104 protein-coding genes, 1 rRNA gene and 1 pseudogene are annotated in these 112,079 nt (G+C 51.0%); 93 read left to right on the plus strand and 13 right to left on the minus strand.

Going from position 1 to position 112,079, the window contains the following annotated elements; genetic code table 11:
• Positions 1 to 12: 12 nt before the first annotated feature.
• From H581_RS0106895 to H581_RS0106975, 16 genes are all read left to right on the plus strand, one after another.
• Positions 13 to 1,689, plus strand: coding sequence for a histidine kinase N-terminal 7TM domain-containing diguanylate cyclase (locus H581_RS0106895; RefSeq protein ID WP_051250511.1), 1,677 nt, complete (start codon positions 13 to 15; stop codon positions 1,687 to 1,689).
• A 127-nt stretch (positions 1,690 to 1,816) separates the two neighbouring features.
• Positions 1,817 to 2,899, plus strand: coding sequence for an HD-GYP domain-containing protein (locus H581_RS0106900; protein ID WP_028609375.1), 1,083 nt, complete (start codon positions 1,817 to 1,819; stop codon positions 2,897 to 2,899).
• Between the two features lie 97 nt (positions 2,900 to 2,996).
• Entirely contained in the window at positions 2,997 to 3,356 is a 360-nt protein-coding gene (locus H581_RS0106905; protein ID WP_028609376.1) for a hypothetical protein, read from the plus strand.
• Between the two features lie 143 nt (positions 3,357 to 3,499).
• Positions 3,500 to 4,369: a YitT family protein gene (locus H581_RS0106910; protein ID WP_028609377.1), complete on the plus strand. Its 870-nt coding sequence runs from the start codon at positions 3,500 to 3,502 to the stop codon at positions 4,367 to 4,369.
• Between the two features lie 69 nt (positions 4,370 to 4,438).
• Positions 4,439 to 5,536, plus strand: a complete 1,098-nt coding sequence (thiL, locus tag H581_RS0106915) for a thiamine-phosphate kinase (RefSeq protein ID WP_028609378.1) — start codon at positions 4,439 to 4,441, stop codon at positions 5,534 to 5,536.
• A 13-nt stretch (positions 5,537 to 5,549) separates the two neighbouring features.
• Complete coding sequence (gene tsaE, locus H581_RS0106920) at positions 5,550 to 6,038, plus strand: tRNA (adenosine(37)-N6)-threonylcarbamoyltransferase complex ATPase subunit type 1 TsaE (protein ID WP_028609379.1); 489 nt, start codon at positions 5,550 to 5,552, stop codon at positions 6,036 to 6,038.
• Complete coding sequence (tsaB, locus tag H581_RS0106925; protein ID WP_028609380.1) at positions 6,035 to 6,835, plus strand: tRNA (adenosine(37)-N6)-threonylcarbamoyltransferase complex dimerization subunit type 1 TsaB; 801 nt, start codon at positions 6,035 to 6,037, stop codon at positions 6,833 to 6,835. Before tsaE ends, tsaB begins: the two co-directional genes overlap by 4 nt.
• A complete protein-coding gene (rimI, locus tag H581_RS0106930; protein ID WP_028609381.1) occupies positions 6,832 to 7,320 on the plus strand; it encodes a ribosomal protein S18-alanine N-acetyltransferase in 489 nt (162 codons plus the stop codon). The genes tsaB and rimI overlap by 4 nt, the downstream gene beginning before the upstream one ends.
• Complete coding sequence (gene tsaD / locus H581_RS0106935; RefSeq protein WP_211231453.1) at positions 7,317 to 8,381, plus strand: tRNA (adenosine(37)-N6)-threonylcarbamoyltransferase complex transferase subunit TsaD; 1,065 nt, start codon at positions 7,317 to 7,319, stop codon at positions 8,379 to 8,381. Before rimI ends, tsaD begins: the two co-directional genes overlap by 4 nt.
• A gap of 1,060 nt (positions 8,382 to 9,441) precedes the next feature.
• The gene (locus H581_RS33290; protein ID WP_036718057.1) at positions 9,442 to 10,995 is read left to right on the plus strand and encodes a 2-isopropylmalate synthase; all 1,554 of its coding nucleotides are present in this window, start codon (positions 9,442 to 9,444) and stop codon (positions 10,993 to 10,995) included.
• Positions 10,996 to 11,043: 48 nt separating this feature from the next.
• Positions 11,044 to 11,856, plus strand: a complete 813-nt coding sequence (locus H581_RS0106945; RefSeq protein WP_028609383.1) for a class I SAM-dependent methyltransferase — start codon at positions 11,044 to 11,046, stop codon at positions 11,854 to 11,856.
• Positions 11,857 to 12,390: 534 nt separating this feature from the next.
• Positions 12,391 to 13,140, plus strand: coding sequence for an ABC transporter ATP-binding protein (locus tag H581_RS33295; protein WP_051250513.1), 750 nt, complete (start codon positions 12,391 to 12,393; stop codon positions 13,138 to 13,140).
• A 332-nt stretch (positions 13,141 to 13,472) separates the two neighbouring features.
• Positions 13,473 to 14,402, plus strand: coding sequence for a polyprenyl synthetase family protein (locus tag H581_RS0106960; RefSeq protein ID WP_028609385.1), 930 nt, complete (start codon positions 13,473 to 13,475; stop codon positions 14,400 to 14,402).
• A 127-nt stretch (positions 14,403 to 14,529) separates the two neighbouring features.
• Positions 14,530 to 14,700, plus strand: a complete 171-nt coding sequence (comX, locus tag H581_RS37740; RefSeq protein WP_156889519.1) for a competence pheromone ComX — start codon at positions 14,530 to 14,532, stop codon at positions 14,698 to 14,700.
• Between the two features lie 147 nt (positions 14,701 to 14,847).
• Positions 14,848 to 17,130 (plus strand): ATP-binding protein, encoded by a 2,283-nt coding sequence (locus H581_RS0106970; RefSeq protein WP_051250515.1) that lies wholly within the window; start codon positions 14,848 to 14,850, stop codon positions 17,128 to 17,130.
• Complete coding sequence (locus H581_RS0106975; protein ID WP_028609387.1) at positions 17,108 to 17,758, plus strand: response regulator transcription factor; 651 nt, start codon at positions 17,108 to 17,110, stop codon at positions 17,756 to 17,758. Before H581_RS0106970 ends, H581_RS0106975 begins: the two co-directional genes overlap by 23 nt.
• Before the next feature lie 339 nt (positions 17,759 to 18,097).
• Here the strand turns inward: H581_RS0106975 and H581_RS0106980 are convergent, their stop codons facing one another.
• Positions 18,098 to 20,035, minus strand: coding sequence for an ABC-F family ATP-binding cassette domain-containing protein (locus H581_RS0106980; RefSeq protein ID WP_028609388.1), 1,938 nt, complete (start codon positions 20,033 to 20,035; stop codon positions 18,098 to 18,100).
• A gap of 141 nt (positions 20,036 to 20,176) precedes the next feature.
• Here H581_RS0106980 and H581_RS33300 point away from each other — a divergent pair, with 141 nt between their 5' ends.
• The 33 genes from H581_RS33300 (at position 20,177) to H581_RS0107155 (ending at position 61,666) form a co-directional block, all read left to right on the plus strand.
• Complete coding sequence (locus tag H581_RS33300) at positions 20,177 to 20,794, plus strand: 5-formyltetrahydrofolate cyclo-ligase (protein ID WP_051250518.1); 618 nt, start codon at positions 20,177 to 20,179, stop codon at positions 20,792 to 20,794.
• Positions 20,795 to 20,849: 55 nt separating this feature from the next.
• The gene (gene moaC, locus H581_RS0106990; protein WP_028609389.1) at positions 20,850 to 21,329 is read left to right on the plus strand and encodes a cyclic pyranopterin monophosphate synthase MoaC; all 480 of its coding nucleotides are present in this window, start codon (positions 20,850 to 20,852) and stop codon (positions 21,327 to 21,329) included.
• A gap of 27 nt (positions 21,330 to 21,356) precedes the next feature.
• Positions 21,357 to 21,851 (plus strand): MogA/MoaB family molybdenum cofactor biosynthesis protein, encoded by a 495-nt coding sequence (locus H581_RS0106995; RefSeq protein ID WP_028609390.1) that lies wholly within the window; start codon positions 21,357 to 21,359, stop codon positions 21,849 to 21,851.
• Positions 21,848 to 22,903, plus strand: coding sequence for a molybdopterin-binding protein (locus tag H581_RS0107000; RefSeq protein WP_051250519.1), 1,056 nt, complete (start codon positions 21,848 to 21,850; stop codon positions 22,901 to 22,903). Before H581_RS0106995 ends, H581_RS0107000 begins: the two co-directional genes overlap by 4 nt.
• A 33-nt stretch (positions 22,904 to 22,936) precedes the next feature.
• Positions 22,937 to 23,170: a twin-arginine translocase TatA/TatE family subunit gene (tatA, locus tag H581_RS0107005; RefSeq protein ID WP_028609392.1), complete on the plus strand. Its 234-nt coding sequence runs from the start codon at positions 22,937 to 22,939 to the stop codon at positions 23,168 to 23,170.
• A gap of 129 nt (positions 23,171 to 23,299) precedes the next feature.
• Positions 23,300 to 24,070 (plus strand): twin-arginine translocase subunit TatC, encoded by a 771-nt coding sequence (gene tatC, locus H581_RS0107010; protein WP_028609393.1) that lies wholly within the window; start codon positions 23,300 to 23,302, stop codon positions 24,068 to 24,070.
• Positions 24,071 to 24,210: 140 nt separating this feature from the next.
• Positions 24,211 to 25,374, plus strand: coding sequence for a YhgE/Pip domain-containing protein (locus H581_RS0107015; RefSeq protein ID WP_028609394.1), 1,164 nt, complete (start codon positions 24,211 to 24,213; stop codon positions 25,372 to 25,374).
• Between the two features lie 73 nt (positions 25,375 to 25,447).
• Positions 25,448 to 26,038 (plus strand): TetR family transcriptional regulator, encoded by a 591-nt coding sequence (locus H581_RS0107020; protein WP_028609395.1) that lies wholly within the window; start codon positions 25,448 to 25,450, stop codon positions 26,036 to 26,038.
• Between the two features lie 155 nt (positions 26,039 to 26,193).
• Positions 26,194 to 27,132, plus strand: a complete 939-nt coding sequence (locus H581_RS0107025; protein WP_028609396.1) for a carbohydrate ABC transporter permease — start codon at positions 26,194 to 26,196, stop codon at positions 27,130 to 27,132.
• Positions 27,133 to 27,148: 16 nt separating this feature from the next.
• Positions 27,149 to 27,988, plus strand: a complete 840-nt coding sequence (locus tag H581_RS0107030; RefSeq protein WP_425414588.1) for a carbohydrate ABC transporter permease — start codon at positions 27,149 to 27,151, stop codon at positions 27,986 to 27,988.
• A 133-nt stretch (positions 27,989 to 28,121) separates the two neighbouring features.
• Positions 28,122 to 29,528, plus strand: coding sequence for an ABC transporter substrate-binding protein (locus H581_RS0107035; protein WP_028609398.1), 1,407 nt, complete (start codon positions 28,122 to 28,124; stop codon positions 29,526 to 29,528).
• A gap of 104 nt (positions 29,529 to 29,632) precedes the next feature.
• Positions 29,633 to 31,462, plus strand: a complete 1,830-nt coding sequence (locus H581_RS0107040) for a cache domain-containing sensor histidine kinase (RefSeq protein ID WP_028609399.1) — start codon at positions 29,633 to 29,635, stop codon at positions 31,460 to 31,462.
• On the plus strand, positions 31,455 to 33,074 hold the full coding sequence (locus tag H581_RS0107045; protein ID WP_028609400.1) for a response regulator transcription factor: 1,620 nt from the start codon (positions 31,455 to 31,457) through the stop codon (positions 33,072 to 33,074). Before H581_RS0107040 ends, H581_RS0107045 begins: the two co-directional genes overlap by 8 nt.
• 21 nt (positions 33,075 to 33,095) lie before the next feature.
• Positions 33,096 to 34,937: a heparinase II/III family protein gene (locus H581_RS33305; RefSeq protein WP_051250521.1), complete on the plus strand. Its 1,842-nt coding sequence runs from the start codon at positions 33,096 to 33,098 to the stop codon at positions 34,935 to 34,937.
• 19 nt (positions 34,938 to 34,956) lie between these two features.
• Positions 34,957 to 36,087 (plus strand): glycoside hydrolase family 88 protein, encoded by a 1,131-nt coding sequence (locus tag H581_RS0107055; RefSeq protein ID WP_028609401.1) that lies wholly within the window; start codon positions 34,957 to 34,959, stop codon positions 36,085 to 36,087.
• A gap of 16 nt (positions 36,088 to 36,103) precedes the next feature.
• On the plus strand, positions 36,104 to 37,300 hold the full coding sequence (locus H581_RS0107060; RefSeq protein ID WP_028609402.1) for a DUF2264 domain-containing protein: 1,197 nt from the start codon (positions 36,104 to 36,106) through the stop codon (positions 37,298 to 37,300).
• Between the two features lie 134 nt (positions 37,301 to 37,434).
• On the plus strand, positions 37,435 to 37,716 hold the full coding sequence (groES, locus tag H581_RS0107065; RefSeq protein ID WP_028609403.1) for a co-chaperone GroES: 282 nt from the start codon (positions 37,435 to 37,437) through the stop codon (positions 37,714 to 37,716).
• An 81-nt stretch (positions 37,717 to 37,797) separates the two neighbouring features.
• A complete protein-coding gene (groL, locus tag H581_RS0107070; protein ID WP_028609404.1) occupies positions 37,798 to 39,435 on the plus strand; it encodes a chaperonin GroEL in 1,638 nt (545 codons plus the stop codon).
• Between the two features lie 324 nt (positions 39,436 to 39,759).
• The gene (locus H581_RS0107080) at positions 39,760 to 40,608 is read left to right on the plus strand and encodes a copper amine oxidase N-terminal domain-containing protein (protein WP_028609405.1); all 849 of its coding nucleotides are present in this window, start codon (positions 39,760 to 39,762) and stop codon (positions 40,606 to 40,608) included.
• 191 nt (positions 40,609 to 40,799) lie between these two features.
• On the plus strand, positions 40,800 to 43,472 hold the full coding sequence (locus tag H581_RS36295) for a right-handed parallel beta-helix repeat-containing protein (protein ID WP_051250523.1): 2,673 nt from the start codon (positions 40,800 to 40,802) through the stop codon (positions 43,470 to 43,472).
• Positions 43,473 to 43,690: 218 nt separating this feature from the next.
• Positions 43,691 to 45,859: an NAD-dependent epimerase/dehydratase family protein gene (locus H581_RS0107090; RefSeq protein ID WP_028609406.1), complete on the plus strand. Its 2,169-nt coding sequence runs from the start codon at positions 43,691 to 43,693 to the stop codon at positions 45,857 to 45,859.
• Between the two features lies 1 nt (position 45,860).
• A complete protein-coding gene (locus tag H581_RS0107095; protein ID WP_028609407.1) occupies positions 45,861 to 46,754 on the plus strand; it encodes a hypothetical protein in 894 nt (297 codons plus the stop codon).
• A 1-nt stretch (position 46,755) separates the two neighbouring features.
• Positions 46,756 to 48,591, plus strand: coding sequence for a DUF2194 domain-containing protein (locus H581_RS0107100; protein WP_028609408.1), 1,836 nt, complete (start codon positions 46,756 to 46,758; stop codon positions 48,589 to 48,591).
• A 1-nt stretch (position 48,592) separates the two neighbouring features.
• A complete protein-coding gene (pelF, locus tag H581_RS0107105) occupies positions 48,593 to 50,032 on the plus strand; it encodes a GT4 family glycosyltransferase PelF (RefSeq protein WP_028609409.1) in 1,440 nt (479 codons plus the stop codon).
• Positions 50,008 to 53,118 (plus strand): exopolysaccharide Pel transporter PelG, encoded by a 3,111-nt coding sequence (gene pelG, locus H581_RS36300; protein ID WP_051250525.1) that lies wholly within the window; start codon positions 50,008 to 50,010, stop codon positions 53,116 to 53,118. Before pelF ends, pelG begins: the two co-directional genes overlap by 25 nt.
• Position 53,119: 1 nt before the next feature.
• Complete coding sequence (locus tag H581_RS0107120; protein ID WP_028609410.1) at positions 53,120 to 53,830, plus strand: polyphosphate polymerase domain-containing protein; 711 nt, start codon at positions 53,120 to 53,122, stop codon at positions 53,828 to 53,830.
• 18 nt (positions 53,831 to 53,848) lie between these two features.
• Positions 53,849 to 54,529, plus strand: coding sequence for a DUF4956 domain-containing protein (locus H581_RS0107125; RefSeq protein ID WP_028609411.1), 681 nt, complete (start codon positions 53,849 to 53,851; stop codon positions 54,527 to 54,529).
• Between the two features lie 159 nt (positions 54,530 to 54,688).
• Positions 54,689 to 55,387: an SGNH/GDSL hydrolase family protein gene (locus tag H581_RS0107130; protein ID WP_028609412.1), complete on the plus strand. Its 699-nt coding sequence runs from the start codon at positions 54,689 to 54,691 to the stop codon at positions 55,385 to 55,387.
• A 253-nt stretch (positions 55,388 to 55,640) separates the two neighbouring features.
• Positions 55,641 to 56,615 carry a daunorubicin resistance protein DrrA family ABC transporter ATP-binding protein gene (locus tag H581_RS0107135; protein ID WP_028609413.1) on the plus strand — a complete coding sequence of 325 codons (975 nt, stop codon included), beginning with the start codon at positions 55,641 to 55,643 and terminating at the stop codon, positions 56,613 to 56,615.
• Positions 56,612 to 57,436 (plus strand): ABC transporter permease, encoded by an 825-nt coding sequence (locus tag H581_RS33320; RefSeq protein ID WP_036718029.1) that lies wholly within the window; start codon positions 56,612 to 56,614, stop codon positions 57,434 to 57,436. The genes H581_RS0107135 and H581_RS33320 overlap by 4 nt, the downstream gene beginning before the upstream one ends.
• Before the next feature lie 666 nt (positions 57,437 to 58,102).
• Entirely contained in the window at positions 58,103 to 59,065 is a 963-nt protein-coding gene (locus tag H581_RS0107145; RefSeq protein WP_028609414.1) for an ABC transporter permease, read from the plus strand.
• 15 nt (positions 59,066 to 59,080) lie between these two features.
• Positions 59,081 to 59,989, plus strand: a complete 909-nt coding sequence (locus H581_RS0107150) for a carbohydrate ABC transporter permease (protein ID WP_028609415.1) — start codon at positions 59,081 to 59,083, stop codon at positions 59,987 to 59,989.
• A gap of 42 nt (positions 59,990 to 60,031) precedes the next feature.
• Positions 60,032 to 61,666 carry an extracellular solute-binding protein gene (locus H581_RS0107155; protein WP_028609416.1) on the plus strand — a complete coding sequence of 545 codons (1,635 nt, stop codon included), beginning with the start codon at positions 60,032 to 60,034 and terminating at the stop codon, positions 61,664 to 61,666.
• A gap of 54 nt (positions 61,667 to 61,720) precedes the next feature.
• Here H581_RS0107155 and H581_RS0107160 read toward each other — a convergent pair whose 3' ends face one another.
• A complete protein-coding gene (locus H581_RS0107160) occupies positions 61,721 to 63,994 on the minus strand; it encodes a helix-turn-helix domain-containing protein (protein ID WP_028609417.1) in 2,274 nt (757 codons plus the stop codon).
• Positions 63,995 to 64,131: 137 nt separating this feature from the next.
• On the opposite strand from H581_RS0107160, the gene H581_RS0107165 reads away from it, so the two are divergent.
• The 5 genes from H581_RS0107165 to H581_RS0107185 all read left to right on the plus strand — a co-directional run bounded on the left by H581_RS0107165 (position 64,132) and on the right by H581_RS0107185 (position 70,648).
• Positions 64,132 to 65,025, plus strand: coding sequence for a sugar phosphate isomerase/epimerase family protein (locus tag H581_RS0107165; protein ID WP_028609418.1), 894 nt, complete (start codon positions 64,132 to 64,134; stop codon positions 65,023 to 65,025).
• Positions 65,022 to 66,047, plus strand: coding sequence for a carbohydrate-binding family 9-like protein (locus tag H581_RS0107170; RefSeq protein ID WP_028609419.1), 1,026 nt, complete (start codon positions 65,022 to 65,024; stop codon positions 66,045 to 66,047). Before H581_RS0107165 ends, H581_RS0107170 begins: the two co-directional genes overlap by 4 nt.
• Before the next feature lie 5 nt (positions 66,048 to 66,052).
• Positions 66,053 to 68,692 carry a transglutaminase domain-containing protein gene (locus H581_RS0107175; RefSeq protein ID WP_028609420.1) on the plus strand — a complete coding sequence of 880 codons (2,640 nt, stop codon included), beginning with the start codon at positions 66,053 to 66,055 and terminating at the stop codon, positions 68,690 to 68,692.
• Positions 68,693 to 69,730: a glycoside hydrolase family 18 protein gene (locus H581_RS0107180; RefSeq protein WP_028609421.1), complete on the plus strand. Its 1,038-nt coding sequence runs from the start codon at positions 68,693 to 68,695 to the stop codon at positions 69,728 to 69,730. It begins immediately after the preceding gene.
• 111 nt (positions 69,731 to 69,841) lie between these two features.
• On the plus strand, positions 69,842 to 70,648 hold the full coding sequence (locus H581_RS0107185; protein WP_028609422.1) for a polysaccharide deacetylase family protein: 807 nt from the start codon (positions 69,842 to 69,844) through the stop codon (positions 70,646 to 70,648).
• An 87-nt stretch (positions 70,649 to 70,735) separates the two neighbouring features.
• Here H581_RS0107185 and H581_RS0107190 read toward each other — a convergent pair whose 3' ends face one another.
• The 3 genes from H581_RS0107190 to H581_RS0107200 all read right to left on the minus strand — a co-directional run bounded on the left by H581_RS0107190 (position 70,736) and on the right by H581_RS0107200 (position 71,917).
• On the minus strand, positions 70,736 to 70,987 hold the full coding sequence (locus tag H581_RS0107190; RefSeq protein ID WP_028609423.1) for a hypothetical protein: 252 nt from the start codon (positions 70,985 to 70,987) through the stop codon (positions 70,736 to 70,738).
• An 82-nt stretch (positions 70,988 to 71,069) separates the two neighbouring features.
• Positions 71,070 to 71,480, minus strand: a complete 411-nt coding sequence (locus H581_RS0107195) for an ImmA/IrrE family metallo-endopeptidase (protein WP_028609424.1) — start codon at positions 71,478 to 71,480, stop codon at positions 71,070 to 71,072.
• Positions 71,481 to 71,488: 8 nt separating this feature from the next.
• A complete protein-coding gene (locus tag H581_RS0107200) occupies positions 71,489 to 71,917 on the minus strand; it encodes a helix-turn-helix domain-containing protein (protein WP_028609425.1) in 429 nt (142 codons plus the stop codon).
• A 248-nt stretch (positions 71,918 to 72,165) separates the two neighbouring features.
• On the opposite strand from H581_RS0107200, the gene H581_RS33325 reads away from it, so the two are divergent.
• The 4 genes from H581_RS33325 to H581_RS36305 all read left to right on the plus strand — a co-directional run bounded on the left by H581_RS33325 (position 72,166) and on the right by H581_RS36305 (position 75,159).
• Complete coding sequence (locus H581_RS33325) at positions 72,166 to 72,675, plus strand: phage holin family protein (RefSeq protein WP_051250527.1); 510 nt, start codon at positions 72,166 to 72,168, stop codon at positions 72,673 to 72,675.
• Positions 72,676 to 72,782: 107 nt separating this feature from the next.
• Positions 72,783 to 72,878: a sporulation protein YjcZ gene (locus tag H581_RS37745; protein ID WP_156889520.1), complete on the plus strand. Its 96-nt coding sequence runs from the start codon at positions 72,783 to 72,785 to the stop codon at positions 72,876 to 72,878.
• 655 nt (positions 72,879 to 73,533) lie between these two features.
• A complete protein-coding gene (locus H581_RS0107220) occupies positions 73,534 to 74,559 on the plus strand; it encodes a CobW family GTP-binding protein (RefSeq protein ID WP_028609426.1) in 1,026 nt (341 codons plus the stop codon).
• Positions 74,560 to 74,685: 126 nt separating this feature from the next.
• Positions 74,686 to 75,159: a hypothetical protein gene (locus tag H581_RS36305; RefSeq protein ID WP_051250529.1), complete on the plus strand. Its 474-nt coding sequence runs from the start codon at positions 74,686 to 74,688 to the stop codon at positions 75,157 to 75,159.
• A gap of 1,036 nt (positions 75,160 to 76,195) precedes the next feature.
• Here H581_RS36305 and H581_RS36310 read toward each other — a convergent pair.
• On the minus strand, positions 76,196 to 76,963 hold the full coding sequence (locus H581_RS36310; RefSeq protein ID WP_051250531.1) for a hypothetical protein: 768 nt from the start codon (positions 76,961 to 76,963) through the stop codon (positions 76,196 to 76,198).
• A gap of 171 nt (positions 76,964 to 77,134) precedes the next feature.
• Between H581_RS36310 and H581_RS0107235 the strand changes: the two genes are divergently transcribed.
• The gene (locus tag H581_RS0107235) at positions 77,135 to 78,169 is read left to right on the plus strand and encodes a LacI family DNA-binding transcriptional regulator (RefSeq protein ID WP_028609427.1); all 1,035 of its coding nucleotides are present in this window, start codon (positions 77,135 to 77,137) and stop codon (positions 78,167 to 78,169) included.
• A 40-nt stretch (positions 78,170 to 78,209) separates the two neighbouring features.
• The gene (locus tag H581_RS0107240; protein WP_028609428.1) at positions 78,210 to 80,402 is read left to right on the plus strand and encodes an alpha-galactosidase; all 2,193 of its coding nucleotides are present in this window, start codon (positions 78,210 to 78,212) and stop codon (positions 80,400 to 80,402) included.
• A gap of 87 nt (positions 80,403 to 80,489) precedes the next feature.
• Here H581_RS0107240 and H581_RS0107245 read toward each other — a convergent pair whose 3' ends face one another.
• From H581_RS0107245 to H581_RS38800, 4 genes and pseudogenes are all read right to left on the minus strand, one after another.
• Positions 80,490 to 80,675: a hypothetical protein gene (locus tag H581_RS0107245; RefSeq protein WP_245599954.1), complete on the minus strand. Its 186-nt coding sequence runs from the start codon at positions 80,673 to 80,675 to the stop codon at positions 80,490 to 80,492.
• A 526-nt stretch (positions 80,676 to 81,201) separates the two neighbouring features.
• Positions 81,202 to 82,200 carry a biotin synthase BioB gene (bioB, locus tag H581_RS0107250; RefSeq protein ID WP_028609430.1) on the minus strand — a complete coding sequence of 333 codons (999 nt, stop codon included), beginning with the start codon at positions 82,198 to 82,200 and terminating at the stop codon, positions 81,202 to 81,204.
• Positions 82,178 to 82,324 carry a hypothetical protein gene (locus tag H581_RS37750; RefSeq protein ID WP_156889521.1) on the minus strand — a complete coding sequence of 49 codons (147 nt, stop codon included), beginning with the start codon at positions 82,322 to 82,324 and terminating at the stop codon, positions 82,178 to 82,180. Before H581_RS37750 ends, bioB begins: the two co-directional genes overlap by 23 nt.
• A pseudogene (locus H581_RS38800) lies at positions 82,318 to 82,494 on the minus strand (adenosylmethionine--8-amino-7-oxononanoate transaminase); the annotation flags it as partial. The pseudogene H581_RS38800 and the gene H581_RS37750, both read right to left, overlap by 7 nt.
• 288 nt (positions 82,495 to 82,782) lie before the next feature.
• Between H581_RS38800 and H581_RS0107260 the strand changes: the two are divergent.
• The gene (locus H581_RS0107260; protein ID WP_028609432.1) at positions 82,783 to 83,313 is read left to right on the plus strand and encodes a type 1 glutamine amidotransferase domain-containing protein; all 531 of its coding nucleotides are present in this window, start codon (positions 82,783 to 82,785) and stop codon (positions 83,311 to 83,313) included.
• A 182-nt stretch (positions 83,314 to 83,495) separates the two neighbouring features.
• On the opposite strand, the gene H581_RS0107265 is transcribed toward H581_RS0107260, so the two are convergent.
• Entirely contained in the window at positions 83,496 to 84,170 is a 675-nt protein-coding gene (locus H581_RS0107265) for a PspA/IM30 family protein (protein WP_028609433.1), read from the minus strand.
• 40 nt (positions 84,171 to 84,210) lie between these two features.
• Positions 84,211 to 84,426: a PspC domain-containing protein gene (locus H581_RS0107270; RefSeq protein ID WP_028609434.1), complete on the minus strand. Its 216-nt coding sequence runs from the start codon at positions 84,424 to 84,426 to the stop codon at positions 84,211 to 84,213.
• A gap of 279 nt (positions 84,427 to 84,705) precedes the next feature.
• On the opposite strand from H581_RS0107270, the gene H581_RS0107275 reads away from it, so the two are divergent.
• From H581_RS0107275 to H581_RS0107420, 30 genes are all read left to right on the plus strand, one after another.
• A complete protein-coding gene (locus tag H581_RS0107275) occupies positions 84,706 to 85,923 on the plus strand; it encodes an outer membrane lipoprotein-sorting protein (protein WP_028609435.1) in 1,218 nt (405 codons plus the stop codon).
• Between the two features lie 154 nt (positions 85,924 to 86,077).
• On the plus strand, positions 86,078 to 87,265 hold the full coding sequence (alr, locus tag H581_RS0107280) for an alanine racemase (RefSeq protein WP_028609436.1): 1,188 nt from the start codon (positions 86,078 to 86,080) through the stop codon (positions 87,263 to 87,265).
• A gap of 224 nt (positions 87,266 to 87,489) precedes the next feature.
• A complete protein-coding gene (locus tag H581_RS0107285) occupies positions 87,490 to 87,771 on the plus strand; it encodes a CopG family ribbon-helix-helix protein (protein WP_028609437.1) in 282 nt (93 codons plus the stop codon).
• A 3-nt stretch (positions 87,772 to 87,774) separates the two neighbouring features.
• Positions 87,775 to 88,125: a type II toxin-antitoxin system PemK/MazF family toxin gene (locus tag H581_RS0107290; RefSeq protein WP_028609438.1), complete on the plus strand. Its 351-nt coding sequence runs from the start codon at positions 87,775 to 87,777 to the stop codon at positions 88,123 to 88,125.
• Between the two features lie 247 nt (positions 88,126 to 88,372).
• Positions 88,373 to 89,098, plus strand: coding sequence for an SAF domain-containing protein (locus H581_RS0107295; protein ID WP_028609439.1), 726 nt, complete (start codon positions 88,373 to 88,375; stop codon positions 89,096 to 89,098).
• Entirely contained in the window at positions 89,095 to 89,943 is an 849-nt protein-coding gene (locus H581_RS0107300; protein ID WP_028609440.1) for a CpaE/TadZ family protein, read from the plus strand. The genes H581_RS0107295 and H581_RS0107300 overlap by 4 nt, the downstream gene beginning before the upstream one ends.
• The gene (locus tag H581_RS33340) at positions 89,940 to 91,313 is read left to right on the plus strand and encodes an ATPase, T2SS/T4P/T4SS family (RefSeq protein ID WP_036718034.1); all 1,374 of its coding nucleotides are present in this window, start codon (positions 89,940 to 89,942) and stop codon (positions 91,311 to 91,313) included. The genes H581_RS0107300 and H581_RS33340 overlap by 4 nt, the downstream gene beginning before the upstream one ends.
• The gene (locus H581_RS0107310) at positions 91,306 to 92,241 is read left to right on the plus strand and encodes a hypothetical protein (RefSeq protein WP_028609441.1); all 936 of its coding nucleotides are present in this window, start codon (positions 91,306 to 91,308) and stop codon (positions 92,239 to 92,241) included. The genes H581_RS33340 and H581_RS0107310 overlap by 8 nt, the downstream gene beginning before the upstream one ends.
• A gap of 11 nt (positions 92,242 to 92,252) precedes the next feature.
• Positions 92,253 to 93,143, plus strand: a complete 891-nt coding sequence (locus H581_RS0107315; RefSeq protein ID WP_036718037.1) for a hypothetical protein — start codon at positions 92,253 to 92,255, stop codon at positions 93,141 to 93,143.
• Positions 93,144 to 93,174: 31 nt separating this feature from the next.
• Positions 93,175 to 93,324 carry a hypothetical protein gene (locus H581_RS38305; protein ID WP_169507479.1) on the plus strand — a complete coding sequence of 50 codons (150 nt, stop codon included), beginning with the start codon at positions 93,175 to 93,177 and terminating at the stop codon, positions 93,322 to 93,324.
• A 42-nt stretch (positions 93,325 to 93,366) separates the two neighbouring features.
• Entirely contained in the window at positions 93,367 to 93,513 is a 147-nt protein-coding gene (locus H581_RS37755) for a hypothetical protein (protein WP_156889522.1), read from the plus strand.
• A complete protein-coding gene (locus H581_RS0107330) occupies positions 93,510 to 93,935 on the plus strand; it encodes a hypothetical protein (protein WP_028609443.1) in 426 nt (141 codons plus the stop codon). The genes H581_RS37755 and H581_RS0107330 overlap by 4 nt, the downstream gene beginning before the upstream one ends.
• 21 nt (positions 93,936 to 93,956) lie before the next feature.
• Positions 93,957 to 94,442: a hypothetical protein gene (locus H581_RS0107335; RefSeq protein ID WP_028609444.1), complete on the plus strand. Its 486-nt coding sequence runs from the start codon at positions 93,957 to 93,959 to the stop codon at positions 94,440 to 94,442.
• Positions 94,443 to 94,506: 64 nt separating this feature from the next.
• Positions 94,507 to 95,727: a M24 family metallopeptidase gene (locus H581_RS0107340; protein ID WP_028609445.1), complete on the plus strand. Its 1,221-nt coding sequence runs from the start codon at positions 94,507 to 94,509 to the stop codon at positions 95,725 to 95,727.
• A 20-nt stretch (positions 95,728 to 95,747) separates the two neighbouring features.
• Positions 95,748 to 96,227 (plus strand): PH domain-containing protein, encoded by a 480-nt coding sequence (locus tag H581_RS0107345; RefSeq protein ID WP_028609446.1) that lies wholly within the window; start codon positions 95,748 to 95,750, stop codon positions 96,225 to 96,227.
• Positions 96,220 to 97,737, plus strand: coding sequence for a PH domain-containing protein (locus H581_RS0107350; protein WP_028609447.1), 1,518 nt, complete (start codon positions 96,220 to 96,222; stop codon positions 97,735 to 97,737). Before H581_RS0107345 ends, H581_RS0107350 begins: the two co-directional genes overlap by 8 nt.
• 46 nt (positions 97,738 to 97,783) lie before the next feature.
• Positions 97,784 to 98,416, plus strand: a complete 633-nt coding sequence (sigY, locus tag H581_RS0107355) for an RNA polymerase sigma factor SigY (protein ID WP_245599955.1) — start codon at positions 97,784 to 97,786, stop codon at positions 98,414 to 98,416.
• Positions 98,394 to 98,735, plus strand: coding sequence for a DUF5345 family protein (locus tag H581_RS0107360; RefSeq protein WP_028609449.1), 342 nt, complete (start codon positions 98,394 to 98,396; stop codon positions 98,733 to 98,735). Before sigY ends, H581_RS0107360 begins: the two co-directional genes overlap by 23 nt.
• Positions 98,723 to 98,968, plus strand: coding sequence for a hypothetical protein (locus tag H581_RS33345; RefSeq protein WP_036718041.1), 246 nt, complete (start codon positions 98,723 to 98,725; stop codon positions 98,966 to 98,968). The genes H581_RS0107360 and H581_RS33345 overlap by 13 nt, the downstream gene beginning before the upstream one ends.
• 27 nt (positions 98,969 to 98,995) lie before the next feature.
• Positions 98,996 to 99,205 (plus strand): PLD nuclease N-terminal domain-containing protein, encoded by a 210-nt coding sequence (locus H581_RS0107370; RefSeq protein WP_028609450.1) that lies wholly within the window; start codon positions 98,996 to 98,998, stop codon positions 99,203 to 99,205.
• Positions 99,202 to 100,152 (plus strand): ABC transporter ATP-binding protein, encoded by a 951-nt coding sequence (locus tag H581_RS0107375; RefSeq protein ID WP_028609451.1) that lies wholly within the window; start codon positions 99,202 to 99,204, stop codon positions 100,150 to 100,152. Before H581_RS0107370 ends, H581_RS0107375 begins: the two co-directional genes overlap by 4 nt.
• A complete protein-coding gene (locus H581_RS0107380; protein ID WP_028609452.1) occupies positions 100,149 to 100,946 on the plus strand; it encodes an ABC transporter permease in 798 nt (265 codons plus the stop codon). Before H581_RS0107375 ends, H581_RS0107380 begins: the two co-directional genes overlap by 4 nt.
• Positions 100,947 to 101,051: 105 nt before the next feature.
• A complete protein-coding gene (locus tag H581_RS0107385) occupies positions 101,052 to 101,432 on the plus strand; it encodes a hypothetical protein (RefSeq protein ID WP_028609453.1) in 381 nt (126 codons plus the stop codon).
• Positions 101,433 to 101,696: 264 nt separating this feature from the next.
• Positions 101,697 to 101,984, plus strand: a complete 288-nt coding sequence (gene gatC, locus H581_RS0107390; protein WP_028609454.1) for an Asp-tRNA(Asn)/Glu-tRNA(Gln) amidotransferase subunit GatC — start codon at positions 101,697 to 101,699, stop codon at positions 101,982 to 101,984.
• A gap of 35 nt (positions 101,985 to 102,019) precedes the next feature.
• The gene (gatA, locus tag H581_RS0107395) at positions 102,020 to 103,477 is read left to right on the plus strand and encodes an Asp-tRNA(Asn)/Glu-tRNA(Gln) amidotransferase subunit GatA (protein ID WP_028609455.1); all 1,458 of its coding nucleotides are present in this window, start codon (positions 102,020 to 102,022) and stop codon (positions 103,475 to 103,477) included.
• A 34-nt stretch (positions 103,478 to 103,511) separates the two neighbouring features.
• A complete protein-coding gene (gatB, locus tag H581_RS0107400) occupies positions 103,512 to 104,951 on the plus strand; it encodes an Asp-tRNA(Asn)/Glu-tRNA(Gln) amidotransferase subunit GatB (RefSeq protein ID WP_028609456.1) in 1,440 nt (479 codons plus the stop codon).
• Between the two features lie 149 nt (positions 104,952 to 105,100).
• Complete coding sequence (locus H581_RS0107405; RefSeq protein WP_036718045.1) at positions 105,101 to 105,805, plus strand: MgtC/SapB family protein; 705 nt, start codon at positions 105,101 to 105,103, stop codon at positions 105,803 to 105,805.
• The gene (locus tag H581_RS0107410) at positions 105,787 to 107,682 is read left to right on the plus strand and encodes a DUF4097 family beta strand repeat-containing protein (RefSeq protein ID WP_028609458.1); all 1,896 of its coding nucleotides are present in this window, start codon (positions 105,787 to 105,789) and stop codon (positions 107,680 to 107,682) included. Before H581_RS0107405 ends, H581_RS0107410 begins: the two co-directional genes overlap by 19 nt.
• Positions 107,683 to 107,753: 71 nt before the next feature.
• Positions 107,754 to 108,185: a peroxide-responsive transcriptional repressor PerR gene (gene perR, locus H581_RS0107415; protein WP_028609459.1), complete on the plus strand. Its 432-nt coding sequence runs from the start codon at positions 107,754 to 107,756 to the stop codon at positions 108,183 to 108,185.
• An 88-nt stretch (positions 108,186 to 108,273) separates the two neighbouring features.
• Positions 108,274 to 110,007, plus strand: a complete 1,734-nt coding sequence (locus H581_RS0107420) for a glycosyl hydrolase family 18 protein (protein ID WP_028609460.1) — start codon at positions 108,274 to 108,276, stop codon at positions 110,005 to 110,007.
• Positions 110,008 to 110,069: 62 nt separating this feature from the next.
• On the opposite strand, the gene H581_RS0107425 is transcribed toward H581_RS0107420, so the two are convergent.
• Complete coding sequence (locus tag H581_RS0107425; RefSeq protein WP_028609461.1) at positions 110,070 to 110,429, minus strand: YgzB family protein; 360 nt, start codon at positions 110,427 to 110,429, stop codon at positions 110,070 to 110,072.
• A 153-nt stretch (positions 110,430 to 110,582) separates the two neighbouring features.
• Between H581_RS0107425 and H581_RS0107430 the strand changes: the two genes are divergently transcribed.
• Positions 110,583 to 111,458, plus strand: coding sequence for a nucleotidyltransferase-like protein (locus H581_RS0107430; RefSeq protein ID WP_028609462.1), 876 nt, complete (start codon positions 110,583 to 110,585; stop codon positions 111,456 to 111,458).
• 435 nt (positions 111,459 to 111,893) lie between these two features.
• Positions 111,894 to 112,079, plus strand: a 16S ribosomal RNA gene (locus H581_RS0107435); the annotation flags it as partial.

The following is a 112,079-nucleotide window of genomic DNA, read 5'->3' on the forward strand; positions in this document are numbered from 1 at the left end:
GTATTGGAATGGATGATCTGGCTAGACTTTAGTATGTTTCTAGTGCTGCTCGGCTTGTTTTTCTACGTGTTTGCTTCTAGCTCCGTTACGGTACTGCACCGAATCTATTTATTGCTTCATATCATCTTTATGATATGGCCTCTTTTTCAGTTTATCTCGCAAACAACATCCTCGGATATATTCAGAAATTTCTACCTGACCGTATCATATATCGATCTCTCTTTACTTGGTATAGGGTGGTTCGTATTTATCGTCTTTCTCACCGGCCAGTCGTATGTCATACGAAAGAGCCGGTTGTTCATTTTGTCGATACCGGCGCTGATCTCGGTTGCAGTCGTTCTTATTAACCCGGATGATCTTTTTCTCAGGCTAAGCGAGCAGCAGGATTCCTTCAAGCAGCTCCAGCACGGTCCGTTGTACTGGGTCATGATTGCGCAGCTGCTGCTCTATATGGCGGTATCCGTTATTATTATGCTGCACCGGCTGCGCGGCGATGTTTCGGACAGGCAGCGGACGCTTATCAGGACGGCAATGACCGGCATGTTCACGCTTTTGATGTTCTCCCTTTCGGATTTATTTATGAACGTGCTGCTCACGGATTACCTCACGCGTTATATCCCGCTGATTTCTGTCGGCATGGTTTTTGCCGCCGTCTATTTGGTTCATGCCATTGGGCGCAACAAGGTGTTCGATATCATCCAGATGGTTCAACGCGATGTGATGAATACGATGTCAATGGGCATCATCGTGCTGGATGAGAACAATACGATCATCGAAGTGAACAAAGCGATCAAGCCGATTATAAGACTGCGGGTCGGAGATAAATTTAACGCCGCCGTCGTTGTCTCTCAGTTCAAGGGAGAGACGGCCAAGGAGCTGGAAGCATTCTTCGGGGAGGAGCGGAAACGTCCGCACGAGCGGCTGGAATTCGAGCTGACCATCGAAATGGACCCGTACCGCCACGTTATCGTACAGTCGGCTCCGATCCTGAATCACCGCAAAGCGATAGTCGGGCGAGTGCTCACCTTCCAGGACGTCACGGAGCTGAGGCTGCTGGTCGAGGAAACGAACATGCAGAACGAACAGCTTCAGGACCGGAACCGCGATCTGCTCATTATGCAGGACGAGCTGTTCCAGGCGAACAAGAAGCTGGAGCATATGGCGATTACGGACGGGCTTACCGGCTGCTATAATCGCCGCTATCTGCTGCATAAGCTGGAGCAGGAGATCGTCACGAATATCCGGTACGGCATTCCTTTCTCGATCTTTTTGTTCGATCTGGATTACTTTAAGTCGATTAACGATACATACGGTCATTTAGTCGGTGACGAGGTGCTGTGCAGCACGGTCGATGTCGTCCGCAGGGCGCTTCGCCTGACCGACGTGCTGGCGCGGTACGGCGGTGAAGAATTCACCGTATACTTGCCGCATACCAACCGGGACCAGGCGGATATGATCGCGCAAATGGTCATGGAATCGGTGGAACAGAACAAAGTGTTTACGGGCACAAGCGAACAGGCATTAAGCGTAACGATCAGTATGGGGGTCATCTCCATCGAGCATTTCGAGCCTTCTGATCTCGACGATCCGAAAGCTTTTTTGAGAGAGCTGCTATCGCAGGCCGACGCGGCGCTGTATGAAGCGAAATACAGCGGCCGCAATAAGATTGTCAAGCGAAAGCTTGCCTAGTAGCCTGAACCAACCTGTTCAGGCTATTATTCTTGCATGTTAACGAATAGAAAGCCGACATTATTTCTGATAGAATAGGGACATCCGGTTGCGACGCTATAACGATAGAAGGCGGGAACGAAATCTAATGAGAAAAGTGCAAATTGGAATGGTCAAACCCGGTGATAAAATAGCGAAGCCCATTTTTCAGGAAAACGGCAACGTGCTTCTTGGCGAAGGCGTTGAACTGAATGCCCGGTATATCGATCGTCTCGCCAATATGGGGATCGATTTTTTATTCATTGAGGATGGTATGACGGAAGACCTGATTCCCGAGGACGCCATTCGCGATGAAGTCCGTAAAAAAGCGGTCGACACCATTTATAAAACGATGAATTCCTTCCAAGACCAGGCCGTATCGAAGAACCGGACGATCGCTCCGGATATGGGACGCAGCTTTCGGGCGATTTTCGGAGAAATTATGCAGGACTTGGCGACCAGGCCGAATATCCTTGTCAACTTAACAAGCATCCATGCAATGGACGCATACTTATTTCAGCACTCCTTTAACGTAGCGGTGCTCGCAGGCATTATGGGCATCGCCAAGGGCTATAACCGCAACCAGCTGGAGGAGCTTGGCATCGGCGCCTTGCTATTTGATATCGGGATGACCAAAGTTCCGCAAAAGCTGCTGACCCATTCGGGTCGCCTGAAGGAGGAAGAACTTCGGCTCGTCCAAAACCATACCAAGGAAGGCTTCGATATTTTACGGAAGTATCACGATATATCGATTGTCTCCTCGCATTGCGCGCTGCAGCATCATGAGCGCTTCAACGGAACCGGATATCCGCGCGGTCTGAAGGGGAACGAAATTCATATGTACGCCCAAATCGTCGGCATTGCGGATACGTTTGACGCATTGACATCGCCGCGGCCGCACCGTAAGCGGCATACGGCTAACGAAGCGATCGAGTTCCTGTTCGCTGCCGGCGGGACGTACTTCGATATCGAATTGATAAAGCTCTTTTGCAAGCATATCTCGATTTATCCGATATCCACGTCGCTGCTGCTCAGCACGGGCCAGGTCGGCGTCGTATCGGAAAATAATGAGCTGGCGGTACATCGGCCGCGCGTGCGCATCATTATGGAGAAGGATGGAACGCAGCCGAAAGAGCCGTACGAGATCGAGCTTAAGGACGAGCTTTATATTACGATCGTAAAAGAGCTCTAGCACGAATGAGATGAAAAAAGATTCGACCTGGGAGCCTGACCAGACCGTTCCTCATAGGCTTGCATATGTTAATGTATATGCGGGAAGGAGGAATGACATGGCTGCCGGTCATCGGGTCAAACCGTTATATTACGGACCTAAGGGCAAGAAAAAGGTAATAAGGAGGACGGCTAAAGCCGGTACGCTTCAGAACGGACCGACTTTAAACCGGCTGACGGTATTGTGGGTGAACAATAACGGGGTTCCCTTCGATACAACCGGCTTTAACGCGGCGTTGTACAGAGGCGGCATACTTGTGCAGACCGCTCGTTTCGACCGCTTCGGCGTCGTTTTTTTCAGTTTGGTAGGCACGCTTACGACCGTATCCTATACGATTCAGCTGTATGACAATGCAGGCAGAGTGTTCCGGCAAAGCACGATTCCGGCAGGTGTAGAGGCGTTTGCGGTTATCGGTTGATTTTTCTGAAAACCTCCCAGGTGGGCGGCGGTCATGCCGTTTGCCGGGGAGGTTTAATTTTTGCATGAAGGGAACTTCCTTTAAAAATGATAGTGTTTAAGGTAAAATAATGAGAAATAGAACGATAAGGGGCGTGCGTTCGCATGGGGGCATTACAGCACCACAAGCTGTCGAAGCTGGAGGTGCTGCGAAGAGTGCTGTTTATAACGCTTGGAGCGGTTCTCGTTTCGGTAGGTCTGGAAATTTTTCTCGTACCCAATCACATTATTGACGGCGGTATTGTCGGAATTTCCATTATGGCATCCCATTTGTCAAAAATTCCTCTCGGTCTCTTTTTATTCGTATTAAATCTTCCTTTTCTGTTTCTTGGCTATAAGCAAATCGGCAAGACGTTCGCGCTCTCAACGCTTTATGGCGTAAGCGTCATGTCGATCGGCACGTTTCTGCTTCATCCGGTCCCGCCGCTAACGGTAGAGCCGTTCCTCGCGGCGATATTCGGCGGCGTCGTATTGGGTGTCGGCGTCGGCTTGGTCATCCGTTTCGGAGGCTCGCTGGACGGCACCGAGATTGTCGCCATATTGTTTAACAAGCGCCTTCCCTTATCGGTTGGCGAAACCGTTATGTTCTTGAATTTATTCATTCTCGGCAGCGCGGGTTTCGTGTTCGGCTGGGATCGGGCGATGTTTTCGCTCATCGCCTATTACATCGCTTACAAAATGATTGACGTGACGATCGAAGGCTTCGACGAATCGAAGTCCGTATGGATCATAAGCGAGGAAGCGAAAGAGATAGGCGCGGCCATCATGAGCCGCCTTGGCCGAGGCGTCACGTATTTGCACGGAGAGGGCGGATTTACGGGCGGGAGCAAGCATGTTATTTTTTGTGTCATTACCCGGCTTGAGGAGGCTAAGCTGAAATCGATTGTCCATGAGCTTGATCCCGCGGCCTTCCTCGCGGTCGGAAATATTCACGATGTGAAGGGCGGACGGTTTAAGAAACGGGATATTCACTAATGCTGATAGCAGGGGATTCGCGAGGAAACATGACGGATTAAGGATTTCGTTTTGAAGGGGATAAACGTTTTGGATGAATTTACGCGTATTCACCACTGGACGGCCGCGCGGCAAACGGCGGATTGGCAGCGGAAGAAAGGGGTTATCGTCGGCATTGGCGATGATGCCGCCGTTGTTGATCCGACCGCCGCGGCGGATGGCATAGCGGAGCCGAAGCGGCTGCTGCTGGCGGTCGACACGATGGTGGAGACCGTCCACTTCAAGCAGGCGACGATGCGGGATGAGGATGTCGGCTACAAGGCGCTGGCCGCCAACATCAGCGATATCGCCGCGATGGGGGGCGTGCCGCTGCATGCGCTCGTATCGGTCAGCGTACCGCCGTCATACGGGCCGGAGCGGATGCGCCGGCTGTATGACGGGCTGTACGAGTGCGCCGAGCGCTACGGGGTTGCCGTTGCGGGCGGCGACACGACGTCGTCGCCGGAGCATCTGGTTGTCGCGGTAACGGTGACGGGAACCGTGGAAGCGGGGCGTGAGCTGCGGCGCTCGGGGGCTATGCCGGGCGACGCGGTGTTCGTTACCGGCGCCGTCGGCATGTCGGCGGCGGGGCTGCACGCGCTGCTGACCCGGGAGGGGGAGGCGGCGCATAGGGGCAATCCGGATGTGCATGCCGAGGAGATAAGCGAGGCTGCTGCCAGGGATTGCGGTCTGGCGCATAGCCAGCTGAAGGGGCTCGTGCTGGCGCACCAGCGGCCGAGTCCCTCTGTGAGAGCAGGCCGCCTGCTGCTCGGGAGCGGCGCGTGCCGCTCCTTGAACGATGTGAGCGACGGGCTTGCCAGCGAAGCGTGGGAGCTTGCGGAAGCGTCAGGTGTCCGCTTGACGCTGATCGAGAGCTTGCTGCCGAAGAGCGGCAGCCTTGCCGCTTATGCGGCGGGTACAGGCATGGATCCGCTGGAGTGGATGCTTTACGGCGGGGAGGATTATTGCTTGCTCGGAACGATTGCGGCAGAGGAAGCGGAGAAGATGCGGGACGTTTTTTATACGGAGGGCATTCCATTCTTTATTATAGGGGAAACCGATGCGGGAACGCCTGGCGTAGAACTGAAAGGCTACAGCGGGAAGAAGATTGAGCTTCGCAAACGCGGATATAATCATTTTAGGCCATGAACGGGTGAACAGAATGGAGCAACGGGTAAGTAAAGCCGCTTGGTCGGCATATACGGAGCAGGATACGGTTGCTTTGGCAAGGCAGCTTGCCGCTTGGGCGGGTCCGGGTTCGCTGCTTGCGCTGGACGGGGACCTTGGCGCGGGCAAAACCAGGTTCTCGCAAGCCTTTGCCGAAGCGATTGGCGTGAAGGGGATTGTGAACAGTCCGACCTTTACGATTATTAAAGAATACGATGGGGAGACGCTTCCCTTTTATCATATGGACGTCTATCGGTTGTCGCTTGAAGAAGCGGACGAGCTTGGCTTGGACGATTATTTTTATGGCAATGGCGTGACGATTGTCGAGTGGGCGAGCTTAATTGCGGAGCTGCTGCCGGACGAACGGCTGGAATTATATATCGAGAACCTGGGCGGCGAGTCGCGGCGGATCGGATTGACCGGGTTCGGCGAACGGTATGCCGGCTGGTGCGAAGCGTTGAACGAGATAGGAGCGGACAGATGAGAGCAGAGCAGCACCAAGCTGGACCGATTTTGGCGTTAGATACGTCTACGGCGTCGATGGCCGCCGCGATCGTAAGCGGCCGCGGCGTGCTGGCGGAAATTCAAACGCTGGCGGAGCGAAACCATTCGGTTCATGTCGTGTCGCACATTAAGGATATGATTGCGGCCAGCGGAATAAAGGCTGATGAGCTGGAAGCCATCGCAGTAGGAAACGGACCCGGGTCCTACACCGGGATGCGAATTGCCGTCGCCTTCGCCAAGACGCTGGCCTGGGCATGGAATAAACCGCTTGTCGGCGTATCCAGCCTGGAGGCGCTTGCTTATGGCGCTTCGCATCAAGAAGCGGACGCAGCGGATGGCGGCGGCGCGCATTGGGTGATTCCGATCATGGACGCGAGACGCGGACAAGTGTATACCTCGGCGTTCTCGGCGGCGGGACGGACGGCATGGAGCCGATGGGCCGACGATGGCGTAAGGCTAATGAATAACTGGGTCGATCAGTTGGCTGAACGATTGAACACGCAAGCTGAAGGAGACGTTGGCGCCATTTCGTTGGTCGGCGATTTAACGCTGCATGAGGCGGAAGCGGATAGGCTGAAGCTGCTGGGCGAAGCGGCCGGTGTCCCGGTAATTCTGCAGCCTTTTGTCCAAGAGGGCAAGTGGATCGCGGAATTAGGCAGAATGCGGCTGGAGGCGGGGCTGACGGAGAATCCGCATACGTTTATACCGAACTATACGCAGCTAACCGAGGCGGAGGTCATTTGGAAAGCGAAGCAGGCAGGTGAAGCGAAGGCATGAAGGATGATTTTAATAAACTGCTGTTCCGCTCCATGACGGTTGCCGACGTACCGTCAATCGTTGCGATTGAACAGCAGGCTTTCACCTGCCCCTGGTCAACGGAAGCGTTCATAAACGAGCTGACGAATAATCTGTTCGCGCGGTATATGGTCATGGAGCTCGGCGGAGAAATTATCGGGTACGGCGGCATGTGGATCATTATGGATGAAGCTCATGTGACGAACATAGCGGTGCTCTCCGGGTACCGCGGTTTAGGGTTAGGCAACCGATTGCTGCTGGAGCTGCAGCGGACTGCGGTATTCTACGGAGCGGCCAAAATGACGCTTGAGGTTCGCGTGTCGAACGAAATCGCGCAAAACCTGTACCGCAAGCACGGCTTTGAGCCGTCGGGTATCCGTCCGCGTTACTATTCGGATAACGATGAGGATGCGCTTATTATGTGGTCGGAGCTTGACCAAGAAGAGCTTAAAGCAGGGGAGCAATGAAGGTGAGTCATATAGATATTACAGCAGGCGGTTCACCGGCAGACGACATCATCCTAGCCATTGAGACCAGCTGCGATGAGACGTCGGCGGCCGTTATTCGCGGCGGTAAAACGATATTGTCCAATGTGGTGTCCAGCCAAATCGAGATTCATGAACGTTTCGGCGGTGTCGTGCCGGAAATTGCCTCGCGTAAGCATGTGGAATCGATCACGCTGATTATCGAGCAGGCGGTGAAAGAGTCGGGATTGAAGTTGAAGGATATGTCAGCCGTTGCCGTCACGCAAGGACCAGGCCTGGTCGGCGCGCTGCTCGTCGGCATCGTTGCGGCTAAGAGCTTGGCGATGGCGCTTGATATACCGTTGATCGGCACGCATCATATTGCCGGTCATATTTATGCAAATGAGCTTGTGCATGATATGGTCTATCCTTGTATGGCGCTTGTCGTATCGGGCGGCCATACCGAATTGGTGCTGCTGGAGCGCGAAGGCGAATTTCGTCTGATCGGGCGTACGCGCGACGATGCGGTCGGGGAAGCTTACGATAAAGTGGCGCGGGCGCTGCGTCTGCCTTATCCCGGCGGACCGCATATCGACCGTCTGGCGCATGAAGCCGGCGAAGCCATCGAGCTTCCCCGGGCATGGCTGGAAGCGGACAGCTACGATTTCAGCTTCAGCGGCTTGAAATCAGCCGTGCTTGCGGTGATCAATCAGACGCGGATGAAGGGGCTCGAGCTGAATGAAGCGGCTTTGGCACGCGGCTTCCAGGAGTCGGTAACGGAAGTGCTCGTAACGAAGGCCCTGCGCGCTGTCCGCCAATACGGTGCGAAGCAGCTGCTTCTATGCGGCGGCGTCGCGGCTAATCGGGGGCTGCGGGCAGCTCTGACGACACGTTGCGAATCCGACGGCGTACCGCTTCTCATACCGCCGAATGCGCTTTGCACGGACAATGCCGCCATGATTGGAGCAGCTGCATTTTTGAAGCTGAAACGGCAGCGCTTCACCGGCCTCGACATGAAAGCCGATCCCGGATTTTCACTGGAAGGCTGGTCTGTAGGCAGTTGAACAAAAAAAGTTAATACTTTGAATTGACAGACTATTTCCAATCGCATATAATAAGCACCAATACTTCAAACTTCATATGCTGCAAACGCATGGAACAGGAATAGTAAAGCTTATCCGGGAATGCCTGGTGTCTTACAGCGGATCGAATTTGTCTCTGTGACACCTCGAATCAGAGAGCTGCGGGTTGGTGCAACGCAGACGAAGGATGCTTGAAGCTCGCCTGGGAGCGGAACAATGGAAACGATATTGACTTGCCGTTCGTCAGAGGATGGCCTGTCAAGCGGATACATTGTTACGGTTAACCTCCGTAATCGGGTGCATATGAGCAGGCATCCGGAGCCGGCCATATGCTTAAGGTGGGCATTCCTGCTTGTTCGCAAGCATTTGAATGGATGTCAACAAGGGTGGTACCGCGCGGGTCATTTATAGCCTGTCGTCTCTTGATTATAGAGACGACAGGCTTTTCTTGTTGCCATCTCCATGAAGCAGGTCAGATCACTCGCATAAGTAACGAATCACATAGAGTCAAACGCTATGAACAGGAGCAGTAGAACAGGAAGCTGGCAAAGCGGATTTCGAAGTTCTCCCATTCAGAATCGGGTGAGCGGGTTTTTCGAAAACGTGAAGAGAGCTGCGGGTCGGTGCGACGCAGTCGAAGCGGAGGTTTGAATCTCGCCTGGGAGCGGAATGATGGAAACGGGTTGCTCCATTGCATCCTGAACGTACATCGTTACGGGTAGCCGCCGTCATCGGGCATTAAGCGGGTTCGGGCCCGCAGCAGGAGAGAATTGCCGCCGTTCATCGGCGTCAGCCTCTTGCGAGCAGGGTCCGGCCAATTAGAGTGGTACCACGGCGTGGTTTAGGCATGTCGTCTCTTTCAAGGAGACGGCATGCCTTTTTTTTGATCCCCCTTGCAGAAACGCCTATCGGCGTTCTTGTCAAAGGACGCAACTGTTTCGCGATGAAAGATAAGATCATTTATAAGAATTAAACTTATAAAGTCTTATATTTTTAAAAAAACCGGAGGCTGATGAGCATGAAAAACGAAATGAAAAACGAAATGAAAAAAATTCAAATATTCGATACGACTTTACGGGACGGCGAGCAATCGCCGGGGGCTTCGCTTGATCCGGAACGCAAGATCATAATAGCCCGCCAGCTTGGAAAGCTGGGTATTGACGTCATTGAACCGGGTTTCCCGGTATCAAGTCCCGGTGAATTTGCGGCTGTTCAACAAATATCTCGCGAGCTGCAGCATGTGGAAATTGCCGGCTTCGCAAGAGCGGTCAAGGCTGATATTGATGCTGCGGTGAAGGCGACGCAGGATGCGGCGCGAAGAAGGCTGCATCTGTTCATCTCTTCATCGGATATCCATTTAAACCATCAGCTCCGCAAATCCCGCGACGAGGTCGTCCAGATTGCGCGTGAGATGGTCGCCTACGGCAAGCAGTTCGTGGATGAAATCGAATTTTCCGCGATGGACTCGACCCGGTCCGGCAAAGACTTCGTTATCCAGCTGGTGGAAGCCGTCATTGCCGAAGGAGCTACGATCATTAACCTGCCGGACACATTGGGATATGCGATGCCTGAAGAAATGAGCGAGCTGTTCCGGACGGTCCGCAGGGAGGCAAGAGGCGGCGAGACGGTGAGATACAGCGCTCATTGCCATAACGACCTGGGACTTGCGGTGGCGAATAGCCTTGCAGCGATTCATGGCGGCGCGACACAAATCGAGGTAACGGTAAACGGGATCGGAGAAAGGGCCGGCAACTGCTCGCTTGAGGAGCTGGTCATGGCGATTGAAACTCGCAAGGATGCGATGCAGGCGCAGACCGGCATTCAAATCGGCGAAATCTTCGAAACGTCGCGAATGGTAAGCCGTGCCATGCATTTTCCTATTGCCTATAACAAACCGATCGTCGGACGCAATGCGTTCCAGCATGAATCGGGCATTCATCAGGACGGACTGCTCAAAAATCGCAATACGTACGAAATCATGGATCCCGAAGCGATGGGCATCCCGCGGAACATGATCATTCTGGGCAAGCATTCCGGCCGCCACGCCATCAAGCACCGGCTTTCCGAATACGGCATTGACGTAACCGATATGCAGCTGCAGGACGTATATGACAAATTCAAGGAAACGGCCGATACGCAAAAAATCGTTACCGACGACGAGCTGATCCGTATTGCCGGCGAGCTTACGGAGACCCAGCCGGATCCCTACGTGCTTGTGGATCTGCACGTTCACGCAGGTACACAGCGCTCCCGCAGCGCCACGGTTACGATTCGCGAAAACGAGTTCGGGGCTGAGCAATCGTATATGGCGATGGGAGCGGGACCGATCGAGGCGGTTATTCATGCGATCCAGCAAGCGATACCCGTCGCGGCTGAATTTGAGGATTTGGAGCTTCACTCTTTATCCACAGGCGAGGATGCGCACGGAGAAGCAGTGGTAAGCATCGTGCACCGGCAGCAGCGTTTCCGCGGAACGTCGATCCACCGGGATATCGTGCTTGCGGCGGCACAGGCCTATGTTGCGGCTTGCAATCAAGCCGTTATGACCACGGGAATCAGAGTCGCCGATACGGACGCCAGCAGCGCGGTTAACTGATTTGACATCCAAGAATATTCGAAACCAATTTCGGAGGGGAGGATATTTTTGAATCCAATCATTCAATATTACAATCAATTCGATGAGTGGGGGCGTCTCGACAGAGAGCCCCTCGAATTTATGGTTAACTGGCATTTCATCCGGAAATATTTGCCTTCCGCCGGTCGTGTTCTGGATAACGGGGCCGGGCCGGGGAAGTATGCGATGGAGCTGGCGAAGTGCGGCTACGACGTGACGTTAACCGATTTAACGCCAAAGCTGGTCGAAATGGCCCGTAATAAAGCCGGAGAGCTGGGACTTGCCGAACGGTTCAAAGACTTCCATGTCGCGAATGCGGCGGATCTTAATGTTCTTTCTTCCGGACATTTCGATGCGGCGCTTATGCTAGGCCCTTTATATCATTTGCAGGAGAAAGACGAGCGAGAGCGGGCTGTAGACGAACTGTATCGGGTCACGAAGAGCGGCGGCGTTGTTTTCGTCGCCTTTATGACTAGGATTCGCCACTTGATGACCTCGCTGTCCGAACCGCAGATGTGGAGGCCGAATGACAATATGAATGAAATCGAGAGCTTTATGAGTTCCGGCGCATTCAATCATACGGATGAGGGAAGATTTACAGGCGTTTACTACGTTCACATAGACGATATTAAACCGTTCATGGAATCGCAAGGGTTTGAAACGATTAAGCTGATCGGATCGTCGAGTATCGCTGGCTCGCTTCACAATGAGCAGTTCGATTATTGGCACTCGAGGGGAGAGGAAGAGTATTCCCGTTTCATGCAGCTTATTTACGATCAGGCGGATAATATCCACACTTTAGGCGTTTCCTCCCATTTGCTATATATCGGAATAAGAAAATAAAGCATTTTCCTTCCATAATTAGTGTTGTGCACAAAGTTATCCACAATCGACATCATTTTTGTGAATAAGACGAATAAATACCCGATTGTACTGGATTTACGCAATCTCAACATTGTGTGCGAAAAGGGGATAGTTTTTTCACAGCTTATTGTGGATAATGTGCATAACGTGGATAATTGAGCCAGTCTTATGATAATATGCCTAGGGTTCGACAAAAATCCGCGAAAATAGTACCCCATTCCTTTCTGACTATCGACAGAATTAACTAACAATTTATGCAGTTTTGTGGATATCTCTGTGCATAACTGAGGAGATGGCTTTTGTCCTAAAATCCTTCCGGTTTTATCCTATTTTTCGCGTTGCGCTTTCGTTGCGGTCGCGCAAAAAAATTGCGCGAATTACAAATGAGGTTTTCGGTGAAAATGTGGGCGGTATACGTTATCGTTAAACTATGATGAATAGCAACGATGCGAACCCCACCTTAAGACGATTAGCTCAACCAACGTTAAAGTGTGAATGGAGGTTAACCGGAGAATGGATAAGGAAACGGTCATTCAGGTAAGCTCAATCAGTAAGTTTTATGGTGCGAATAAAGCGGTCGATCGGGTTTCTTTTCAAGTGAAGCGGGGCGAGATTTTCGGCATCATCGGCACGAATGGATCAGGCAAAACGACATTGCTCGAAATGCTGATGGGATTGCGGACCCCGGATAAGGGAAGCATTCATTTGCTTGGGAAGGACTTGCAGCAAGAAGCGGTGAGCTTGAAGGAGGATATCGGCATTTATCTGCAGAGCACTGCTTTGGTCGATAAGATGAGCGTCCGCGAGGCGATGGAAGTATTCCAGGCATTCTATAATCGCAAAAATGATTTGGATCGCATCATTGAACAATTTGGGCTCCGTCCTTATGCGAATAAAATAATAAAAAGGTTATCCGGCGGGTGGAGGCAGCGTACTTCGCTTGCCATTGCGCTTGTGAATGATCCAAAAATCATTTTCCTGGATGAGCCGACGACCGGTCTTGATCCCCAGGCCAAAACAGAATACTGGACGCTTCTTCGCGAATTAAAGCAGCAAGGTAAAACAATAGTTGTAGCTTCCTATGATATGGAGGAAATTCAACGCAATTGCGATCGCGTCAGCGTAATGAGAAAGGGAGAGCATGTCATCTGCGGCAATCCCCAAACCCTTATCGCCGAGTTGCCCGGCGGCGGCATGACGATGGAAGGGGTTTATATGCATTATGCTGCTGATGTTAGAGGAGTATTGGCTTATAAGCTTTAATGGACATGGGCGGAAGAATCGTTTATTTGCCTCTGGACGCCTCAAGGAGGGCTTGTTAGTCAATGTATCATCGCGATCGCATCGGAAGTCCGTCTATCGAACGATTGGAACTAGTAGAAAAACGAATGGAGATGATAGCACTTTTAATAAATCGAATGAATAAGGGGGAAATGGCGGAGGAAAAAAATAAGGCAAGCGGTAAGCGCAAAAGCCGCAGTCGAAGTTCCGTAACATTCAATTGGATCGGGCGGTTCGTTCTGATGATGCAGCGTATGTTTCTATAAGCAAAACATAGTATAATAGGAATATGCTGAAAAATCGGAGGAACGATTGTGAACGATTGTATTCCGCTTATAGGACAACAAATGCGTCAAATGGCTTTACGCTGGTTTACAGCAGAACCGCTAGTGCGGCTGACGGAGCAGTTTATTGAATATAAGCTGCAGGAGTCTCTTAAATTCGGACAGTTGACCGTTATTCACTATCGGATGTTCGGAGGTGAAGGAGACAAGGTTTACCGGGCTGCCGGCGCGGTCGAGCTTTTTATTCTAGCCTCGGATATATTGGATGATTTGCAGGATCAGGATGCCCCCGGTAAACCATGGATGCAGGTGTCCGGGGCGGCCGCACTCCATGTCGCATCGTCCCTATTAACATTATCGCAGCAAGGAATGCTTGATTGTACGGATAATAATGACACCCGCCTTGCGTTGGTGGAAATGATGAACATGCATCTTCTGCAGGCGGCGAATGGGCAGATGCTCGATATAATGAATGAAATAACGGATGAGCAGTCCTACTTGGAGATGGTCAAGCAAAAGTCCTCCATGCTGTTGTCATTTGCTTGTATGGCGGGCGTTATGCTCGCAGGAAAGCCATGGAACAGCGTGGTTGGGGAGTACGCCATCGAGATAGGCATAGCCGCGCAACTGAGGAACGATATTCGGGATTTGCTGCGCTGGGACGACAAAAGCGATTTCCTGCAGCGGAAACGAACGCTGCTGACATTGTTTTTATTAGAAAGCCTCTCTGACGAAGATCAGTGGATTCAAGACTATTTCGACGGACGTTTATCTGCGGAAGATATTGAAAACGCACGTGCAAGATATGAGGAAGCCTGCGAGCGGACAGGCACCCTATTGTACGGATCCGTTATGAGCCGGATGTACTACAACCGTTTCGAGGAACTACTGGATTCCATACAGGAAGCTGGTCCTTGGAAAGCGACATTTTTACAGATATTGAACCAAGAAATTGCATGAAATCCCACCACGCAAAAGTGACTTCGGTAAATACGAATCAATTTTGCGTTTTCTGTCGATTCGTTTCCTGTTATAGTATTAATGTAAAATATTTTTACTATATTTATAGAGAAGCGGAGGAGTTAATATGTTGAAAGAAACAATTCGTCAATTGGTAAGCAGCACAGAAAAGATGTCTATGGCTATGGGTGGAAATTTGCAGTTAGCAGGTGTTTCTGCAGCGGAACAGAAAGCTCTTCTTGGTGAATTGAAGAACAAAAACGACAAAAACAGCGGTTACGCATACATGTGGAACTAGAATTTTGATTTTGCTTGAAGGGAAGAGGATTGCATGAGACCTACTAGACTTAACCGCTTCATCTCAATCCTCTTTCTTCTAGTTCTTCTAGCCTCCCTTTTTTATTTGACTGCCGTTATCGTAAGAGTACCGTCAATAGGAGCGGTATTGATAGAGGAACCCAGCGATCGTTTTTATGTCAAATCGTTGGAGGCTGCAGGGCAGGCGGAAGTGAAAGGGATTCGGGTCGGGGATCAAATTTTAGAAGTAAACGGTAAGCCCGTAGGAGAATTTGAGAATGTAAGGAAATACAATTCAATTGAATATGCGGATAATGTTCTCGTCTTGCATCGGGATAACGTCGAGCAAGTTATATATTTCCCTAAAGGTTGGACAGGTGATCATTCGCTCTGGGAGCTGTTGATTCAATTATTTATCCCGGGCATTTCACTTGTTATTTTTTGCGCGTTTTCAGGCTTTTTGTACGTGAAGCGCCGTCATGATAAAGCAGCGGTCATGCTTATTCTCTTTTTTGTATCCATAGGGATCTGCTATTATAGCTCGGCCGCTTCTAATCGAAGCGACCCAATTGGGATTTCAATTATTTACCTCGTTCTTCCTAACATTCCGTTATTGTTTATGAACTTTATGAATATCTATTTGCAGCGCTTTGATGTCCACTTTATTAGCAAGCGGGTTCTTCGCACGTTATTTATTATCGTCGGCTTGGTTGGAGCCGCAAGCCTGCTGTACATATGGACCGACATTTCATCGATTAGAATCTATACGTATATACAAATGGCCTATAGCAGCGTAGTGCTTCTAGGCAATTTGGTGTGCGTTTATAAGCTGATCCTTAAGTTTTTCAAGCATCGGCGTACAAAGCTGCATTCCCTTTTTACGATTACTTTGATTTCGCATATAGTCGCTTTTACACCATTCGCAACGATGAATTTGATTCCGCCTATTTTTGACGAGAAACAGATTCTGCCTGCGGCATTCACGGCACTCTTCTTGTTCATTCTTCCAATCGTATATTTCTATTTATCAACCTCAAACCAGCTGTTTGATATTGATTTTATTTTAACGAGATTCAAATACTATACGGCGCTTGCATTACTACCGTCAATCATTGTAGCGGCGTTGGTGGCATTTGTTATTTTGGGAGAGAAAAACCCGTCATGGTCCGCATGGTTTGGCATCTTCTTTGTCATCTACATCGGGATGACGTTGTTTTTATATGCGAAAGAGCAGGTCGATCAACGGTTTCGGCCAAAGCTTTTTAAAGCTATGTACAGTTATCAGGACAGTCTGGACCGATTCTCCCGCAAGATTGCCCGCGTCATGAAGCAGTCGGATTTGGAGAACGTGCTTAAGCAGGAAATTGCCGAGCTGCTGCCGGTTAACCGGATCACTTTCTTGCTTGTCGAACAATCGGAGAATACGGTATTCCCAATGGGCGAGCACCCGGAAGAGCTCATTACGGCCGAATTCCTTCTGGGCACGGTTAATTCCCTTCAAGTGGGGGAGTTAATTGAGCTGCCGTACGGTTTAGGGCTTGTCATCGGCAGGCAGCGGTCCCGGTATCATATTTTATGGATAGGGCTTAAAACGAACCATACCCGCTTCAACTCGGACGAGCTGCGCTGGCTGAAGACGATGTCCAATTATGCCAGTATCGTATTTGAAAATTTATATCTGATTGAAGGTCTGATTGAAGACTTAGAGTCCGAGGTGCGCAAGGAGCATTCCACGTCGCCATGGGTCCTTCGCCTGTTATTCTGCCTCTCTGAGAACGAACGGAGGAAGCTTGCCGCAGACTTGCATGACTCGGCGCTGCAGGATCAGCTACTTTGGTACCGGAAGCTTGAAGCCGTTATGATGGATCATCCCATTTCGGATAAGCTTGGTGGCGAGCTGGAGGATATTAAAGAAGGATTGCTTGACGTTATTCATCAAATTCGGGAAACCTGTAATGAGCTGAGACCGCCGCTGCTCAAAGAGATGGGCGTTGTGGAGGCTGTCGAGTCGATTATTGAGCATACGCAGATGCGTGTTAATTTTTCAGTCGATTTCCGCGCGAAGCCGTTTACCCGCGAACTCAATGAGGAGCAGATCACAGCTATTTATCGGATTGTACAGGAGCTGCTTCGCAATGCCGATAAACATTCGCAGGCTAGATTAATTACACTGGAATTGGAACAGCGAAAAGGAACGATTTATTTCCGATATCAGGATGATGGAATCGGCATGGATGTTAACCAAATGATTGCTTCATTTGAGCATATGGGCTTGTCCGGCATTAAAGAACGTGTAACGGGTCTTGAAGGAGACATATCGTTTCATTCTAAGCGCGGTGACGGCCTTGAGGTTGTTATTTTGTTGCCGGAAATTATGACGACCGGTCGAACAGAGAGGGGTATATCGCGTGATTCGTATCTTATTAGTTGATGACCATCCTTCTGTTGGAGAAGGTACCAAAACAATGATCGAGCAGGATGCCGAAATGAAAGTATCGGTTGTATTGTCAGCTATCGAAGCGCTAGAAGTCGTACAAACAGAACAATTCGACCTTATCCTATGCGATTTGAATATGCCGGGAATTAGCGGATTGGAGTTAACGAGGAGATTAATTCAGCAGGATCCGGAACGTAAGGTTATTATTTATTCGGGCTATGAAATCGGTTCGCATTTCAACCTGCTTATCGAGTCAGGCGTGTCCGGGTTTATATCGAAGACGGTATCAAGAGAACAGCTTCATAATGCGATTCGCTCTGCGATGCGCGGAGATGCGGTCATTCCCATTTCCTTGCTGAAGCAGCTTAGAAGGCATGAGGTTACAATCGGACGTACGGAAGTGTCGGTTCAGGATGTATCGATAACGGAGAAAGAGCAAACGATTCTTCATGAAGTTGCTACAGGAATTAGCAATAAAGAGTTGGCCGTTATGCTGCACGTCAGTCAAAGAAACGTCGAGTACCAACTCTCGCGGATATTCGATAAGCTGAATGTACGCTCCCGCTCAGAAGCCATTAAAGAAGCGCAGCGCTTGGGGCTCATCAGCCTAGAGCAATATTAATATTCTGGCTTAAGTATTCAAGGCAAATAGCGGCAGATCAAGGATTATTCAATTCCTTAATCTGCCGTTTTCATTGCCGATTATATTAATGAGGCTAATCCTATAACGATCCATCCGCTCGACCATAAGCTCGTTTGTTAATCCTTCGATACCGAATGCGGGCTCCCCGCACAATGTCCAACATCGATACCGCGCGGGCTTTTTCATGCGTTCACCCCATCTTCGACGCCGCTCGCCTGTCCGCCGCTCCATATCACATTGGTGGGGTATTAATCACGATGCGTTCCGATAATGGCTGCCCGAAGCCCAATGAAGGTAAGTGATTTCCCCTCTTTGCTTTTACATATACTGCTCCCATTCCTCATAAGCGGCGGCCAGCGAGGCTTTGTGAACACCGATTTGACCTTGAATTTCTTGGATACGGATATAATCATTAAATATCGCGGGATCTGTCAGCTGGACTTCCAGATCCGAAATTTTCTGCTCTAAGTCGGCAATTTCTTGTTCCAATTGCTCGATCTTACGCTGCCGGATACGTTCTTCACGCTTCGCCTGCTTATCTGCCTCGTATGAGTTTGCCGGTATGTTGTCGGAAATCGCGGATGATTTCGAGCCTGTTGAGGCTTTTTTTGATAACGACTCTAATCGAACCTCCTCGATTTCACGTTTTTTCTCTATCATTTCGTCATAATTTCCCAGGAAATGCTCGGTGCCCGCCGGCCCTAGTTCGACAATGCGTTCCGCCATTTTGTTGAGGAAATATCTGTCATGCGAAATGAAAAACAATGTTCCCTCGTAGTCCAAGAGCGCCGATTCCAGTACTTCTTTACTGAACAGGTCGAGATGGTTGGTAGGCTCGTCCAAAATAAGCACATTTGCTTGAGCCAGCATCAATTTCGCTAAGGAAACCCGTGCCTTCTCACCGCCGCTTAGCGATGAAATCCGTTTGAGAACATCCTCGCCGCTGAATAAGAAATTACCAAGAACCGTACGAATACGTGCTTCTTCCATATGCGGATAGGTTCCCCAAACTTCTTCCAGAACGGTATTCTGAGCGGTCAGCCTTGTCTGTTCCTGGTCGTAATACCCGAGTTTAACATGGGTTCCGAAGCGGATTGTGCCGGTTGTCGGCTCGATCTGCCCGACGATCGCCTTCAACAGCGTCGATTTGCCTATTCCGTTCGGCCCAATCAAAGCAACGGTTTCGCCGCGTGTAAGCTGGAAAGAAACATGTCGGAACAAGGGCTTGTCACGGCCGTCGAACGTAATGGATAAGTCGTCGACAGCCAATACATCCTTGCCCGTTGGGCGTTCGATCTCGAACGTGAAATATGCCTTCTTCAAATCGCCCATAGGCTTGTCGATTCTATCCATCTTCTCGAGCGCTTTGCGTCTGCTTTGTGCGCGTTTGGTCGTAGAAGCGCGAACGATATTGCGCTGTACGAATTGCTCCATACGGGTGATTTCATCCTGCTGCTTCTCATACTGCTTCATGTTAATCTCGTATTCCGCCGCCTTCAACTCCATGTACCGGCTGTAATTTCCGGTATACCTTTTGGAAATATGGCGTTCGATTTCCACAATCGTGTTCGCAAGCGCATCCAGAAAATATCGGTCATGCGAGACGACGAGAATGGCTCCGGAATAACCGCGCAGGTAGGATTCAAGCCAAGTAAGCGTTTCAATGTCCAGGTAGTTCGTCGGCTCGTCGAGCATGAGCAGGTCGGGCGCTTGCAGCAAAATGCGCGCAAGAGCAAGCCGCGTTTTCTGGCCGCCGCTTAAGGTGGATATTAATGTATCCGGAGCGAAGCTGCCGAAGCCCATACCGTGAAGCACGCTGTTTATGCGCGTATTGATCTCGAATCCGCCTTGCTCGCGGAACCAGTCGGAACGCTTCGCATACCGGTCCAGCGTATCCGCATACCGTTTCTCGTCGTCATGAAGCGCAGGGTCCGCGATTCTCCGCTCCAGCTCCCGAAGTTCCTGCTCGGCTTCAATTAAATGAGAAAATACGGCGCGCATCTCCGCTTCAATGGTCCGGTTGGATTGCAGCCCGCTATTTTGGGCCAAATAGCCGATTTTAGTCTCTTTGGCTTTATGGATTGCGCCTGAATTGGCCGACATTTCGCCGGCTATAATTTTTAACAATGTCGATTTGCCGGCGCCGTTCACGCCGACCAAGCCGATACGCTCACGCTCCAGTACTTGCAATGAAATATTGGATAATACGACATTAACGCCGTAGCTCTTTGTAATATTGGAAACTTGAAGCAGCATGTTAAACCTCCACCTAATCATTGTAAATAATTGTCGTACCCATTCCCTAATAGTGTATCATAAATGGGCGCCGGCATTGGCGAAAGTTGTATAACAGTGGTAAACTACAAATAACGAAAAAAACGATAGGAACTAGAAAAGGTGAATGCTTTGGATAAGCTGAGTGGACGGGATGAGAAAGCCGTATTCCGTCGTCAAATGACCCAAAGGCGAGACGGTTTACCGATGGAACGGCGAAAGGAATGGTCTTCGGCGGCATGCGCGAATGCGAAGGGTTTATTGGAAAGCCGTTCCGTGCAATCCTTTATGGTTTATATTTCTTATCGAAGCGAGCTTAATCTATCGGAGCTGATCGAATGGGGCTGGCAGTCGGGAAGAGCCGTTATCGTTCCGCGGTGCGTCGCGGCGGATTTCACTATGACGCTTCATGATTTGCGCAGTTGGGATGAGCTTGTACCGGGCGCATATGGAATCATGGAGCCCAATCCGGCGACGACACCTGCGCTCGACAAGAGCTATATGCCCGAAGCGGTGTTCGTTCCCGGCCTCGCTTTTGACCGCAATGGCGGCCGATTAGGGTACGGCGGCGGTTATTATGACCGTTTTGCCGCAGCCAGGTTGAAGGATGCAGGCGAAGCGGCTCGAACCTTGTGGATCGGCGCAGCCTTTGAAGCGCAGCTTGTAGAAGGCTTCCCTATTGAAGCGCATGATTTACCGATGGATGGGATTTTGACGGAGAAAGACGTTTATATGGTATGATGCCTGTTGTCTGGCATGATCTTAAGCATATGGAAGCAGAGGGAGTGATTAGAATATGGAGCTGACGCATTTTAACGAGCAAGGGCGGGCCCGGATGGTGGACATCTCCGAAAAGGAAGTCACTTCGCGTACGGCGGTCGCTCAGACCATGGTTAAGATGAATCCGGATACTTTGGCACAAATCAAGGCAGGCAAAGTGGGCAAAGGCGATGTGCTCGCAGTCGCACAGGTTGCGGCGGTTATGGCTGCCAAGAAAACGGCGGATTGGATTCCGATGTGTCATCCTCTGCCGCTTACCGGAATTAATATTACGTTCAGCGATAATGAGAAAGATGAACTTTATATAGAAGGCACCGTGAAGACGACAGGCAAAACCGGCGTCGAAATGGAGGCGCTGACAGCCGTATCGGCAGCGGCCCTGACGGTATACGACATGTGCAAAGCGCTGCAGAAGGATATGGTCATCGGGCCGACTCGCCTAATAGCCAAATCCGGCGGCAAGAGCGGTGACTATCGAATTTCGTCAAACCCATAGTCGGGGTAGGGATGGGAGGAATGGTATATGCGGTGGAAGGTAGCAATATTAACGGCAAGCGATAAAGGATCTCGCGGGGAACGGGAAGATACGAGCGCACAAGTCATTCGCGAGTTAATTGAGGAAGAGCTGGGCGGCGAAATCGTCGATTATCGAATCGTACCGGACGAGCAGGACGAAATTATGGCGGCTATCATTGAGATGACCGAGTATTTCCATGCCGATCTCGTGCTCACGACGGGCGGAACGGGGCTCGCTCCGCGGGATATTACGCCCGAAGCGACGCTTAAGGTAATTGACCGCGCGGTTCCCGGACTTGCGGAAGCGATGCGAATGGGAGCGCTCCAGAAGACGAGAAGGGCAATGCTGTCACGCGGCGTTTGCGGCATCAGGGGGAACTCTCTTATCGTTAATTTGCCCGGCAGCCCCAAGGGCGTGCATGAAAGCTTAATGGCGATCATGGATCAGCTGCCTCATGCACTCGGAATTTTATCCGGACGACTGGGAGAGCATAGCGTATGAGCGGGCATGAGCAGCGGGTAGAGGGAACGATTACTAGACAGGGGACAACGGTGCTGAAGGAAGTATCCGTTTACGATGCGGTCGGCATGCGCTTGGCGCATGATTTAACCCGCATCATTCCCGGCCAGTTCAAGGGCCGTCTGTTTAAAAGAGGGCATGTCGTGACGGAAGCCGACATTCCGAGCCTTCTCGATATCGGTAAAGAGCATATCTATATAATGGAGCTTGGGGAGAATGAGCTCCATGAGGATGATGCCGCCTTACGTATGGCTGAAGCACTGCACGGCGAGAATTTGCAAATCTCGGAGCCGCACGAAGGCAAAGTCAGCATCAAATCGACGATATCAGGTTTGGCAACTGTAGATAAAGCGATTGTTGATGCGATTAATGAATTGGGAGACATTGCGCTGGCCACGATCAAAACCAATTCGGTCGTGAAGCCGGGCGGGCAGCTAGCCGCCACCAGAGCCATTCCACTTGTCGTGGCGAAGTCGAAAGTCGAAGCCGTCCTACGGCTTGCAGCGGAATACCGCAGCGCGAATAATGGAACGTCGCCGATTCGCGTCCGGCCCTTCCGCAAGCTGCGGGTCGGATTGCTCACGACAGGCAGCGAAGTGTTTAACGGCCGAATCGAAGATAAATTTGGTCCGGCCGTCCGAAGCAAGCTGGAATCGATAGGCTCGGAGGTTGCCGAGCACCGGTTCGCCCCGGATGACCGACAAACAATTGTCAAGGAAATACACTATTTGCGTGATAAGCGGTATGATATGATACTAGTGACCGGCGGAATGTCGGTTGATCCCGACGACCGCACGCCGGGCGCGATTAAAGCGTCTGGAGCGGATATCGTAAGTTATGGAACACCAATGCTGCCGGGCTCAATGCTGCTTATCGGCTATCTAGACGGGGTGCCGATCATGGGCTTGCCGGGCTGTGTTATGCATGATCCCTACACATCCTTCGACGTCCTGCTGCCCCGCATTCTTGCAGGGGATACGATCGTCAGAGAAGATATTGTCAGCATGGGATACGGCGGATTATACGGCTGCTAGAGATTACGGAAGTTATTTAAGGAGGTAAACGAAATGTCAGGTATAGGTGCAACGGGCATTATCCTGCTTGTGCTGGTCGCTCTGCTGCTGTTCGGTCCGAACAAGCTGCCGGAGCTTGGCCGCGCATTCGGACGTACGCTGCGCGAGTTCAAATCCGGAGCGAGAGAGATGATGGATGACGACGACCGCAGAGATAAAGAAGCAAACCGCGTGGAGGTAAATCGCACGGATAATAACGAGAAAGACAATAAGCGGCTTCCGGATTAATCGGGCCCGCTTTTTTCTTGACTATTGGTTGAATAGCGGGCATATAAAAATAAAAATGGCAGAGGAGGGGAAGAGGAATTGAGAACGGAAGCAACTAACAAGCCGAAAGAGCAATCGCGCAAGCAGCTTATGCGCGAGGAAGGGCTGATGCCGATTTTAGAGCACCTGGGAGAGCTGCGGAAGCGGCTGGTTTTTGTCCTGATTGCCCTTGCGCTAGGCATCGTCGTCGGACTTATTCTCGCCCAGCCGGCCTATAATTTCCTCATGAGCCAGAAGCCGGCGAATACGATTTCCCTGCATACGTTCTCGCTTTGGGACGGAATCGGCATGTATATGAAATTTGCGTTTGTCATCTCGTTAATCGTGGCGCTGCCGGTTATCGCGTACCAGCTGTGGGCGTTCGTGAAGCCGGCTCTTCGCGAGAATGAGCAGCGTTCCACGCTAAAGTACGTGCCGTTCGCTCTTATTATGTTTTTAATCGGGCTGGCATTTTCGTATTTCGTTGTTTTTCCGCTTGCCTTTCATTTTACGAGATCGGTATCGCAGCATTTGAATTTGGAGGAAACGTTCGGAATCGCACAGTATTTTCAGTTTATGTTTAATCTGTTAATTCCGATTTCGCTCCTATTCGAACTGCCGCTTGTCATTATGTTTTTGACAGCGATTCGCCTGGTTAATCCGAAGCGGCTGCGCAAAATGCGCCGTCTCGCTTATTTTATTATGATCTTTATCGGGGTATTAATTACGCCGCCCGATTTCATATCCGACGTCCTCGTTGCTATACCATTGCTTTTGTTGTATGAGGTCAGCGTGTTCTTATCGGGAACGGTGCACAGAAAACAGCTGGCAGCGGACGAGAAGTGGGAAGCGGAGTACGGGGAGTCGTTAAATAAAGCATAACCAAGGAAGAGACGGGCCGTCTCTTCTTTTTTGTTTCATCGGCGGTTAACGATTGGTTGTTGACAAAAATCACGTGCAAGCATATGATTTAAACAGATGTTTTAAACATATGTTTAAATAGAAAACGGGAGTGGAGTTCAATGAAGAGTACCTTTCAGGCTTTTATGAAACGGCCGACCACCTGGGTTGGCATTATTACCGCATTAACGTTCCAGGTTATTTTCTCGGCAATCTGGATGACGGGCTATGACGGCGTAACGGACCGTGTGGAGCAGCTTAGAATCGCCGTTGTGAACGAGGACCAGCAAATGGGACAGCAGATTGCGGCGAACCTGGTTCAAAATCTTCCGTTCGACATCCATGAAGAAAGCAGCATCGAATCGGCAAAGCGGCAGCTTAATGAACGCGAGCTTCAGATGGTTGTCCTCATTCCGACAGATTTCACTCAAAAGGCCGCGGCAGCGGATGGCACCGCTTCGATCCAATATATGATCAATGAGTCGAATCCGGCTCTGATCAAAAGCATCATGAGCGGCGCAGCGGCGCAGATGACGGCGGAGGTTAACCGCCAGGCGGTTGCCGGGGGCGTGCAGACGGTATTGGGAAGCATGAACATGCCGGCTGAGCAAGCTGCGGCTGCGGCCCAAGGGCTGGCGCAGCGCGTAACCTCGGATATTCAGTCGACAAATGTCGTAAACGGCATGAACAATCAAATGGTTCCGATGATGATGGTGCTTGCTTCCTATGTCGGGGCAATGATTATGGGAATGAATTTTGAACAGTCGGCGATGGCGGTGAGCGGGGCAGGGAGCAGATGGCAGCGATTCGTTGTCAGAACCGTCATCAATGCCGGTGCAGCGGTACTTATCTCGTTAGTAGGCTCCTCCTTACTGGCATCGTTCGGCGGTCAAATGGAGCAGGGTTTCCTTCACCTGTGGCTGTTCCAATTGCTGTTCATGCTGACCTTCGTCTTTGTATCCCAAATGTTTTTGTATTTGTTCGGCATGGCCGGTATGCTGTTTAACATTATGGCGCTCTCGGCGCAGCTGGTCTCCTCCGGGGCGATCGTACCGCGCGAGCTTCTGTCCGACTTTTACATTACGCTTGGGGATGCGCTTCCCGCGACCTATGCCGTTGAAGGAAATATGAATATTTTATTCGGCGGCCCTGCTGTCGGCGCCGAAGCGCTGGCACTCGCGGTCATTGGGGTTATCGCGATTGCGGTTAGCGCGTTCGCTGTGGCGGTGAAACGGCATGCCGTTCAGGCTCAGCCGACAGCGGCGATTGCGAGCCATCGAAAATAGGAGGGGAACCTCCTTGCAAATTGGAAGGTAATGCATCAGAATAAGAAAAAATAAGCATAGCTGGAGGAACGGGATGTCAACAGGAGATGCGGATATAAAGATAAGAATACTGTTAGCGGCTAAGAAGCTGTTCGCCCAGTACGGCTTCGAGAAGACGACCGTCCGGCAAATTTGCGAGGAAGCGGGCGCGAACGTCGCGCTTGTATCGTATCATTTCGGCGGAAAAGAGAATATGTTCGGCGCATTATTCGAAACCTTCTTCCCGAATGGGCAGCTTGCGAAGGTTGATCCAACCCTTGATCCCGTCGCGGGAGTCAAGTTTATTATTCGGGAGGTAACGGCGTTTCGCAACAGGGACTATCAGCTTATAAGCATCATTCAGCAGGAAATTATAATGAATACCGAACGCATTCAAAAAATCCGCGAGCATGTGATGCCAACATGGAGACTGCTGAGACATTGGCTGGAGCTAGGGCGGGAGCAGGGGCTGTTCCATTACCGCTCTTTGGATACGACCTTAATGTCCGTCGTCGGCACGCTTCTGTTTCATCGGAACACCGAGTATTGGGCGGTGCTTCTGAAGGAGGAGCCGCCTACGCTTGAAGCGATGACGGAGGAATTAACCTTCTTTATTTTAAATGCGCTGCAATACAACGCGAAATAGAAAAGAACCGTACGCGAGTCATTCGCCGTACGGTTTTTTTACGGCTTGCGCCGTCAAATAGTCAAAATAGCGGTATAGGTCATCAAAATACCGTTAAAGAAAAGGGAGAGGCTTTTTTTATAATAAGATAACTACTACAAAACGAGGTGAAGAACATGCATCCGCTACAACCTGCACCTGCTGCGGCAAAACCTAAGCAAAAAATCAAAACCGGTTCCTTGCAAAAGAAAGAAACAATTGCCGGATTACTGTTCGTCAGCCCCATGCTGATCGGCGTATCGGTATTGACGCTCATTCCGATATTGGCAACGTTTATGCTATCGTTCGCGGATTGGAATTTCATAGCGGGCTTTAAGGATATGAAATGGGTAGGCCTTGCTAATTTCGAGCGCTTGTTCCAGGATGACGCATTCATGAAATCGCTCAAAAACAATGGCTATTTCCTGCTGACGGTTCCTATTTATATGGCATTCTCGATGTTTCTGGCCGTTGTGATCGATAAGCATGTATATATGAAAGGTTATTTCAAGGTAGCCTATTTCATGCCGTATATCTCAAGCATCGTAGCGGTTGCCATCGTATGGCAGGTGCTTTTCCACCCGTCGGCCGGTCCGGTTAACCAGCTGCTTATGTCGCTTGGCATCGAGAATCCGCCGAAATGGATCGCAGATCCGAAGTATGCGCTGCCGTCTCTTATGATGATTTCGATATGGACCGCCATCGGTTTTAACATGATCGTCTATATCGCCGCCCTGCAATCGATTCCGCGCGATTTGTATGAAGCGGCTGACATCGATGGCGCGAACAATTGGGTGAAGTTCAAAAGCATCACGTTCCCGCAGCTGTCATCGACATCGTTCTTTCTGCTTATTACGGGCATTATTTCAACCTTTAAGGTATTTGATTTAATTGCGATATTAACGAAAGGCGGGCCGATCTCCTCGACCAGCATGATCGTCTGGTATTTGTACGACACCGCATTCGTAAATTTGAAAATCGGATACGCCTCTTCGATGGCCGTTATACTGTTCGCTTGCGTTATGTTTATTACGCTGCTGCAATGGATCGGGCAGAAGAAGTGGGTCAACTATTGAGAGGGGAGCGATTATGATGACAGTCAATAAACTTGAGCGCCTCAGAAAAGGAGTCATTACCATTCTCATGCTTGCGGTCAGTATCCTGTTCCTGCTGCCGTTCATCTGGATGCTGTCGGCCTCTTTCAAGATCGAAGCGGACGTATTTACCTATCCGATTCAATGGATCCCGACGAAATGGCATATGATCGAGAATTATACGGAGGTCTGGGTTGGCAAATTTCCATTCTACAAATATTATTGGAATACGGTTAAAGTAACGATACTCACAACAACGGCATCGGCGTTCGTATCGGCGCTTGCCGCCTACGGTTTCTCGAAAATCAACTTTGGCGCCGGCAAATATTTGTTTATGATCGTGCTTGCGACCTACATGATTCCGCAGCAGGCAATACTTGTTCCGCAGTTCATTCTGTACCGCTCGATCGGTTTTTTCGATAGCCATCTTGGTCTCATCTTGCTAAGCAGCTTCAGCGTTCTCGGCACGTTCATGCTGCGGCAATTTTTTATGGGCGTTCATAATGAATATATTGAATCCGCAAAAATAGACGGAGCAGGCCATTGGCGAATTTTTTGGAAAATCGCGTTTCCGCTCGTTCGTCCCGCCGTCGCAACCTATGCCATCCTGCGGTTTATATGGACGTGGAACGATTATCAAAATCCGCTCATTTTCCTACGGACGGATAAACTGTATACGATTCAGCTTGCGATGCAAAAGTTTAGTACGATTAACGGCGAATTCTATTCGCTCATAATGGCTGCTGCTGTATCGGCTATTTTACCGCTGCTGATCGTGTTTATTATCGGGCAGAAGAGTGTGATTGAAGGCATCGCGCTTGGGGGGGTAAAGGGCTAGTTCGGGCATCCGCTGCCGGATGAGAAGTAAAAATAATCGTAATTGTAGTCAATATTGGAGTATGGATGGGCTTGGCGGTGTTGCTACAATGAGATCGGGAAAGCGCATACACCATCATTTGAGGAGGGTTTAGATGTACAAACAGATGAAATTATTATTATTGGTTACGTTGTCCGTTATTATGGTTTTGACCGGTTGCGCAAGCAGTGGAGGGAGTAAAGAAGGGGCTGCCGATCAAGGAGCAGGCGAAAATACAGAGAATAAGGCTAATGCGACGGACGAAGCCAAGCCCGTGTCGATTAAGCTCCATACGTTCGGCAACGAAGCGAATTATAACTGGGAAAAGACGGTTGCGGCCTTTCATGAGAAATTTCCGCATATTAACGTCGAGGTTATCGTACTGAGCGAGAAAGGAGATACGCAGGAAGCGCTGCAAAAGCTTGATTTGGCTGCTTCCTCCAGCGAGCAAATGGACGTTCTCATGTTCAGCGACCCGGCAAGCTACGCGCAGCGCGTAGGACTCGGCATGGTTGCCAAGCTGGATGAGTTTATCGCCAAGGATGGCTTCAAGGTAGCGGATGACTACAAAGTGGACACAACGCTAAATGGAAGTATCTACGCGTTGCCTGGGAAATTCAACCCATGGTACATCCTGCTGAACAAAACGCATTTAGCGGAGGCTGACTTGGAGGTGCCGACGGATTGGACATGGGACGACTTCACTTCCTATGCCAAAAAGCTGACAACCGGCGAAGGCGCCTCGAAACGTTACGGAACCTATTTCCACGGTCCGCAAAACGGCGGATGGATGGAGTTCGTGAAGCTGGCGCTCGCTAATCAAGCGGACAATAGCGAGTTTCTGAAAGCGGACGGAACATCCAATCTGGACAACCCGTTATTCCGCAAAACGTTGGAGCTTCGCCTGCAAATGGAGAAGCAGGACCAATCGGCTACGCCGTATACGGATATGATTTCGCAAAAGCTTCATTACCGCAACCAGTTCTTCAATCAGGCGGTAAGCATGGTCATGATCGGAAGCTGGATGAACACTGAGCTTGGAGGCACAGAGCAATTCCCGCTTAACTTTGAGGTAGCCGTGGCTCCGATCCCGAAAAACAATGCGGGAGACGAAGGCGGCTATACCATGGTGACGACCGATTATGTCGCGGTAGCCGAAAACTCCAAAAACAAAGAGGCGGCCTATACGTTTGTCCGCTGGTATACGACGGAAGGGCAAATTGCGCAGGGCAAAAATATTCCGGCATGGAACGGCGTGGACGATTCGCAGCTTACATCGATTATCGACACGATCCTGAGCGGAACCCAAAATCCGGAGAAGGTGGACAAAGCTTCGCTGCTTCATGTTCTATCGAATGCGAAGTCTTCCAAAATCATTCCGCCCGTTACGTATCAATCGGAGATGTATAAGGTAATCAACGAGGAATACGAGAAGCTTATCTTCGATCAGCAGGATATCGACAAAACGATTGCCGCAACGCAAGAGAGGGTACAAGAAATTATTGACGCCAATAAAAAATAATCGGTTATAATGAATAAAGATAGGAAGCGATAGCAAGGGGTGCAGCATTTTATCTGCGCTCCTTTTTTACAATTAAATGCATCTATGGGCAGGGAGGCAGACCTATGGCAGTCGGTTCTAAATCACTAATATGGCCAAGGTCCTTTCGCTTTAAGCTGATGCTGACCTCGATTTTATGCATACTGCTTCCTGCCCTCATTACGCTGTCCGTCTATAATACGATGACGAAGGCTGCCGTGAAAGAGGAGGCGGTTTCGCAATCCCAGCAAAAGCTTAAGCTCGTAGACGGATATGTGACAAATCTATTCAAGCATATGCTCTATATAGCAAACAGCGTGCAGATTGATTCCGAAATAAATGTCATTTTGAAGGCGATAGCGGCAGGCAAGACCTATGGGGGACCGAATGCTGAATATGAACGTTACATGGATCGCGCCAAAATAACGGGGAAAATTGACGATATGAAGCTGCTTAGTTTGGATGAAGTCTACTATGTCTCCATCCTGCTGAAGGATGGTACGAGCTTTGCGAATTATCCGCTCGATGAATATAATCCCAATTTCTTTCGCGAGGAAGCTTGGTTCGGGAAGTTGGATTCTCTTAAAGGACTGCAATCGGCATGGATCGAGACAACGCCGACCGTTTTTGTCAGCGAAAAGCGGATAAGCCCGCACCAAATTTCGATTGCGCGGACGCTGCGCGGAAGAGGACTCACACCCTACGGCTATGTCATTGTCACCATACCGGAAAATCTGGTGAACGATATTTTTAAAAGGCTGGTTGCGGATCAGGAAACAATGCTTCTGGATGGGGACGGCATTATTCTATCCCATCCCGATCACGCGAGAATCGGTGAAAAATTCCCGTATGCTGCCGAGGCGAAGCGGCAAAAGGATCCCCATATCTTACAGGTCGGCGGCGAGGATTACATGATCTCCTCCCTCAAGCAGTCGCCTACCGGCTGGGAGCTGGTCTCATTAACGCCTTACAAAAAAGCGGTGTTTAAGCTCAATTCGATTTTTAACCGCGTATTTATGTTTCAGTTGTTTTCGTTTTGCGTTTTTCTGCTCTTATTCGTTTATTTAATCGGTACGATTACGAGACCGCTCGTAAGATTGGGTAGAGTGGCCGAAACGGTGCAGCGCGGCAATTTGGAGGTTCGCTCCAATATCAGAGGGACAGATGAGATCGGTTATCTGGGCGAATCGTTTGATCATATGCTGGACCGGGTGAAAAAAATGATCGCCGAAACGACGTTGACCCAGACGCGAAAGCGCAAGGCGGAGCTGGCGATGCTGCAAGCTCAAATCAATCCCCATTTTTTGTTTAACGTACTCAATTCAATCCGAATGAAGGTCATGCGGAAGGGAGATCTAGACAGCGCGGAGATGATCAGCTCGTTATCCAAGCTGCTGCGCATGACGATTAGTCAGGATAAAGGCACGATTCCGCTGCATGAAGAGATAGATACCGTTGTAGAATATGTGAAGCTGATGAATATGAGACAGAAGGAAGAGGCATGGCTGCAGCTTGATTTGTCCAGGGATACGTTAATGACGGCTGTCCCTCGCTTTTTCCTGCAGCCCGTGATCGAGAACGCGCTCATTCACGGATTAAGCCAAAGATCCGGAACGATTCATATCAGCTCCGTAGATGGCGGAAATTTTATCATCATTACCGTGAGGGATGACGGACAAGGGATGGACGCGGGGACGCTGGAAATGTTAAGACGAAAACTGATTGATGCTGCTGCAAGGGAAGAGGGAAACAAGCCGGCCGGCGGCAAGTTTTCAAGCATTGGTCTTTCCAACGTGTTCGAGAGAATGACGATGACGTATGGGGAAGCATTCACGATGGATGTCAGCAGCGATTCGGCGATCGGCACCTTAGTTACGATGCATATACCGAAAAGGGAGGTGGGCGAAATTGTATAAAGTCATGCTTGTCGATGACGATTATCCGGTGCTTGAGCTGATGAGCTATGCGATTAATTGGGAGCAGCTCGGTCTAAAGGTTATAGGCTTATATGAAAACGGCGCAAGCGCGCTGGAGGCAGCGGCATCGGATATGCCCGACATCCTGATTACCGATATCGGCATGCCGAAAATGGACGGCTTGGAACTAATCAGGCAGTTGAAGACGTCAAAGCCGGACATTCGGGTTGCCGTTATCACTTGTCACAGCGAGTTCCATTATGCGCAGCAAGCCGTCAAACTTCATGTACAGGATTATTTGCTGAAGGATACGCTTGATCCGTCAAGCATCCGCCAGCTGCTGCTGCAATTCACGGCAAGCCTTAACGAGGAAAATGAGCTGCAAACGAAGCAGCTTCAAATGGAGAACCTTGTCGATCGGAATAAAGCGTTAATGAAGGAGAAATTCATTCGCGAGACGCTTCATCAGCCCATGCTCGATGCAGGTAAATGGCAGAGCGAGCTTGCCTCTTTCGGACTTCCTCTTCTTCAGGACGAGGTTGTTATTCCCGTCATCGGCATACTGGACGACTACCGATCAGCAAAGCAGCGCTTTATATCGGACGACGTGCTCCGATTTGCCGTGAACAATGTCATTGATGAAGCTGTACGGAACGAAGGCATGTCGTCTGTCCATTTCAGCTACAGTCCGCAGGAGTCGGTATTGCTGCAAAAATTTCCAGCCGGCTTGAAGGTAAATGGCTATGACGGGGCGAAGGAAATGATGAGCCGGATTCAGCGGGCGATTAAGCAATCTCTTAAGCTGTCGGTGTCTTTTATGATCGGTGACAGCTGCGGGAATCCCGAACAGATCAAAGCTTCCATCGTAAGCATCCGGACGAATGCAGCGGGCCGGTTTTATCGATTGCCCGGCTCCATCGCTCGGTCTGTCCCGGTACCCGGAGGCGCTGGCGATATGTTCGCCTGCTTCAATGAGACAAGCGAACAGCTGCGGGAGCTGTTTCTCGGCAAGGATCCGGAAACGGTCAGAGCGGCGGTAACGGCTTGGCTCGCGGAGGCGGAGCAAGAGAAATATTCGCCTGATATGGTGAAAGATTGGGTACTGAAGCTGCTGCTGGACGCGAAGCTTAAGCTGCAATCGTTGGCGCATTATCGCTCTGCGCAGCCGATCGACGTTATTCATAACGACGTGCTTGAGCTGGACAGTCTTGCGGAGATGAAGGAATGGCTCATCAGACATTGCGTGTCCGTTATTTCGGCTTCGGACCGAATTGGCGTTCAAAGCCGCAGAACGGAGGTTGCGGAAGCCTGCCAGTTCGTATCGCTTCATTTGGATCGCAGGATTAGCCTGGAGGAGGTAGCCGAACAGCTGTACATGAATCCAAGCTACTTCAGCCGGCTGTTTAAGAAGGAGACCGGCGAAACGTTTATCGAATACGTGACGCGTATGAAGATGCGAAGGGCCAAGGAGCTGCTTGACCAAACGTCCGCTCCTGTCGGCAAAATATGCGAAACCTTAGGTTATGATAACCAAAGTTATTTTATTAAGCTTTTTAAATCGTTTTCAGGCGCAACGCCCGTTGAGTACAGGAGCCAGCAAAAGCGAGGCTAGGAACAGGAGCGGAATAATAGGATGAAACTTGAGCGAATAAAGCAGCTGCTGGACCAAAAGAGAAGGCGCGGGCTTTCGTTGTTAACGGATGACCGTACAATTGCAGAGCTTCGCGCAAGGCTTTTGCAGACAACGGCGAACCGGTCGTTGATTGGCGAAATCCAAGCGGAGGCACAGCGGATGATAGGTGAAAGCGATCCGGATCTGACTTACTCGCTCTTTCGCATTTACGTCGATACGGGTGAGAGGCTGGCTTATCAAAGGGTCTATTTTGAGAAACGCAAAAGATTAAACGCATTTGCCGTCATGAGCCTGCTGGAGCCTGACAACACGACTTATTTGGAAGCGCTTCACAACACCGTATGGTCCATTTGCAACGAATTTACCTGGTGTCTGCCCGCTCATTTCAATGAGGCGAACCAGACGGAAATTGATTTGTTCGCGGCGGAGACCGGGTTTGCGCTCAGCGAGGTGCTGCTGCTGGCAGAGGAGACGTTGCCGGCTTTGTTGCGGCGACGAATCAAGGAAGAGGTCGAGCGCCGCCTGTTCCGCCCCTTTCTGGAAGAGGGGACCTACCGCTGGGAGAAGGAAGAGCATAATTGGGCGGCGGTATGCGCGGGCTCAATCGGAGCGGCTGCCCTTCATCTCATCGACGATGAAGCGCGTCTTGCGCGGATATTGGAACGGGTGACGGATGCGCTTGATTGTTATTTGAGCGGCTTCGGGGATGACGGCGTATGCGCGGAAGGGTATCTGTATTGGCAATACGGCTTTGGTTATTATGTTTATTTTGCCCAGCTGTTAAAGGCGGCGACGGACGGCGAAATCGATTTGTTCACCCCGGGAAAAGTGAAGGAGATTGCGCTGTTTCAGCAGAAATGTTTTACCAGCGGCAATAGGATCGTTAATTTCTCCGACGCCCCTTCCGAAAGCGGTATCTTCATGGGCTTGAGCAGCTTGCTGCATGACGAGTATGAAGAGGTAGCCATGCCGGACGCGAGCCTGAGAGCCTCCTATTCGGAGGATCATTGCGGTCGCTGGGCGCCGGCAATCCGAAACTTAATTTGGCCAAAGGAAGCTGAAGACCGGCTATTCGGACATGCGGATGGGCACCATCACGTATGGCCTGCCGAATCGTATTATTTGCCGGATGCCCAGTGGCTTCTGTCCCGTCATCTTACGGATGACGGAGGCTGCTACAGCTTCGCGGCAAAAGGGGGCCATAACAACGAGCCGCATAATCATAACGATGTCGGGCATTTCCTTATTCATGCGGACGGAGACGTTTATTTGGCCGATTTGGGAAGCGGGATGTACACGTCGCGCTATTTTGGCCCGGAGCGTTACAGTCTTTGGTGCAACGGCTCACAAGGGCACTCCGTTCCGATTATAGCGGGAGCGTATCAGCAGAGCGGCGGCTCATATCGGGCAGAAGTCATCAATGCCGCGGCGGATGAACGATACGACCAAATCGATATGGATTTAAGCGGAGCTTATCCGGACGGGCTTCTTGCCCAGTTGAAGCGCCGGCTTCTTTGGAGCAAGGACGGGATCCCGTCTCTGGCGCTGACCGATACGATTGTTTTTGCGGCTGATCGCACCGATCGTACGCCGTGCACGGTTACGGAGAGGTTTATTACGTTTCTGACCCCTGAGCTTGCCAAAGAAGGGCGGATCGTTCTGAACGGGAAGCGGAAGCTCGGGATCTACTATGATTATCTTGCCTGGGAGCCCCTGATTACAAGCAGAAGCGACATCGACCATTACGGTCAAGAGCGTTCGTGGTATACGCTTGATTTCAGCCCAGTCGCAGAGACGTCCGAGCGTGTTACCGGTCATTTTATTTTCCAATTTGAAAGCTGATGCGAGGAGAGGGAATGTGATGAAAGCTAATGGTTGGGCAGAAGAGGCTTGGGAAAAGGTTCATGAGAAGGTGCTGCGGACAAGCGGCCGTATCGGGGCAAGATTCCCGCATGCGAGCGTGGACGGCACCTATGTGCTGGAGGCTCCGCATTGGTGGACGGCTGGCTTCTGGCCGGGGCTGCTTTGGCTTCTGTACCGCGACTCCGATTCCAGAGATGAACGATATAAGGAAATAGCCGAGGCTTGCGAGAAGCAGCTGGACGATGTGCTGACCGGCTATGACCGGCTCGACCATGATATCGGTTTTATGTGGACGCTTACGAGCGTAGCGAGATTCAAGCTGCTTGGCGAGGAAGAGTCGCGCCGGCGCGCCCTGCTCGCAGCCAGCGTGCTGAGCGGAAGGTTTAATGTGAAAGGCAATTACATACGAGCGTGGAATCCGTGGAGCGAGGGACAGCGCAACGAGGGCTGGGCGATTATCGACTGCATGATGAACCTGCCGCTGCTGTATTGGGCCAGCGAGACGACCGGCGACCCGCGGTTTAAGCATGTGGCGACGGCGCATGCCGACACGGTTCTTGCCCATTTTGTCCGGACGGACGGCTCGGTGAATCATATCGTGATCTTCGATCCGGATACGGGCGAATTCGAGGGCGTGAACGGAGGCCAGGGATTCGCGCCGAACTCGGCGTGGTCGCGCGGCACGGCGTGGGCGATATACGGCATGGCGCTCAGCTACCGCTACACCGGCAAGGCCGCATATTTGGATGCCGCGAAGCGGGCCGCCCATTTTTTCCTGGCGAATCTGCCGGAAGATGCCGTTCCGCATTGGGATTTCCGGCTTCCGCCGGGCATCGAGCGTTACCGCGATACGTCGGCGGGCGCTTGCGCCGCATGCGGATTGCTTGAAATCGCGGCGGCGGTTCAAGGCGAGGAGGCGGGCATGTACCGGGAAGCAGGCGAGCGCATCTTGCGTTCCCTCTACGAAAATTACGGGGCATGGGACAATCCGGCGGAGGAGGGCCTGCTGCTGCACGGCACCAGCCACTATCCGGAGCGCAGAAACGTTGATGTGCCGCTCATTTACGGGGATTATTATTTTGTTGAAGGACTGTCAAGGCTGAGAGGGAATTCGGACACGTTCTGGTAAAATGGAGGGATAACCGTTGTTGAATGAAAAGGAGTACGGAAACGGGGACCGCAGTTATTGGCTTCAGCAATTGAAGGCCATCAGCGCTCCGGTGCTTGAGGCGCTCGCAAGACGCGAGCTGAAGCAGACGATGCCGATTGAATGCGCGGAAACGGACGGAGGACCGGAGGCCGAGGCCGCCCTTCTGGCGGACCGGGCCAAGTTTACCCATCTGGAGGCGCTGGGACGGTTGCTTGGCGGAATAGCGCCTTGGCTGGAGAACAAGCAGACAGCAGGAGAAGAAAACGAGCTTCGCGCCTATTTCGCCGAGCTTGCAAGGAAGGCCATTGCTGCGGCTGTCGATCCGGAATCGCCTGATTACATGAACTTTAACGAGGGCTTCCAGCCGATCGTCGACGCTGCTTTTCTGGCGCAGGCGCTGCTTCGGTCGCCTGTCGAGCTATGGGAGAAGCTTGATCCAAGCGTGAAAGAAAACGTGATACAAGCGCTTAAGCAAACCAGGTCAAGAAAACCGTTCTTCTCCAACTGGCTGCTGTTTGCCGGTACGATTGAAGCGGCTTTGTACAAGCTCGGCGCAGACGATTGGGATCCGATGAGGATCGATTATGCGCTGAAGCAGCATGAGCAGTGGTATTTAGGTGACGGAGCCTACGGGGACGGACCGGAATTCCACTGGGATTATTACAACAGCTTTGTCATTCAGCCGATGCTCATTGATGTAATGGAAGCGGCCGGGGACCAGTATGAGGAGTGGGCGGCGCTGCGCGGGGCGATTGCGGACCGTGCCCGCCGCTATGCCGCGGTTCAGGAGCGTCTTATCGCTCCGGATGGAACCTATCCGCCGATCGGCAGGTCGCTGGCTTACCGTTTCGGCGCATTTCACAGTCTGGCGCAAAGCGCTTGGCGCGACGATCTGCCCGCGGGCGTAAGTCCGGCGCAGGTTCGCTGCGCGCTGACCTCGATCATGAAGCGAACGCTCGCGCAGCCTGGGAACTTCACCCCGGAGGGTTGGCTGACAGTCGGCTTCTGCGGGCATCAGCCATCCATTGCCGAACGCTATATTTCGACAGGAAGCGTATATCTGTGCGCCCAAGTTTTTCTGCCTATGGGACTTCCGGAGGAGCATCCTTTCTGGAGCGGAGCGCCCGAGGATTGGACTTCTCGCAAGGCGTGGTCGGGCGCGCATTTTGTCATAGATTCGGCCATGAAGTAAATTATCGGAAAATTGATTTCAGACACTTGAAATTGATAGCGAAAATGAGTATGATAAAAATGGTTGTTAGCACTTCACGCTTATGAGTGCTAACGAAATAAAAAAGCGACAAATTTAGAAGGAGGCTATTTTCAATGATCAAACCTTTGGGTGAGCGCGTATTGATCGAACCAATCGCGAAGGAAGAAACTACCGCTAGCGGAATCGTGTTGCCGGATACGGCGAAAGAAAAGCCGCAAGAAGGTAAAGTGGTAGCAGTTGGCAGCGGTACGCTGAAAGATGGCGTTCGTGTTGCTTTGGAAGTAAAAGAAGGGGACCGCGTGCTGTTCTCCAAATACGCAGGTACTGAAATCAAATACGAAGGCAAAGAGTATTTGATTATGAAAGAAAGCGACATTCACGCGATTTTTGGATAAGCAGCCCTCGCAGGGTCACATAGAAGGCAATAACAGTACGGTACGTAAAGTACTTAACATTTATTCGGGAGGTTACTGAACATGGCTAAAGAAATTAAATTTAGTGAAGACGCTCGCCGCGCGATGCTGCGCGGGGTTGACGCGCTTGCAAACGCAGTTAAAGTAACGCTGGGTCCGAAAGGCCGCAACGTTGTATTGGAGAAAAAATTCGGAAGCCCGCTCATCACGAATGACGGTGTATCCATTGCGAAAGAAATCGAGCTTGAGGATGCTTTCGAGAACATGGGCGCCCAGCTGGTTAAAGAAGTCGCAACAAAAACAAACGACGTAGCAGGCGACGGTACGACTACCGCGACTGTTCTGGCTCAAGCGATGATCCGCGAAGGCTTGAAAAACGTTACTGCCGGCGCTAACCCGATGGTTATCCGCAAAGGAATCGAGAAGGCCGTTAAAGCTGCCGTTGAAGAGCTGAAAGTGATCTCGAAGCCAATCGAAGGCAAACAATCGATCGCACAAGTCGCTTCGATCTCTTCCGCTGACGAAGAAGTAGGCCAACTGATTGCAGAAGCGATGGAGAAAGTAGGCAACGACGGCGTTATCACGGTAGAGGAGTCGAAAGGCTTCGTAACTGAGCTTGAAGTGGTAGAAGGCATGCAATTCGACCGCGGTTATGTTTCCCCGTATATGATTACGGATACGGACAAAATGGAAGCGGTGCTCGATAACCCTTACATTCTGATCACGGACAAAAAAGTAACAAACATTCAAGAGATCCTTCCGGTTCTGGAGAAGGTCGTTCAATCCGGCAAACAGCTTCTGATCATTGCCGAGGATGTTGAAGGCGAAGCGCAAGCAACGCTGATCGTGAACAAGCTTCGCGGCACATTCACTTGCGTAGCGGTTAAAGCTCCTGGCTTCGGCGACCGCCGCAAAGCTATGCTGCAAGATATCGCTGCTCTTACCGGCGGTCAAGTGATTACGGAAGAGCTTGGTCTTGAGCTGAAATCGACTACGGTTGAACAGCTTGGATCCGCTCGCCAAGTCCGCATTACGAAAGAAAACACGATCATCGTTGACGGCAGCGGCAACTCTGCCGACATTGTTGCACGCGTTAACCAAATTAAAGCGCAGCTGGAAGACACGACTTCCGACTTCGACCGCGAGAAGCTGCAAGAGCGTCTTGCAAAATTGGCAGGCGGCGTTGCGGTAATTAAAGTCGGCGCAGCTACCGAAACAGAATTGAAAGAGCGCAAGCTCCGCATCGAGGATGCCCTGAACTCCACTCGCGCAGCGGTTGAAGAAGGCATCGTATCGGGCGGAGGTACAGCCCTCATTAACGTATACAACGCAGTTGCGGCCGTTCAAGCCGAAGGCGACGAGCAGACTGGCGTGAATATCGTACTTCGTTCCCTCGAAGAGCCGATCCGCACGATCGCGGCTAACGCAGGCCAAGAAGGCTCCGTTATCGTTGAGCGTCTGAAGAGCGAAAAAATCGGCGTAGGCTACAACGCGGCTTCCGGACAATGGGTGAACATGTTCGAAGCGGGTATCGTTGACCCTGCGAAAGTTACACGTTCCGCTTTGCAGAACGCGGCTTCCGTTGCGGCGATGTTCCTGACAACCGAAGCGGTTGTTGCCGACAAGCCTGAGCCGAAGGGCGCAGCTGGCGGCGGCATGCCTGACATGGGCGGCATGGGCGGTATGGGCGGCATGATGTAATCATGAGCTCAGAAACCCTGTAACAACGGGGTTAAAGACCTTGTTTTACTTTGAAAATAGCCTAGAGGTAACATGCGGGTAACATTTTCTGAAGTTAGGGTCTGAAATTAGAGGTTTTCCATGAGTTCTTAGAACTTTTGGGAAGCCTCTTTTTTCATTTCATGAATGTTGGAATGGCGTCCATCCGATCCCTTGTTAATTCGTATTTGCGAGTCTGCATGACAAACGTGAGGTAGATTGCAACCATAAACTGGGGCGCCATAAATGAGAAAGCAATCATTGATCTCGTTATCGGCAAGAATATCAAAAAGGAGTTATCCATTTATGAAAAAGGTGTTCTTTGGCGTTTTCCTTGCTATTCTCTTATGTATTACATCGTCCACCGCTTATGCAGCAGAATTTCAAATAAAAGTTGACGGTGTCGTTATAGCGTCTGATGTGAAGCCCGAAATTCGGAACAATCGTACAATGGTGCCTCTACGTGTTATTAGTGAAAATTTGGGAGCTAAAGTCGCTTGGTCGGATTCCGAAGTTATTCTCACAAAAAGCGATATGAAAGTAATATTAAAGCTTAACAGCACTACAGCGGAGAAGAACGGTGAAAAGATACTTCTTGATGTAAAACCATACATAAAAAATAATCGCATACTCGTTCCGCTTCGCTTTATCGCAGAGACGTTTGGATGTCATGTCAATTACAGCAACTTTACTGTAGCTGTCGATTCTAAGCCGTTGGTCATAGATGGTATACAAGTAAAAGCATTGCAGCACGAATACCATATGATTATGGGCGGCGTCGTACAGCAAGTTAATGGTCACGCATATAACGAAGATATTTATAATATTTTTTTAGAAAACAAAGGTAGAAAGGTCGAAGCTCCTGCTAACTACTCTTGGCATCTTGATCTTGACATTCCCGGATCTTATTATAAAAATGGACAATACGATTTTATAGACAACCATGGGAACAGCATGGTACGTTTTGATATTTATACTTTAATTCGTTCTTTTCCAGCTGAAACGTTATCAGGATACCCGGATGTTTTGATGTATGATGCATCTGAAGATGAATGGTATTTGTTTAGCGATAAGGCCAGTCAATCTATTAATATGTTAATTGATACCGCCTCAAAGAACGGTTTTCTGACGATTATCAGTAATACAGTCGCATAAAGATTTCTCTAACAAAACGGTTGGTCTCAGGTTGCCCTGGATCCGACCGTTTTTTCTTTTTATTTGTTCAAGGATGATTTTGCTATGAACAAACGAAAACCATTTGTTATAATGAGTCAATAATTATAATGAAGAGGACGGTATCTCCGGCCTAACATTCATATAGGACAGAAAGGTTGCTGGTCCGCAGAATGAGGAAACAACAACGGCGCGTTAATGGACTTAAATATGTTAAGCTTTGCTTTCTGATATTGATGATTTTGATGGCGGCTGCACAATCTTTTTCGACGGGCTTCGATCCGAGAGCCTCGGCGGCATCCGGCGGCTCTGTTTACTATGTAGCGCCAAGCGGCGATGACAATAATCCGGGTACGCTTTCCGAGCCGTGGAAAACGATCCAGAAAGCGGCGAATTCCTTATGGGCTGGCGATACCGTTTTTGTAAGGGGCGGAATTTATCAGGAATTCGTTACGATTAGGAGCTCCGGGTCCAAGGATGACGGTTACGTCACCTTCCAGGCTTATCCGGGAGAAGTACCCGTTATCGATGGAACTAATCTAATCATGGGAAGCGGTAAGAGCGCCCTCATTTATTTATCCAACGCCAGCTATGTCATTGTCGACGGGTTCGAGCTGCGAAATTTAAGCGCGTCTAACTCATCCTTATACCCTGCGGGAATTCGGGTGAGAGAAGGCGGGGAGAACATACATCTATTAAATAACAACATTCATGATATCGTACATACGGCGATCGATGGAAATGCGCATGGCATTCATATTTATGGGAATTCTTCTTCGGCTATCCGGGATATTAGAGTCAGCGCCAATGAGGTTCACCATTTGGTGAACGGGCGCAGCGAGGCGCTTACGCTAAGCGGGAATATAGACGGGTTTTCGGTCGACCATAATACGGTTCATGACAATAATAATATTGGCATTGATATTGCTGGCTTCTACGGCGCGTGTTCGGGAGACTGCATCGATCAAGCAAGAAATGGCGTCGTATCGGATAATATCGTATATAATATCGATTCTTCTGCGAACCCGGCATATAAAGGCGTCCATGCTGCCGGCGGCATCTACGCGGATGGCGCTACTAATGTGACGATTGAACGAAATCTCGTATATAACAATGATTTTGGCATCGAACTGGCAAGCGAATCTTCCGGTAAACTGACGGATAAAATCGTGGTCAGAAATAATATCGTGCATCATAATGATGGCGCGGGCATTATTATGGGAGGAGCGAGCTCCTCTAACGGAGGCGCCGCAGACAATATCATCGTGAATAATACCTTGATAGAAAACGACATGCTTAACCAAGGTTATGGAGAAATTACGCTGCAATGGAATACGGCAAACAATCGGATTATAAACAATATTCTTCACAGCTCCCCTAAAAAAAGATTTATACAGAAGTCAAATAACAGCGGGGCCGGAAATGTTGCCGATTATAATTTATTATTCAGCACAACAGCTGTCAATGCTGCGCCTTGGCAATGGGAAGGCGTATCGTACGGTACATGGGACGACTATAAGACAGCGACGGGACAGGATAGCCATTCTATATTTGCTGATCCATTGTTTGCCGCATCGGATCCTAACGGGCAGCTAACAAGCGCTTCGCCTGCGGTAGACGGGGGACCGAACGAATGGACGGTTTCTGGCTCCGCAGATTATAACGGACAGACCAGAGTGCAGGGGCTTCGAGTGGATATGGGCGCAGTGGAGTACCAGCAAGCGGCTTCAACGCCGCCGCCTCCAAGCTCGCCGCCAGTGCTTTCCGAGCCAGCGGAGCCGCCTGTCCCGAATGCCCGGGCAATTACCATTGACGGAAATTTATCGGACTGGGACGATATATCGCCATTAAGCGAAGGGACCTCCAACACACAAGTCCTGAAAGCTAGCATGTCAACCAATGAACTTCATGTGTTTGTATACGGCAGCTTGTTGGAACAAAAAGGCCAGTTATACTTGAACACGGATCAAGATACAGGTACGGGCTTCCAAGCCCCATATTGGTCGACAAGCGGGGCGGATTACTTATTAGAGAATGGAAGGTTATATCAATACAGCGGAACAGGAGGGACGGACTGGGGCTGGAGAGAGGTAAGGGCGTACGATGACTTAAAGAAATATGCAAGAACCAATACGGTCGTTGAAGTATCGCTCTTGCTTTCGGATTTGGGGATTTCGCAAGGCAAGCCTGTTTTTATGGGTTATGTATGGATGGATTCCAGCTCTGACAAGCTGCCGGTCGGCAGGGAATTAATTGGTTTTGGTGCTTCTAACACGGAGCCGCCGCCTATTCCTTCAACACCGGAACCGACACCGGAACCGACACCGGAACCGACACCGGAACCGACACCGCCTACTTCGATCATAATGGATGGGGACGCGGAGGATTGGCGTTCCATTGAGGACCTGGTGACGGGTTCGTCAAATCCTAAAGCTCTAAAGGTCGATAACTCGAGCGGCGATTTATATATGCTTCTTCATGGGAGCGAGCTGTCCGGAAAAATTCAAGTTTATTTGAATACGGATGATAATCCCAAAACGGGTTATGTTTCGACAAAGTTTAGTTCCAGCGGAGCAGAGTTTTTGCTTGAGAATGGTACGTTATATCGATATTCGGGAACAGGGAAAAATTGGTCATGGAGTAAGCTGGAGTCGTTAAAGACAAGCAAGAAATATTTCGTTAATATAGAGTGGATGGAGACGGCATTGCCGCTGACAAGCTTAAATCTTAAGACGGGTGATAGCCTAACCATCGGTGTGCTGCTGGGAGACTCCAGTCAAACGATGCTACCGAATAGCGGCCTTATGAAGACATACACCATTGCTGGGAATGAATCCGCTTTTTAATTCAATACAGGGTAGAACGACCTCCGTTGTCAAACGAAACGAGAGTTTAACGCTTTGATGAAACTCGTCGATTTTTGGGCAACGGAGTTTTTGTGATGAATCTTTTGGCCTATTCTATTGATTTTCAAGGTTCTAAAATAACAATTTCGAAGCGGATATTAATTTTTGTATAGTTTTTGTACAGGTATCACGTTTATAATGGTTTACGGGGTGAACATATGAAAGTATTAATAACAGGCGGATACGGTTTTATTGGTTCTCACGTAGCAGAGCGCTTTCATCAAGAAGGCTACGAGGTGTTTATTATTGATGATCTTTCGACGGGCGATCGGGATAATATTACATTCAAGCATAGAGGCTACCAGCTCTCTGTCGAGGACCCGAAATGTGAGGAAATTTTCCGTTCTAATCGGTTTGATGCACTCGTACATCTGGCCGCTCAGGTAAGCGTGGCCGAATCGGTCAATAATCCTAGATTGGATTCAGAATCTAATGTTATAGGCTTAGTTAATATGCTGAATCTGTCGAGAAAATATAAGGTCGGAAAGTTTTTGTTTGCTTCTTCTGCTGCCGTATATGGTTCCAACGATAAATTGCCGCTCGTTGAAACCGATGAGTGCAATCCGGTTTCTCCATACGGAATGAGCAAGTGGGTAGGAGAATCTTACTGTCAGAAATGGACGCAGCTTTATGATCTCGAAACCGTATGCTTTCGTTTCTCCAATGTATATGGACCGCGGCAAAGCAGTTTAGGCGAGGGCGGCGTCGTCTCCGTTTTTATGAATCGTGCTATGGCCGGACAACCGCTGCTTGTTTACGGGGATGGCGAACAGACGCGGGATTTTATTTATGTCGGTGATGTGGCGGATGCGATATTCCGGGCCTCCTACACCGCGATTTCCGGCATTTATAATTTATCTACAAATACCGAGAACAGTGTGAATGAACTGGTCAACGTGCTGCAGGAGCTGTATGAGGCGGGGCATGTTGAACATTCCGAAGCCAGATCAGGCGATATACGCCATTCTTCCTTGAGTAATGCCAAAATCAAACGCGATCTGGATTGGGCGCCAATGTATGATTTAGCTGAAGGTCTCAAACGTACATACGCCTGGTTTCAATTGCGGCGTTCGAAGGCGGAGAGCGCGCCGGCCCTTGCCGCAGAGCCGTCTTCCCGGCGCCGGTTATATAAGCTCGTACAACCTTATGTAGAGAATATCATTGCCTTTGCTCTCACTGCTTGGATCGTATGGAATCAACAAGACAGCTCCTTCGGGCTTATCGAGCTCTTCTACATAACGATCATAGGGATTATTTACGGTAACCGGCAATCTATACTTGCGGTCATCCTGTCGGGCGGTTTATTTCTCATGGAGAAGCTGAATGACGGCCGCGAGCTGGTATCGCTAATGTACGATCCGGACATCTTCTTCCGGCTCGCAATCTACTTGTTTATCGGACTGGTCGTCGGGTATTCGATTGAGCGTAAAAACAGCTTGATCCAAATGAAGGAGAAGAAGCTGGAAGAGCTGAACGACCGGTATGAGTTTTTAAATGGGGTATATGCCGAAGTCCGTGAAGTGAAGGATGAATTGCAGCAGCGTATTTTGAATAGCGGCGACAGCTTCGGAAAAATTTATTCGGTTACCAAAGAGCTTGAAAGCCTGGAACCGGAAAAGGTATTTATAGGAACGGTTAATGTCGTAAAGTCGATAATGAACGTACAGAGCGTATCCATTTATACGGTTAGTCCTACCCGTTCCTTTATGCGCCTTGTTGCGCATGCCGGCGACGCGGACAAGTCTGTGGAAAAATCACTGCGGGTAGAGGATCATACTTATGTGCGGCGCGTGCTTTCTGACGGGATTGTGTTCGTGAATAAAGAATTAAGTTCTGAAGCGCCGTTAATGTGCGCGCCAATTTACCACAATGGAGAGATTGCCGCCTTGATCTCCATCGAAGGGATGTCCTTCGATAAGTTTTCGTTATATTATCAAAACCTGTTTAAAGTCACGTCCGAGCTCGTTTCCTCCGCTTTATCACGTGCTTTGGCGTATATTGAGGCTGCTGAAGGGCGGCGGTATATCGAGGGAACCTCAATCTTAAAGAAAGAAGTTTTCGAGGGGATTCTGGCCAGCAAGCGGAAGGCGAAAGAAACGCATCGTACACCGTATTTGCTGCTGGAAGGAGACATCAACCAAACAGCTTTGAAGCCCATATCAGATAAAGTCGCGAGCTTGCTGCGTGAAACGGATTACATAGGTATGGTTCGAGAGGGACAGCTTATCGTGCTATTGTCCCAATCAACCGAGAATGATGCAGAATACGTTTTGTCCCGCTTTGCTCAAAACCAAATCAGCATGAGGGTTGTTAAAGGAGAGCTGTAGTATGATCCCATTGATCTATGGAATATATGTCCTGCTGTCAGCGGCCTTGTTAGCTTTGATTTATCGAAAGTCTGTACGTGACTGGATGCTGCGGTTTGTTCTGGTTAGCGTCCTGCCGGTAGTCGGCTGGTTGTTTCCGGTATTTCTCCCCGGACATATGTTCAAGAATAGAGGCGAGAAGCTGGATGAATATATAACGAAACTGCATGAAGACTTGACACTGGGACATTTGGGCATTCATAGGAAGATCGAAGTGGAAAAGGAACTAAATGTCGTTTCGATTGAGGATGCACTTATTGTCAGTGAGCACTTCGAGAGGCGCAGAGTGATGATTGATCTGTTAAAGCAGGATTCGGTCAATTATTTGGAGGTTCTCCAAACAGCCGTGAGCAATGATGATACGGAAACCTCCCACTATGCGGTAAGCGCCATTATGGAGGCGAAGCGCAAGCTGTCTTTGTCGATACAGGAGCTGTCCGTACGGTATGAGCAGAATAAAACGGATGAATATTTGCTGCGGACCTATGCGGAAGTATTGAAAGGGTTTATGAGAAGCGGCTTTTTGGATGAACGGACGATGCGCAAATATATGTTTACTTATATCGAGGTACTGGAGCATCTGATTGCGAATGCCGATCATGTGGAATTCGCTTTTAAGGAGAAGATTTCCACCGAGCTGAAGCTGGGCCAGTATACGGACGCGGAAGTTTCATGCCTTTCGTACATTGACAAGTATCCCCACAGCGAAACGGCTTACCTCTCCTTGATGGAGCTTTACTTCACAACCAAATCGGTAAGCAAACTGCAAGAAACCGTTACGCTGCTGAAAGGATCGTCTGTAAGGCTCACCAATCAAGGACTTACGATGGTGAGGTATTGGTCGGAAGGAGCATGAAATGAAGAAGGAATTAAACTTCTCAAGAAATATATACATCATTTTAATCGTTATTTTATCTTTTGGGATTTTAACTCAAGTCGCCCGTTCGCAGTATGTTCTTCAATTCAAGCATAACCGTAACCTTGTGGAGCAGCGCGATGAACTCTTTGCAAACATAAAAGCTCATCCCCCCGAAGAATTGACCGGAACGAATTACTGTATCGCATATACGGGAGCTGACAATTACAGTAATCGGCTGAAAGAGAACGCTGCCCGCACGCTTCAATATATGGGGAAGAAATCAACGGAATTCGATTTGGATAAGCAAGGTTTGAATCTGAATGACTGCGGCGTTCTGCTGGTAGCGGTTGATCAATTGAATCAAATAGGCGATGTTAACGATTTCGACCGGTATGTGCGCGGCGGCGGTTATGTTTTTATGATGAGCTCGTTATTCATCGATACCCATTTTCAAGTGCTTTACAGGAAGTTTGGCATTACCTCTTTTGGCGATTTGAACGATATTCGTGGAATAAAACTGACGTCCAATGTGCTGATTGGGGAAAGTAAGCTCAAAATTGACGACGATTTTATGATCAATTACTCCGCCAGCGTGGATTTGGACGAGAAATCGCAGCTTCTGGCCCAAAGCGCTGAAGGCATCCCGATCTTATGGAAGCGCGAGTATGGGGATGGAGCTTTTGTTCTATTTAACGGAACGATGCTTCAGGAGAAAGTGAACCGAGGCTTGTTGGCAGGAGCGTTAAGCTTATTGGAGCCGGATTTTATTTACCCCATTATTAACTCGAAAATATTTTTTATCGATGATTTCCCTGCCCCCGTGACGAAAGAAATCATTCCATCCATCTATAGGGAGTACAGGCGCGATGTTCCGGCCTTTTATAAGGATGTATGGTGGCCGGATATGCTTAAAGCCGCCAAAAAATATGATATCAAATATACGGCAGCGATTATTCAATCCTATAATGACGATGTGTCCGGCCCATTCGAGCATCCGGTCGACGAGGATCGTTACGGTCTAATTGCTTACGGGCGCGAAGTAATCAAAAGCGGCGGAGAGATTGGCATTCACGGATACAACCATCAATCCCTCGTATCTGACGAAGCGATATCCAAAGCCTTTGGTTATAACAGCTGGAAGAATTCTGCCGTAATGGAGGAATCCATCGAGGAAGTTCTAAGCTATGCGGGTGAGGCTTTTCCCAAATACGCATTTCTCTCCTATGTACCTCCTTCCAATGTGCTTGGCGCAGACGGCAGAGAGGCTCTGAAGAAGGCGTGGCCGCATCTATCCGTTATTTCCTCGCTATACCTGGAGGATGTTACCAATATGTCTTATGTGCAGGAATATGAAATCGCGGATGACGGCGTGATTGAAATGCCGCGCATAACCTCGGGATATTTTGAGGACGTATTCGAACGGTGGGCGGAAGCGAATGCCATGACCGGTTTGGGCCTATTTTCCCATTTCATTCATCCTGACGATATCCTTAGCAGCGCTCGAAGTAAAAATCAGAATTGGGGTAAACTCTATGAAAACTTTGTTCAGAAGGCAGAAAGATTTCAGGAGACGTATCCATGGGTTCGCTCCATGACTTCGACTGAAGCGGCTCTTGATATGGCCGGCTCTCTAACAGCGCAAGTGAAATGGACGCAGGAAGAGAACCGGATTCAAGGTGATATTTCCAATTATCGCGATCCCCTGTATTTTATTTTGCGTTCGGATAAGAAGATCGGCAGGCTTACCCATTGCTCGGTAAAAAAAATAGATGCGAATACGTATCTCGTCGAAGCACATGATTCGAAATTCACGATTGAATTAGGTGGGTCATAATATGAAAATTTGTATCATCGCGGAAGGGTCCTATCCTTACATAACCGGCGGCGTATCCAGCTGGATTCATAGTATTATCACGCAAATGCCCGAGCATGAATTCGTGATCTATGCGATAGGAGCGCAGACGAAGCAAAAAGGGCAGTTCAAGTACAAGCTGCCGGGCAATGTTGTTGAAGTAAAGGAAATGTTCTTGGATGAGTATTTGTTTGAGGACGGGGAATGGGGGCACCGCTTCAAGTTGTCCCCTGACCAGCATCAGGATCTGGCTGCGCTGCTTAGCGGAGAAGGGCATATCAATTGGGGACGAATCTTCGAGCTGCTGCGCAGCAGCAAATTCCGCAAAGCGGCTGATTTCTTAACGAGCAAAGATTATTTTGACATTTTGGAACAATTAGGGCGCGATAAATATAATCTGGTTCCGTTCACCGAGTTGTTCTGGACGGTCCGTTCGATGATCCTGCCGTTATTTCTAACGATACGTCATAACGTGCCGCAAGCGGATCTGTATCACAGCGTCTCGACGGGCTATGCCGGAGTCGTTGGCGCTTTGGCTAAGCACGTTCACGGGAAACCGCTGCTGCTTACCGAGCATGGCATTTATTCCAGGGAGCGCGAGGAAGAGATTATTAAAGCGGACTGGGTGAAGGGCTACTTTAAGGATCTGTGGATCGAGTATTTCTATAGTTTATCGGGCTGTGTATACGAAGCGGCCGATCAGGTAATTACGTTGTTTAACCGGAACAAGGAAATTGAAGTGGAGCTTGGCTGCGATGAAGAGAAGGTGAGCATTATTCCTAATGGAGTTAATGTTGACGGCTATGCCAATCTGAAGTCCGCGCCGCAGGATGGCAAGATTCGAATAGGCGCGGTTGTCCGAGTCGTTCCGATTAAGGATATTAAGACGATGATTCAAAGCTTCGCGTTAGTGAACCGTGAAGTGCCGAATGCGGTGCTGTATATTATGGGGCCGGTCGAAGAGGATGAGCAATATTATAAAGAATGCTTACAGATGGTCGAGGCAATGGAATTAGTCAATATTGTATTTACGGGTGAAGTGCAAATTAAGGATTATATCGGGCAGATGGATATTTTAATGTTAACCAGCATAAGCGAAGGTCAGCCGCTTGCCATATTAGAGGGAATGGCTTGTTCCAAACCGTTCGTCACGACGAATGTGGGAAGCTGCAAGGAGCTGATTAATGGCTTGGATGACGGCATCGGTCCTGCGGGGCTTGTAACTCCGGTCATGCACTACGAACAAATCGCGGGCGGCGTCATTCAGCTGTGTCAAAATAAGGACCTTCGCGAGAGTATGGGAAGGAACGCTTACGAACGCGTACAGCGGTATTACAAGCATCAGGATTTTATTGCGAGTTACCGGAATCTTTATTCGTCATTGGGAGGCAGACAGAAGTGGCTGGAATCGGCTTCGAATTAAGAAAAATGTTTCAGGAGCAAGGTTTAATTAACAATGTGAAGGCATATGCGTACTCTTCATTAACGACTGTCGGTCCGATGATCCTGTGTATGTTCTTAATTATCGCGCTGCAGAGACTGATGTCCGTTTATAGTAACAGTTTTGTAGAGTGGGAGCTCTATATTGCAACGGTAACCTATTGTTTTATATTTTCGATCATAGCGACGAGCGGAATTTCAATGGTATTAACGAGATTTATAGCCGATATGGTCTATGAGAAGAAATATGAACAGCTGCTGTCCTCCTTCTATGGCGCGCTGATCGTATGCCTGCCGTTGTGCGGGGCTGCAGCATGGCTGTTCCTGCGGGAGGTATCCGCGGATACGGGCTATAAGGCGGCGGCCTATCTTTTTTTTATGACCCTTATTGTCGTCTGGCTTCAGGGCGTATATCTTTCAGCGTTAAAAGATTATATCCGGATCGTACGAAGCTTTGCGATTGGCGTTATTTTTGCATTGCTAAGCGGGTGGCTGATCTTTCAATACACTGCAATTCCATCCACGACGGCAGCGCTGTTAGCGATCGATATCGGGTTTATTGTGATCGCACTGCTCTCATGGATTCATTTTGAACAAATATTTCCGCGCGCGGAGAGCCGTTATTACTTTTCGTTTTTGGCTTATTTCAAGAAATATAAGTCGCTTTTCTTTGCAGGCTGCTTTGTTTATGGGGGCGTCTACATTCATAACTTCGTTTATTGGTTTAGTTCCTCCGGCAGCGAGGTGGCTGATCGGTTTCGGGTCATGCCGTGGTATGATTTGCCTGTTTTCTATGCCTATATGTCGGTTGTTCCATCTTTAGTTGTTTTTGTCGTATCCGTGGAAACCTCATTTTACGAAAAATTTCGGGTGTACTACAGGAATGTAATTGATGGAGGAACCTATCAAGATATAAGTAACGCCAAGAAGGGGATGCAGCGGACTCTGCTTCGCGAGGTTAGTTTTCTGATGGAGGTCCAGCTTCTGTTCACCATCCTTGCCATCGCTATAGGCATGAAGCTTCTCCCTAAAATCGGCTTTACGATGTCGCAGCTTGATCTATTTCTCGTTCTTGCTTTAGCGTATTTCCTGTTTATCATCTTATTTGTTCTGATTCACGTATTAATGTACTTTGATGACCGGAAGGGTGTACTGCTGATCAGCTTGGCTTTCGTATTAAGCAATGCCGGACTGACCTATGTGATGAAGCAGTTCGACCTCCATGGATTCGGCATGTTTATTGCGGCGTTTCTGACGCTCGGCGCGGCAATCGCCAGACTGCTGTACTTACTTCGAAATATTGATTATTATACCTTCTGTTCGCAGCCGCTCACAACGAAGCGCGTACAGGCGGGCACGAAGACTGCCCTGAAGAAGCCGGGCGCTATCGTATCGGTGCTCCTCCTTATGACGCTGCTACTTGCTGCCTGCGCGGGGAGCTCCTCTTCTGTGGAGGCGCAGCTTCCGCAAGCGGAGCAGGCAGCGGAACAACCCGTCGGCAATAACGAGAGGCTTGTCGAGGACAAACGCATTTATGAACGGGACGATGACAGCTCGCTTAAAACGTTGTACGTGACCATCCTGCCCGAGGAGGATGGGGCGGCGGATTCCATCAATTGGTATGGGCTGAATCGGATGACGGATCGTTACAGCGAGAAGAGCCTGGAGGTTATCATGCAGGAGGGCCCTGCCGACGGCAGCGGACCGGGACAGGGAATGTTTGGCTACGGAGACGAGTTGCCTAACGCGAAAATTAGCCTGAGAGGTAACACGGCCCGATATTCAGCTCAAAAATCATATAAGATTAAGCTGTTTGACGAAGCGGGCTTATGGCAAAATCAGCGAACGCTTAATCTAAATAAACACTCAACCGATCTTTCGAAATTGCGTAATAAATTGAGCTTTGATTTATTGGAGACGATACCGGATATAACGAGCTTAAGGACGCAATTCGTCCGCTTATACGTAAAGGATTTGTCCGAAGGGGCTTCCCGGGCGGCATTTCAAGATTATGGCTTATACACGCAAATCGAGCAGCCGAACGAGATGTTCTTAAAATCGCATTGGCTTGACCCATACGGCTATTTATATAAGGTTACATTTTTCGAGTTTCAGCGATATGCCGATCTTATTAAATCCCACACGGATCCGGATTACGACAAAAAGGCGTTTGAGACGATTCTTGAAATTAAAGGACGGGAAGAGCATGATAAGCTGATTGCCATGCTTGACGATTTGAACAATATGCAGCTACCGATCGATGAAGTAATCGAGGAGCACTTTGATTTAGATAATTTGCTCACATGGACGGCCGTTAATATTTTGATGGACAACATGGACACGGACGCGAACAATTTTTATCTGTACTCACCGCTGAATTCCAAGAAGTGGTATCTTCTCCCCTGGGATTATGACGGGGGCTGGGAGCTCCAACGGTCAATCGATTCTATTCGTCCTTATCAGGCGGGGATAAGCAATTTTTGGGGGAGTACGCTGCATAACCGATATTTCCGCAATCCAGAGCATATTCAACTTCTTATCGATAAGGTGGATGAGTTATCCAAGGTGATAAACAAGGATCGTATAGAGAAACAGATCAGCTTATATAAGGAGACGGTTAAGCCGTTTCTTTTTAGAGCGCCCGATGTCAACTTCTTGCCTGGCTTAAATACGGATTTTGAAAAAGATCTTCAGCTGATCATCGATACGCCGGAACGGGGCGTGAAACGGTTCCTGGACGATTTGCAAAAGCCGAAGCCGTTCTACATGGACGCTATGCTTGATAATGGCGAGGAAATCCAGCTCTCATGGGGGATTTCATATGATTTCCAAGGGGACGATTTGCTCTATGACGTGACGGTGGCACGGGATCCGGCCATGACTCAAGTCGTCGTTGGGAAAACTGGCATACAAGAAAACGTCATTACGATGAAAAATCCTGGCGCAGGCACCTATTACTGGCGGGTAACCGTTCGCGACAGCGCAGGCAATGAGCAATCGTCCTTTGATATGTTCACTGATGTCGAAGGCAACAATTACTACGGCATCCGGCAATTCGAGGTGAACTAGCATGCAGTTTCAAGGCAGAAAGCTTAGGAATGAGATGAAATATTATTTGCATGCGTTCGAGTATACGTCGCTTCGCTATAAGATCTCTACGCTGCTCACGATGGATCGTAATTCCGTTGACGGAGACGGGTACGGGATCCGAAGCTTATACTTTGACGGCCGCCATGAGCATTCGCTCTACGATAAGAATAACGGCATCTTCAAGCGGGAGAAGTACCGAATTCGGATTTACAACGGCAGCGATGCCAAAATTACGGTGGAGCGCAAAAGCAAGTTTGGCGATTATGTATGCAAAGAGGCGGCTGTCATAAGCCGCCAGCAATATGATGCGATTATTGCCGGCGATTACTCGGCGCTGTCGGATAGCGTCCATCCGCTGCTCCAGGATTTTTATTCGGCGCTCGCCTATCGGGCTTTCCGTTCCGTCGTCATCGTTGATTATATTCGTGAGGCCTACGTGTACGAGCCGGGCAATGTGCGAATTACATTCGACAAGCGGCTGGCAGCGGGCGTGAATACGATCGATTTGTTTGAGCCGGACCTCGTGCTGGAGGAGGCGCTGCTTGCCCATCAGACGATTATGGAGGTCAAATTTGATGATTTTTTACCGGATCCTATTCGCAAGCTTCTACAACCGGAGAAACATGTGCGGTCTGCGATATCCAAATATGTGATATGCCGTGAAATAGGATTAAAACATTTTAAAACATAGACTGGATGAGGTGGCTCCATGGGCGAGACCGTAAATTTTCAAGATGTTATTAAGAAAAGCATGCTTCATCTGGAAGCGTTTCGAAGCATTTCGTATGTAGATATGCTGCTCGGTCTGGCTTGCGCCTTTGCGATCGGACTTTTTATCTATTGGATTTATCGCAAAACCTTTCGCGGCGTCGTATACAGCTACAACTACAATGTATCCTTTGTTTTAATGACCATTATTACCGCGCTGATTATTATGACCATAAGCACCAACATCGTATTATCTCTAGGTATGGTCGGCGCGCTGAGCATTGTCCGTTTTCGAACGGCCGTAAAGGATCCGTTAGATATCGTATATATGTTCTGGTCCATCGCTGCGGGAATAGCAAGCGGGGCCAAAATGTATCCTCTCGCCCTATTCGGTTCCATCGTTATCGGCTTAACGCTAATGTGGCTGTCCAGACGCAAGATTAAAGAGCAATCATTCCTGCTAATTGTACGGCACAATGAAGAAGCGGCCACTGAACTGCGTATACTGCTGCGCAAGCTGGATACAAAGCTGAAATCGAAGACGGTCCGCAAGGATTTTACGGAGCTGACGGTGGAAATTAAATTAAGGGACGATAATACCGCATTTATGCAGACGATAAATGAAATTCAAGGTGTACATGATACGTCGCTCATTAATTACACTGGCGACTATGCGCAATAGATAATGCCCTTTTTTGTGGGTCGTGAACGGCCAGGCCTTTCACGGGGATACCTTGGGTACGAACAGTTCGGTAGGCGCAGGATGCGCGCAGGTTACCGTCAATATGAGCATGAAGATTTTCCGCCGGCAAGTTTTAATAAAAGGAGTGTGAGGGCTTAGATGAGCTTTCAACAATGGAAAGCGCAAATGGACAGTTCCTATCGGATTTGCGCATTTGGTTCCAGCAATACGGAATTATCTCTGGCTAATGAAGGGAAGCATAACTGGGTTGACTGGCTGTATATCAACCTGCGAAAAGAAGTTGGCAATCATGTTATTGTAACGAACTTAGGAATCGGCGGGGAAACAACCATTCAACTGCTCGACCGCATGGAACGCGACGTTAAACCTTTGCAGCCCTCGCTTGTTATCGTTACGATAGGAGGCAATGATGCCGCTACTGAAATGCCGTTAAAGCTGTACGCCGAGCGGCTGAAAACGATTTGTTCCATTATTCGCTCCTATGAAGCGGTGCCGGTGCTTCAAACTTATTATTGTCCCGTGTACCATAATGGGACTCCCGGTTTTGAACGGCGCTTTGAAGCGAATATGCAAGCGAACAGAGACCTGGCTCAAGAGATGGGTCTGAAGCTAATCGACCAGTATGCCTTTTTTGAACCCTATTACCGCGCGGACCCGAAGGAATATGAGAAGCTGATGCGAGATTGGCTGCATGTGAACCATCTGGGTAATCTGGTCATGGCCCAACATATTTCCATCAGCTTCGGACTTCCCGAGCTTCCTGTTCCTGAAGAATGGAAGAAGCAATTTGTCCCTTTATACGAAAAAATGATCCAAGTCGCGAACCGTCAGGTTTAGTGATAACGAGAAGCTGCCGAACGCCGGCGGCTTTTTTTGTATTCAGTTCCCGGCACCATAAACCGATTACAAGAAAGCTTAAACTATTACGGGAAGCTTTATCTCCATCAATTCAAGAAAATTTCGCATGAAAAAAGGATGAACCTTCCCATTTGCATGAATGTAGTAATCTTAAATTATCAAATGGTGAAAGGCGCTTTGAAGGGAGACCATGGATGAAGGTGCCGAAAGCCGGAGAGATAGAGGAGGAGCAATGACTAAAAATAATTTTGCGGTTGAAACACGGGGTTTGAGAAAATCGTTTGGCAGTGTAGAGGTGTTAAAAGGAATTGACCTTCAGGTCGAGCGAGGAACCGTCTATGCCATCCTCGGGCCGAATGGAGCCGGAAAGACGACGCTGGTCAACATTTTATCAACGCTGATTCGTCCCGATTCCGGCACTGCTCAAGTATTTGGATTGGATGTCGTCCATGACGCCGACAAAGTCCGGGGTATGGTGGGCCTGACCGGACAGTTCGCCGCGGTGGATGAGGAGCTGAGCGGACGTGATAACCTTGTCCTGTTCGGGAGATTGACGGGATACGGGAGAAAGGCGGCTTATGCGAGAGCGGATGAATTACTGGATGCATTTGACTTGACGGATGCCGCGTACCGCCATGCCGGCAAGTATTCGGGCGGGATGCGCCGGCGCTTAGATATTGCTGCTGCCATGCTGGTCATGCCGGATCTGCTGTTCCTGGATGAGCCGACGACCGGTCTTGATCCCCGGAGCAGGAACGGCGTATGGGATATTGTTCGAACGCTGGTGGACAGAGGAACGACCGTTCTGCTGACGACTCAATATTTGGAAGAGGCAGATCAGCTGGCTGACCGTCTTGCCGTGATAGACGGGGGAACGGTTATCGCCGAAGGCACGGCGGCTGAATTGAAGGCATCGGTCGGTTCCGGTACCGTCCACATTCGTCTCACGAAACCGGAGCAGCGAGCGCTGGCTGAACAGGTGCTTCAGCGCGAGTTGGATGCCGCCGCGGTCCGGCTGCATGCCGAACCGGCGTCTTTGTCGGCGCAGGTGTCGGACCCCGAGCTGGCAGCGCGCTTATTGACCGAGCTGTCCCGCGAGGGAATCGAAACGGTACAGTTCTCGCTGGGGCAGCCCAGTCTTGACGAGGTATTCCTCGCCCTTACCGGAAGACCGGCCGAAGAAGAAAAGGAGGAAAACGTATCATGAGTACCAATCAACCGAAATTGTTGAGGGTTTTGACCGTAAGCAGCCATCCGAATCGTCCGAATGCGCTGAGCGCCGTGCTGACATTTACATGGCGGTCATTGAAGAAAACGGTAAGCCAGCTTCCGTACATGGCCATTGACGTTCTCATCTTCCCGGTCATCTTCCTGCTGATCTTTACCTTCATGTTCGGCGGCGCCATTTCCGGCTCGACCGGGAATTACCTGCAGTTTCTGCTGCCCGGCATGCTGGTCTATACCGTAACGACGATGACCGTATATATCGGAATATCGATCAAAACCGATATAGACCGCGGCGTGTTCAACCGCTTCCGGACCCTTCCGTTCTGGCAGCCCGCGGCGATCATTGGCACGATGCTGGTCAACCTTCTCTCCTACGCCGCGGCGCTTGCGACAACGATTGCCTTCGGATTGCTGCTGGGCTTCCGCCCGGAGGCAGGCTTAACCGGCGCCTTGCTTGCGCTGCTGCTTGTCATTATGTACGCGTTTAGCGTCAGTTGGATTTTCGCTTGTATCGGTGTTGTCGCCAAAAAGACGGAGTCGATCACAAGCATGACCTACATCGTCCTCTATCCTCTTATGTTCACAAGCAACGTCTTCACGGATACTTCGACCATGCCTGACTGGCTTGGCCCGATTATCGCCTACAATCCGATAAGTCTAGCTTCTACGGCAGCTCGCGGTCTGATGCACGGCACGGCGACTGCGCAGGATCTCATCACGGCGCTTGCCGGAATGGCGCTGTTCATTCTTGTGTTCGCGCCGCTAACCTTCCGGCTTTACCGTCAGAAAGCGAAGCAATAATCGTTCGGCCTGCTGCCCTATCATATGGCGGCAGGTTCTTTTTATACTTTTTTTATAATTCGTAAAGAATAGGTTTATGATCGGTCTTTATATTGGGAAGAAGAAGACGAATCATGTAAGCGCAGGTAGGGTTATATGTGGTGCAGCATAAGAGATGCATGGATGGCTTACGGGAAAAACTCCCGCTATTTAGTCCCGGCACATCAATAATGATGATCTAACGGGAAAACCTGGCGTTAATTCCGAGTGGAATCGTATCTTACCGGAAAACGGACCGAATTAGCGGGAGAAAATCCAGCTAGACTCATCTTATTCGCTAATGACCCTCAATTAGAGGGGGATTTTCCGCTTCGATCCACTTAAACATCTGCCCATGCAATCGGCGCATGGGCTTTTTGTGCGGAAACCAGAGAAAATCGTGTAGTTTTGCGAAAATAGGCAATTGGTAAATATTGCGGTGACGTAAAAAAAGGTGGATGTTTAACAAAATTGACACATTAGCCGTAGATTCCGAATTGTCAGAGTAGTTGGTCATCTAAGCGCTTTCTTTAGAGCGGCTGCGTTTTCGGGCGACCGCGAAAATAACATATTTACGTTTTTTTAACTTGTCAGGTATGGTTGGATAAGAAAAGGCAGCACAATAACGATCCGGAAGGGAGAGGTTCCATGCAGGAGACTGGCGGTGTCATCAAGGGCAATGTGCTTCCGGAGCGGGAGAAGGGAAGAAATAAAGGTTGGAAGCGGATGGTTCGGAACTGGGAGCTTTACCTGTTTATAGCCCCCGCCTTTTTCTACTTTTTAATCTTTTCTTACGGTCCGATGTACGGCATCCAAATTGCGTTTAAGAACTTTATTCCAACGAAAGGGATCTTCGGGAGCCCGTGGGTGGGGTTCGACCATTTTACCCGTTTCTTCAATTCCTATTACTTCTGGGACTTGTTATGGAACACATTGAGCATCAGCCTGTATGAGCTCGCTGTCGGATTTCCGATACCGATTATACTGGCGCTCGCCTTCAATGAATTAAAGGACGGCTTCTTTAAGCGGACGGCCCAGACCGTTACGTATGCGCCGCATTTTATTTCCGTCGTCGTTATGGCGGGGATGATCATTACCTTCCTGTCGCCATCGTCGGGAATGGTCACGCATTTGATCGAATGGCTCGGCTTTGAAGCGCCTGAATTTCTGACGGACCCCCGGTGGTTCAAGACGATGTATGTATTCTCGGGCGTCTGGCAGAGCGCGGGATGGGGAACCATCATTTATTTGGCGGCGCTCTCGGGCGTTGACCCGGGACTGCATGAAGCGGCGATTATCGACGGCGCAACCAGGTTCCAGCGCGTTCGCCATATTAATATCCCTACGCTCATTCCTACGATGACGATCCTGTTGATTCTGAATATGGGCAGCCTGCTCGGGGTCGGATTCGAGAAAATATTATTGCTGCAAAATTCGCTTAATATGGAAGCCTCGGATGTGATCTCGACCTTCGTCTATCGTTCGGGTCTTGTGGACGCCCAGTACAGCTTCTCGACCGCAATCGGCTTGTTTAATTCGGTCATTAATGCGATTGTGTTAGTTGTCGTGAACCAGATTGTACGACGTACCAATGAAAACAGCTTATGGTAGAAGGGAGCGGTACCGATGACTTCCGCCGTTAATGAATCCGGAAGGGATAAGCTATTCCTTATTTTCAACTATATGTACGTATTCCTCGCTTTTGTCATTGTGGCCTACCCGGTCATTTATATGATCAGCGCGTCCATCAGCGATCCGAAGCTCGTCGGCTCCGGCGAAATGTGGCTGTTGCCCAAGGGCATTACGTTCGAAGGGTATCAGAGGGTGTTCCAGACCAAAAGCATCTGGACCGGCTACGGCAACACCCTCCTCTATACGGTGGTCGGGACGGCGATCAATTTATTCGTTACGCTGCCGGCGGCCTACGCGCTAAGCCGCAGAGATTTTGCAGGGCGCCACTTCTTTATGGGCATGTTTATGGTGACTATGTTTTTCGGCGGCGGGCTTGTGCCAAGCTATTTGCTCGTCAAGGAGCTCGGCATGGTCAATACGATGTGGGCGATTGTCATTCCTTCGGCCGCCTCGATCTGGAACATCATCGTATGCCGCACCTTCTTTCAGACTTCGATACCGAAAGAGCTGCAGGAGGCGGCGCAAATTGACGGGTGCAGCAACTTTCGGATGTTCATGCGCATCATCCTGCCGCTATCGATGCCGATTATCGCGGTTATGGCTTTGTTCTACGGGGTAGGCAACTGGAACAGCTACTTCTCGGCATTGATCTACCTGAACGATGCCGCGAAATATCCTCTGCAGCTGGTGCTTCGCCAGATTCTCGTTCTGCAGGAGATGTCCGCCATGGGCGGGGGCGTCATGGATGCCTCGACGGCGTCGGCGCTCAACAATAAAGCGGAGATCGCCGCGCTGGTCAAATACGCCGTTATAATCGTAGCAACCGCGCCCGTTATCGCGATTTATCCGTTTCTTCAGCGCTATTTTGTGCAAGGTGTCATGATCGGTTCCGTTAAGGGCTGATCTTGCTCATAAAAAAAGATTAGTAAGGGAGAGGGTTTTCGGATGAAAAAGCTTCGTAAAGCATCTTCGCTGCTGCTTAGTCTCGCACTGCTTATCTCATTGCTCGCAGCCTGCAGCTCGCCGAAGAATGAAGGTACAGCGGGTGAAGGCAATAACGCCGCAGATACGCCGACGGCATCCGCCGAGGCCGGGGGAGTCAGCAAGGAAGGCTTCCCGATCGTCAGCGAGCCGGTGACATTGAAGCTGATGTCGCAGGACGTCGGCGTTGCGGATTGGACCAAAATGCCCGTGCTGCAAGAAATGGAAAAGCTGAGCGGCATCAAGCTGGAATTCCAGAACGCGCCGATCGACAGCTTTGCAACCAAAAAAAATCTCGTCTTCGCCAGCGGGGATTTGCCAGATATTTTCTACGCGGCGGATCTGAAGCCGGCGGAGCAAGTGACCTACGGTTCCCAGGGCGTGCTTATCCCTCTTGAAAAATACATCGATGAAGGTTACGCGCCTAACCTCAAGAAAATTTTCGACGAATATCCGGATATCCGCAAGTCGTTCACGACGCCGGACGGACATATGTACGCTCTGCCGTATATCGATCTGGCGGCGGTCTGGTACCGCAGTCCGATGTGGTATAACGGCAAGTTCCTGAAAGCGCTCGGCGTGACCGAGCTGCCGAAAACAACGGATGAGCTGTATGACTACCTGAAGCGCGTGAAGGAAGAAGATCCGAACGGTAACGGCGAGAAGGATGAAATCCCGCTCACCTCCATTAAGCTGGACGATCTGCGCATGTTCTTCCTCGGCTTCTGGGGGATTTACGATCCGGTTATTTATGCGGATAAAAACGACACGGTACATTATACGCCTCAAGAAGAAGGGTACAAAGGCTACCTCACCTTCATGAACCGCTTGTGGCAGGATGAGCTGCTCGACCATGAGACGTTCTCGCAGACGGATGAGCAGAAGAAAGCGAAAGGCCAAAACAACCAAATCGCATTGTTTAACGACTGGTTCCCGTATTTCACGTTAGGCGGCGAGCCAAGCGGCGACAATCCGATGATGACGCCGGTGAAGAGCGAGATTGCCGATTCTCCCGTATACGGCAAGCATCCCGGCATCTCCGCGAACGGCACGTTCGCGATTACGAGCAGCAACCCGAATCCGGAGGCTTCGATGCGCTGGGTCGATTACCTCTACAGCTATGAAGGATCGACCTTGTTTAACCAGGGTCCCGAGAATCTGCTGTGGAAGTACAAGAACAAGGAAGCGAAAGAGAAGGAATGGCTTCCCGTTCCAGGCGGCGGCGACCGTGAAGAGTATCGCGGCACCATCACGCCGAACTATGGCATTCTGACGCCGGGCATCAATACTGGCGATCTCGCCGTGGGACTTCGCAGCGAATTCGACGAATGGATCGACAAGGAAAATGCGGAGAAGCTGACGCCAATCGCGAAAGCGCCGTACCCGAACGTTTATCTGACAAACGATGAGCAAACCGAAGCATCCGCGCTGTTATCCGACCTGAATACGTACGTTCAGCAGATGGAAGCGAAATTTGTAACGGGACAAGAGTCGTTAAGCAATTGGGACAAGTACGCGGCTCAAATTAAAAAAATGGGCGGCGACCGGATCGCGGAGCTTTACCAAGGCGCGTACGACCGCTGGAATTCGGGCAAATAGGGAGTAAAGCAAGAAAAGCCCGGTCATGCGAAAGCGTGACCGGGTGTTGGTCTATCAACCCGTCCCGCTCTCCGCGTGCAGCTTGCGGTATTGCCCGGGCGTATGGCCGGTCTCTTTCTTGAACTTCCGGATAAAATTAGGCGTGTCCAGGTAGCCGACCCGGTTGATGATCTCTTTCAGCGGATCGTTTGTCGACGTTAATTGACGAATGACCTCGTCCAGCCTTTTTTGCCATATATATTGAATAAAGTTAAGACCCATCTTCTCCTTAAAGGTGCGGCTGACATGGGACGGCGAGATGGAGAACTCAAAGGCGATCGTCTCAAGGCTGAGCGTATGGTCCATGAAATGCTTGTCGATATACGCCACAATCCGGTCCATCTGGGACTGCTCTTCCTTCTGGTGATTGCGCTCGACCTGCCCGCAGATCCGGGAGGCGAGACGGAGAAACCCGCTCTCCAGCTCATCCAGGGAATAGCTGTATATCATCGTCGGAGCGACTTCTTGGATCAGATTGGGAATGCCGACCTCGGCCGCGGTCTTCAGCATCGCGTTCAGGATGTCAAAACAGACGCAGCGTCTGATTATCGCGGAAAGCTCCGTCGCCTGAAGTCCCCGGATGGCAGGACGAATCATCTGCGCGGCCACGTCATAGCTGCCCTGCTTCAAGCTCTGGGAGAGCTTCAGCAGCGAGCTGTTCGGAATCCAAAGCGTATGATCCGGCGCATAGGACAGCTTCTCGAAGTAGGTGACGGTGCCGTAGCCGGCGGATGTCCGCAATTCGAATGCGGAGCATGCTTCAATAAAAGACTGGTTCAGCTGATCCGGACTGGAATAGCAGGTGCCGACGCCGATCGCGGGCGTGACATCGAAGGCTTCAAGCAGATTGCCGCGCACCGCTTCGACAATGGACCGGACATGCGCGAATTCCTGCAGCTCCTGATTCAGATCAAAGCTGGTAATAAGCGCGATCTGATCCAGTTGAGGAAGCTCGACGCCGTAAGCATGCGCGCCCAGCTCCGGGAATTGAATCTGAGCCAGCAGCCCGATTCGTTCCTGATGCTCCAGCCGCTTCTCCTGCGAATCGATCGGCTCGTTCCATCCGATCACCATGACAAAGTGATGCGAACGGTCGAAGTGAAGATCGAAGGCTTCCTGCAGCTCCGGCGTAATGCTCTGGGCATTCCCGTATTTGAGCAGCATGGACAGAAAATGATTCCGGGCGTAAGGCTCTTGAAGATCCACGCGCGAGCTGTATTCCTGCAGGGCGGTGCGGATGCGGTCCAGTTCGTTCCCGGCTGCGGGGGCTCCGTCCGCCCGATGCTTCGGCTTCGCCTTGGCGTGGGCGAACTCCGCCAGCGTAGAGATCGGCTGGTATTGCATTCTGGCGAGCATGATGGCGATCGCGGCTCCTACAAGCACAAGGATGCTGAATAACATGATGATGAAGCTTCGGACATGCACGACGCTGCTGAAAAACTGCGAGCTTGGCATGACCGTCACGTACGACCAGCCGTTATTCTCCGACGTGACGGAGACGATCGAATGCGGTTTGCCGTTTAATAGACTTTCGTGAATGCCGGTTGACAGGCCGAACAACGATTTCGCCTCAGTTGGGGTCAATGCTTCGCCTTGCCGGTTGTCTACCAGAATCTGACCCTGGTTGTCGAGAATATACGAGAAGCCCTGATAGTTGCCAAGAATCGAATCGATAAGGCTGGTAAGCTCGGATTCCTTGATCAGATACAGGATCGTCCCGTGCGGGTTAGGATTAAAGGGCGTAATCGGAACCAGATAAGCCAGCATTTTATCCTCCAGATGGGAGTTGCGGATGACGGTGTCGGCCGGGCGCATAGTCGGAAACTTAACGTTATTTAAATCATCGAACACGACTTCATTGTCCCAATTGCTAAAGTTAAAGATGCTGGAAAATACATCAAGACTCGAGAGGCCTTTGGCGGAGTAGATATTGTTATCCTTATGAAAATAAAGGAACATTTCGCCAATAATCGAGCTTGTCGCTTTATATTGATCGAGCGCCTGAATGGCTTCTCCGCTAAAGTAAGGGTCGTGAACCCGATAAGGGGTCAGCCTCTTGTCGTAGGTGACTCGGGATGCGATTTCGCTTAGCTCCTTCATCCGTCCGTCAATGATGATTTTGGCTTGCGTTAACTGATTGAGTCGGGATTGTTCGATTTCCTCGCGGAGATTCGTAACGGCGTTCCGGTAGATGAACACGGTCATCAGAATTAACGGGATAAGCAAAATGAACAGATAGGACCATATATATTTTAAGAACAGCCTGGATTTGAAGTAGTTCCGCATCATGTGTTCTGCCCCCTATGAGATGCCGGTCGGTTTCGTTGTTTCTAATCATACCAACAAATCTATCGTTTGGACATAGAGCGGGAGTCGAAAGAACCGGAGCAAACGAAGGGGAATTCGGGCTGCAAAGGAGAATGAGGATGAAAATCGGATTAAGCTCGTACAGTTTATTGAAAGCTCTGAAGTCCGGGGAGATGAGCGTTCTGGACGCCATCCAGTGGATTGCCGATAACGGAGGGGAGCATATGGAGATTGTCCCTTACGGCTATTCGCTGATCGACGACCCGAAGCTGACGGATGCCGTCCGGGAGAAGGCGAAGTCGGCGGGCATAGCGCTGTCGAATTACTCGATGCCGGCAAATTTTGTGCAGGAGACGGAGGATTTATTTCACGAGGAGGTGGACCGTGTCAAGCGGCATGTCGATCTTGCGCACCGGCTCGGCATCAAGCATATGCGGCATGATGTAACCGCCTTTACGATTCCGCGGGAGAAGATGACGATTCAGTGGTTCGAGGAAAATTTGCATTTGATGATGAAGGGCAGCCAGCTGATCGCGGATTATGCGGCGCGGTACGACATGACGACGACGGTCGAAAATCACGGCTTCAGCGTACAGGCGAGCGACCGGGTACAGCGCTTGCTGCATGCGGTGAACCGGCCGAATTTCAAGACGACGCTCGATATCGGCAACTTCATGTGCGTGGACGAGAATCCGGTCATCGGCGTCAAGAAGAATCTTCCTTATGCCTCGCTTATCCATTTCAAAGACTTCTATTTCCGGCCGTACGACGAGCATCCGGGCGGGGGAGACTGGTTCCTGACCTCGAACGGGAACTACTTGCGCGGCGCCATTGTCGGGCAGGGGGATATCGAAATCCGCAAAATTGTGAGGCTGATCAAGGAATCGGGCTACGACGGCTATATGACGGTTGAATTCGAGGGGATGGAAGAATGCAAATCCGCCTCCCGCATCGCCATGGATAACTTGCGCCGTTTATGGAACGAGTGCTCTGAACCGGAGGGGATACAATGAACCGAAGCGGAGTGCCGGAGCCGGATATCGACTACGCTCCGAAATCGTATATTTGCAGGCGCGCACAAGAGCCGCTTGTGCTCGACGGCCGGCTCGATAAGCCGTTCTGGGCTGCTGCGGACTGGACCGACGAATTCGTCGATATCGAGGGGGACCGCCGTCCGAAGCCCGCGAAGCGAACCCGCGTTAAAATGCTGTGGGACGACGACTATTTTTATTTTGCGGCGGAATTGATTGAGGATCAAATATGGGCGACATTAACGGAGCGGGACTCGGTCATATTTTATGACAACGACTTTGAAATTTTTATCGACCCTGACGGGGACTCGCATCAGTATTATGAATTCGAAATCAATGCGCTGAACACCGTCTGGGATCTGCTGCTGGTCAAGCCTTACCGCGATGGCGGTCCTCCGGTTAACGGCTGGGACATGAACGGCCTTCGAACGGCGGTGCATATAGACGGTGAGCTGAACAAGCCGGGCGCGGCGAACCGGATGTGGAGCGTAGAGGTCGCAATGCCATGGAGCAGCTTGCGAGAATGCGCGGCTGAAGCGCGCCCTCCGGCGCCGGGAGAGTTCTGGCGCGTCAATTTCTCCCGCGTCGAATGGCGCGTTGAAGCGGCGGGCGGCGAATACCGCAAGGTGATCAATTCCGATACGGGCAAGCCTTACCCCGAGGATAACTGGGTATGGTCGCCGATGGGTCTCGTTAATATGCATTATCCTGAGCTGTGGGGGTATGTCCTGTTCGCGGACGGAGACGGCCGCCATTCGTTCGAGCTGCCGGAGGATGAACGGGTGAAATGGGAGCTGCGCAAGCTCTATTACCGCGAGCGCAACTACTTCGCCGAGCATGGCAAATATACGAAGGATATGAAATCGTTAATGCGGGATGGGGAGCAGTGGAGCATTAAGCCTGAGGCGGAGACGACCCGCAGCCTATTTCAAATTTCAGCGCCGTCAACGGACGGGAAGTCCGTCTTCTGCATTCGCGAAGACGGCAAGCTGTGGAAGGAGTGAGCCGCATGACCATTCAATCGTCCGCATTCTCGCTGGACTCCGGCGCAATGGAGCTGATCGAGCGGAAGTTTCAAGAGAAGCAGCAGATCGCGCAGACGAGAGCGCATGAGCTGTTTGATATTTTTCGCGAGGAGCTGACCGCAGAGGAGACTTGGGCGCTCAAATATTTGTACGCGTATATGCCGGTGAACGATTTGGCGGATTATGACGGTCCCTTATTCTTAAGTCACGTGAGGCGAACGCTGGACATTCGGGGAAAAGTCCCCTGGGGGCGGCGGGTGCCGGATTACCTCTTCCTGCATTTCGTCCTGCCGTACCGGGTCAATACAGAGAACATCGAGGATTCACGCGGCCTGCTGTACAACGAACTGGCGGAGCGCACCGCGCATTTGCCGATGGCGGATGCGATTCTGGAGACAAACTACTGGTGCCATGAGAAAGCGACTTACACCGGAAGCGATTTGCGGACCGTCTCGCCGCTGACGATGCTCCGGAGCGCCCGGGGACGCTGCGGGGAGGAATCGACGCTTGCGGTTGCCGCGCTGCGCAGCATCGGCATTCCCGCCCGCCAGGTGTATACGCCGCGCTGGGCGCACTGCGACGATAACCATGCCTGGGTGGAAGCGTGGGCGGACGGCAGCTGGCATTATATCGGCGCCTGCGAGCCGGAGCCGCGCCTCAATCAAGGCTGGTTCAGTCCGCCGGCGCGCCGGGCGATGCTGATCAATACGCGGATTTTCGCGAATTACCCGGGGCCGGAAGATATTACGTTCGAAGGCGGCTGGTTCACGGAAATCAATTTATTAGAAGGCTATGCGCCGACACGAACCGTTGCCGTTCTTGTGATGGACGAACGGAACCGGCCGGTTAGCGGAGCCGACGTTTATTTCGAGCTGTACAATTATGCTGAATTATTCCCAATCGCCGAGCTGCCGACGGATAGCCGGGGCGAAGCCTCGTTTAAGACGGGCTTCGGTGATCTCGTGGTCCGGGCAGTAAAGGACGGACGTTGGGGAGAGATAAAAATAAACGCGGAAGATCGCGGCCCTATCGAGATCGTATTGGATCAAGCGAGGCAGCCGGAAGGAACGGCGGACATTGACATGGTACCGCCCCCGGAACGTAACGGAGACTCTGCCGAGCCTCTTGCCGAGGAGCTGCTTCAACAGCATAATAAGCGGCTCGAGAAAGGAACGAGGCTCCGCGCCAGCTTCGAGAATACGTTCATGGATGAGACGCAAGCAGCCGATCTTGCCCAGGCTGCCGGGCTTCCGGCGGACCGCGTATGGGAGGTGCTTCGCAAGGCGCGCGGGAATGACCGCGAGCTTGCCGCCTTCCTGAAGGAGCGTTCCGGCGAATACGGCGAATGGCCGCTGCGGCTGCTGGAAAGCTTGAACGCGAAGGATTTGATCGATACGTTCCGGCCGGCGCTGGACGATCATCTGACCGGTTCCATGGCGCTGATCGGAGAGCTAGCGGAGGATATTTTCATCCGGTATGTACTCTGCCCGCGGGTATTATATGAAATGATTGTTCCCTATAAGCAATTTTTCCAAGCGGCGTTCACCGGAGCGGAGGTCGCTTCGTTCAAGGAGGCTCCAGCAGAGCTTGCGCGAAGACTGGAGACGGGCTTCAGTCTATGGGAGGATCTGCCTAACTTGAAGGGCAAAGGAAATCCGGCCGGTACCTACAAGCTGGGCAAGGGAGACCGGTTGTCGCTGTATATTTTGTTCGTGGCGGCCTGCCGCAGTCTGGGCATTCCGGCGCGGCTTCATCCGAGCGAGCAAAAGCCGCAGTATTTGGCCGATGGCGCTTGGCGGGATGCGATATTCGCTGACGGCTCCGAGGATCGTACAGAGAAGAAGGAGAACGGAAGGCTTCTTCTAATAAGGGACGATAGGCCGGCAGCAGGGACTCCGGCGGCTTCCTACTCCGAGAACTTCACGTTCGCGAGGCTGGAGAGCGGCATCTACAAAACGCTGGTCTACCCTTACGGGGAATCGGATGTGTATGCTGAACCGTTCGAGCTTAAGCCCGGTTCGTACCGGTTAACGACGGGCGTTCGCCTGAAGGACGGCACGGCTCGGGTGCGGCTCTCCTATTTCACCGTGCGCTCCGGTGAGTTAACGGCTATTCCGCTCACCTATCGCGAATCGTCGGTCGATATTCCCGTACTTGGCGCCATGAAGCGGAATGATCTGTTCCGCCTGCCGGATGGCTCCTTCCGGACGCTGGGCGATCTGGCCGGAACGGATGGCGCGGTCGTCGCTTGGATCGAACCGGAACGCGAGCCGACGAAGCATTTGATTCGTGAAATGACCGAGCTCGCCGGGCCGTTCAAGGACCTTGGCGCTCCGATTCTTCTTGTTGCCGGCGATTCCGAGTGGTCCGCGTCCTTTGATCCATCCGCTTATTCGGGCCTGCCGCCATGCGTGCAGTGGGTCCGGGATTCCTCCGATGCTGCCTTATCGGCGTTTATGTCGAACCAGGCTGCGGCGGAGGCGGGCTTTCCGCATCTTGTTGTGCTGGACAGCCAAGACCGGATTCGTTATGCGGCATCGGGCTATAAGATCGGAACCGGAAAGGAAGCTTTGCACATCCTGACTGCCTTACGGCAGCAGCATACGGAATGGAGGGATTCGTAAATGAAAGAGCGGAAAACCATCGTGGCGGGTTACGTAGTCGACGACAAACTGCCTGAGTTAACGCGGGACGATCTGCTGAAATTGACCCACTTGAATGTGGCCTTCGGCCATGTGCGGAGCGACGAAATTAAGACGGACCATCTGAAGCAGATGGATCATCTGCGGGACATCAAGCTCGAGCACCCGGAGCTTACGGTGCTCTTGTCCGTCGGCGGCTGGAGCGCAGGCGGTTTCTCCGAGGCGGCATCTACCGGCGGTGGCAGGAAACGGATGGCGGATTCGGCTGTCCGGGTGCTCACCGATTTTCCGTTCGACGGAATCGACATCGACTGGGAATACCCCTGCTACGGAGAAGCCGGCATCGGTTCGAGTCAAGGCGACAAAACGAACTTTACGCTGCTGCTTAAAGCGATGCGCGAAGCGTTGGACCGTAAAGGCGGGCAGGAAGGCCGGCATTATTTGCTTACGATCGCGGCAGGCGCGGACCAATATTACGTAGACGGCACGGAGATGGATCAAGTGCAGAAGTATCTGGATTTTGTACAGCTGATGACCTACGACATGCGTGGAGGCTTTCAAATCTTGACGGGACATCATACGAATCTGTATACGCCCGCCGGTGACCTGTTCCGGATCAGCACCGACGCTTCGGTTAACCTGTTTGTCCGCGCCGGAGTACCGAAGGAGAAAATCGTGATCGGGGCGGCCTTCTACTCCCGGCTCTGGAGCCAGGTTCCGGACCGCGGCAGCGGCCTTCACCAGATGGCGGGAACGACGGGCGGCTACGGCCCGGATTTTACGGCTCTAGCCGCGGATTACATCGACAAGAACGGATATGTCCGCTATTGGGACGATGAAGCGAAAGCGCCGTACCTATTTAACGGGCACACCTTCATCTCCTACGACGACGAACAATCGCTGCGGCACAAATGCGGCTATGTGAAGGACAACGGGCTGGCCGGGGTGATGTTCTGGGAATACGGCTGCGATAAGACTCACCGTCTGTTGCATGCGATTTACCAAGGGCTTAAGGAGTAGCAACTGTACTTTACAATAAACTTCATCAAAATGGCTGAAAGCGGTCTTGCGGACGATGCGGATGAACGGTATCTTATAGGTGATACATAGGGATGAAGGAGGAGCATTGACATGGCAAGCATCCGCATCAAATTCGACCGTTTTCCGAACGGACTTTCCAAAGCGGCCGTATTCAGCTTCGACGACGGCCGCGAGCAGGACCGCAAATTGGTGGCCCTGATGAATCGGTACGGGCTGAAAGGAACGTTTCATCTCAATTCCGGCTTTCTGGGACGTGACGGCTATATCCGCGCGGAAGAAGTATCCGGGCTGTATGAGGGACATGAGGTTTCTGCCCATACGGTGGATCATCCCTTCCTGGAGCAGTCGCCGGGCGACCAGATTGCCGAGGAAGTGTTAGCGGACCGCGGGGCGCTCGAGTCGCTAGTCGGCTATCCCGTTCGAGGCATGAGTTATCCGTTCGGCACGTACGACGACCGGGTCGCTGCGGCGCTGCCCGTCCTGGGTATCGAATATGCCCGTACGGTAGCAAGCCATGGCCGCTTCGACATGCCGGAAGATCCGCTCCGCTGGCACCCGACTTGCCACCATAAGGAGATGATCCTGCAGGCGGAGCGGTTCCTCGCATCCAATCCGCGCCATAGCCGGATGGAGCTGCTGTTCGTGTGGGGCCACAGCTACGAGTTTGACAATGACGGCAACTGGGAGCTGGTGGACCAGGTTGGCGAACGGCTTGGCGGAAGCAAGTCGGTCTGGTTTGCGACGATGGCGGAGTTGATCGCATACCGCAAGGCGGTTGGAGCGCTGCGTTTCTCCGTCGACCGGAGGCTGGCGCATAATCCTTCTGCCATTGACGTATGGTTCAGCGCGGAGAGCGAAGCGGTTAAAGCTGGGGCGGGTGAGACAATCAGGCTGTAGCCTATGGAGAAAAAAAAGCCGATTCCGCAGCGGACGGGCACGTCCGTCTGCTTGCCGAAACGGCTTTTTACGTCTAATGCGCGATGACTACCTGTTCATCCCGCGTGTCCTGGACCCGGGTTGTATGGGGTCCGCAGTCTTGGATCGCTTCTTCTTCGCAGCAGCCGAAGCCCGGCCGGTCATGCGGCTGATAAGCATATAGAGCGGCGACGATTCGAGTTCGGTTAAGCCGATCAGCTCAATCCCGTTCACAATGAGCAAGAACGGCAATAATCCGATCGCGAGAATGCCGATAAGTAAGCCGACGGAGAGACTACGCAGCATTTTTCCGAATGTCATAACCTCATCTCCAATCCTTCATTTTCCTTCATTACTGAAGTATATGCCGTCAGAGCTATTAATCATTACGATTCGGAATGCGTTAAAAGTAAAAGCGCTGCATTTCCTTGGGTATGCCGTTGCGCATCATAAGCTCCTCCAGCGTCTCGCTGCGGGCAGGCGAATCGCCGGCCGTTAACAGCCGAACGGCAAATTTGCTCGCTTGCCGCTCAAACTTCCCCGCGTGAAAATAGGACTGCTCGTCCAGCCAGAAACGGTTAAAGCCGGGGTGCAGCCTGTCATGCCCAAGCTCATGCGCGCATACGAAGCGGCGCCAATCCTCCGGCAGCCGTTCATGGATGACGATAAAGCGCCGGCGGAGCTTCTTGAAATACAAGCCGCGCGTGCCGTCGCCCAGGTCCGCATAACGGATATAAATGCCAAGGCCCTCGGCAATGATGAAGGGGTCGTTGGTCTTAAACCTCCGGATGAGCTTCAGAATCATTTTATCCATAGCAGCACCTACCCTTTGGCATCATCTTCACCATGAGCGAGGCTCCGGGGCACTTGCTTTCTCTTGTGCTTATTCATTTGCTTGGCTTCCCAGAACAGACCGGTCAGCACGTCCATCACGCGCCTGCGGTCATCCTGGCTGAGCGGCACGCCGTCGAACATAATTTCCCCGTCTTCCTCCAGCAGCTTCTTGAAGTCCCTCTTATCCTTGTACGTGGCCCATTCGGGAATGACCGCCGCCGCTTCGCGCCCCAGCAGTTGGTCGGTTGTCGTATTTAAAATGTCGGCTAATTTTTGCAGATCTTCGCTGGAGGGAATTACCCGGTCATTTTCGATATGGCCGAAATTGGATCTTCCCATTTCCAGCCGTTTGGCGATATCCTGCTGCGTGAATCCCCGATCAATCCGTAATTGTTTAATTCTTGTCCCTAGTGACATATAGAACAGCCTCCGTCTTGGAATGAAATGAGGTATTAAAACACTTGACGGTATTTTAAATACCTAATACAATAAAATCTATCACGAAACACAAACGCATGTTCTTGTTATTTGTGTGTATTGCTAATATAAATACCATATATGTAGTCTATTCGTTGGATAAGGTAATGTCAATACCATTCCTTGGGGAGGAGGTATGAAGTAATGGGTATTTTAAATACCATCATAAAATAGAAAGGATGATAATCATGAATTTGCTAAGCTTATTGCCGCTGCTGACTCTATTTATTCAGGGTACCGGGATCTATGGCGCGCTGTCAGGCTGGTTGGAGGCGATTTACGGGGAGGGACGGATGCTGCCGGTTGCTTTATTGGCTGCAGCGATTGCTTTGGACTGGATAACGGGCATCGCGGCCGCATACAAAGACCGCGCGCATGCTTCGGAGTATGGGAGGATGGGAACGCTCCGAACGGTATTCGTGCTTCTGCTGCCTCTATTTGCGGCTTTGCTGGACGCTTCTCTCGGTTTGCCCGGATTGTTTTTTTATGCCGTCACGATCGGCCTTATTTATCGCACCTGGCAATCGATCACAGTAAATGCTTATCGTGCCGGGTGGGAAAGGTGGATACCGAAATCCGTCATTCAGCTTATCGATGGGGAACTGAAGGGGAAGGCTGAAGCCTTGTTTCACGCTCATACGGAAGAGAGCGAGCATAACGAAGCTGCCCTGAGCAAGAAGAAGGATAAGGGAGCTTAGCTTGTTGGCCTTGCTGGTAGGCAGATGCTCATTTCATCTAAAGGCCCATACACTTTCGGTTAGAAAACATAGGATACTATGTACCTTAATTAAAGGGGGATGAACAAATGAGCTATGGCGTAGGTGGGGCATTCACAAGCGTAGGCGTGATCCTTGTCCTATTCATTTTACTTGTCATTATCTCACGCGCTTGGCTGTACTAATCGAATCCGGGCATCAAGCACAATCGGAGCAACGGTCGATGGAAGAAAGGTAAAAGCGACTTTTTCCGAGCAGCCAATACAGATCTCATCTGAATCATGAAAATCGTACCTTAAAACGAAGGAGATGAACAAATGAGCTATGGAGTAGCAGGTGTCGGCGCAGGAAACTGCGGTCCTTCATATCCGGTTGCAGGAGTTGCAAAATGCGGACCTGGAGTTGGCGGAGCATTCACAAATGTAGGAGTTATATTGGTACTATTCATTCTGCTTGTCATCATCGCACGCGCTTGTTGGTAGTCGTGGGCGCAGCTTGCTTGTAAATCGGTACAATTGCGTTTCCACTAACTTAAATAGCATGAATAGACCCTAAATATAGAGGGAAGCAAATCTCAATATTTAGGGGAACCTCCAAACCTAGAGGGAATCACTCTCTATGTTTAGTGCCAAACCTCCTAAGTCTCTTAGGGGGTTTGCCTATTTCAAAAATTAGAATTTTAAGATTAGCGCTTATAACAGGCTTTCTGCTTGTAAGGCAATCAAGCCTTCTTTTAAATAGATGAAAGAACGTAAACGTTACGATATAATAGAGCTATGCTAATCTAAGCTTAGCTAAGCTAAGCTTCAAAGAATACATAGGCCAATGGGAGACGATCGCATGAATAATAGAGAGCAAATAACGCCTGTTTATCTGATATCTGGTTTTCTGGGGAGCGGGAAGACGACGCTGCTGCGGAGGGTACTGGATTATTGCGAAGCCGCAGGTAAGCGGCCCGCCGTCATTATGAACGAACTGGGCGATATCAATCTGGACGGGCAGCTGCTAGGCGGCGGGGTCCCGATGGCGGAAATGCTGAGCGGCTGCATCTGCTGCACGATTCGGGGCGATTTGGGCCTTGAGATCAGCCAGCTGATTGATGAGCATGGACCGGACGTTATTTTTATCGAATCGACAGGCGTGGCGAATCCGATGGAAACCTTGGACGGCGTGACCGAGGCAGCCCTGTATAAGGAAATCGGGCTTCGCGGCATCATTACGGTCGTAGACGGGCCGGAGCTGCTGAACCGCGGCAGGAACGGCAAAGGGCGAACCTACAAGCTGATGCAGGAGCAAATCCGCTGCGCGACGCTGCTGCTGCTTAATAAAGCGGACAAGCTGGAGCCTGAGGAGCTGGTTGAAGCGCAGCAGCAGCTGCGGGTGCTGAACGCGCACGCTCCAATCATTGCTTCCGTCCGCTGCGCGATCGACGATTGGAGCTGGATGGATTTCGAAGCGCAGCCGGCAGCGCTTGTTCAGCCTGCCGGGGCGGCCCACGAATCGCATGCTGCGAATGAAGCGAATGGATCGCACGGCCATTCCGGCCATCATCATTCGCACGGCCATGTCATGGCCGTTACGCATTATTGGCGGGGTCCGGTGGGCAGCGCCGCGTTCGAGTCGCTGCTGTCCCGGCTGCCGGACGATATTTATCGGGCGAAAGGCATCGTAACCTTCACGGACGCGCCCAGCCGTTTCTTGTTCCAATATGCTTATAAGGAATCCGATTTTATCCGGATCGAACCGCAGGGAAAGGTGAACGACGTCGCGGTATTCATCGGGGAGCACTTCTCCGAGGAATGGCTGCTGCGCGAGCTGAAGCTGCTGGAGCAGGCAATGCCGGAACAAGGGGAAGCGGAAGAATAACGGGGGCAGAGGGTGTCGAAATTTGCGGTTAGCATGTCTATACGTTCGGGTGAATGGGTAAAATAATCCAGACGAGGCCGGCCGAGCCTGCCTCTGCATCACGAAGCGATAGAAAGGTGGCAGCAAATGTTAAGAAAATGGTTAATCCCGGCGCTTGCGCTTGCCGTGCTGACTACGGTCGCACCGGTCTGGGCGGCGAAATCGGTTTCCATACTGCCGGAGGTGATCCCGGCGGCGCAGCATCCGAAGCCGACCGAAGAGGACGGCGGCTTTATGCATCACAAAGGAAAAATGACGCGCAAAGATTTTGAAGCTTACCGTCTTGAGAAACTGAAGGAAATAGCCGCTTATTTCGGCATTAGCACGGAAGGGAAATCCGCCGAGCAGCTGAAGAAGGAAGTCGACGCCGCTAAGACGGCCAATAAGGATAAGTGGGAAGCCTTTAAGGCGGAGCATAAAGCGAAACGTCTGGAGCACCTGCGCAAAGTTGCCGAAGAGCACGGCATTGACACGGAAGGCAAAACGGCCGATCAGCTGCGCGAAGAGTTATATAAGCTGCACGGCGGAAAAGGTAAACGTCCGCATCGCCGCGAGGACTAGAATCGCGCCAGTACATGGAACAGCGCTCGGCAGGAGCTTAAGGAACAATTTTCAGGGAGTATAGTTTTTCTTTTTTCTAATGGTCGCCATTACCGTTAATTCGCCGTTTTTAGTCTCTTTCATGATTTAACGGTTGTCATAGATGCTATTTCCTTGTTTTCTAATGATTTCGGTTAATAATAGCATAGATAGCGGTGATTATAACCGTTAGGTTTTCAAGAACGGCTTTTTGGGGCGAATAGCGATTATGGCAACCGTTAGAGCTCATTGCTCAGCCGATATGTACGGTATCGTTGCCAATATACTCAAGAAGGCGGCAATCGACCAAAAACCAGAAAAGGCGGTACAGGGATGACCTCCCTGGCACCGCCATTCCTTTATTTTGACGTTTTTTTCATCAAGCGAGCTGTCTTGTTAAGTGAGCAGACCTACTTTTGAAACAGCGCCTTTTTTTGAAATTTTATACATTCAGCAAGCTCTTATATGCTGCAGCATGCGAGTTTCTCCGCTGAGAGCGGGTACAGCCGTATTACGTTTGTTATCCGTTTACTTCGCAGCCCGGGTTTTGAGCTGACAGGCGGCTGCCTTCATCCCTTTCTCATACCTCTGTCCTTTCTTATACCTCTGTCCTTACTTATACCACTGCTCTTTGTCCTTTATTATACCTCTGTCTTTTCTTATACCTCTATCTTTTCTTATACCTTTGTCATTTCTTATACCTCCGTACTTTGCTCATGCCTTGTCCCTTTTCTCTCGTACTAGCCAAATTGTCTTTTGCCATCATGGATTCTGTCCAGCATATCAGGCAACTTTGGCGATTAGCGGGGGCTAGAATGGATTTCATCCGCTGAAATAGCCGATGAGCCCTGGATTAGCGGCAAACAGCCTTGCTATCATGCTGAAAATCCATGATAGCAGGAAAAAAAAGCATGATCCGTCCCAAGTTACTGTATGAAATCCAGGATGTTCCGGTTGGGGTTCGGATTCAGCGACTGATAAGACAATATAGGACGTACTTACTCCAGCAGGCCGGCTGCTAAATCGTCCACTGGGAATGTACAATGGCGCTCACGAACCAGGCGCCGTTCGATTCCTCCAGCACTAGAATGAGGCTTTCCCAATCCATGCCTTCATACTGCGCATTGAACCCGCTGAAATAGTAATCCATGAGAAAGCCTTCCGGGAATACCTCTTGAATATTTACCGCCGCATTTCCCGTTCCCTTAATCTCATTTACACCAACCTCATCCGGCTCCATAAAATCCTGGTCATACACAAACTTCTCGTAGTACTGCTTGAACGTAAGTTCAATCGGTTCGCCCGAGCCGTCAAAGGAGCCCCAGCTGTATACGGTCTCGTCGCTCATGCCGGGCAAGCCTGCTGCCGGGAATACTTTCGCCGTTGCCGTATCGATATGCGCGTAAGGAGAAAATAACAGCCCCTTGTCAGGATGGGCGTACTCGGCGAGCTCTATCATATCCCCGTCCTTAAGCGCAAGCATAACGGCTGCCGCCGCTTCCTGCGCGGTTGCCGCTGGCGCGGGATCATCCTCTTCCTCGCCGGTATCCGCAACCTCGGGAGAGGGAGCGGGCGTTGGTGCGGAAGTCGGAGACGGCTGGCTGGTGTCCGGGTTCGTGTTCGTATTTTTATTTGTATTTGTATCTGATTCCGTGTTTGTACTTGTGTTTGTGTTTTCGTTACCGTTTCCGGTACCGTTTCCGGTACCGTTTCCATCACGGGATGTCATTCCACCGCACGCCGACAGAAGCAGAATCATCATAATAAATAGGACTAGTTTTTTCATGCATTCATCACCTCAAATTAGTCTTGTACGAGCTGGATAAATCTAGAGCAGCTCCATCATGAAGTCAGACGTGATCCGGCGGCAAAAGTTGAATAGGCGCTTGTGGAGTTTATCGCCGTCTGATAAAATGATTTTGTTCAGTAAAAATATTAACTAAATACGGAGTGTGGCATGGCGACCATTAAAGATATTGCGCAAGAAGCGGGCGTATCGGCGGCTACCGTATCCAGAGTGCTTAACAACGACGCAACGCTGGCAGTAAGCGAGGAAACGCGGGCACGTATATTCAGCATTGCCGAGCAGCTGCAGTATAAGCCGTCGAGACTGCGGAGAATGAGGAAGGAAGAGAAGCTGTCCCGTCAGCAAATCGGACTGCTGATGTGGTCGACGCTGGAGGATGAGCACAGCGATCCATACTTCTCCGCCATTCGCAGAGGCATCGAAATACGCTGCGAGGAGCTTGGGATCAGTATCGTGAAGGTACTTCGCGGCAGCAGCCGCACCGACCTGCAGCCGCTGCACGAGCTGGACGGATTAATCGTCGTCGGCTCCATTGATGAGCAGGATGTACTGCAGCTTTACCGGAACGCCAAACGGCTCGTATTCGTCAATCACTCCAAGGAGCTGAGCGACTTCGATACCGTGAAGCTGCATTTCGAGCAAGCGACGCGAGCGGTGGTCGCCCATCTCCTGCGCCTGGGGCACAAGAAGCTTGGCTACATAGGCGGGAGCGACCAAGTGCACCGGCTGAATCGTCAGGAGGCGGATATCGCGGGAATTGAGCCCCGGCGCGCCTATTTCGAGAAAGCGCTGAGGGAGCTGGACCTATTTGACGAGCGGTTCGTAATCGAGACGGAATGGTCTTCGAACGGCGGTTACGAATCGATGAACCGGCTGCTTCAGCTGGAGCCGCTGCCTACGGCCTGCTTTATCGGAAGCGATCCCATGGCGGTAGGCGCCTTGCGGGCGCTTCACGAGCATGGCGTTAAGGTGCCGGAGGAAATGGCGGTTGTCGGCTTCGACGATATTGAAATATCGGCCTTCCTTAATCCGCCGCTCACGACCGTCCGCGTCCACACGGAGCATATGGGCAGGGCGGCCGTTCAACTGCTTCTTGAGAGAATCGATGGGCGGGAGGCCGCCGTTCACATGACCATAAATACGACCTTGGTCATCCGGGAGAGCTGCGGCAGCATGCAACAGTAGACAGTCAACCCATTATTCGAAATTAAGGGAGGAAATTATTTTGGCTATACAATTCGATCAACAGCATTCCGTCTTCCATCTGCAGGCTCGCGATACGAGTTATGTCATTCATGTCACCAAGCAGGGCTACCCCGCGCATCTTTACTGGGGCCGCAGAATCCGCGGCACGCAGCTGGACCGACTGCTCGAGCTTAAGGAGCGGGCTTCCTTCTCCCCCAGTACGGACCTGGATCAGCTGGCTTTGTCGCTGGATACGCTGCCGCAGGAATACCCTGGCTACGGCAATTCGGATTTCCGTATGCCCGCTTATCAGGTTATGCTTCCGAACGGCTCAACGATTACGGATTTACGTTATGAATCGCATGAGATCTTGAACGGCAAGCCGTCGCTGGCCGGACTGCCGTCGACGTATACCGAAAGCGACGACGAGGCGCAGACGCTGGAATTGACCTTGAAGGATGCATTGACGGGACTGACGGTTATTCTATCGTACAGCGTATTTGAGCAGTTCGATGCGATTACCCGTTCGGTCAGAGTGGCGAATAACGGAACGGATACGCTGCAGCTGCTGCGGGCCTTCAGCTTAAGCTTAGACTTTGCGCATGACCGCTTCGAGATGCTTCAGCTTTCCGGAGCCTGGACGCGCGAGCGTCACGTGCACAAGCGGAAGCTTGAGCCGGGACTGCAGTCGGTCGAGAGCCGCAGAGGCTCTAGCAGCCATATGCAAAATCCGTTCGTAGCGCTTCTATCGGAAGGAGCGACGGAGGATCACGGCGACGTATACGGAGTTAACCTCGTGTACAGCGGCAACTTTACGGCTGGCGTCGAGGTCGATCAATTTCATTCGGCGCGCCTGTTTATAGGCATCAACCCGTTCGACTTTAATTGGAGGCTCGAGCCGGGCGAGCAGTTCCAGACGCCGGAAGCGGTTATGGTTCACTCCTCGGAAGGCCTTGGCGGCATGTCGCGCAGCTTCCATGACCTGTACCGTTCCCGCCTGATCCGCGGCAACTTCCGCGACCAGACGCGTCCGATTCTCGTCAACAACTGGGAAGCGACTTATTTCAACTTTAACGCTGACAAAATCGAAGCGATTGCTCGCACCGGTCAAGAGCTGGGCATTGAGCTTTTCGTGCTCGATGACGGCTGGTTCGGCAAGCGGGATAATGACACAACCTCGCTTGGCGACTGGTTCGTTGACCGCAATAAGCTGCCGAACGGCCTGGGGGACTTGGTCAGCCGGGTCAAGCGTCTCGATATGCAGTTCGGCTTGTGGTTCGAGCCGGAAATGATCTCGCCGGAGAGCGAGCTGTATCGAACGCATCCGGACTGGTGCTTGCATGTTGAAGGCCGGAGACGTACGCAGGCGAGGCATCAGCTGATTCTCGACTTGTCGCGCAAGGATGTGCAGGAGTATATCGTGAAGGTCGTGTCGGACATTTTGTCCAGCGCCCCGATTACGTATGTGAAATGGGATATGAACCGGAACATGACGGAGATCGGCTCGGCATTGCTGCCGCCTGAGCGTCAGCGGGAAACCGCACACCGCTACATGCTCGGATTATATGACGTCCTGGAGAGAATTACGAGCGCCTTCCCGCATATTTTGTTCGAGAGCTGCTCCGGCGGAGGCGGACGCTTCGATGCCGGCATGCTCTATTACATGCCGCAGACGTGGACGAGCGACAATACGGATGCGGTGTCCCGGCTCAAGATCCAATACGGCACGAGCATCGTGTATCCGGTAAGCGCCATGGGCTCGCACGTGTCAGCCGTGCCGAACCATCAGGTCGGCCGTATAACCTCGCTTGAGACGAGAGGCCATGTGGCGTTGTCGGGTAATTTCGGTTATGAGCTGGATCTTACCCGTTTCACCGCGGAAGAGAAAGAAACGGTCAAAGCGCAGGTTGCGCTCTATAAAGAGGTTCGCCATCTCGTGCAATTCGGCGATTTCTACCGTCTGCTCAGTCCGTTCGAGGGCAATGAGACGGCATGGATGTTCGTCTCCAAAGACAAGAGCGAGGCGTTCGTCGTATATGCCTCCGTGCTGCAGGAGCCGAATCCGAAGCTTAACCGCTTCCGTTTGAAGGGACTTGATCCGAAGCGCAACTATAGCCTTGACGGACAGGATGCGCACTACGGCGGCGACGAGCTGATGTATGCCGGTCTTGCGGCGCCGCAATTCCACGGTGATTATGCGAGTAAAGTCTACCGTTTCCGCGCCGCGGAATAAAGCCGGCGCATGCTAGAAAGCAGGCGTTAGAAGCCAAGAAGCCCGTTCCGGCCGGAACGGGCTTCTTGGCTATGTGCACCTGACGGTCTAGCCTATAGAGGTGGAGGCTGCTGCCGCGATAATGATAATGAAAATAATGGCATAGATACCAAGTATGATCGCCGCCCAAAGCAGGGAAGCTTTAAAATAATTTTGTTTCGACGGGTTTCCTTCGCCGAACGCCCAGACGAACATCATAATAATGTTCACGATCGGTATGATCATGATGAGCATCGTAAGCATCCATTCTTTTACGGATATAACCGGAGCGACCAGCTGATGAGGATTGTACGGGTACGGTTGATTATCTGGATAAGCCGGCGGCTGTTGATAGTTATCCTTTCATTTCTCTCCTTCGATTCGAATTGTTGTAGGCTTTAGCACAAAATTTATTATATAGAAATCGGGTTGGATTACAACCTTTTTTTGTCATTTTTAGCCTTCTATCATAAAATAGATTGTGTTTGTCCTCTATTATTTGTGAAATAATAAAGATTTTTTTGTCGAATGGAAGACTTCTTAATGAATCTATCCTTAATATTTAGAAAAGCTGTCTCTCAGTTGAAAACGGTATGATCCATGACGTAAGATCGGCATCCTTCATCCGATTTAATTCTTGACAGCATAATCATAATGAATTACCCTCAACACAAAAGACCATGATGTTATGACATTATGTGCTTATCGTTTATTTGAATTCCCCGTACGAACGGCTTTAAGCACTCTTGTTCGATCCGCTTCATGCTTGCTTGTCACCGCCTTATAAAGCGTTTAATTCAATTTCAAACCCCAAATCCTCGATCATTTGATGGTCGATCGAAATCGACTGGCCGGCCGTCGTTAAATAGTCGCCTACAAAAAGTGAGTTTGCTGCGTATAGAGACAGCGGCTGTAAGGAACGGAGATTGATCTCGCGTCCGCCTGCCACGCGAATTTCTTTTGACGGACAGATGAAACGGAATAGGGCAAGTACCTTCAACGCTTGCAAGGGCTGGGTGAGTCCCGCATTTTCGAGGGGAGTTCCTGGAATCGCATTCAAGAAATTGATCGGAATGGAGTCCGCGTTAAGCTCGCGAAGGGCATAAGCCATTTCCGTAATTTCCTGTTTAGTCTCGCCCATGCCGATAATGACGCCCGAACAGGGGGACATGCCGTGAAGCTTCACCTTTTCCAATGTTTCAACGCGTTGATCATAGGTATGGGTCGTCGTAATTAACGGATAATTAGCTTGACTCGTATTCAAGTTATGGTTGTATCGATGCACGCCCGCTTCCGCCAGTCGTTCGGCTTGTCCGTCTCTTAAAATCCCGAGGCAAGCGCATATCTTTAGCGGCATCGTGTCGCGGATTTCTTTGACCGCATCAACCACTTGATCCAGCTCTCTGCTTGTCGGGCTTCTGCCGGCAGCGACGATGCAATAAGTTCCGGCCTTACGCGCCATGGCTTCACGCGCTCCCGCAAGCAAGGTATCTTTATCGAGCAAGGTGTATTTTTCAACCGGCGCAGTCGAAACGGCGGATTGCGAGCAGTAGCCGCAGTCTTCGGGGCAAAGGCCGCTTTTGGCGTTGATGATCATGTTCAGCTTCACTTTTTTGCCAAAAAAATGTTTTCTCACTTGAAAAGCAGCCTGCATGAGCGGCAATACCTCATCATTATCGGCATCGAGCACCGACAATCCCTCCTCCAACGTTAAGCATTCCCCCTCTAATACCCGGTTTGCCATTAGATCCCATTTACTAGCTGCTGTATTTCGTTCCATCGCTATCATCCTCCCATTCGTGCGGCGAGCGTTCCGCGGCAGCGATTAAATCTTGAAGCGTTAGAGCCACGCCTGCCTGCTTGGCAGCCAGCAGCGGCGAAAGCGGAGCTTGAACGTTAGCCATATCGAAGAAAAACCGTCATAATAAGCGCGTCCCTGAACGTCGTACAGCTTGATGCCTTTACCGTGTTCGATACTAAGAGGATCAGAGACATTGTAATCTTTCATTTGAGTAAAAGGATGCCATAAATGATCCCTATCAACAGCGGCAAGCCTTTCGTATTCCGTTGCCACAACCTATCACCATCCGTCAACCCATACATCATTAATTGTTAACCATTTTTTTAGATTTAGGTTAACAATAAGATGACGCCATTCTAGCAGATCAGAATTTTCCTGTAAAGAGAATTAAATCCTAGAGGTCCTCGGACCGGATACGGAAGTCATAAACTAAAAAAGCTGAAGTGTATGGCTAAGCATTGGAATGACGCGTATAGGATTCAGCCGAACTGGGAAAATAAGAGGATGTTTCTGTCAAACAATTGAGGCTGCAGCATCAATATCGAGGAGGAGCAGGCTGATATGACTGAAGGAAAGAAGATCGCCTTTTTGCTCGCGGACGGCTTTGAGGATTCCGAGATGATGAACCCGTACGATGAAATGGTAAAGAACGGTCATGAGATTGTAATTATCAGCTTGAATAGTAACGAGCTATTGAAGGGGAAGAAAGGTACGGTCTCCTATACGTCGCATCTCGGGATCAAGGAAGCGAACGCGAAGGATTATGCCGCCGTCATCATCCCGGGAGGGGATTCGCCTGCGCATCTGATGAATGATGCCGATGTCCAAAGCTTCGTAAGGCAGGCCGATCAGGCCGGTATTACGATAGCGGCAATCTGTCACGGTCCGCAAATATTGGCCGCAGCCGGCCTGTTGAGAGGCAGAACGGCTGCCGCCTATCCGGGTATTTCCGCCGAGATCGAAGCGGCCGGCGGTCATTATGTGGATCAAGAGGTTGCGGTAGACCGCAATTTCATAACGTCCCGTACGCCGAAGGACGAGCCGGCTTTTATCAAGGAGACGCTAGAGCGCCTGGGCGTTAACGCCTGGTAGCGGTGCGGAGGACATGCTGTGTATAAAGAAGCCGTATGGAGAGACGTACCCCGTACGGCTTCTTCTTATGTCGGGAGTAACGGGAGGTCTGCGGAACCCTGCTTGTTTGCATATGGATAGGTGCCCGAATACGGCAAGACCGCTTTGATGAGTTCAAAGCGGTCTTGACTATTATATAAAGGCTAGCTGCCGGATTTTTTCTGCAGGAGCCGCTTTAGCTCTTCATCTACAAGCGCGCTGCGCTGCTCGCGCTGCATGTCGGCGGCAGGCAGGCCGGTATTCGCGCCATCGCCATAAGGCTTTCCAGCAAGCTCGCGCGCCGCTTCCCATTCCATCACCTTCTGTTCAATTCGCTCGAAGCCTCTGGAAGCGGAGCTTTCGCGGAGCGAATCTGGGGACGAATAACCGTGCGATCCGCCTGTTTTCTGAACGCGCGAGATAAGCTCCGTACGCTTGCTCTGCAGCCTCGTCCGTTCTTCCTTCAGCGTCTCTGCACGCTGCCCCAGCTCGAGCGCGGCTTGCTTGGCAAGCTGCAGCAGTCTTGCTGTTTCTGCCGCCTGCTCGAGATACAGCAGCTTCGATTCAAGCGCCGTACGCGCTTCCGCTTCACGATCCCCGGACGCGGCTTGCTCGGCTTTGCTTTCGTAGTAGTCCGCATGCCCGTTCTGCTCGGCCAGCTTCGTCTCCAGCATGCGTTCCTGAGCTTGCTGCTTCAGCATAGCGCGTTCCGTTCCTGCGATTTCCTCGTCCAAATCTCTTAAGTAATGATTAAGCATCATAACCGGATTTTCGATTTTATCCAGCATTTCATTGGCCGCTGCTTTCGTCATGCTGACCATGCGTTGTAAAATTCCCATTTGATCATCTCTCCTCGAATTATAATCTTTCTCTTACGTTTTAGTAATGATTGCTAAAATTGAAATCGTTGTAAGGCGCCTTCGGTACGAACAACGTAATGATAAAGTATGCCAGTATGACCGTGCCGAAGCTAAAGAGCGCGGCAATGGCGGTTAGCAGTCTGACAATGGTCGGATCAACGCCGAGCCAATGGCCTATGCCTCCGCAAAGACCGGTAATTTTGCTGTCCGTAGTTGAACGAAATAGTTTTTTCATTTCCAATCATCCTTTCGTGTGGCTCATCTATGACTTTATTGTAGTACGGGTTGGAGGCGCCCGTAACGGTCCCCGGTCCATTGCCCGTGCTGGCCTTTAGGCGGGGATTATGTACGACGGATGGCGGGGACGCCGGATTTAGGCGCGGTAGATCTGCAGGTGCGGCCACGTCTCTCCCATGCTTGTCATGCTTGTCAAACTAGTCCGCATAATTGGTCAAGTCCCCTCATAGACATGTTATCAGCCAGTAAAAAACTATTGTTCAGAGGGGATGATCACATGCGTCGCATAACATGGACCGCGGCAATTTTATTGTGCTTTTCTTTAGTGTTAGCCGCTTGCGGAACGAAGGACGCCGAGTCCGTGGTGAAGGAGCTCGACAAGGTAGTGAGCAGTATGGAAAGCTATCAGGGAAGCGGGACAATGACGCTGAATACGAGTCAGCAGCCGCTTGAATACAAGGTTGAGGTATCGTATCAGAAGCCGCAGTACTACCGCATTAAGCTGACGAATGAGGAGAAGGATATTACGCAAATCGTGCTTCGCAATGACGACGGCGTATTCGTGCTCACGCCGAAGCTCAATAAAGTGTTTCGCTTCCAAAGCGACTGGCCGCAAAATCAAGGCCAAGTTTACTTATACCAGACATTGATCCAAAGCATCCTGGTCGATAACTCAAGACAGTTTGTCGTTGATGAGGACGCGTATGTTTTTGACGTAATGGCAAACTATAACAACGGCTCCTTAGCCCGCCAAAAAATTTGGCTGAACAAATCGGATTACAAGCCGGTTCAAGTAGAAGTCAGCGATGCGAACGCCGCCGTGATGGTGCAGGTGAAGTTCGACAGCTTCGAATTCGGTCCGAAATTCGACAAGGCCGTATTTGAAACGGAAGCGAATATGAAGGCGGAGCCTTCCAGCCAATCGACTGACGAACCGACCATGACGCTGCCGGAGCAAGAGGGCGACGACGCGGCGGCCGGCAACGCAGACAACAATGCGGGAGACAATGCGGCAGCGCCTGAAGACAGCGCGGATGCGGGCGGCAATGACCGAGAGGGCGAAGCGGTTGTAGATGGAGACGATCAGGTGGACAACAGCGGCAAAGACGATGAGAATACGGAGGATGACGCCTCGGCCGGAACGGAAGAGGAATCAGACTTTACGGCGATGAAGCCTTCCTATCTCCCTGAAGGCGTAAGCGAGCAGGACATGGTGGATATCGTGTACGGCGGCAATCCCGGCCTGATGATCCGTTATACGGGCGACTACAGCTACACGCTTATTCAGACCGAGCCGAAGGATCTGGCGGCAACCTATACGCCTGGCATGCTGGTTAGTCTGGGCTTTACGATGGGCGAGCTTATCAGCGGGGAAGAGCAGCAAACGCTCATCTGGACATACGAAGGGCATCAATTCCGTCTGGCGAGCGCGAATTTGCCTGAAACCGAAATGATTAAGATCGCGCAATCGGTACAGGGTGAAATCGGGAAATAACGCGGGAGAGCAGACGAATTTCCAAGACGTACTAACCAATTCCGGCGCTTCCTTCATTGACAGTCTCGGCAGCAGGGTTTAACATTATTTCTATTAATGTTTGCTGCTCGGACTGTTAGGGTTATGGCTGCCAGATGAGGAGAAGGTGAACGGCTTGGATTTGTTTTATCGCCCCACATGGGTTGAAATATCATTAGACGCTCTTAGACATAATTTACAGGAATTCCGCGGCGCAATGCCGCAGGACTGCAGGCTTATGGCTTCGGTCAAGGCGAATGCCTACGGGCACGGCGCAGTAGAGGTAGCGCGCGAAGCGGAGCGCTTTGGCGTAGATTATCTAGGAGTCGCTTTTCTGGACGAAGCGTTGCAATTGCGGAAGGCAGGCATCCGAACCCCGATTCTCGTTCTAGGTTTCGTGGCTCCGGATGCTTTGTCTGTCGCAAGGGATAGCGATGTAACGATTAGCTTATTTCGTAAAGATGTTATTGAAGCCGCAGCAAAGCTTCCGTTGGATGAAACAGGTAAGAAGCTGAAGGCTCATATTAAAATCGATACAGGCATGGGACGGCTCGGCGTTCTGGGGAAGGATGCGGCGATAGCCTTTATAGAGGCGGCTTTGAGCGTGCCGCAGCTTATGATCGAAGGCATGTTCACGCACTTCGCCAGCGCGGATGAGGCTGACAAAACCTATACGAAGCTGCAGGTTGACCGATTTCGGGAAATTACCGATTACATGGAGAAGAAGGGAATTTCGATTCCGATCATTCATGCCGCCAACAGCGCTGCCGGCATCGATACGCCGGATTGGGCAGGCGGTATGCTGCGTCTCGGAATCAGCATGTACGGCTTGTATCCATCGGTGGAGGTTAACCGTCAGCGTATTAAACTTGAGCCTGTGATGGCGCTAAAGACCGAGGTCGTGATGGTCAAGAACGCGCCTGAGGGATGGGGAATCAGCTATGGCACCCGGTATAAGGCGGAAGAGGGAGAAAGGATCGGAACCTTGCCGATCGGTTATGCCGACGGTTACAGCCGCATGCTGACAGGGAAAGCCCATGGACTTGTACGCGGCGTGAAAACGCCGATTCGCGGTACGATTTGCATGGATCAATGTATGATCTCGTTAGATTCTGTCGCTGCAGGAGCTGGTGATGCGCCTGTCGAGACCGGCGAGGAGGTCGTGCTAATCGGCCGTCAAGGCGATGCGGTTATTACGGCAGAAGAAGTGGCTGATCAGCTTGGAACGCTTAACTATGAAGTAACCTGCATGCTGGCCAATCGAGTGCCAAGGGTATATGTGAAAGGCGGCCGGATTGCCGCTGTCCGTAACCCCTTAGCTTAGCGATCGCGGTTGGAAATTGTTACAACCTGTATTTTTTGAGCAAATGAAGAGGATTTTTGCCAAAAAGCACGAATTAGTATGGCAGGGCATCTATAGGGACTATACATGTAAACATACAGCATAAATGATATACGACGATCATAGATATGTTGAAGTATAGCGACGGCATTATATTGTCATAATGTGTATAAGGGGATTGGAAAAGTTTTGGGGGTGCGAGTTCGGTGGCCAATGTACAAAATACCAAGAGGATCATGATTAGCCTGCCAGACCATTTGCTGGAGGAGGTTGACGGAATTGTGGCCAAAGAAAACTCCAACCGCAGTGAATTTATCCGGCAAGCCATGAAATTGTATCTGGTAGAGCGCAAAAAACGTCAAATCCGGGAATCCATGCAGCGCGGGTATATGGAAATGGCGAAAATTAACCTGAACATGGCCTCGGAAGCTTTTCAAGCGGAGGAAGAAGCAGACCATACGTTAGGCCGTCTCGTTAGCGGGGTGTAGAGGTTGATCGTAAAACGCGGAGATGTGTTTTTTGCGGATTTATCGCCAGTTGTCGGATCGGAGCAAGGCGGCGTTCGTCCCGTGCTTGTCATTCAGAATGATATCGGCAATCGTTTCAGTCCGACGGTTATCGTGGCTGCCATCACGGCACAGATTCAGAAAGCGAAGTTGCCTACCCATGTGGAGATGGACGCGGCCGCACATGGCTTCGATCGCGATTCCGTCGTGCTTCTCGAGCAGATCCGGACGATTGACAAACAGCGGCTGACCGATAAAATTACGCATTTGGACGATGAAACGATGCGTAAGGTTGACGATGCCTTGTTAATCAGCGTTGGGTTAATCGATTTTTAATGAAAAAAGCTGTTTGGCGCGTTGAAGGGATTGCCTTTAAGCTAAATGGCTTTTTTTGTCGATTATCACTGAAAATTGATGCAATTAGGAAAAAAAGGATAGACAAACGAAATGTGGATTTGCTATTATGGATTCAATTGATAGTTGAACTCATATAAAACGAGCACTATTTATGCGAAGAACGCACTCAGCAAGCCTTAGGTGGCTGCTGATGCGTTCTTTTTTTTATGCTCGGAGAGGAGCGGGGATGAACAGGAGAAGGAATGCCATCATTAGCTTAACGGCCGCAGTACTGTCCGGCTGTCTCGTTTATGGCATGCATAAGCTCCAGCGCATGCAGATCGAGCAGCAGGAGACGGTTGCCGTGCTTGTGCCGAAACGATTTATAGGTGCGGGAGAGAGGCTGCAGGAGAAGGATTTGGAGTATAAAATGATGCCCCAGGCGGCTTTTAACCCGGAGATGCTCGTGGATTCCGGACAGGTAGAGGGAAAGGAGACGGTCATACCGCTGGGCCAGGGCGAACCGATTTTGGATTGGAAGGTGGATCGTTATTATTTGCAGCCCCGGCGGAGCGAATCAACCTTTCAAATTCCTAAGGATTATATCCGCTCGATCTCGAACGGAATAAGAGCGGGTGACAGGGTGCTTCTGTATGCATCGGGTGAGGCTTCGCCTTCCAAGAGGCTTTTTGAGGAGGCTGTGGTTGTCTCATCGGTCAAGACGTCGGGGAACCTCGAGATCGATAATGTCGAGAATCCGAACCTGCTCTCACTGGCGGAAGGGAATAAAGAGCAGATGTATGCGTCCAGACGCGACGCCAACGGAATGATCGAATACTTGAATTTAAATTTATCGGAAGAGCAGTGGCTCCATATCGATGGTTTATGCAAGAGCGGGGAAATTAAACTGGTCGTTGCTTACAGCCCGGAATCTCTGGATGTACCGGTTCGGAAGGAGGCGGATGAGCCGTGAACGGATCCGCCGCGCCTCTAGTCGCCTTTATTGGCACCACACCGAATATTGGAACGACGGCAGCCGCATTCGCGGCGGCCTATCGCTTGGCGGAGGCCAGCGGCAAATCGATCGGGTATTTATGCCTCAATCTGAAGAGCGCGAAGATCCACCGATACTTAGGCGTTATTGAGCCGACAGTTACGCTGGACAAGCTTCGTCCGGACCTCCGTTCTTATTCGCTGACGGCGGATAAGCTCCGGAGAGCGGCGCATGCCGTACAAGGACGGCCCAATCTTCAGGTCTTGTTCGGAAACTTCGTGAGAGACCAGGCCGAATATTTCACACCGGAAGAAGCCGATCATTTGCTAACTGCCGCAGAGCAAGCCTTTGCGATGGTCGTGCTGGACGTAGGCGCTTATTGGGACAATGCGGCGACGATTTGCGCCATGCGCAGGGCAAGCTCGCGCATTCTCGTGACGACTCCCGCGCTGTCTCACTTTCAAGAGGACGGGCGCCGTTGGATCGGACAAGTATCTCCTTTATTCGGGGTGGCACCCGAGCAATATGATTTGATTACGATTAATGGTCCTTGGAGAAATGGAGGTTATCAGATGAAGCATATTTGCAAAGAGTTGGGTACTGCGCAGCTCGGGCAATTTCAATTAAGCGAGCCGGTATTCAGCCAACTGGACAGCGGCACTTACGCAGGCTGGCTCCGCAGCGACGCGCTCGGCAAGCAAGCGATGCGCGAGCCTGCCAAGGCTCTCATGCAGCGTCACGGCATAAGGGGGTTGCCGCCGGTCCTATCGGTTCAGCCCTGGTACCGCAAGCTGCTTACTCACCGTAACGGGACCAGCTCATGATGGCGCGGGAGAATCGCTTTTCGCCCTCCGAGTTTGCTGCACAGATGAAGGCGGAACGGATGCTGCGGGAGGAAGAGGGAGCTGCATTAATTGTCCCGAGAGATGCTAATGTCGAGTTCGCGAGGCTTGCCGACGATATGAGAACCTATCTAAGCGCGCCGCATGGGCTTGGCGAGGAAGAGAGAAAACGATACGGTGAAACGTTGAATCGTGCCGTTCTCGGTTATTCGCAGGAGAGAGAGCAGGTGCTTGCGGTCATATCGGACCGATTGATCAGACTTCGAATCCATGAGGCGACCGGCATGCAGCATCCTTATCAATCGCTGGCGGAGGCGCTGTTCGCGGAGGTCATCGGTCTTAACGTGCTTGAATTGATTCTTGCGGATAAAGAGGGGCTGGAGGAAATTCAAGTGGTCGGCGAACGGATTTTCATTGTGAGGGACGGAGTGACGAGACCGTACGCATACCGGTTCGACAGCGTACGCGAGGTCGAGCGCGTACAGCAAAATTTAGTTTTGTTCAATAATGACCGCATTAATCCGCGAAAGCGGTGGGCGGAAGTGATGCTGCGCGACGGCTCGCGAGTCACGATGACCGGCTTCGGCTTTACGGCATGCCCAACCCTGACGATCCGCTTCTATACGGTGCGAAGCTTTAGTCTGCAGACGTTAAGCTCCTCCGCTTACAGAACGATGAATGCGAAAGTGATGAGCATGCTGAAGGCGATACTGGCGGCAAGATTCAATATCGTCATCATTGGAGCGACGAATTCGGGCAAGACGAATCTGATGAAAGCGCTCATTGCCGAGCTCCCGGATGAAGAGCGGATCATCACGATCGAGGGCAGGTTCGAAATGATGCTCGGCCGCGATTTTCCGGCCAAGAACGTTGTCGAATACGAGACGGAAGAGGATGATCCATATCACCGTTCCGATCAAGCCTTCAAGCTCGCGCTAAGACAATCGCCGCAGCGGATTATCCATGCCGAGATCCGCGATGTCGATGCGAACATTTACGTTCGGGCTTGTACGAGAGGCCACTCCGGCAGTATGACGACGGTGCATGCGAACAGGCTGGAGGATGTTCCGGAAGCGATCACGGATATGTGCATGCTTGACGGGCGAGGGATGAATGCCGAAAGGCTCACGAAGCGCATTACCCGGTACGTTACGGAGATCGGCATTGAAATGAGCTATTTGAACGGGCGAAGAGTCGTCAGCCGGATCGGCGAACTGTTCTGGAAAGATGGGCAGGCTCTCGTTCGGGATTGGGTGAAATTCGACGTTATGCAAGGCGAGTGGATTTTTCCGGCCCAGCCGTCAGCGAAGGCGGAGGAACGAATGGCCGTGCAGGGTGCCTTGCATGAGTAAGCTTTCGACCGCAGCGGCAGCCGCTTTATTGTTCGGTTTGTTATTTATTGCGTTATATCACTTGTTTATCATGTGGTCGCAGGAACATTCGCTTCGCAGCAAGTTAACTTACTGTACGAAGAACGGTTTGCGTTACAGGCTTACTGAACGATTCAAGCGTTACGAGCGTCCGCATCGGCATTTGTCGGAGTTAATAGAAACGCTCCAATGGAAAATATCGCCGGTAAACTTTGTTTGGCTTTCCTGTTTGCTTCTGCTCTCCGGGATTGCGTCTGGAGGAATCTTCTTTCAAAGCGCCAAAGGCACGCTTCTATTTGGCGGGCTGCTTGGCGCCGTGCCCTATACAATGATGCGGGCAACGTTAGTTCATCGGCGTATGCAGGCGCAAATGGATTTTTTGCCTGCCGTAGAGCTTTTCTACCAATGTTATCTTGTGACGGGTGAACGGCAGGTCCGGATCGCGCTGCAGCGGACGGTCGAAGAGAGAAGATTGCTTGGGCCGATGCAATCCGTATTCGAGCAGCTGTATCGCAATCTGTCTGTTCGCGGGGACGATGACGCGAGCATGCGTCTGTTTTCTTCGTCGCTTGGGCATTTATGGGCCGATTACTTCGTTAATATTCTGCGTGTGGCGTTAGTGGAGGGAGTATCCATTTCCGACAGCTTAAGGGAGCTTCTTAACGACATGCGCAAGGCTAGACTGGCGAACGAGCAGGAGAGAAACCGGCTGCTGGAAATCCGAGTCGCCAACTTCTCGCCGCTACTGTTTGTGACTTTGTTCATCGCTATCAATCTTCGTTACAACAAGGACAATTCGTACTTTTATTACGTCATTGATCCGCAAGGCAGAGATATGCTTCTCAATGCGGCGGTGCTTATATTCGCTTCTTTTCTGATGGGGCTGTGGCTGTCGCGCAAAAAAATGTAAGGGGGATCTGAATGTACGATTGGGTGGAAAGCGTGATCCGGATAGCCGTGCTCGCAGGACAATTCGTGTTCGGCGCGGCGGCAATTTACGCCATCTTGTCCTTGCTGCCCAGACGCCCGGCCAGGTGGAAGCATCTTGCCGTATTAAGCTGGCGAACCCATGCCGTGCCGGCCGGCTGGCTGAGGCTGCTCCGCATCGCCAGGCAAGCGCCGACCTTCATGGAGAGAGAACTGCTGCTGGCCGGCTGCGGTGTAACGGCGGATGCGGGATGGTATGTATTCACCAGACGGCTTCTGCTGATCGTTGTAAGTTTGTTCATTCTTATCGTCGTTGTGCTTCACGGGCGGTTAAACGGGCTTATCCCTTTGGCATATAGCGGTCCGGGGTTACTGCTCCTGCTGCTGCTGATTTATAACGATTTGGCCTGGCTGCGGGCTATCCGCAAAGTCCGGGCGCTGCAAATGACGAAGGAAATATTCGTTGTCAGCAATCAGCTGCTTTACCTGTCGGACTCTTCGCTGCATATTCATGCGAAGCTGGCGCGCTGCGTGCCGTTTACAAGAGCGATGCGCGGCGATCTGGAGCGGCTTCTTGCCGAGTGGTATCACGATGCGGGCTCCGCCCTGCAGCGGTTCAAGCAGCGGATCGGCACCGATGAGGGACTAAGCTTTGTCGAGACGCTTGATGCGCTTAGAATGCATGAGAGCCGGCAATATTACGAGCTGCTCCGGGTGAGGATCGGGGATTACAAAGAAAAAATCGAGCTTGCCAAAGAAAGCCGCAAGGAATCAACCTCCTATGTTTTGTTCGTCATCGCGGGCATCCCGATTTTATATACCTTTCAGGTTTTTATCTATCCATGGGTAAAGGAAGGGCAGAAGCTGTTCCAATCGCTCAACTAACGGCTGACCGAATACGAAGGGAGGTGTCTGCATGCGTAATATATTAATGACCGTCATGATGCTGGTCGTCGTTATCGTCCTGTTCAATACGATCATCGCCAAAGATACAACGGGAACGAGGAGCCAGATCGAATCGCAAGGGACTGCGGCCAACACAAAAATTAGCCAGCTGCTCCCATAATGTAAAATGACGCGTGAGCAAAAGAAGACGGAGGTACCGCTAATGAGAAGCATACTTATCACGCTGCTGCTGCTTGTAACCGTTATTCTCCTTTACCTGGAGATAGCAGAGGGAGATACGGGGATGAATCGGCAAGTAAACGAAGCCGGCAGGGCGGTTAGCGACCATATCAGGAGCATGAGTCCATGAAGCAGCTGCTCATTTTTATATTGTTTGCTGCCATGTTGTGCTGGCTGATGTTCTCGCCGATTTATAAGCATGTGCTCATTGTCAGGCAGGCGGTGCTGCAGCAGGAGGTTGATTATTTGCTTGAAGTCGGCGCGAGCGGAAGCTACGGCTATATAAGCCCGGCGATGATGGAGGATTCAAGAGACAGGCTGGGGCGCTTCGGCATGCAGCCTGCCGACGTCGTCTTCGAGCTGTCGGCGACAAGCGGCGTCGACGCTTCGAATCCATATGCGCCTGTGCTTCGCGGAGAAGGCATTTCCTTAACCATGAGCTACCCGTACGAGAATTTGTTCGATATTGATCGTTTAATCGGCCTGGCGCCGCCGCTGCCCGGGGAGAGAATGAAAGCGTTCGGAATGAAGATGAGCGAGTATGTGCCTTAGACGGGGAAGGAGGTTGAACCGATGTATAAGCTGGTATTGATCGTTATGATGATGTCGGCGTGGGGCTCGGTTCATCTTCTGCAGGTTGAGGAGGAGATGGCGATGCAGACCTTATTTCTGGGCAAGCATGCGGTTAACCGGGCGGCACATGCCGCGGCGCAGCAGCTCGATCCGGAGGCGCTTGGCGAAGGGGTGCTGCGAATTGCCCCCGGCTTGGCGGAAGAGGCGGCAGTCCGGTTTTTACGGGGGAATTTACTGATCGATTCGTCGGGAGCCCCGCTGCCGGAATCCTTTCTAAGGCACCCGCTGGAGGTTCTTGTCTTTGAGGTGATCAATGCTGAACGGACTTTTCCATATACGTATCGAAACGATGTATACCAATATGAAGTTACGTTAGAGCAGCCGGGAATTGTTATGATCGTTCATGTCGTATATCCGCGGGCTTTTCGTGTACTTGAACCCATTGAATGGAATATTAAGGGGGCGGCTGAGCTAACGGCAGGTTGACGTTAAAATGGAAAATTGGTGTAATAGGGGGAGGGATTTCATTTAGGAGTTGATCTTTGAGGATATGAACATTGGAGCGGATATTCCCGCCGGACTGGTACGGCAGCGAATCGAGGATTTGCAGGCCGTGATGCGGCACGAACAGCTTGACGCTTTTCTTATCACGCAGAATGTTGATCTTTATTATTACAGCGGCTCCATGCAAAATGGCTATATGTTTATTCCGAGCATCGGCGAGGCAACCTTCTACGTAAGGCGCAGCGTTCAGCGCGCAAAGCTGGAAACGGCGGTACGGGTAGCCGAACTAGGTGCTTTTCGCCGTTTCGGGCAGACGCTCCGGCAGGATTATGGCGCGTTATTTCGGCTAGATGCCGCGCTGCGCATAGCGGCTGATCTGGATGTGCTTCCTGCGCAATCCTATGTGAAGCTTACGGAGGTTCTCAGTCTAGACGGTCAAAGCGCGCTTGTAGACGGTTCAGCCCATATCCGCAGGCAGCGGATGATTAAATCGGCATGGGAGATTAGCCGAATCGAATCGGCTGCCCGGGCCGTTGCCGAAGCACTGGAGGCATCGCTTCCGGAGCTTCGCGAAGGAATAAGCGAGCTGGCCTGGATGGCGCGCGTCGAATATGAGCTGCGGATCCGGGGACATATCGGCATGATGCGAATGCGCGGGTATAATCAGGAAATTACGACAGGCATGGTCATATCGGGAGCTGCGGCAGCCGTTCCGACTTATTTTGACGGGCCAGCCGGAGGGCTTGGCCTGGGCGCGGCGTCGCCGCAGAGCGTCAGCCGGTCGCTCATCCAAAGGAATGAACCGATATTAATCGATATCGGCTGCTGCATTGACGGCTATGTCATTGATCAGACGCGCACCGCTGTCATTGGAGCCCTTCCGGAAAATTTGATGAGGGCCTATGAGGTTTCGGAGGCATTGATCCAGGCAGCGGAGAAAGAGATGCTGCCGGGCACCCTATGCTCCAAGCTGTATGAGGATGCGCTGGCAACCTGCGCTGCAGAAGGGCTTTCCGCCCATTTTATGGGCTTCGGCGCGGATCAGGCTAAGTTTCTGGGGCATGGGATCGGACTGGAGATTGATGAATGGCCCGTGCTGGCCAAAGGATTCGACATCCCCCTTCAGGCGGGTATGGTTATCGCGGTAGAGCCAAAGTTTACGTTTCCGGGTCAAGGTGTGGTAGGCATCGAGAACAGCTATTTCATTACAAATCAAGGACCGCAGGCTCTGACTCGTTCTAAAACGGGGCTTATCGTGCTGCCATAACGATTAGGGAGGATTTCCAAATGGATCGTGAACTAACGCAACGGCTGCATCGCGATTATATTACGGTATATCGGATTAGCTGGCTTATTACGCACGGAATATTTTTTGTAATCATTGCGTTGTACTTTGTATTTTCACTGATGTGGGAATGGACGTTATGGCCGGGTTGGATTGCCCTGACCCTATTCATCATCACTTTCATTTTATTTACATGGATCATTCCGCAAATGATCTATAACCGTTTCCAATATGAGCTGTTTGAAGACGAGCTGGAAATACAGAAGGGACTTATCTTCCTGAGCAATGTGCTTGTTCCGATGGTTCGTGTTCAGCACGTTGAGCTGGAGAGCGGCCCGCTCATGCGAAAGTATGATTTGGCGGGCGTCTCGATCGTAACTGCTGCGACTACGCACAAGATCAGCGGCTTGAAGCTTACCGAAGCGCAGCAGCTGAAGCGGAGAATCGGTCTATTGGCTAAGGTGGATGACCAGGATGAATGAGCGCCGCACGCTTCATCCCATTTACATTTTATTCGGCTTGTTGAACACGATCCGGGGGTTCATTCCTTTTCTATTGATTGCCTTAATCAAAGGGACGGAATGGGGGGAGCTGCGTTGGTACTGGTACGCCGGCGCAGGTGCGCTGGCCGTTGTTATTTTGTTGTTCAGCGTTCTGGAGTGGAGGAACTTTGGCTTTTGGCTCGAGGCGGACCGGATTATTATTCGAAGGGGCTTCTTGTTTCGGGACGAGAAGACGATTTACTACAGCCGCATTCATTCGGTCAACGTGGAGCAGCCGCTCATTCAGCGGCTGCTCGGTGTCGCCCAGGTAAAAATCGAGACGCCCGGAGGCAGCAAGAAGGCGGACGGCATTCTGCCCGCCCTCTCGATGACGGAAGCCGGCAACATTCAGCTTGTGCTTAGAGGGCATGCCAATGCTCAGGGCGGACAACCGCCGGAGCCGGTTTCGGAACAAGCAAGAGAAGCGTCTGACGTGATGAATAAGCAGGTGGAGGCTGTAAAGGCATCAACCGCAGCGACGCCGGAACCCGCGGGGCCGTCTTTCCAACTGAGTCCTGCTCAGCTGTTCCAAGCCGCAGCGACTTCAATGAATTTTGGGCTCGTGGCCGCTTTTATCGCAGGTTTATATTCGTTTGCCGATGATTTTATTGACGCGCTGCTTCCGGATCGATTTTTTGAGAATGTGATGGAGGATTCGGTGAGCATGATGCCGGGTTATATCATTATTGCAGTAATCGCTCTGATCGGTATCGCTTTCGCGTGGCTGCTGTCCATTGCGCTGTATATATTGAAGTATAGCGGCTTCTCGGTCAAACGGCACGGCAAGCAATTAACGGTATCCTACGGACTTCTGGAGAAAAAATCGTTTGTCTTCGATCCCAAAAAAGTGCAGGCCGTCATCGTAAAAGAAGGCATGCTCCGCCAAGCGATCGGATATGCGGAAATCCAGCTGCAGATCATATCGTCCGATAAGAAGGAGCAGCTTATACTGCATCCTTTCCTGAAGCGGGCCGATGTGTCCGCTGTGCTTGCCGCGTTCGTCCCGCAGCTGAAACTGCCCGCGAATACCGATTTGGCGGGAGCGCCGAAGCGGGCGCTGCTCTATTACGTCCGGATCGAGTTGCTTGTCACCTTGGCATTATGCGCGGCTTTAATCCTATGGCTGAAGTCTGCAGGCTTATGGTCGCTCCTACTTGTTCCCCTCGTTTTCGCTTGGAGAATGAGCTGCCATCGCGCGGCAGGCGTAGCGCTTAAGGAGGGCCAATTAACCTTGCGCAACAGGTACCTGTCCCGGTCAACTTATTTAATTCGACGCCCGCAGATCGTTACGATGCGGGTGAACCGCTCGGCCCGGCAGCAGCGCCGGAGGCTGCTCACGCTATCGGTGCATGCGATGGGGAGCCCGTTCGACTATCGGGTTGCCTGTCTGGACCGTACCGACGTAGAGCCGGTATGGCACTGGTACAGCCGCAGCCATAGAAATCAGTAGGTTCTCTGCCTACAACCGCAGGAGAAATCATCTTCTGCGGTTTTTTTTGCAAAAAAAAACGGTCAGCAATGAACGAAACGGCAAGCTTGAGCGTCATAGCTATAACCGCATCAAGGAAAAGGGGGCATACACGCGCGTGTATGACGAGACAAGACTCATTAAGAAAGCGGTTCGCGGCGATTCGCTGGCGCTCTCCGAGCTGCTTCGGCAGCACTATGCTTTTTTGTATCAATATACGCTTAAGATCACCATGAACAAAAACCGCGCGGAGGATATTACGCAGGAAACGATGCTGAAAGCGATAGAGAAAATTGCGTCCTTCCAAGGAAAAGCGAAATTTTCGACATGGCTGATTACGATCGCATCCAGACTTTACGTCGACCGGATCAGACAAATGGAGCGGGAGAAGCAGTGGCTGCAGGAGGAAAAGTCGCTCCACGGCATCCGCTATGAATCGTTTCGCCGGATGAACGATTGGCCGGAGGCGCTTCAGGCGCTCGGTGAATTGAACAGCGAGCTTCGAATACCTGTTCTGCTCAAATATTATTACGGCTATGCGCAAGAGGAAATCGCGAAGATGCTGGACATTCCCGCCGGCACGGTAAAATCAAGACTGCATAACGGCTTAAAGCAACTGCGGAAGGAGCTAACGATCAATGAAGAAGAAACCATCGAATAGTCCCGATGATCAGCAGTGGTTCGACGAGCGACTGGGGGACGCGATTCGCCGTTTTGATGAAAACCATTTGCCGGAGACTGCGGAACTGCAGGCATTCGAGCAGCTTGTGCTAGCGCATAAGCAGGGGCTTAAGAAAAAGCTGTGGAAGGAACTTTTGTTGTTCTGGCTGACTTCATGCTTTATTTTCGGCTCTATGATGTGGGTTTTGGAGCAGAACTGGGTTGGGTTTCCGGTTATGCAAGCCGTTATCGCTGCGGGTGGAATCATCATTGCTTTGATGAAGTTCGGGAATAGGACGGGGATCAAATGGAAGAGCTAGATGCTTTGCCCTTATGGCAATGGGCCTTACTTATCGCCGTACTGGTCACGCAGTCGACCTGGTTATTCATTGATGCGAGGAAACGAGACAGCATGCCTTGGTTTTGGGGGATATGGGGATTGATTCAGGTGCCGATGCCCATTGTTTGTTACTTCATTTTTGTCCGCAGCGGGTGGTTCAGCAGAGGAAAGGGCAGAGCGGGGAGAAATCGGAAGAATAAGCGGATCGAGTAAAATTAACCGCAAAAAGGGGATTTGAAGATGAACGATCAGTTTGATACTTCACAGCTATTGGCTATTATTGCGCCGGTTCTGGTCATCCAGTTGATTCTGGTCATTATCGCGCTGGTGCTCTGCGCTAAAGCGGAGCAAACGAGAGGACCGAAGTGGATGTGGGTTTTAATTATTTTATTCGCTAATATCATCGGTCCTATTGCCTTCTTTATTATGGGAAGGAGGAATGACGGGTGACAGCACTTCTGCAGGTAAAGGGACTTACGAAAGCATTTAACTCTGTAAAGGCGGTGAACGGACTTGATTTCGCCATTGAAGAGGGGCATTGCGTCGCTCTGCTTGGGCCTAACGGCGCGGGGAAGACGACTACGATCCGAATGATCACCGGTTTGCTCAAACCAACAGCAGGGCAAATGAGATTTCATGCTGCCGCCAATATCGGCGACGAACGTGCGATTATCGGTTATTTGCCGCAATCGCCGGCTTTTTATAATTGGATGACGGGCTTGGAGTATGTCGTTTACGCAGGTAGGCTATGCGGGTTAACTTCTCAAATGGCCGGAAATCGGGCGATGGAGCTGCTGGAGCGGGTCGGCTTGACCGGTGCCGCAAAGCGGCGCATCGGAACCTATTCGGGAGGCATGAAGCAGCGTCTTGGACTTGCCCAGGCGCTCGTGCATCAGCCGAAGCTGCTGGTCATGGACGAGCCGGTGTCTGCGCTCGATCCGGTCGGAAGACGGGAGGTGCTTGAGCTGCTGCGCGAGCTGAAGCGGGAGACGACGGTTTTGTTCTCCACGCATGTGCTGCACGATGCCGAAGACCTTTGCGATGATGTGATCATTATCCGAAACGGGCAAATCGCGCTTCAAGGAGCGATTTCATCGATTCGCAGCGATCATCGCAGGCCGATCATCGAGCTCCAGCTTGAACGGGATGACCGTTCGGAGAAGTGGCTGGCGGGTTATGCGGAACGCATTCGCTGCTCGTTGTCCCATTCGTCCGAAGCGGGCTTGATCCATGAAATTCAACTGGGGGACGGCCATGCCCGTTTTACCGTAAAGGAAGTGGACGAAGCGAGACAGCTGCTCCTTGAGGAGCTCGCGCAGGCACGGGTTAAGGTGAGAAAATTGGAAGCAGGCTATTCCTCGCTGGAGGATTTATTTATGAAGGTGGTGGCGCAATGAGCACCTCAAGCCTAATACGTTATTCCGTGATGGTGCAGAAGGAGCTGCTGGAGCTCGTCCGCAGCTTCAAGCTGCTATGGGTTCCGCTCGTATTCGTGCTGCTGGGCGTTATGCAGCCGGTAACCATGTTCTATATGCCCTTATTATTGGAGAAAGCCGGAAATATGCCGGAAGGTTCCGTAATCGATATTCCGCTGCCTACGGGAACAGAGGTGCTTGCTCAGACGCTGCAGCAATTCGGAACGCTTGGTATTCTTGTTCTGGTGCTGACGGCGATGAGCACGGTCTCGGGAGAGAGAAACAGCGGCGCCGCTTCGTTAATATTAGTGAAGCCGGTATCGCCTTTCGCCTATATTGGTTCCAAATGGACGTCGATGCTGCTGCTGGCATGGGGCGCGCTTAGCGCCGGATATTTAGCGGCATGGTATTATACTGAGCTGCTGATAGGCGAGGTTCCGGCAAAACAAGTTATCGGCAGCCTGCTCATCTACGGGCTTTGGCTATCTTTTGTTTTGACGATGACGCTCTTGTTCAGCACATTGCTTAAAAGTCCGGCCGCTGCAGCCTTCTCCGTACTCGGCGCGTCCGTGACGCTTTCGTTAATTTCCGGCATATTCCCTAAGCAGATGGGTTGGAGTCCGGGAGCGTTAAGCGGTTATGCCTATCAATTTGTCGTGGGAGAGAGTTTCGCAAGCGGCAGATTTTGGTTAGCCGCCATTTCCGGCTTGTTCCTTATAATACTCGCTCTAACGGCGTCCGCAGCGCTGCTTCGCAGAAGCCCGGCAGCCGAATAACGAAAAATTATGTTTTTTAGCCTGCATTCTGATTGGACACCGCTATCATTTTTTAGTAGGATAATAGTGATAGAATCAGCGGCGAAGAAACAGGAGTTGAGGACGATGCTGCAGTTGGGTACAAAGGTCGTCATAGTGGCTGACCAATTTGAACAAAATCTCCCTGTCGGGGAGTATGGTTATATAATTGCTTACGACCGTAACGCGGATAACGTATTTGATTATGTGCTCCGGGTGCCTTCGGCCAATCGTAACTTTCTTATCCCGGATGAGGATGTCGAGCTCGAAGAGGTGCTTATCCAAGAAGAGATCGACCGGATCGAGCGGGAGGCGCTGATTGACTTTGCGCTCGCAACCCATAACGAGGAACTCTTCAAGCGCATTATGAACGGTGATGAACCGGAGCAGGAGCAGGATCTAGCGGGTAAGGAACCGCAAAGTCCGGCCGATTTTATACGCCAGGTTAATCTTAAAGCATGGATTTAAGATCTTAGCCTTCGGGAAAGCCAACCGGGGACCGTACCGCATGTCATATCAAATGACAGCGGAGCGGTCTTCTCTCATATCAGGATGTCGTAACCCTTATACATTGATGTTCGTCCCGCATGTAAGATATAATAGGAAGAATGACTAATATTTCATTGCGAAACGGCCTTTCAACTGGGATTGCACATTACGGGCTGCGCCAAAACGCGGCAAAAGGTTCGTGCGAAGCGGAAGCCGTTTACGATTGGAGAGGAAGGGACATCGATGAGCATTACGACCAAGGATGTTGAACATGTCGCCAATTTGGCGCGGTTAGAGCTGTCAGATTCGGAGAAGGAGCAATTTACCGGGCAGCTTAACGCCATTTTGAAATATGCGGAGAAATTAAACGGATTGGATACAGAAGGCGTCGAGCCGACCAGCCACGTGCTGCCGATCACGAATGTGATGCGTGCGGATGAGGAACGTCCGTCGCTGCCGATCGGGAAGGTGCTGCTGAACGCGCCTGATGACGAAGAAGGTCAATTTAAAGTACCTGCGGTGCTTGAATAATAAGAACGGGTTGATTATGAAGGGAGGAACTACTGTTGGCACTGAATGATTTGCGCCTGCATGATGTACATAACAAGCTTAACAGCAAGGAGCTGTCCGTTGCTGAGCTGGTTGGCGCGTCGTATGCGAGAATAGCGGAGACCGAGCCTGCGATAAAGGCTTTCATTACGTTGAATGAAGAGAACGCCCGTCAGCAGGCTTCCGAGCTGGACAAGCAATTGCAAGAGGGCGGCGAACGCGGGCTGCTGTTCGGCTTGCCTGCGGGAATCAAAGACAATATCGTAACCGAAGGGCTGCTGACGACCTGCGCGAGCCAGTTCCTGAGCAACTACAATCCGATCTATGACGCAACCGCGGTCCGCAAATTAAAGGCGGCGCAGTCGGTGACGATCGGCAAGCTGAACATGGACGAGTTCGCGATGGGCGGCTCGAACGAGAATTCAAGCTACTATCCTACTCGTAACCCGTGGAATCCGGAATACGTGCCTGGCGGTTCAAGCGGGGGCTCTGCGGCTTCCGTCGCGGCAGGTCAGGTATACTTTGCATTAGGCTCCGATACCGGCGGCTCGATCCGCCAGCCTGCCGCATACTGCGGCATCGTCGGACTTAAGCCGACGTACGGCCTGGTGTCGCGCTTCGGCCTGGTCGCCTTTGCATCGTCGCTCGACCAAATCGGCCCTTTAACTAAAAACGTAGAGGATTCCGCTTACGTCCTGCAGGCCATCGCCGGCTATGACGAGCGAGATTCAACCTCTGCGAACGTTGACATCCCGGACTATACTTCCGCGTTGACCGGCGATGTCAGAGGCCTTCGTATCGGCGTTCCGAAGGAATATTTGGGTGAAGGCATCGATCCTCGCGTGAAGGAAGCGGTGCTCAAGGCGCTATCCGTTTACGAATCGCTTGGCGCGACCTGGGAAGAAGTATCGCTGCCGCATACCGAGTACGCGATTGCAACCTACTATTTGCTGGCCTCTTCGGAAGCTTCCTCGAATCTGGCCCGTTTTGACGGCGTTCGTTACGGCGTTCGGGCGGATAATCCGTCCAATCTGATCGATCTGTACCGCAAGTCGCGCAGCCAAGGCTTTGGTCCCGAGGTGAAACGGCGCATTATGCTCGGAACCTATGCGTTAAGCTCCGGTTACTACGATGCCTATTATTTGAAGGCGCAGAAGGTAAGGACACTAATTAAACAGGATTTTGACCAAGTATTCAGCCGGTATGATCTGATTATCGGACCGACGGCGCCGACGCCGGCTTTCCGGATCGGCGAACAGGTCGGCGATCCGCTGACCATGTATTTGAACGATATTTGCACGATACCGGTCAGCCTGGCAGGCGTCCCTGCAATCAGCGTTCCTTGCGGCGTCGCTGACGGTCTTCCGATCGGACTGCAAATTATCGGCAAAGCGTTCGACGAATCGACGGTGCTGCGCGCCGCCCATGCGTTCGAACAGCATACGGAGCACCATATGCTGCGTCCGCAGCTTTAAGCGGTTATATACGTTTACGAAAGGATCGATACGAATGTCTGAACCGAACAAATACGAGACGGTCGTCGGGCTGGAGGTCCACGTAGAGCTCCATACGAACAGCAAAATCTTCTGCGGCTGCTCTACGGCTTTCGGCGCGCCGCCGAATACCCATACTTGTCCAGTATGTCTTGGACATCCCGGCGTTCTGCCGGTACTGAACCGCCAGGCGGTTGAATATGCGATGAAAGCGGCGATGGCGCTCAACTGTCAAATTGCGGATATAAGCAAATTCGACCGCAAGAACTATTTTTATCCGGATTCGCCGAAGGCTTATCAGATCTCGCAATACGATCAGCCGATAGGAGAGCACGGCTGGATCGACATCGAGGTGAACGGGGAGACGAAACGAATCGGCATTACCCGTCTTCACCTTGAGGAGGATGCGGGGAAGCTGACGCATGTAGACGGCGGATACGCATCGCTTGTCGACTTCAACCGCGTGGGCACGCCGCTTATCGAGATCGTATCCGAGCCGGATATTCGCACGCCTGAAGAAGCGAAGGCTTATCTCGAAAAGCTGAAGGCGATTATGCAGTACTGCGACGTTTCCGACGTGAAGATGGAAGAGGGAAGCTTACGCTGCGACGCAAATATCAGTCTACGGCCATATGGGCAGAAGGAATTCGGAACCCGGGCCGAGCTCAAGAACATGAACTCCTTCCGCGGCGTTCAGCGCGGGCTGGAGTACGAGCAATTCCGTCAAGCCGAAATATTGGACAGCGGCGGCGAGGTCGTACAGGAAACTCGCCGTTACGATGACGCGGCAGGCAAGTCGTTCTCGATGCGCGGGAAGGAAGAAGCGCATGATTACCGTTACTTCCCGGATCCGGACCTTGTCCGGCTCCATATCAGCGAGGATTGGAAGGCAAGCGTCCGCGCGACGATCCCGGAGCTGCCGGATGCCCGCAAAGCGCGATATACGGCTGATTACAGCCTTCCGCCATATGATGCCGAAGTGATCACCTCGTCCAAGAAGCTGGCCGATTTCTTCGAGGAAAGCTTGGCTTTCGCGAAAGATGCCAAGGCGGTTTCGAACTGGATCATGGGGGATCTTCTCGGATATTTGAATTCGAACGGCCTGGAGCTGTCCGATGTGCAAATGACCGGTCAAGGACTAGGCGAAATGATCGGCTTGCTTGAGAAAGGGACGATAAGCGGGAAAATTGCCAAAACCGTATTTAAAGCCATGCTCGAAACCGGCAAGCTTCCACAGCAGATCGTTGAGGAGCAAGGGCTTGTCCAAATTAGCGATGAAGGCGCCATCGCTGCGATCGTAAGTCAGATCGTCGAAGCGAATCCGCAATCCGTCGAGGATTACCGGGCGGGCAAGGAGAAAGCAATCGGCTTCCTGGTAGGTCAAATTATGAAAGAAACCAAAGGGAAAGCGAATCCGGCGCTCGTGAATAAGCTGCTGCTTGAGCGTCTTAAATAAGATTTAACCGAAATGACTCAAAGACGCGGTTCATCGCCATGATGAGCCGCGTCTTTGTCTTTTGCATGAACCGAGGCATGGCCTGCGCACTCGGATTGGCGCATGTAGTTATGGTACAATGAAATGTAGAGAAAGGAGATTGCATACTGATGAACTCTCTTGAGAATCCTTGGTACATTAGTGAACTGCATATTCTGATTCGGCTGCTCCTGGCTGTATTGTTAGGCGGACTCGTAGGCTTCGAAAGGGAGCAGTCCAACCATGCAGCGGGATTGCGGACTAATATACTCGTATGTTTAGGTTCATGCTTGCTCATGCTTCTTTCCATGTACGGTTTTGCCGCCTTCGTCGATGAGCCGAATGTTCGGGTCGACCCCGCCCGGCTTGCGGCAGCAGTGATTACCGGCATCGGTTTTCTTGGTGCGGGAACGATATTATTTACTGGCAAATCCATAACGGGGCTTACGACGGCAGCCTCCCTGTGGGTCGTATCCGCTATCGGGTTGGCAGTCGGAGCAGGCTTCTATTTCGCTTCTGCGGTTGCAACGATAATGGTGCTAATCACGCTATGGGCATTCAATAAGCTGGAGAAACGCTACATTAGCGCCAAGAAAGAATATTTGCTCAAAGTAAAGGCAGGCGACGTATCATGCACCATGCGAAGCTTGAACGCCTTGTTTGCCGAGAAAAAGATTGTTCTTCAAAAGGTACTGCTCGAGGAGTCCGAGAGAGATGGGGACGACGGGCAGATCATGCTGCAGGTTTATGTTACGCTGCCGAAATCGGAAGCGCTGCTTACATTGCTTGATCAAATAAAGCATTTGGAGGGCGTACGTTGGGTAAGCTCGGAATAAAGCGGCGCAAAAGCAGGCTGTTGGCCGTATTATTGGCGTTTTTGCTGCCAGGAGCGGGACATGTGTATGCGGGTCAGCATCCGAGAGGCATGATGCTGATCGTTTCCTTTATGCTTGATTTAACGGCGATTGTCAGGCTCGCGGATTCAGACGGCGGCCGGCACCTGCTGCTCATCGTCTATTTAGGAATCATGCTTCCGGTTTTTTATTTCATCAGCGTGTTCGATTCGCTGCAAGGCATGGAGGCGGAATCGGAAGAACCGGTTGCATTCCGTCTCATGCATGGCATTCTGCTGCTAGCGGCAGGGATAACCATGCTGGTTTTAGTAAAGCCGCCGGAGGCGCTGCTGCCGTGGATGAATGAGCTTGCGGAGTTAAGCGTCGGACCGATTGTCATCATTGCTGCAATTTCGCTGATGCTTAACGCTCGGAAAGGATCGGTGTCTATGTTTAAGCTAGGTAGGTTTACAGCAGCGGCGCTTGTTCTGACGGTGGGAGCTCTGCTGTTATGGGATCAGATTCAGGGGCGAAACGATATTTCTCTGCTTAGTCAATGGTGGCCGATTATTTTTATCGTTCTTGGCTTTGAGGTTATTGTGTTCAGCATAAGATTTAAAGGGGCTGCCAAAAAGCTGAGGCTTGACGTTGCCGGAGGCATGATCGCGCTTATTATTACAATGACCGCTTATGTCGTGACGCAATACGCGGATATCCCTTTTCGCTGGCTGGATCAATTTAACGTGGATTTGAACAGGACGGCAGATTATGGCGAGGAGAAGGGCTTTCGTTATGACAAACCTATTATTAAGTTTCCGCTTGAAGAAGAATTGTCCCTTATTGGAATCACGAATCCGAACGGCCTCGTGACGGTCCGCTCCGGCGACGTACAGGAAATCGAGGTGCTGACGACGGTATGGGTCGATTTGCCCGACAAGGCCGAAGCCGACGCGGTGGCAGAACAGTCTACCGTCAAGGTGAGCCCCGGAACAGAAGTATCGCTTGATGTCAAAGGGAAGGACTATGGAGCGAACGGCAGCAGAAAGCCGCGCATGAATGTAACGGTCACTCTGCCGATGTCAATGTCGGACCAGTTCCAGCCCGAAGAGACTCCGGTCGAATCGAATGAGGAGCTCGAGGTTGAATCATCGCATGATATGCAAGCTCCTGAGGACATCCTGGCGCCGCCGGCGGATATCGAGCATACTGCCGATCCTGAAGAACCGTTGAACGGTGAACCTGAAGAGGAAGCAGAAAAACCGGCAGTTAAGATGACGATAGAGGCCAACAACGGATCGGTTGAAATAAATGGCCTCAAGCTCCCTGGCGGGCTGGAGATCAAAAGCAACAGCGGCCTCGTAACGGTCGGCCATATAATCGGTTCCTTATCCGTCAAAGGGAACAGCGGGGAGGTTCATGCGAAGGACATTACGGGAGACAGTACCATCGACATGAAGAACGGCACCATTCACGCAGCGGATATCCAAGGGAAGCTTTATGCGAATACGCTTAACGGAAGCCTGGAAATGGCGCGGATACAGGATGATATCGAAGCGGAGACCAAAAACGGCAAAATAAAAATTGTCGGAGCGGGAGCATCGGTAAAAGCAGATACGCTCAACGGCAGCATCGAGCTGAGCAGCGCTACGGTTGGCGGCAATTGGGATCTTGACAGCTCGGTCGGGGAGATTAAATTATCCATGCCGGAGGACGGACATTTTACGGTATACGGATCGGTAACTTTCGGCAATATTACAACTGAGCTGCCTCTGGACGCCAGCAAGAAAACGGTAAGAGGCACAATAGGCGAAGGCACCTACCGCGTCCAAATTAATGCGACGAACAGCATCGCGATCAACCGTTTTGGGCCCGGTAGTTGAGGCGCTTTCATTGACAAATTCTTAAATTAGAACGTACAATAGTCGTAACTACTACGAAAGGCGTGAGGGGAATGGGAGCCAGCGTTAATTTAGCACTGGAACAACTGAAGATGAATGGCGTCCGAATGACCCCGCAGCGTCACGCCATATTAAGCTATTTGATGGAATCCATGTCGCATCCGACTGCAGACGAAATTCATAAAGCGCTCTCTCCGGCATATCCGAGCATGAGCGTTGCTACTATATATAACAATCTGCGATTATTCGTTGAAGCCGGATTAGTGCGCGAATTAACGTACGGGGATGATTCAAGCCGTTTCGATTCGGATTTATCCGACCATTACCATGCCATTTGCAAGAATTGCGGTTCAATCGTCGACTTTGATTACCCGCCTTTGCTCGAGGTGGAACGGGCAGCATCCCGGGTGACGGGATTTGTCGTCGAAGGACACCGTATGGAGATATACGGCATTTGCTCGACCTGCAATACATCAGCGAAATAATGGGCTTGATCATAAGCCCGCAAGAACGTGCCGGGAAGCGGTCATACGCTAAACAGCACGTTTTTTATTCCAACAGGAGAGTGATGATTTGGAAACGATATATAGCCGCACGCCGCGCCGAAGAGGCGGAAGAGGTGTGCGAGGGTTGTTATTTCTGTTTATCCTTGCATTTTTAGCCGTATTTGCTTGGTATGGATATATGCGATTCATTCCTAACGGAGATCTTGCGGTTCCCAGTTACCAATCAGAGTTTCCGATTATGGTCCAAGGGAAGGAAGCGGGGCCTGGGGCTATCATTGAAAATAATGAAGTAAAACTGCCGCTTAAGGTCGTTCAGCAGGTACTGGGAGAGGACAAGCCTATCCGCTATGAGCCGGATTCGGGCTCAATCATATTCACCACAGCGAATAAGGTGCTTCGGTTAAAGACGGACTCCTTAACCGCCACAATTAATCAGAAGCCATACGATCTGACGATCACGGCGGAAACCTCAAATGATACCGTATATATTCCGGCTGATCCATTAAAGGAACTATACGGCTTACAAACCGAATTCATGAGTGAATCGGGAATCGTAACTCTGCTTACGGCAGGGGAAACCATACAGATGGCCGAGGTTACATCTAAGAAAGGGGCGGCGATGCGGACGGAAGCGACGATCCGCGCCCCCTACCTGGAAAATATGGCTCTGGCCCAAACCGCAAGGATCTGGGAGGAGCGGGACGGATGGCTGCTTGTCCAAAGCGCCAGCGGACATACCGGCTTTGTGAATAAAAGAGATGTTAAGCTGACGACGATTGAACAGGTGCCCGATCAGGAGCAAGAGCCTCCTTTTATTGCATGGAAGGTGCTTGGCAAAAAGATCAATTTAACCTGGGAAGCCGTCTACGAGCGGAAAATCGATACAACCAAAATCGGACCCATGCAAGGGGTTAATGTCGTTAGTCCAACCTGGTTTGAATTAGCCGACGGCCAAGGGACGATTAAGGGAAAAGCGGATCCCTCCTATGTGAAATGGGCGCATGGGCAGGGTATGCAGATCTGGGCGCTCTTTAGCAATGATTTCGAACCTGAAAGAACAACAAAGGCGCTTGCTTCCGCAGAGACGCGGTTCTCCATGATCCAGCAGCTGCTCGGCTTCGCCAAAATGTATGGTTTGCAAGGGATCAATATTGACTTTGAAAATGTCCACACCTCCGACAAGGAAAATCTGGTGCAATTTGTTCGAGAATTAACGCCGCTGCTGCATGAGCAGGGGCTCGTCGTATCCATTGATGTAACACCGAAATCAACCAGCGAGATGTGGTCCTTATTTTTGGACCGGGCAGCGCTTGGCAAAATCGTCGATTATATGATGGTGATGGCTTACGATGAGCACTGGGCATCCAGTCCGAAATCGGGCTCGGTTGCGTCTCTGCCATGGACGGAGGCGTCGGTCACCCGTATATTGGAAGAGGACGGCGTTCCGGCTAGTAAGCTTATACTCAGTATGCCCCTCTATACACGAATATGGACGGAGAAAAAAGCTGGAAACGGCGGTGTGGAGGTTTCCTCCAAAGCGGTCGGAATGGACCGGGTTAAGGAAATCATAGCAGAGAAGAAACTTAAGCCTGTCCTAGACCAGGCAGCGGGGCAAAATTACGTTGAATTTACGGAGAACGGAGCATTAAACCGGATTTGGATCGAGGATGATATGTCCATGAAGTCGCGTGTCGCACTGGTTCGAAAGTATGATTTGGCAGGCGTGGCAACCTGGCAGCGCGCATTTCAAACCTCGTCGATTTGGAAAACGATTGACGACGCCATTAATATACGGCCATAATCCTTTAACTTTATGAAAAAAGCAGCGTCCATCCGTGAAATGCGGAGGACGCTGCTTTTGTTTTACACTTGTTGTTCCTGTGATCCGTGCGTTGCTTGTGCGGGATCCAGCGTAAGCATAGTTCTGCAATACATGCAGCGGTCGGTTTTGCCTAACATCTTAGTCTGACGCCCGCATTCGGGACATTGCAGCATAGTTGCGCTCGTGGACATCATGCCGGCCCAGAAATAGACGGCAACGCTGATTAGCAAGGAGATCATGCCGATGACCATAAAGATTGCGGCGATAATCTTGCCTGCTTGTCCCCAGAATACAATGCCGGCGGTTCCAAGTATCATAACGCCCATGCCTACCAGGGTGAAAACGAGTCCCCAAAGACGGAATTCATTGATTTTAGCGGACTTAAAAAAGAATTTAGTCATGCATTCAAACCCTTCCTATTACTAATGGCTTATGAAATTGATACTGTTTTTCTACGTCGGTAAGCAGGAATGCGACTTCACTTGTCGAAAAGAATAGAACTGTAGACTATTATTATAGCTTATTAAAATGTGATTAGCTATATGGAGGAACCAGTGGAACATATAAAAGCACATTTCGTTAACGGCTATCGCGATGACGCCGATCTGATCGGATTAGCGGTAGTTGAGAATCCATATCCCTATAATCCGCTTATTGATGGTTTAGATTTAATGGTGCTCGTCATTTTGCAGAAGGACAGCGCATTAAATGGTACAGAGCATGTACAAATCGGCGCTGAACGCATACTCGTTCGTACAATTGATCCAAGCAGCCTGAATGAATGGGTATCCGGGGGAGAGAACCGAAATATTATTGAGTGGCTAGTTCGGGGGGAGATCTTGTTGGATCGCGACGGCTATTTGAATAGTGTTCGTGAACGGCTGCTTCAGTTTCCGGATTCCATGCGGGAGCAGAAACGGTTTACGGAGTTTGCCGGGTTTTTAAGAACCTATCTTCAAGCGAAACAGGATCTGTTGGACGGAAATTTGCTGGATGCATATAGTCATGTGCTTACAGCTCTTCATCACTGGGCTCATATTGTTCTAGTAGAAGAAGGGCGGCATCCCGAGTTAACGGTCTGGAAGCAGTTGAAGCGCGTGCATCCGGGCATTTATAAGCTTTATGAGGAGCTGACGGTAAGTCCGGAGACATTAGAACAGAGAGTGCAGCTAGTCATGTTGGGTTGCGAATTCTCCGTGATGAACAAAATGAAAACAAGCTGCTCTTTGTTATTCAATATACTGCGGAGCCGGGAGGAGCCTTGGAGCATTGCCGAGCTGCAAGCTCATCCATCTATAAATGTATTGCATGTCGATCTGTCTTTGGTCCTGCAAAAGCTGGTACAGCGCGAATACATCCGCGAAGTGGCCGTCATGAGTGAGCCTGGCGATTCTGGTGCGCTGGAGCTGCGCTATATGATCGCTACCTAATATATAATCATAAATGAACAACAAATATGAATGGGTTTATGCGTCTGTTGTCGTTACTTTGTGCGACGAACAGGCGCTTTATTGTTTGGCAACAAAAACTTGATTTATAGCCTTGACTTCATTATTCGCCATGTGATACATTATATCTCGCCGCTTCTGCAAGCCGAAATAATCGAGTGGACGGCATTTAAATAAAATGTCGAAAATCAAAAAAAGTACTTGCACTGAGATAGGCGAATGTGATATATTATAAAAGTCGCCGCTGACAAACAACGGCTGACACGAAAGAAAAGATTGTTCTTTGAAAACTGAACAACGAGTGAAACTGCCCCGTTAATCCTTACGGATTAATGGAAAAGCGATAAAAAAGTAATGAGTCAACGAGAAACTTCAATCTGACCTTTGGCTAGAGAGAGGTTTCGCGGACAACTAACCAATTTGGAGAGTTTGATCCTGGCTCAGGACGAACGCTGGCGGCGTGCCTAATACATGCAAGTCGAGCGGAGTTATTCCTTCGGGAGTAACTTAGCGGCGGACGGGTGAGTAACACGTAGGTAACCTGCCTGTAAGACCGGGATAACATTCGGAAACGAATGCTAATACCGGATACGCAATCTGGTC

The organism is Paenibacillus harenae DSM 16969, from assembly GCF_000422465.1.
GTDB classification, from domain to species: domain Bacteria; phylum Bacillota; class Bacilli; order Paenibacillales; family Paenibacillaceae; genus Pristimantibacillus; species Pristimantibacillus harenae.

Excerpts from the sequence above, each read along its gene's own strand:
- H581_RS0106895 (WP_051250511.1), top strand. The coding sequence starts at position 13 with ATGATCTGGCTAGACTTTAGTATGTTTCTAGTGCTGCTCGGCTTGTTT.
- H581_RS0106900 (WP_028609375.1), top strand. The coding sequence starts at position 1,817 with ATGAGAAAAGTGCAAATTGGAATGGTCAAACCCGGTGATAAAATAGCG.
- H581_RS0106905 (WP_028609376.1), top strand. The coding sequence starts at position 2,997 with ATGGCTGCCGGTCATCGGGTCAAACCGTTATATTACGGACCTAAGGGC.
- H581_RS0106910 (WP_028609377.1), top strand. The coding sequence starts at position 3,500 with ATGGGGGCATTACAGCACCACAAGCTGTCGAAGCTGGAGGTGCTGCGA.
- tsaE (WP_028609379.1), top strand. The coding sequence starts at position 5,550 with ATGGAGCAACGGGTAAGTAAAGCCGCTTGGTCGGCATATACGGAGCAG.
- tsaB (WP_028609380.1), top strand. The coding sequence starts at position 6,035 with ATGAGAGCAGAGCAGCACCAAGCTGGACCGATTTTGGCGTTAGATACG.
- rimI (WP_028609381.1), top strand. The coding sequence starts at position 6,832 with ATGAAGGATGATTTTAATAAACTGCTGTTCCGCTCCATGACGGTTGCC.
- tsaD (WP_211231453.1), top strand. The coding sequence starts at position 7,317 with ATGAAGGTGAGTCATATAGATATTACAGCAGGCGGTTCACCGGCAGAC.
- H581_RS33290 (WP_036718057.1), top strand. The coding sequence starts at position 9,442 with ATGAAAAAAATTCAAATATTCGATACGACTTTACGGGACGGCGAGCAA.
- H581_RS33295 (WP_051250513.1), top strand. The coding sequence starts at position 12,391 with ATGGATAAGGAAACGGTCATTCAGGTAAGCTCAATCAGTAAGTTTTAT.
- comX (WP_156889519.1), top strand. The coding sequence starts at position 14,530 with ATGTTGAAAGAAACAATTCGTCAATTGGTAAGCAGCACAGAAAAGATG.
- H581_RS0106980 (WP_028609388.1), bottom strand. The coding sequence starts at position 20,035 with ATGCTGCTTCAAGTTTCCAATATTACAAAGAGCTACGGCGTTAATGTC.
- moaC (WP_028609389.1), top strand. The coding sequence starts at position 20,850 with ATGGAGCTGACGCATTTTAACGAGCAAGGGCGGGCCCGGATGGTGGAC.
- H581_RS0106995 (WP_028609390.1), top strand. The coding sequence starts at position 21,357 with ATGCGGTGGAAGGTAGCAATATTAACGGCAAGCGATAAAGGATCTCGC.
- H581_RS0107000 (WP_051250519.1), top strand. The coding sequence starts at position 21,848 with ATGAGCGGGCATGAGCAGCGGGTAGAGGGAACGATTACTAGACAGGGG.
- tatA (WP_028609392.1), top strand. The coding sequence starts at position 22,937 with ATGTCAGGTATAGGTGCAACGGGCATTATCCTGCTTGTGCTGGTCGCT.
- tatC (WP_028609393.1), top strand. The coding sequence starts at position 23,300 with ATGCGCGAGGAAGGGCTGATGCCGATTTTAGAGCACCTGGGAGAGCTG.
- H581_RS0107015 (WP_028609394.1), top strand. The coding sequence starts at position 24,211 with ATGAAGAGTACCTTTCAGGCTTTTATGAAACGGCCGACCACCTGGGTT.
- H581_RS0107020 (WP_028609395.1), top strand. The coding sequence starts at position 25,448 with ATGTCAACAGGAGATGCGGATATAAAGATAAGAATACTGTTAGCGGCT.
- H581_RS0107025 (WP_028609396.1), top strand. The coding sequence starts at position 26,194 with ATGCATCCGCTACAACCTGCACCTGCTGCGGCAAAACCTAAGCAAAAA.
- H581_RS0107030 (WP_425414588.1), top strand. The coding sequence starts at position 27,149 with ATGACAGTCAATAAACTTGAGCGCCTCAGAAAAGGAGTCATTACCATT.
- H581_RS0107035 (WP_028609398.1), top strand. The coding sequence starts at position 28,122 with ATGTACAAACAGATGAAATTATTATTATTGGTTACGTTGTCCGTTATT.
- H581_RS0107040 (WP_028609399.1), top strand. The coding sequence starts at position 29,633 with ATGGCAGTCGGTTCTAAATCACTAATATGGCCAAGGTCCTTTCGCTTT.
- H581_RS33305 (WP_051250521.1), top strand. The coding sequence starts at position 33,096 with ATGAAACTTGAGCGAATAAAGCAGCTGCTGGACCAAAAGAGAAGGCGC.
- H581_RS0107055 (WP_028609401.1), top strand. The coding sequence starts at position 34,957 with ATGAAAGCTAATGGTTGGGCAGAAGAGGCTTGGGAAAAGGTTCATGAG.
- groES (WP_028609403.1), top strand. The coding sequence starts at position 37,435 with ATGATCAAACCTTTGGGTGAGCGCGTATTGATCGAACCAATCGCGAAG.
- groL (WP_028609404.1), top strand. The coding sequence starts at position 37,798 with ATGGCTAAAGAAATTAAATTTAGTGAAGACGCTCGCCGCGCGATGCTG.
- H581_RS0107080 (WP_028609405.1), top strand. The coding sequence starts at position 39,760 with ATGAAAAAGGTGTTCTTTGGCGTTTTCCTTGCTATTCTCTTATGTATT.
- H581_RS36295 (WP_051250523.1), top strand. The coding sequence starts at position 40,800 with ATGAGGAAACAACAACGGCGCGTTAATGGACTTAAATATGTTAAGCTT.
- H581_RS0107090 (WP_028609406.1), top strand. The coding sequence starts at position 43,691 with ATGAAAGTATTAATAACAGGCGGATACGGTTTTATTGGTTCTCACGTA.
- H581_RS0107095 (WP_028609407.1), top strand. The coding sequence starts at position 45,861 with ATGATCCCATTGATCTATGGAATATATGTCCTGCTGTCAGCGGCCTTG.
- H581_RS0107100 (WP_028609408.1), top strand. The coding sequence starts at position 46,756 with ATGAAGAAGGAATTAAACTTCTCAAGAAATATATACATCATTTTAATC.
- pelF (WP_028609409.1), top strand. The coding sequence starts at position 48,593 with ATGAAAATTTGTATCATCGCGGAAGGGTCCTATCCTTACATAACCGGC.
- H581_RS0107120 (WP_028609410.1), top strand. The coding sequence starts at position 53,120 with ATGCAGTTTCAAGGCAGAAAGCTTAGGAATGAGATGAAATATTATTTG.
- H581_RS0107125 (WP_028609411.1), top strand. The coding sequence starts at position 53,849 with ATGGGCGAGACCGTAAATTTTCAAGATGTTATTAAGAAAAGCATGCTT.
- H581_RS0107130 (WP_028609412.1), top strand. The coding sequence starts at position 54,689 with ATGAGCTTTCAACAATGGAAAGCGCAAATGGACAGTTCCTATCGGATT.
- H581_RS0107135 (WP_028609413.1), top strand. The coding sequence starts at position 55,641 with ATGACTAAAAATAATTTTGCGGTTGAAACACGGGGTTTGAGAAAATCG.
- H581_RS33320 (WP_036718029.1), top strand. The coding sequence starts at position 56,612 with ATGAGTACCAATCAACCGAAATTGTTGAGGGTTTTGACCGTAAGCAGC.
- H581_RS0107145 (WP_028609414.1), top strand. The coding sequence starts at position 58,103 with ATGCAGGAGACTGGCGGTGTCATCAAGGGCAATGTGCTTCCGGAGCGG.
- H581_RS0107150 (WP_028609415.1), top strand. The coding sequence starts at position 59,081 with ATGACTTCCGCCGTTAATGAATCCGGAAGGGATAAGCTATTCCTTATT.
- H581_RS0107155 (WP_028609416.1), top strand. The coding sequence starts at position 60,032 with ATGAAAAAGCTTCGTAAAGCATCTTCGCTGCTGCTTAGTCTCGCACTG.
- H581_RS0107160 (WP_028609417.1), bottom strand. The coding sequence starts at position 63,994 with ATGATGCGGAACTACTTCAAATCCAGGCTGTTCTTAAAATATATATGG.
- H581_RS0107165 (WP_028609418.1), top strand. The coding sequence starts at position 64,132 with ATGAAAATCGGATTAAGCTCGTACAGTTTATTGAAAGCTCTGAAGTCC.
- H581_RS0107170 (WP_028609419.1), top strand. The coding sequence starts at position 65,022 with ATGAACCGAAGCGGAGTGCCGGAGCCGGATATCGACTACGCTCCGAAA.
- H581_RS0107175 (WP_028609420.1), top strand. The coding sequence starts at position 66,053 with ATGACCATTCAATCGTCCGCATTCTCGCTGGACTCCGGCGCAATGGAG.
- H581_RS0107180 (WP_028609421.1), top strand. The coding sequence starts at position 68,693 with ATGAAAGAGCGGAAAACCATCGTGGCGGGTTACGTAGTCGACGACAAA.
- H581_RS0107185 (WP_028609422.1), top strand. The coding sequence starts at position 69,842 with ATGGCAAGCATCCGCATCAAATTCGACCGTTTTCCGAACGGACTTTCC.
- H581_RS0107190 (WP_028609423.1), bottom strand. The coding sequence starts at position 70,987 with ATGACATTCGGAAAAATGCTGCGTAGTCTCTCCGTCGGCTTACTTATC.
- H581_RS0107195 (WP_028609424.1), bottom strand. The coding sequence starts at position 71,480 with ATGGATAAAATGATTCTGAAGCTCATCCGGAGGTTTAAGACCAACGAC.
- H581_RS0107200 (WP_028609425.1), bottom strand. The coding sequence starts at position 71,917 with ATGTCACTAGGGACAAGAATTAAACAATTACGGATTGATCGGGGATTC.
- H581_RS33325 (WP_051250527.1), top strand. The coding sequence starts at position 72,166 with ATGAATTTGCTAAGCTTATTGCCGCTGCTGACTCTATTTATTCAGGGT.
- H581_RS37745 (WP_156889520.1), top strand. The coding sequence starts at position 72,783 with ATGAGCTATGGCGTAGGTGGGGCATTCACAAGCGTAGGCGTGATCCTT.
- H581_RS0107220 (WP_028609426.1), top strand. The coding sequence starts at position 73,534 with ATGAATAATAGAGAGCAAATAACGCCTGTTTATCTGATATCTGGTTTT.
- H581_RS36305 (WP_051250529.1), top strand. The coding sequence starts at position 74,686 with ATGTTAAGAAAATGGTTAATCCCGGCGCTTGCGCTTGCCGTGCTGACT.
- H581_RS36310 (WP_051250531.1), bottom strand. The coding sequence starts at position 76,963 with ATGAAAAAACTAGTCCTATTTATTATGATGATTCTGCTTCTGTCGGCG.
- H581_RS0107235 (WP_028609427.1), top strand. The coding sequence starts at position 77,135 with ATGGCGACCATTAAAGATATTGCGCAAGAAGCGGGCGTATCGGCGGCT.
- H581_RS0107245 (WP_245599954.1), bottom strand. The coding sequence starts at position 80,675 with ATGCTCATCATGATCATACCGATCGTGAACATTATTATGATGTTCGTC.
- bioB (WP_028609430.1), bottom strand. The coding sequence starts at position 82,200 with ATGGAACGAAATACAGCAGCTAGTAAATGGGATCTAATGGCAAACCGG.
- H581_RS37750 (WP_156889521.1), bottom strand. The coding sequence starts at position 82,324 with ATGGCTAACGTTCAAGCTCCGCTTTCGCCGCTGCTGGCTGCCAAGCAG.
- H581_RS0107260 (WP_028609432.1), top strand. The coding sequence starts at position 82,783 with ATGACTGAAGGAAAGAAGATCGCCTTTTTGCTCGCGGACGGCTTTGAG.
- H581_RS0107265 (WP_028609433.1), bottom strand. The coding sequence starts at position 84,170 with ATGGGAATTTTACAACGCATGGTCAGCATGACGAAAGCAGCGGCCAAT.
- H581_RS0107270 (WP_028609434.1), bottom strand. The coding sequence starts at position 84,426 with ATGAAAAAACTATTTCGTTCAACTACGGACAGCAAAATTACCGGTCTT.
- H581_RS0107275 (WP_028609435.1), top strand. The coding sequence starts at position 84,706 with ATGCGTCGCATAACATGGACCGCGGCAATTTTATTGTGCTTTTCTTTA.
- H581_RS0107295 (WP_028609439.1), top strand. The coding sequence starts at position 88,373 with ATGAACAGGAGAAGGAATGCCATCATTAGCTTAACGGCCGCAGTACTG.
- H581_RS33340 (WP_036718034.1), top strand. The coding sequence starts at position 89,940 with ATGATGGCGCGGGAGAATCGCTTTTCGCCCTCCGAGTTTGCTGCACAG.
- H581_RS0107310 (WP_028609441.1), top strand. The coding sequence starts at position 91,306 with ATGAGTAAGCTTTCGACCGCAGCGGCAGCCGCTTTATTGTTCGGTTTG.
- H581_RS0107315 (WP_036718037.1), top strand. The coding sequence starts at position 92,253 with ATGTACGATTGGGTGGAAAGCGTGATCCGGATAGCCGTGCTCGCAGGA.
- H581_RS38305 (WP_169507479.1), top strand. The coding sequence starts at position 93,175 with ATGCGTAATATATTAATGACCGTCATGATGCTGGTCGTCGTTATCGTC.
- H581_RS37755 (WP_156889522.1), top strand. The coding sequence starts at position 93,367 with ATGAGAAGCATACTTATCACGCTGCTGCTGCTTGTAACCGTTATTCTC.
- H581_RS0107330 (WP_028609443.1), top strand. The coding sequence starts at position 93,510 with ATGAAGCAGCTGCTCATTTTTATATTGTTTGCTGCCATGTTGTGCTGG.
- H581_RS0107335 (WP_028609444.1), top strand. The coding sequence starts at position 93,957 with ATGTATAAGCTGGTATTGATCGTTATGATGATGTCGGCGTGGGGCTCG.
- H581_RS0107340 (WP_028609445.1), top strand. The coding sequence starts at position 94,507 with ATGAACATTGGAGCGGATATTCCCGCCGGACTGGTACGGCAGCGAATC.
- H581_RS0107345 (WP_028609446.1), top strand. The coding sequence starts at position 95,748 with ATGGATCGTGAACTAACGCAACGGCTGCATCGCGATTATATTACGGTA.
- H581_RS0107350 (WP_028609447.1), top strand. The coding sequence starts at position 96,220 with ATGAATGAGCGCCGCACGCTTCATCCCATTTACATTTTATTCGGCTTG.
- H581_RS0107360 (WP_028609449.1), top strand. The coding sequence starts at position 98,394 with ATGAAGAAGAAACCATCGAATAGTCCCGATGATCAGCAGTGGTTCGAC.
- H581_RS33345 (WP_036718041.1), top strand. The coding sequence starts at position 98,723 with ATGGAAGAGCTAGATGCTTTGCCCTTATGGCAATGGGCCTTACTTATC.
- H581_RS0107370 (WP_028609450.1), top strand. The coding sequence starts at position 98,996 with ATGAACGATCAGTTTGATACTTCACAGCTATTGGCTATTATTGCGCCG.
- H581_RS0107380 (WP_028609452.1), top strand. The coding sequence starts at position 100,149 with ATGAGCACCTCAAGCCTAATACGTTATTCCGTGATGGTGCAGAAGGAG.
- H581_RS0107385 (WP_028609453.1), top strand. The coding sequence starts at position 101,052 with ATGCTGCAGTTGGGTACAAAGGTCGTCATAGTGGCTGACCAATTTGAA.
- gatC (WP_028609454.1), top strand. The coding sequence starts at position 101,697 with ATGAGCATTACGACCAAGGATGTTGAACATGTCGCCAATTTGGCGCGG.
- gatB (WP_028609456.1), top strand. The coding sequence starts at position 103,512 with ATGTCTGAACCGAACAAATACGAGACGGTCGTCGGGCTGGAGGTCCAC.
- H581_RS0107405 (WP_036718045.1), top strand. The coding sequence starts at position 105,101 with ATGAACTCTCTTGAGAATCCTTGGTACATTAGTGAACTGCATATTCTG.
- perR (WP_028609459.1), top strand. The coding sequence starts at position 107,754 with ATGGGAGCCAGCGTTAATTTAGCACTGGAACAACTGAAGATGAATGGC.
- H581_RS0107425 (WP_028609461.1), bottom strand. The coding sequence starts at position 110,429 with ATGACTAAATTCTTTTTTAAGTCCGCTAAAATCAATGAATTCCGTCTT.